A 115,343-nucleotide genomic window follows, 5' to 3' on the forward strand; every position below is an offset into this window, starting at 1 on the left:
GCGCCGCCTGGCGCAGCCGGCGGCGCAAAGCCGGCCGCGCGCAGCTGCGCCAGCGCGCGCTGCGCCTGCGGCGCAGCGGCGTCGTGGGCGCGGTTCTCCGCCCACGACGCCGCCGAAGCCGCTTCGCGGACGGAGCCGCCGGCAAGCACGGCGACCTCGTCCGCGAGCGGCAGCAGCGCATCGAGGTCGTGCGTGGCTACGACCGCTCCGCGCCCCGCCGCCCTATGCGCGTCTAGCATCGCGCACAAGCGGCGGATACCGTCGGCGTCTAACCCCGCCGTCGGCTCGTCGAGCAGCAGCCATTCCGGCTCGCATGCCATCAGGCAGGCCATGGCAAGCCTCCGCTGCTGCCCGCCGCTTAACGTCCAAGGATCGCGCTCCAGCAGCTCCCTTGGCAGTCCCGCCTGCTCCATTGCTTTTTGTATGCGGCTTTCCTTCTCTTCCCTCTGCAGTCCATAAGGCTTCAAGGAGTAGTCGAACTCTTCCCTTACCGTCGAAGCGAACCATTGCGATTCGGATTGTTGAAGGGCAATGCCGGTTCTCATCACAATCGTCTTATTCAACCGCTGCTTTTTCCCCATGTTGGTCCAAAGCGATTCGTTGCCCTGATCGATTTGCCCGGCGGTTAAACGCCGCAAACCCGCCATTGTCTCCAGCAGCGTTGATTTGCCCGAACCGTTGTGACCAACAAGCAAAGTAATCGCTCCTTTACGGAAGGTCAGGTTAATTCCGTTTAATAACAGCTTGTCCGTCTCATTGGCCGCGGCAACCGCTACCTGCTTTAGCTTCCAATCTCCCGTCATACCGGTGTCACCGCCTTAGCAAGCATCTCGGGCGTCATAGGCAGCGCCCGAAGCTTTACCCCAAGCTTTTCCAGCTCCCAGGCCGTTTGAATGACGTAAGGAGCGGAAAAGCCCAGCTCCTCGCATGGACTGCTTCCCCCGGAAGAGCGCCGCTGGAACAGCCGTTCCGCCGTTCCATCGAACCGGAGCTCTCCTTGCTCCAGCGCCAGAACACGATCGCCGGCAGCAAGCTCCTCCAGCTTTTGCGTAATCCAGATGACCGTTACCCCGCGGTTGTTCAGCTCTCTAACCTTTTCCATCACATAGATACAAGCTTCCGGGTCCAGCATCGCCGTTACTTCATCCAGAATCAGCATAGGGGTCTGCACGGCAAGGCAGCCCGCAATTGCCGTCAGCTGCTTCTGTCCGCCGGACAACGTTTCCACCGGTTGATGCATGCGGGCATGCAGACCGGTCTGACGTAGGGCATCCTCCGAGAGAGCCGCTATCCTATTTCCTTCTACGCCATGCTGCTCCAGCATCATCACGACATCTTCCCAGGGAGTAGAACCCACCATGGAAGCATCCGGCTGCTGCAGCACCATTGGAACCTGACCCGTTATGAACCGCGATTGATCCTTCTCAACCCTGCCTTCCATCTGAAAAGCGCCAAAACCGGCGATCAGCCTCGCCAGCGTGCTTTTCCCGCTTCCGTTTCTGCCAATTAGGTTAATCCATTCCCCTTCAGCAATCGTTAACGTCACATTGCGCAACAGAAAAGGCTGGGCCTTCATTTGCTCCCCGTATGTAAGCGGCTTGACCGACACATTGGTCAGCTCAACCAAATTTTTTTCCGAAAACATTCCTTCAACCTCTTCCCCAAATGAAAAAGCTGTGCTAAAATCCGATTTGTTAACCTTCATCAACTATAAACAGTTAACATTCAAAACGCAATCACTAAAGGAGTCGATCCGCTATGCGCACTAGCAGTAATATTCGAAGCACCGTATTTATCGCCTTATTCGCCGCTCTCTTTATCGTAATGAGCGCCATTCAGATCAAAGTGGGTTCCTATGTGCCTATTACCCTTCAGACGCTTGCAGTCACGCTTGCCGGCGCCATTCTGGGCCCTCGCAAAAGCTTTATTTCACTTTGGATCGTCATAGCCCTTACGGCAACCGGCCTTCCTCTATTAAGCGGCAGAGGTGGCCTTGAGACGCTAACAGGAGCAACTGGCGGATTTATCTTTGCTTTCCCTTTCTGCGCTCTGCTGATCGGTTTTGCAACGCAAGTTCTCTTCCGCAGCGAAGCTCTTATGCGTAACCGGATAGTCGGATTTATCGCGTTATTTGTCGTATTTGAACTGTTTGGCTCTTTCCTTACTTACGTACCCGGCGTACCTTGGCTGATGCATGTAACCGGTCTTGATTTTGGCAAAGCCATGACGGCCGGCTGTTATCCATATCTGCCAGGTGACGCGATCAAATCCTTCGTTGCCGCGGTTATCGTGTTGTCTCTCAAACCATACATTCTGAGAATTCAATCGTCAATCCATTCCGCACAGGACGGCAGCAGTCAGGTTCATACAACCATATAATAAGATACTTAAAACAAAAGCGGCTGCGCCAGGTCATATCCTGCACAGCCGCTTTTGCATTCTCATTAATTAACCCCGTTAAGGAATGAAAGTCTGCCTTACCGTTCCTTTTCCGATACCCGCTTCAATCTCGGCATAAGCTCCGTTAACAAAGGTAATCTGAGGAGGAGCATGGCCGCAATCGATGTCGTACAGGATGGGCAGCTTTAGCTCCTCATATAGCTCCGAATACAAATCTTCCTCGGTGTAATGATCAACGGGAAGATGAACCGCACTTCTGCCAAATAAAAGTCCAGCGCAGTTGTCGAACCAGCCTGCCAGCTTCATTTGGACTATCGATCTGCGCATATCCACCGTATTCAATTCGCAATTCTCCAAATACCAGACAATCGGTTCACCGTTAATATAGCGGTTTTGGAAATCCTTCACTTGCCCATAAGGGGTGCCGATCAAATGCCGGATCATATCGATGCATCCCCCTAACAATCGCCCCTTGATCTGTACGGTTTCATTGGTTATTGTTTTCCAGTTGGTCGGTTCCGTCAAATGAAAAATACACGGGCTAGGATGATCATGATCCCATTCCTTCTGATAATACGGCGAAGAATATTGCGTAATGGATTCTCCAGCTTTTAAGGACAGCACCGCTTCCCACATCCCTGTCGTCTGGTCGGCATATTCTCCTCGCTGGTCAATGAGATTGGCTCCATGAGCAGTAGCGAGCCCCGTTGTTAACGTTATGGCCAGCAGCAGCACGCTAATATCGGAATAACCCAAAATCCATTTGGCAGGGATCTGATCCCATTGCAAATGCTCCAATATCTCAATCAACAACTCTCCGCCCCATGGCGGAAAAATCATGCCGATCGTGTCATCCCGCATCATTCGATTAAATTCAGCAGCCCTAGCAATAGCCGGCGCCGACTTCGCTTTATGCTGCGTCCATACCGTATCGCCGTGTACCATCCGGTATCCTTTCGCCTCCATCCGACTGAAGGCAAGCTTCAGCATGGAGTGAAGCTCCGTTTCAATTCCCGATGAAGGCGCAGTCACCCCAACAACTGCTCCTTGTTTTAGCTGCGGATATCGAATCATGGCGCTTCCCCTTTCGATCTGCTCTATGGATACGGAATACGACAGCCATTTAGGAAATCCCTCCATTCCGCGGAAAATAAAAAAAAGCAGACCAGACTCTCGCCTGATCTGCCTACCCCGCCTATATCCTTAAAGTGACAAACGATAAATCGCGACGACATCTTCCTTCGTTAGCTTGCGGAAGTTGCCGCGGGTACCGCTTCCAGTTGTTTTCTCCGCCATCTCTTCCAACCTGCTGTCGTCGATTTGGTAATCCGCGAGGCGCGACGGAGCGCCAATCGAATTCCAGAACTCGCGCAGCTTCGCAATCCCTTCGCGGGCTACTTCAAGATCGTCACGGCCTTCGGCGTTAACGCCGAATACATTAACCGCGAACTGTTTGAAGCGTCCTACGTTATCTTCCACCACATAGTTCATCCAGTTCGGGAACAGAATGGCCAGGCCGCCGCCGTGAGGAATATCGTATACCGCGGACACCGCATGCTCCATGTCGTGGTTCGCCCAGTCGCCGATAACGCCCATCGACAACGTACCGTTCAGCGCCATTGTACCGCAATACAGAATCGTCTCGCGCAGCTTCACGTTCGTTAGATCGTTCACAAGACCCGGAGCTGTCGCAATGACGGTACGCAGTATCGTTTCGCAGAAGCCGTCCTGCACCGGTGTATTCGCATCATGATGGAAATATTGCTCCAATACGTGAGCCATCATATCCACCATGCCGTAGACGGTATGATCTTTTGGCGCGCTAGCGGTAAATACCGGATCAAGGATGGAGAACGTCGGATAAGCCAGCACGTTGCCCCAGCCATGCTTCTCAAGCGTTTCTTGATTGGTAATAACCGAACCGGAGTTCATCTCGGAGCCCGTTGCCGCAAGCGTAAGCACGGTGCCAAGCGGAAGAGCTGCCTCAGGCTTTGCTTTGCGCGTTACGACATCCCAGAAGCTGCCCTCGTATTTCGCCGAGATAATAATGGCTTTCGCGCAATCAATCGTGCTGCCGCCGCCAACAGCCAGCACCCAGTCGATCGACTCGGAGCGGCATAACTCGGCTCCGCGATGGACCGTCGACAGACGCGGGTTAGGTTCAACGCCGCTCAATTCGGTAACCGTACAACCCGCTTCATCCAGCTTAGCCAGTACCTGCTCGTAAAGACCGTTTCGCTTAATGCTTCCTCCGCCGTAAACAAGCAGAACGCGTTTGCCAAGCTTAGCCGCTTCGGCGGGTAGCTGCTTCAATTGTCCTTCGCCAAAGTGAAGGCGGGTCGGATTATAGTATGTAAATGGATTCATGTCGTAGTTCTCCTCTTCTAATTGGTTTATTGGCTTAAATGTTCCGACAGTTCATTTTGGCACAATCCCGTCTATCTTATGAGAGTCACCGCCAAAAACAATAGGGAAAAATAAAGAGAAGCGTTCTGATTCAGACCGCCTCTCTCTTTATTCTAGTCGCATTCAGCCGGCGCTTCTACCGTAGCGTCCTCGACATTGATTTTCTCGGATACCGTATCGCGCACGATCGAAATAACAAGCTGCAGCAAATAGTTGATGTCCGATTGGCTTTGCTGGAACTCCGATACGATCGGAATGCCGTCGAGCTCGTCTTGAAGAGTCTCCATTTCGCCTTCGATTTTCTTCACCATTTGCTCGTTTTTGAACGTTGTTTCAAATGCAACGACTTCTTTTTGCTTCTTCTTAATAAGGGCGATCAGCGATTGAACGCGGTCATTGCCTTGAATCTGCTTCTCGGCACGCCGGTACTGCTGGACTTCCTCGGATGTAAAGATGAGATCCGCCAGTTCCTTCGCCTTGTGCATAATATCTTCACGGACCAGGTAATCGCGGGTATTGAATTTCGGAACATTGCAACCATGTTCATGGTCATGGTCATGATGGTGGTGCGAATTAACTGCAGTCTGTTGTTCGGACATCTATCATCTCTCCCACTAATTTGAGTCGCTTCTAGGATACGTTGCTGGCGGAATTCGCCAACGGTTCAGCTTTAATATACCATGTTTTTGCTTCCGTTACACGAACATGTATAAATTGTCCGATCCATTCTATTGGACCTTCCAGGTGCACCAGCTTATTCGTGCGCGTCCGGCCGGCCAGAATATTCGGATTGTTCTTGCTCTCGCCTTCCACGAGCACTTCGACAATCTCGCCATCCATCCGCTCATTGCTTCTGCGGCCAAGCTCGGCCATCAGCTCATTCAGCCGCTTCAGGCGATTCTTCTTCACTTCCAACGGCACGTTATCTTCCATACCTGCAGCAGGCGTGCCTTCGCGCGGCGAATAGATGAAGGTATAGGCAAAATCAAAGCCAACCTGGCGGACCAAGGTCATCGTATCCTCGAACTGTTCGTCCGTCTCGCCTGGGAACCCTACGATAATGTCCGTTGAGAGGGACACATTCGGAATCGCCCGTTTAATTTTCGCTGCGAGCTCAAAAATTTGCTCCCTGGAATATTTCCGGCTCATCCGCTTCAGCACTTCCGTGCTGCCCGATTGAATCGGCAGATGAATATGCTCAACCAGATTGCCGCCTTGCGCCAGCACCTCGATCAGATGATCGTCGAAATCCCGAGGATGGCTTGTCGTGAAGCGGATACGCGGAATATCGATCTTTGAAATGTCATGCATCAAATCGCCAAAGCGATAGGTGACGTCTTCAAAATCCTTCCCGTAGGCGTTGACATTTTGACCTAGCAAAGTAATCTCTTTGAAGCCCTGGCGTGCCAGCTCGCGCACTTCCGCAATGACATCCTCCGGCCTTCGGCTTCTCTCTTTGCCGCGCGTGTAAGGTACGATGCAGTACGTACAGAACTTGTCGCAGCCGTACATAATGTTCACCCACGCACGCATGCCGTCCCGTTTCTTCGGCATATTCTCGATAATGTCGCCTTCCTTGGACCATACCTCAACAACCATTTCTTTGCTGAAATACGCGTTTTGCAGCAGATGCGGCAGACGGTGAATGTTATGCGTTCCGAAGATCATATCCACAAAAGCATGCTTCTGAAGAATTTTGCCCACCACCGACTCTTCCTGCGACATGCAGCCGCATACGCCCAGCAGAAGGTCCGGCTTTTGCAGCTTCAAGGTCTTGAGATGCCCAAGCTCACCGAACACCTTATCCTCGGCATTCTCGCGGATCGCGCAAGTATTCAGAAGAATGACGTCCGCCTGCATGCGGTCTTCGGTTCCGGTATAACCCATCTCTTCGAACATGCCCTTCATCACTTCCGTGTCATGTTCGTTCATTTGGCATCCGTACGTTTGTATCAAGTAGAATTTCCCTTTGCCGATGCTTTGCAGCTCCTCCGGAATCGAGAAATCGTAATGAACCTCTATATCTTCTTTACCGCGTTTCTTTTCGTCTTTATAGTTCGGAGTGGAGTTAATTTGTACGTTCCTGCCCTTAATGCGGTAGGTCGTTACCCCGTCTTCCTCGCTTAGCACTTTAGCATCCGAGAAGTCAAAGTATTTGGAATAGTCTTTAACCTTGTCGGATTGAGCTGCCGTGTTCCCCTTTGACATGGTTGTTCACACTTCCCTCTACATGAAATATTGCGGATTTCCGTTTTATTCAAACATACCTTTGCCCAATAAAAAATTATAGCACAACTATAGCAAGGATATCCATTTCATGCAGGCAACGCATGTTGAACGGCTGTCGCCGTCCTCAGGCGGGGGCGCGTTTCAGTCCTTAGAATTCAAAAAAGGCCGGCAACGGTACGGGACCGCTTGCCAGCCTTTTATATCCGCCTATGACAGGCTCCTATTCGATGATTTCAGCCGTATCGCCGTTTTTGATGCCAGCCGCATTCGCTTCATCCGTATCGATATGCATATCCAGCGCGAAATCCGGAGATACGCGGGCAATAACCTGCTCGAATACAACTCCGCGCTCGCCTTGGAAGCGGACCCTCAGGTGCTGCTTATCCGCAATTCCCCATTTTTCCGCATCGCTTGTATGGAAATGAATGTGGCGCGCCGCCACGATAACGCCTTCTTCGATAGTGACTTCGCCGGCTGGACCTTTGAGCGTGATGCCTGCGGATCCTTGGATATTGCCGGATTCTCTGACAGGCGGATTAATGCCCAGAGCAAAAGCATCCGTGCGCGATACTTCCAGCTGGGTAGCTTTGCGTACGGGACCCAAAATTCTTACTTTCGGGAAAGAGCCCTTTGGACCGATCACCGCAACCGTCTCGTTTGCCGCGTATTGCCCCGGCTGGGACAATGGTTTTGCTTCCGTAAGTCCGCTGCCTTCTCCGAATAATATAGCGACATGCTCCGCAGAGAGGTGAATATGCCTTGCCGATACGCCTACGGGCACCATTTTTTGTTCCATATGTTTCTACTCCTTTGTATCTATGTATGGTAAAAAAAAGACATACGGCAGTTGATAAAAATGCCGTATGCCCATCATACACTTATTTAAATTCGGCTACAAGTTTATTGAACTGTTCTTCCGAAAGGGAAAGTTCCTGCTTCGCAAGCGCGTCAGCGCCAAAACCGCTGATCATGTCCTCGTACGATTTGCGCTGCGTGTTCTGATAGATCAGACCCGTCAGCATGCCCTCGGTTTCCATGATCTTGTTCATCGCCATAATGCGGTTCGAAGGATCGTAATCCGGGAACTGCTCCAGATTCACGATGTTTTGTTTGAACCAGTCGTAGGTGTTGATTTTGTTAAACGTCACGCATGGGCTGAACACGTTGATCAGAGAGAAGCCCTCATGCTTGATGCCTGCTTCGATCAGAGCCGTCAGCTGCTTCAAATCGCTCGAGAACGATTGGGCAACAAACGTAGCGCCGGCCGACAATGCAATCTCAAGCGGCGACAGCGTTGACTCGATCGATCCTTCAGGCGTCGACTTCGTTTTGAAGCCTTCCGCGCTGCGGGGCGATGTCTGGCCTTTAGTCAGACCGTAGATCTGGTTATCCATTACGATATACGTAATATTCAGGTTGCGGCGAATGGCATGAACGGTATGGCCCATCCCGATCGCGAACCCGTCTCCGTCGCCGCCCGATGCGATAACGGTCAGCTCGCGGTTGGCAAGCTTAACGCCTTGCGCGATAGGCAAGGCGCGGCCGTGAATCCCGTGAAGGCCGTAAGCATTGATATAACCGGAAATACGGCCGGAACAGCCGATACCCGAAATCACCGCAAGCTCTTCCGGCTCGAGGCCCACGTTTGCCGCAGCGCGCTGAATAGCGGCTTGGATGGAGAAGTCTCCGCAGCCCGGGCACCAGTTCGGCTTCACATTATTTCGAAACTCTTTAAATGTTGCCATGATTAGTCCAACTCCTTGCACGCTTTATAAACTTCGGATGGCAGGAACGGATTACCGTCATATTTCAGCAGGCTGCGGATCTTCTCCGCGAAGCCTGCATGCATCTTAATTTGGCCGGCGAGCTGCGCGGTTGCGTTATTCTCGATTACAACCACCTTCTTCGCTTGCTGCAGGTGAGGAATCAACTGCTCCGTCGGGAACGGATGAATTTGACGGATCGTAATATGATTCGACGTAATTCCGTCTTTAGCGAGCCATTCGCGGGCTTGATCGATCGTTCCGCCCGTAGAACCCATGCCGATAATCAGAAGATCCGGCGTTTCGTTAGCCGCATCGACGCGAAGACCGTCGCGAATTTGCAAGCCGTTCAGCTTGTTGAGTCGTTTATCCATCATATTCTGGCGGTTAACCGCACTCTCGGAAGGACGGCCCGTTTCGTCATGCTCCACCCCGGTAACGTGGTGGATACCGTGCTTAGCGCCAGGCAATACGCGCGGCGATACGCCGTCTTCCGTCAATTCGTAACGCTTGAACAGCTGCTGGGCTTCCAGCTCCGGCGCTTCCTGAATAAGCTTGCCGCGATTGATTTGAATTGATTGGAAATCAAACGGCTCGCAGGATTGCTTGCCAAGCGAGAGCTGAAGGTCGGTCATCACGATAACCGGCACTTGATATTGCTCCGAAAGGTTGAAGGCTTCAATCATATCATAGAAGCAGTCTTCGATAGACGCGGGAGCGATAACGATCTTCGGGATCTCTCCGTGCGTACCGTATACCATTGCGTTAAGGTCGGATTGCTCCTGCTTGGTGGGTAGACCCGTCGATGGGCCGCCGCGCTGCGTATCCACGATAACAAGCGGAGTTTCCGTCATGCCGGCAAGACCGATAGCCTCCATCATCAAAGACAGACCGGGACCCGCGGAAGCCGTCATCGTGCGCACCCCCGCATAGTTGGCGCCAATGGCCATCGTTACCGCCGCGATTTCGTCCTCCGTCTGAACGACGGTACCGCCAAGCGCCGGCAGCTTCTTAATGAGGTATTCCATGATTTCGGATGCCGGCGTGATTGGATAAGCGGACATCAGACGGCAGCCTGCAGCCAGAGAGCCGAGGCCAATCGCTTCGTTGCCGATCATAAACAGCTTCTGACGGCCGTCCGCTTCATCCAGCTTGAACTCGTTAAGCGGTCCGCCCGCTTGCTCCAACACGAACTCGGCGCCGCGTTTTACCGCCTCGATATTTTTCTCGACGACAGCCGCGCCTTTGCGTCCGAACTCTTCTTCTACCGCTTTATTAAATACCTCAAGAGGCAAACCGAGCAAAGCCCAGGATGCGCCTGAAGCAACCATGTTCTTCATCAGGGAAGTACCAAGCTCTTCCGCCATTGCCGTAATCGGAACAGCGAACAGTCGCGCGTCGATACCTTCCGGTACAACGGGATTAAACTTCGCATCTGCCACGATAACGCCGCCGCTGCGAAGCTCTTTTGCATTCAAATCTATGCTTTCTTGGTCGAACGCCACGAGGATGTCCAGATCATCGGAGATCGCCCGGATCGGATATGTGCTGATTCGAATTTTATTATTTGTATGTCCGCCTTTGATCCGAGACGAGAAATGACGATATCCGTAAAGATAATACCCAAGCCGGTTAAGCGCCGTGGAAAAAATACGGTCCGTACTTTCGACGCCTTCCCCTTGTTGCCCTCCGATCTTCCAAGACAATTGACTAATCAAAACGCCCATCTCCTCTTTTTGATGGCTTAAGCCGCGTACATTACTAAGGGCAATATCCAACAATAATTTATATAATGAATGAACAGTCAAACCAAGTGTAAAGGTGCGGTTTGAAAAATGCAAGATGTAAACGTTTAATGAATGATAATCATTTTCGATTGTTTATATACCGTATTCAGATCTGTTGCGAGTCGCTTGCTATTCCGGCAGATTTTCGTTCAAAAATGAAAGCGCATTACCCGACAGAAACCGCTTGGTCTGCTCCTCCGTGTAGTTTTTGAGCAGCGCTTCGCGCAGCCTGTACACTTCTCCGGGATGGGTCAGTCCGTTCACATATTTGTCGATTCCGTCAAAGTCGGAGCCAAGCATGATATGATGCTCCCCGCCTAGTCCGCCGACATGATCGACGTGCCTTAACACATGGTCAACCGATACCTGCTCCCCTTCCGCCACAAACCATGGCACGTAGGTTATGCCGATGAGTCCCTGCAGCGCGATGATAGCCTTTATCTGGTCATCCGTCAGATTGCGGGGATGATTGAAAATCGCTTTCGCATTGGAATGGGAGGCAATAATCGTTCTCTCGGCCAAATCCGCGACATCCCAGAATGCTCGTTCCGACAGGTGGGATACATCCACCAGTATGCCCAGTTTGTCGCATTCGGCGACAAACTCCTTCCCCTTGGCTGTCAGACCGCCTCCACGCGGCTCCATAACGCCGTCTGCGGCCCAGTTCGCATGGTTCCAAGTCAATCCTGCCGCACGAACGCCAAGGCGGTGCAGGAGCCTTAGAATCGGTATGCTGCCCTGAAGACCGTCAACGCCTTCCAGCGAGAGCAAAGCGCCTATTTTGCCGGAAGCGAGGCTTGCTGTCAGATCGGATTGATTGCGGATCAGCATCATACCCGGACAAGTCAGGACCTTCTGGTAGAAATGGTCGATGCACTCTAATATAGGCTCGATAGAGCCGTTCAGCTTCTCCGGTATGTACACCGCAAAGGTTTGAAGGACGGCACCCGATTCCTTTAACCGTTCATACGTTACGTCCAGCATACCCGGTTCACTTTTTTGAAAAGTCAGATGGGGATGCACAAGCAGCTTGCTCAATACATCGCAATGAAAATCCGCAACGCCAAAGGACACCTTCGATCACCTCTCCGCTTACTCCGCCAGCTTCAACAAAGCAAAAAACCTGTCTACTTCGTAAACAGGTTTCAATACCCGGTAAAATCCAGCCTTGCTTGGTTAGATGTTACCTAGGTTCAACAATCAGTTTTATCGCTGTTCGGTCTTCTCCATCAATAACAATGTCAGTAAATGCCGGTACGCAAATCAAATCCACCCCGCTCGGAGCTACGAATCCGCGAGCAATCGCTACTGCCTTGATCGCTTGATTGAGTGCACCCGCCCCGATGGCTTGCAATTCAGCGGCGCCGCGTTCACGCAAAACTCCGGCCAGCGCACCTGCAACGGAATTTGGATTGGACTTTGCTGAAACTTTTAATACTTCCATGAAAAAGGACCTCCTCGGGAATGATGGATGGATTCCACTATTTAGATAGTATTCGAGAGAGGTTAAAAAATTCCTGCTATGCCCGCAATAACTTTCATATCAATTCTGAATTGGCTAAACTTTTAGAATATTCATATAACTACTGCATGAGCAGCCAGTCGTCTTCGGTAAGGCGAATTTTCTGGATTTTGGTCGCTTGCCCCGTTGCGTCGTCAATCTGAACCGACACCGCATGCAAATGCCAATCCCCTTCATCCACCACAAAGCGTGTTGGCAGCTGAGTCAAGAATTTGTGCAGAACTGCGTTGCGTTCCATGCCCAGAACGCCATCGCGAGGCCCTGTCATGCCTACATCCGTTAAATAAGCGGTGCCGCCCGGCAGAATACGGTCATCGTTCGTTTGCACATGCGTATGCGTTCCCACGACGATTGACGCCTGACCGGCCAAATGCCAGCCCATTGCAATTTTCTCGGAGGTCGCTTCCGCATGGAAATCCACCAGTATGTTTTTCGTTTTCTCTTTTGTCAGCGCAACCAGTTCTTCCGCTTTCCGGAACGGGCAGTCAATCGGAGGCAGGAATGTTCGGCCTTGCAAATTAATAATCGCCAGTTGCTTGCCATTGGCTTTAATAAGCGCGTGTCCTTGGCCTGGAGTGCCTTCCGGGAAGTTGGCCGGACGCACAATGCGCGGCTCATCGTCAATCCATTCGAAGATATCTTTATTGTCCCAAGTATGATTGCCCATCGTAATGCCGTGAACGCCCCATTCGAAAAACTCGCGCGCAATCGCAGCCGTAATGCCGCGGCCGGCTGCGGCGTTCTCGCCGTTCACGATAATAATATGCGGGTTGTATTTGCTTCTGAGTGCCGGAAGCACCTGCTTTAATGCTTTGCGTCCAACGCTTCCTACGATATCGCCAATAAATAATACGTTCACTCTGTCACTCCTTTAGTATGCAAAAAAAGTGGCTGACAAGCAGCCACTTTTCGTTCTTGCTATTTGCTTGTGATCTACTTCGCATATTCAACTGCACGGGTCTCACGAATAACCGTAACTTTAATATGTCCCGGATAATCGAGTTCACTCTCGATTTTCTTCGTAATATCGCGTGCAAGCCGGAATGCTTCCGTATCGTCAATCTTCTCAGGTTGAACCATAACACGGACTTCGCGTCCCGCTTGAATGGCGAAAGACTTCTCTACGCCGTCGAACGACTCCGAGATATCTTCCAGCTTCTCCAGGCGTTTGATGTACGTTTCAAGCGTCTCGCGCCGTGCGCCAGGACGTGCGGCAGACAAAGCGTCTGCAGCTCCCACCAGCATTGCGATAACGGAAGTCGCTTCAACATCGCCATGGTGGGAAGCGATACTGTTGATGACAACAGGATGCTCCTTGTACTTCTTCGCCAGCTCTACGCCGATCTCAACGTGCGAGCCCTCAACCTCGTGGTCAAGCGCCTTGCCGATATCGTGCAGAAGACCTGCGCGCTTAGCAAGCGTGATATCCTCGCCAAGCTCTGCAGCCATAAGGCCGGTCAAATAAGCAACTTCCATTGAGTGCTTCAACACGTTCTGACCGTAGCTTGTCCGATACTTGAGACGTCCCAGAATTTTAATCAAATCAGGGTGCAAACCATGAACCCCAACTTCGAAAGTAGCTTGCTCGCCGTATTCGCGAATCCGCTCGTCTACTTCCTTGCGGGACTTCTCGACCATCTCTTCAATGCGAGCCGGATGTATACGACCATCTGCAACAAGCTTCTCAAGTGAAGTCCGAGCAATTTCGCGTCTAATCGGGTCAAAGCCAGACAGAATGACCGCTTCCGGTGTATCGTCGATAATCAAATCGATACCAGTCAATGTTTCGAGTGCACGGATATTACGGCCCTCACGTCCAATAATACGGCCTTTCATTTCTTCGTTAGGCAGGGTAACGACCGATACAGTCGTCTCTGCTACGTGATCCGCCGCACATCGTTGAATAGCGAGTGAAATAATGTCCCGCGCCTTTCGATCGGCTTCTTCTTTCGCTTGCTGCTCGATCTCTTTGATCATCTGTGCTGTTTCGTGACGCACTTCCTGCTCCACATTCGACAAAATAATCGATTTCGCATCCTCCATAGTCAAGCTGGAGATGCGCTCCAATTCACTAAGCTGCTGCTTGTAAATGGATTCAATTTGTTCTTGTGTTTCATCGATCCGTTTCTCTTTGTTGGCAACTAATTCTTCTTTGCGTTCAAGCGCTTCTATCTTTTTATCCAGCGACTCCTCTTTCTGGAGCAAGCGTCTTTCTTGACGCAAGGACTCGTTACGCCGCTCACGGATGTCTTTTTCAGCCTCCGTACGGAGTTTGTGGATTTCATCTTTTGCTTCGAGCACCGTTTCTTTCTTCTGGGCTTCTGCTTCCTTCTTCGCATTCTCTACGATTTGAACAGCAGCTTGCTCAGCGCTGGAAATCTTGGCCTCGGCAATCGACTTACGAATAAAATAACCAATCCCAAAGAAAATAACGCCAACAACGAGACAGATCAACACCGTCCAAATAGGGTCCATCTTGTTCACCTCCTCGTTGCATTCACCAAGGCAAGCTTGGGATGATATTAGGTTTTTAGCCGGTTTCCATACCGATTGATTCTCTAACTTATTGACGAAAATAATCGTTTCAAATCAACTTTTGGAAGGAAAATTGATTTGATATAAAAGGAATACAATTTTATTTTATCTTTTGGCAAAATCAATTGTCAAGCAAAAGCCCTTCATCCTCATCCGCCTGCTCGATTTCCGCTTCATCTATAGCCGCTTTTGCCGCTTGTTTAACGACATCCGAAGGAAAGCCCCTACGCATTAAAAAGGCCATCAGCTTCTGCCGTTTCTCTCTGTTCTCTCCTTTGAGAGAGCGCCATTTCTTCTTCGCCGCATGCACGGCGGATGCGAGTTCGTCTTCCTTGTCGATGGAATCAAGCGCGTCGGAAGCCGCCTGCTTCGATACTCCGCGCTGGTGCAGCTCCTGCTTGATCCAGCGGCGACCCTTCTGACTGTAACGGATACGCTGCAGCGCGAAATGCCGCGCATACTCTCCATCATCAACAATATGTTCCGATTCTAAACGTTCAAGCGCGTAAGCAATTGGTTCGGGTTCAAATTCCTTGCGGAGCAAATATTGTTCGATCTGTTTGCGGGTTCTTGCTTTTACGCCAAGATAGGTGACGGCAAGCGAATAAGCCCGGTATCTTTCGTCCTCTTCGGAAATCTCGGCAATAGCTTCCCTTGTAAGCTCCTTCCCTTTAAACAGCGTATATTTTATAAGAATATCCTCGTGGACGGATAACAACGGCTCTTCCACGCCGTTTGCATAGACATGGTATCGTTTACGATCCTTGCGGTCCTGCTCCACCGCAGAAATCTCGATTAACATCCTGGTTACACCCCGTTCATTGCAAAGAAGCAGCGCCGCCCTCGAAAGGACGGCGCTGCTTCTTCCTTAATTATTCCTATTAATCGTCAAGTTCCGACTCATCAAAGTCATCGTCATCATCCTGCGAGAAGTTCGCAGGCTGCGCGGAAGCGGACAAATTGCTTTGCTCGCGGATTTGTCTCTCGATTACAGCAGCCACTTCCGGATGATCCTTCAGGAACTGCTTGGCATTCTCGCGACCTTGGCCAAGACGGTCGCCATTGTAGGAGAACCAAGCTCCGCTCTTCTGAACGATATCCATCTCTACGCCAATATCTACAAGGCTGCCTTCTCTCGAAATGCCTTCGCCGTACATGATATCAATCTCCGCTTGCTTGAACGGAGGAGCTACTTTGTTCTTCACGACTTTAATCCGCGTACGGTTACCAACCATATCGTTGCCTTGCTTGATTGTCTCAATCCGGCGTACTTCCAGACGCACGCTGGAATAGAACTTCAGTGCGCGGCCGCCAGGCGTAGTTTCCGGGTTACCGAACATAACGCCGACTTTCTCGCGCAACTGGTTAATAAAGATGGCGATTGTCTTCGACTTGCTGATCGCGCCACCCAATTTACGCAGAGCCTGCGACATCAGACGTGCCTGCAGACCGACATGGGAATCCCCCATATCGCCTTCAATCTCTGCTTTCGGTACAAGTGCTGCTACGGAGTCGATAACGATAATGTCGACCGCGCCGCTTCGTACAAGCGCTTCTGCGATCTCAAGCGCCTGTTCACCCGTATCCGGCTGCGACAACAGCAGTTCGTCGATATTTACGCCCAGCTTGCTCGCGTACAATGGATCAAGCGCATGCTCCGCATCGATAAATGCAGCTTGTCCGCCGATCCGTTGTACTTCCGCAATAGCGTGAAGCGCAACGGTTGTTTTACCGGAGGATTCCGGTCCGTAGCATTCAATAATACGGCCTCTTGGCATACCGCCGATTCCAAGAGCAATATCTAAAGCAATTGAACCGCTTGGTACGGTTTCAACTTGCATATGTGTGGATTCCCCTAATTTCATGATGGAGCCTTTACCAAATTGCTTCTCAATTTGACGTAAAGCCATCTCCAAAGCAGCACGACGATCCGACAAGCTACTCACATCCTTCGTTATTTATAATTGTATGATACCTTGTTTCCGCTCAAATGCCAAGCTTTTTTTCGAACATACATTCGTCTTTTTATTTCCACGTCCTTTCCAGACGCATGGCGAAACGGCTTTTGCCCTGTTGGGCAACCATGCGCGATTCGTCATGCTTCTAAAAATAGACATAAAAAAACCGCAGCAAAGTAATCTTCGCCACGGTTCTTCCGCATGAGACCAATTATAGCGGAAATGGTACAAACAGGCAAGTATTATTCGGGCTAATCCGACAATTTATTGTTCGCGCAGTCTCAGCCACAATTGATATAAGGCCGCCTTTACCGCACGGATGCGGATGATGGCGCGGGTACCGGAGAAATGGCCGGTGAATACGGCAGTCGGCTTGCCCCTCTCGGCAACCGCGTAATAGACCAGGCCAACGGGCTTGCCTTCCGCCTGAGCCGGGCCGGCTACCCCCGTGAGCGAAACGCCAAAATCGGAATCTCCGATCTGTCTGACGCGTTCGGCCATCATTGCTGCCGTGGATTCGCTGATCGCTCCCGGCGCCCCGTCTCCTTCAAGCTGCGCCATCGGGATGCCAAGCAGCTTATGCTTCATCTCGTTCGTATAAGTAACAACGCCGCCGGAATATTCCCCGCTGCTGCCGGGAATGCCGGTAATAAGCTCGGCAAGCAAGCCTCCGCTAATGCTTTCGGCTGTCGAAAGCTTTCTTCTCGATGTCCGAAGCAGCTGCACGACCTGCTCTTCCAGCGTAATCTCGTCCTGCGCGAATAAGTACTCGCCCACCCGCTGCTGGATCGCATCGACGGTTTGATCCAGCTTGACTGCAGCATCGGATTCGTTCGCCGCTTTCGTAGATACCCGAATGGCAACCTCGCCTTCCTTCGCATACGGCGCGATTGTAGGGTCCGATTGGGCTTCGATCAGATCAATCAGCTTTGCTTCCAGCGTCGATTCCCCGATCCCTGCAAACATAAGCAATCTGGAATAAAGCGGCTCTTCTGCGCCCAGAATAGACCGGAGCCATTCCGACGCCGGCCCTTCCATCATCGGCTTCATCTCGCGCGGAGGACCGGGCAGAAGCAAATAATGCGTCCCGTCCTCGGACTGTCCGTTGCCGACGGCAAGACCGGCTTCATTATCAATCGGGGCGCTGCCGTCAATCATCAGCGCCTGTCTTCGGTTGCTCTCTACCATGTGGATGCCGCGAGAACTGAACATTTGCTCGATTTTATCCATGGATGGCTGATGAAGGGAAAGGCCCCTGTTCAGATAAGCCGCGAGAACGTCCTTCGTCAGATCATCCTGCGTAGGACCAAGCCCTCCGGTAAACACAAGCAGGTCGGCACGCTGGCGGGCAATCTCGATCGCTTGGCGGATCCGGTTCGGATTATCGCCGACGACTGTCTGGAAGTAAACGTCTATGCCAAGCGATGCGAGCTTTCTGGACAAGAATTGCGCGTTCGTATTGACGATTTGACCGAGTAAAAGCTCGGTGCCCACTGCGATTATTTCAGCTTTCATGCGATTTCCCCCTTCGAATCCTGCAGCGCTAGGAAGCAAAAGCACCTCTCCACGAATGGAAAGATGCTTTATTGTTTCTTATATGATCCTGATTATTGCACAGGTATCAAATGTTTGTTCTTGAAGAAATAGTCGAATCCGGAATATACCGTAATAATAACGGCAATCCAGCTTACGATATCGTCAAACGGAAAATCGATAAACGTAAACGGGAAGTTGTTGAGCAGAAGCGAAATGATCATCGTAATTTGTACGGCTGTTTTCCATTTGCCCCATTTGCTCGCCGCCATTACGCTGCCTTCCAGCAAGGCAATCTGACGCAGACCCGTAACCGCGAATTCGCGGCTGATAATAATGATGGCCATCCATGCCGCCAGCTTATCCATTTGGACGAGCGAGATCAGCACAGCCGCCACAAGCAGCTTGTCCGCCAGCGGATCAAGAAGCTTGCCGAGGTTGGTTACGATCTTGTTCTTCCTGGCGATATAACCATCGAGACCGTCGGTGCTTGCCGCTATGATAAAGATTATAGCCGCTATAATCTGATTGTATGTAATGGAGTAATCATCGCCGAAAGCAAGAGGCTTGATATCGATATTGACGAGCAGAAATACCATAATGATCGGCACTAAAATAATTCTGGCCAGCGTAATCCTATTTGCCAGGTTCATTCGTTCACACCCCCGGACCGTCTAGCCTTGTTCCTGCATTGATGCATGATTGCTTGTACTGTCATATGTATGTCCCCCGGATCGTTTCCAAAACTATCTAACCAAGTATAATACATGCCATTTCCTATGTCAAAATATCGAACGTCATAGAGCGAAAGCCCTTCTTGCCCGAATTGACGAGGCAGCGAAGGGCCGGAAAAGGCTTATTAACGGTAATTCGTGAACTGCAGTTCGACGGTCAAATCCGCTGCGCGGAGAAGAGCCATAACCGCCTGCAAATCATCGCGGCTTTTACCGGTTACGCGGATTTGGTCGCCTTGAATCTGGCTTTTCACCTTAATCTTCGAATCCCGGATCAGAATATTAATTTTTTTGGAATTATCTTGGTCGATCCCCGATTTCAGCTTAATACGCTGACGGACGGTGCTCGCCGAAGCCGATTCCACCTTGCCGTATTCCAGGTTTTTAATCGGTACGCCGCGCTTGACCATCTTCGATTTCAAAATATCAAGAACGCTTTCCAGCTTGAAGTCGTCATCGGAAACGACAACGAGCTCTTCTTTCTCCAGCTTAATGCTGCTTTTGCTTCCTTTGAAGTCGAAGCGTGTTTCAATCTCCCGCTCCGCTTGCTGAATCGCATTGTTCAGCTCTTGCATATCCATCTTCGAAACGATATCAAATGAACTTTCAGAACTCATTGTTTGACAACTCTCCCTTTGTATCTAATTCAATCCTTACTGATTCTCCGTACCTGCCGTGTCCCCAGGCGTGGAAGAATTGTCCGGACTTTGAGTCGATGTCCCGTCAGTCTCTCCGGCACCCTGCACGGGGTTCAGCTGAATTTTTTTCGAGCCTGCACGGTCTCCGTCGTTAATCTGCACGCCGTCGACTGTAATGGTACTCAGATCGGCACGCCCGACATTAATGTAAAGCGGTTGATCCAGGTCGTACGTAAAGGCTGAGCCGTCGGGAGCAGTCTCCGAAATAATCGCTTTGCCGGAAGAGCTTCCCGAGCGCACTTCCGTCCAGCTTGGCCCGCCGGAGATTTTGATTTCCACTTTATGCACCACGCCAGCAGGCGAGACATCATAGTGATCAACCTTGCCTACCTTGGACGAGAACGTCACGGTAGTCGGCGATTGGCTTGGAGTTGGCGTAGGCGTTGCCGTAGGCGTCGTTGTTCCCCCGGCGTTCGACGAATCTGGCGATTGGCTTGGCGGAGCCGGCGAAGCCTGATCCGTAATATTCGTATTGTCGATTTCCTTTGGATTATCGGCTTTCTGATTAACGAAATAAACCCAGACAACAACAACGATGAGGATCAGGAACGACCACATCATGATGTTGAAGCCAAGCTTGCTGATCCGTTCCGAAGAACGGGTTCTAACACGCTTTGGCTGTCTCGCCGGGACTGCTTCTACAACCTGATCCGTAACGGAAGCAGGAATCTCATGCTGATACAGCCGAAGAACTTCATCCGAATCCAGTCCAACGGCATCACAGTAGTTTTTCACGAATGCGCGTAAATAGAACGTTCCCGGCAACACGCTATGGTCACCGCTCTCGATTGCTTCTAAGTAGCGCTTCCGTATTTTGGTTATTTCCTGAACATCATCAAGCGTTAATCCGCGCTCTTCCCTTGCTTTACGCAGCAACGCTCCTAAATCCGACATGGTGTCTACTCCTCTCTGCTAGAATTCATTATCCGAATAATTGGCCGTAAACGATTCGTATGTAATCTCTTCGTCCGGTGTGTTACGCAGCTCGATAATCATATCAAAATGGCTGTAATCGTATTGCGACTCCTTGATAAAGATATCCGGATGCTCAATAACCTTCGTCGAAGGCATGGCCATAATTTCCTGCAGCAGCGAATAGTGCTTTTCGTTGGAACGGATTGTGCTTACGATACCGTCAATGATAAAGATGTTGTTATCATTCATTTCATCCTCGGACAGCTGGCTGCGAACGGTTTGTCTCAGCAACGTCGACGAAACAAAGGTCCAACGCTTGTTCGAGCATACGCTTCCCGCAATAATGGACTCCGTCTTGCCGACACGCGGCATGCCACGCAAACCAATAACCTGATTGCCGTCCCGTTTAAACACTTCACCGAGAAAATCGACCAAAATGCCCAGCTCGTCTCTTGTAAAACGGAAGGTTTTGCGGTCATCCGAGTCACGTTCGATATAACGTCCGTGACGGACGGCCAATATGTCAACGATCGTAGGCGTACGAAGCTTGTTTACCGTAATGTTGTCAACCTTCTGCAGCATTTTGCCCAGCAGAACGATTTTTTCTTCGTCATCCGTCTGAAGCAGCATGCCGCGCGTACGGTCCTCTACGCCATTAATCGTCATAATGTTCACTTCAAGCATACCGAGCAGCGATGCAATATCGCCAAGTAGACCCGGTCGGTTCTTATGTATTTTGTATTCCATGTAGTATTGCTGCTTTGATCCCATTTCACACCGTCCCTTGTTGTCACCAATCCCATTTGATTGACTCGCTTATAAAAATTTATTCTACAATTTTCGTCACATTCCTGCAACCTATTCGCAGACATTGCAGAAAAGCCTCCAAATTGGGAGGCTTTTCTGCAGATGCGAGCAATTAAGTTTGTTCGACCAGCTTGACCATAAGACCGGCTACCGTTTTACGCTCATGCTCGTCGCCCGCATCCCATAGCTGCTTCAGTACACGCTGTTGCTCATTTTTAGGATCAACCTTCTCATCGAGGAAGGAACCAATTTCGTAAGCCAAATTATGAATGGTTTCCTCAGACATCCCGTTGCTTTTAGCTTGTGCTACGCGGTCCGACAAAAATTCTTTCCAATTGTCGAAACTTGAAAGAACGTTAGACATTTTATTTCGCCTCCTGGATAAGTACATTTTAAGAAGAGTGTAGCACTCAACAAATGTTATTCTGCGTAGAGACGAAACAAATTATACGAAAGCAAGGGTGTTAAGTATGCCAGCCGCCGTTCGGACTGATAATTTGCCCGGTTATATACGATGATTCCGGCAAAGACAAGAAATACACCAGCGAAGCGACTTCATCAGGTTGTCCAAAACGGCCCAGCGGAATTTCCTGTTCGAGAGCCGCCTTCTCTTCATCGTTAAAACCGCTCATCATCTTTGTATCGACAGCTCCGGGAGCAACCGCGTTAACGGTAACTCCGGAAGGAGCAAGTTCCTTGGCAAGCGCCTTCGTGAAGGCATTCATGCCTCCTTTGGTCGTGGAGTACAGCACTTCGCAGGAAGCGCCGGACATCCCCCAAATGGACGACACGTTAATAATCCGGCCGAACCGGTTCGAGATCATATGCGGCATAAAAAGCTGACTGGACAAAAACATGCCCTTCAGATTGACGGCCATTACATCATCCCATTCCTGCTCCGTCACATCGATCAGCATGCCGTAATGGGAGATTCCCCCGTTATTGACGAGGATATCGGGCAGCATGCCATGAGCCTCCAGCTTCTCTTTCATCCTCGTAAGCTGCTCCTTCGAACGAAGGTCGGCCGAGATGGTCATGACATTGGCGCCCAGGCGCATGCAAGCTCTGGCTGTTTCGTTAGCCGCTTCATGCGATTCCCTGTAATGAATGACGATGTTAAGTCCCTCCGCGGCAAAGCGCTGCGCGATAGCAGCGCCGATGCCGCGGCTTCCCCCGGTTATTAACACCGTCATTTGTTTAAAAGGCTTCATTAAACCGGCTGTCCGTCCGGCTTCTCGACAATGGAAATCGCTAACTGCTGGAAGTCGAAATGCTCGCGGATCCGTTCATTCACTTGCTCCAGCGTGCAATTCTCGTACAGGGACAAGAGATCAAACATGTCGCTGTCGCGGAACCGGTAACGAGTAAATTCGCCGGCAATCGCCTCAGGGGAGTTCAGCATCCGCAAATATCCGCCGATTTTCTTCCGCTTCGACCGTTCGAAGGCGGCAGGTTCAATACCCGTGCGCAGCGCTTCTTCAACGGCCGTGCGGATCCGGCTAAGCAGTTCATCCGGATTTGGCGAGTCGCCGCCAATAACCGAAAAAGCATAATCCGTGCTTACGTTAAATTCCGTTCCGAAGGAATCGGAGATTAAATTTTGCTCATACAAATCCTGATACAAAGCCGAGCTTGCGCCAAACAAAGCGTCAAGCATCAGCTTGGAAGTCACTTCGTGGCTTAGCAGCGCCTCGCCCGTAAGCCCTGTTTTCTTCTCCTTGAAGCCAAACATGACTTTCGGAAGAGATACCGGAAGCTTCGTTACTTTCCTCGGCACCTTAACGCTCTCCGGCTCATTCTCGAAGAAACGCTTGATTTCCCCCTGCGGTTTGAACGTCTTGCGGGCTTGATTGCTGCGGACAAGCTCGAACACTTCCTCCGCCTTCACCCCGCCCACCACAAACAGCAGCATATTGGACGGATGGTAAAACGTTTCGTAACAGCGGTACAGCGTTTCCTTATCGATCTGATAGATCGACTCCACGGTACCGGCAATATCGATGTGAATCGGATGCGTGTGATACATGGCGTCTATCAGGCCGAAATATACGCGCCAATCCGGATTGTCTTTATACATATTGATCTCTTGAGCGATGATGCCTTTTTCCTTATCCACGTTCTGATCGGTGAAATACGGATGCTGGACAAAATCGATCAAGGTTTCGAGATTGGCCGGGATCTGCTCCGTTGCCGAGAACAAATACACCGTACGGTCGAAGCTTGTGAACGCGTTCGCCGAAGCCCCTTGCGAAGCAAATGTCGCGAAGATGTCGCCGGTTGGCTCTTCGAACATTTTATGCTCCAGAAAATGGGCAATCCCGTCCGGCACGCGTACCGGCTCTTGATCGCCTACGGCAAACTTGTTATCGACGGAGCCGTACTTGGTCGCAAAGGTAGCGTAAGTCTTCTGGAAGCCTTCCTTCGGCAAGACGATCACTTCGAGGCCGTTATCCAGCACTTCGCGGTATAGCGTTTCCTGAACGCCTTTATAGTCGAGTGTCTCCATTGCCGTCATGCCTCCTTCTGGTCGCGCAAGAAGTAAATCGTATCAAGCTGCGCCAATGCCGCAACCCGCACGATGTCCTCTGCCGTTACCGCTTCAATCTGGTCAAGCAGCTGCTGTGCCGTTCGTTCTTTGCCCGATAGCACGGCATTAAAGTCATAAGCGATCATCTCGTAAGCGGAATCCTGCAGCTCCCGCAAATGATTCGCTATCATCGCTTTTGTCTGATTCATCTCGAGGTCGGAGAGATTGCCTTGACGCATGCTCTCCAGCTGCTCCTTGATAATGGTGACAGCCTTCTCATAGTTGGCAATCTCGATGCCCGATTGAATCGTGAGCAAGCCTTTATGTCCATCCAATCTGGATGCAGCGTAATAAGCAAGGCTTTCTTTTTCCCGAACGTTCAAAAACAGCTTGGAATGCGGATAACCGCCCAAAATGCCGTTATACATCAAGGAAGCTGCGTAATCCTCGTCGCCATAGCCGACATTCGTGCGCAGTCCCATATTCAGCTTGCCCTGGTTGACGTCCATGCGTTCCACAACGGTTTTGACGTTGCGGACTTCATGGGCAATAGAAGGAGTTGAATAGCTTGCAGGACTGCCATCCTCAATGCGGAAAGCTTCTTTTGCAAGCGCGGCGACCTCCTCCATTGTTGTATCGCCAACGACGTATAAATCAAATGCGGCTTCGCTTAGCCACGTTTTGTATTGACTATATAAAGATTCCGGCGTAATGGAGCCGATTTCCTCCAGCTTGCCGAGCGGATGAAGACGGTAAGGCTCACCGGCACACATCTCTTCCATGCAGCGCTCAGCCGCATATCGGATTTTATCGTTCACGATGGATTCCAGCCGTTTCGTCAACGTCTGCTTCTCCGCATCTACATACTTGCGGCGGAACACGCCGTCTTCCGTTACCGGCTCCGTAACAACTTCGCCAAGGAATCGCAAGGACGAACTTAATAACGGCACATCGGACGATACGAAATGATCGTTGATAACGTCCATGCGGAATTGAACGATTTGAGAATCGCCTCTTTTATATACATCAAAGCCGAATCCGGCGCCGTACAAATCATCCAGCCTTTCGCGGAAAGCCTTGGTCTCGGGCGTGGATACCGTGCCTCGACGCAATACAAACGGGGCTAGCGCGGTTTTGGTTACAGCGTTTTCAGATAATGGCAGTCCTGCGAACAGCGATATCGCAAACGTCTTGAAACGTTTTGTTGGCATTACATGCAGCCTGATCCGGCCTATTTGCCCTCTTTCGAATAATGTCACTTCCGTTTGCTCCTTCCGAGTAAAATGGAATATAGTAATGTATTCCATTTTCTTGCTTCCTATACCATTCTAACCGATACGAAATGGAAGAAGCAACCTGCCTGCCCAAGGCAGAAAGGCTGCTTCTGATAATCGTTACATACAGAATATATGCTTGCCGATGGTCTTGACTTGAGGTCTGGACCAGATCCATTTGGACGTTGCCGTCTCAGGATTGAAATAGTACGTGCAGCCGCCTGTCGGATCCCATCCGTTGATGGCGTCCTGCACGGCCTTGCGTGCCGTTTCGTTTGGCGTAAGCCAGATCTGACCGTCCGCAACGGCTGTAAACGCGAGAGGCTGGAAAATGACTCCCGAGATCGTGTTCGGGAAGCTTGGCGACTTCAAACGATTCAGGATAACCGCAGCTACCGCTACCTGACCTTCGTACGGTTCACCGCGTGATTCCCCGTATACCGCATTCGCCATAATCTTCAAGTCGCTTTCCGAAAGCCCGAGATTATTGGATTTCGATGGCGTGCTGCCACCCGACGATCCGGAATTCGAGCCGCTGTTATTGCTATTGTCGGAACCGCCGCCCGCATTGCCTGTATCCGATGCTGATGGTTGCCAATTCTTCGTAGCTTCCCATAGCTTGAGCTTCGTTTTTGCCCCGACTACGCCGTCGGATTTCATTCCGAACTTCCATTGGAACCAGGTCACCGCATTTTTGGTTTTGGTACCGAAGCTTCCGTCGATTGCGCCATTGTAATAGCCCAAATATTTAAGCCTACCCTGCAGTTCGTATACATCCGAACCGGAGGAACCTACCGTTAAAGTAGCATTGCTGAACGTTGCTTTCGCATCATCCTGCGTATATCGCTGGAAGGAATGCATTCCGAACAATACCGACACAATGATGATAGTCACGACAAGTAATCGATTTTTCATGTAGGATTCTGCCTTTCTCTTGCAAGTTAGTCCGCGATTAGCTGCGTTACCTAACTCTAGTATGAGAAGGGAATCCTGCTTCTATTCATCATTGCCAATCGCTTAAGGCTTACGCGGATTAGGATGGAATGCGGCTGGCCTGGTATTGCTCCATCGACATCAAGACCTCCCGCGGTTTGCTGCCCTCGTAAGGGCCCACGATCCCCCGCGCTTCCATCTGGTCCACAAGCCTTGCCGCGCGGGTATAACCAACCCGCATCCGCCGCTGCAGAAGCGACACGGATGCCTGCTTCGCTTCAAGAACGATCTGCACGGCTTGATCGTACAGCTCGTCCAGAATTTCCTCCGGATCCGCCGAATCTTCCTCTACTTCAGGCACAAGGTCCTCCTTATACTCCGCTTCAGCCTGGCCTCTTGCGTAGTCGACAAGGGCTTCGACCTCCTGATCGGACAAGAAGGCGCCCTGGACGCGAATCGGCTTCGACATGCCGACCGGCAGATACAGCATATCTCCTCTGCCAAGCAGCTTCTCTGCGCCAACCATATCCAGAATGGTACGGGAGTCGACCTGCGATGATACGCCAAAGGCAATCCTGGACGGAATATTCGCTTTAATAACCCCGGTAATAACGTCTACCGACGGCCGCTGCGTAGCGATAATGAGATGAATACCCGCAGCGCGGGCCATCTGTGCAAGCCTTGCAATGGAATCCTCGACGTCGTTAGAGGCGACCATCATCAAATCCGCAAGCTCGTCGACAATAACGACGATGTAAGGGAGTACGGCTTTGGGATTCTCCGCCATCAGGGCATTATAGCCTTCGATATTTCGCGTGCCTGATTTGGAGAACAGCTCGTAACGCTTCTCCATCTCCACGACAATCTTTTTCAGGGCAAGCGCCGCGCGTCTCGGATCCGTTACAACCGGTGCAAGCAAATGCGGAATGCCGTTATAGACATTTAATTCGACCATCTTGGGGTCAACCATTAGAAACTTTACTTCATCCGGAGCAGCCTTGTACAAAATGCTTGTGATGATGCCGTTAATGCATACCGATTTCCCCGAACCCGTAGCTCCCGCTACCAGCAGATGGGGCATTCTCGCCAGATTGCCGATTATCGGCTGACCGGAAATATCCCGGCCGAAAGCGATCGACAGCTTGGACGGAGCATTTTGGAAGGTGGCGGTTTCCATGACTTCCCTCATGGTCACCATCGATACTTCCATATTAGGAACCTCGATACCGATAGCCGACTTGCCCGGGATAGGCGCCTCCATGCGGATATCCTTTGCCGCTAAAGCCAAAGCGATATCGTCTGTAAGGCTTACAATTCGGCTTACCTTTACGCCGGAAGCCGGCTGCACCTCATAGCGGGTAACCGCAGGACCGCGTACGACATCAAGCACCTTGGCCTTAACGCCAAAGCTCTCCAATGTGGCTTCCAGCTTGCGCTTCGAATCCATGGCATCCGCTCCGTCTCCGCCTCTTGCCATCAAGCTAGGCTTGGCAAGCAGGGAAAAAGGAGGCAGTAAGTAAGGCTTCTTAATTGGCGCATCCGATGCCGGTTGATGGATACCCGTTGTTGCGGAATTATCCGTTTCCGCTATATCTTCCTGTACTTCTTGGCCGTCGTATGCTTCGTTCCGGGCAGAAGGTTCGATTTCGTCTTGATCCTCATCTTCCGTATATCGCTCCGAATCCGCATTCAACGCTGCAGCAGGTGCAGAGTACTCCTCTTGTTCATTATTTTCGTCGTATGTATCTGCACGCGGAACGATTCTCGTAATAATGGCCGGTTCCTCGTCATCCTCAAACTCGCTATATGCAGGAGAAGCAGAAGTCGGATTCGCACGGACTGGCTGCTCTTCCCAAGGAGGAAGCCCGTCCTCCTGCTGTTTATGACCGTGACCGGAATCATCCTCGCCGTTTCGAGCCCACTTCTCGTCATCATCCCAAGCCTGGGTATTGGCCCAATGCGGCTTCGCGCCGTTATCAAGTCCACCGTTGTAATGCTCTTCGTTCATCGACCAATCATCGGCGGCATTCTGCGCTTCCTGCGGATTGTTCTGCTCTTGATGTCTCCAAGAGAAGAACAGGGACTTCTTGCGCCGCGGCGGCAGTGCTGCCGCGTAATCATCATCGTCGTCATCGTCGTCAATCGCATCGGATTGCGCGAATACCGGCGGTTTAACGGCTTTGTTCGATTTGGCAGCGCTCCGGAGCGCCGCCCCTTTCGACCATTTGGCGGCAAGCAGCTTAAACAGCCGGATACACTTGTCCCGGCCTATTCGGGCAAGCTCAACATAAGATTTGCCCGTTAGCAGCATAATCGCTATGGCGTACATGACGCCTGCAATCAGCTTGGAGCCGAAATAGCCAAACAGCGTAAACAGCATCGAATATTCAATAGCCCCAATATAGCCGCCGCTTATCGCCCGCTGGCTGATTGGCCTGTCGTCGGTACCGTCGAATGCCAGCAGCTCGTCCTTCATATCCTGGCCCAGCTGGTGAAGAATAGCTCCACCCGTAAGGTCGGAAGTAGGAAGCAGCTTGCGGTCGATTTCGGCTATGCTGCTGGATAACGTAAGAGCCAGAACAAACACAAGAAGGCCTGTCCGACGATTGGTCCAACCGCGCGGCCAAGCCCTTTTGACCATGACGACCAGTCCGACGTAGATGCCGACCAGTGCCAATACAAAATAAAACTTGCCCAGGAACAAGCCAAACAGCTTGGACAAGGAGCGTCCGACCGTAGCCTCTCCTGATAAAGCAATAACCGATACCGTAATAAGCAAAATACCGTATACTTCATATTTTAATTGCGTTGTAATCGATTTTTTCTTTCGTCTTTTCTTAGCCAATGTTCCGTCACCTCTGCCTAGCATTATACCATATCCAGGCAAAGGTTCCTATTGGACATAAGAACCTTTGTGCGTATTTTTACGACACGGGAGGTTGTCCGAACATGACGAAACTACCCGGAGCCAGCTCCGGCTTCAAGTAATCATCGAGGCCGCAGTGAATGAGGCGCACGATCTTTCCCATTCCCGGCGCTACGGGCAAAACCTGCATAAACACGCCGTTAACCCATACTTCCTGGGAAGGTTCCTGTTCCCCGCTCAGGCCGTCGAGGACATTCTCAAGCGGCATAATCGTATAGAGCGTCATCAGTTATACACCCCAGTCTGCGCTGCTGCCGGCTTACGCTCCGCTATCCGGTTGTTAAGCTCCCTGAGCGCATCCCCTAACCCGCCTACGGCGTCAATCAGTCCATACTTTACCGCATCCGAACCGATAACGGTTGTCCCGATATCTCTGGTCAACTCGCCGGTCTTGAACATCAGCTCTTTGAATTTTTCTTCCGTCACATTGGAGTGCATGGTTACAAACTTCAAGATGCGCTCCTGCATTTTATCCAAATATTCGAACGTTTGAGGCACGCCGATAACAAGCCCGTTCAGACGGATCGGATGAATCGTCATGGTGGCCGTCGCGGCAATAAAAGACATGTTGCCCGCCACCGCAATCGGAACGCCGATGGAATGTCCTCCTCCAAGCACCAGCGTAACCGTCGGCTTGGACAAAGATGAAATCATTTCGGCAATGGCAAGTCCCGCTTCCACATCCCCGCCAACCGTATTGAGAACGATCAGAATACCTTCGATCTTCGGATTTTGCTCCGCTGCGACAAGCTGGGGAATGAGATGCTCATACTTGGTTGTTTTATTTTGCGGCGGCAGGACGATATGGCCTTCCACCTGCCCGATAATCGTCATACAGAAAATATTGGATTCCGATGCCGGGGTAGTCGTCTGCCCTAATTGCTGTATCGTTTCCACGATTGAATTCTGCTTCTTCTTCTCGCTCTCAACCGGATCCGGCTGCTGAGGCTGATCTTCATTCATGTAATTCATGTAATTCATGTTTGCTCCCCCTCATTAACGTAAACGCTCGTCATAGTATGAGGTGGAATGGCGAATTTATACGGTTTCGCCAGCAAAAAAGAACGTCCCTCGAGGAGCTCAACCCCTCCTTATCGGAACGTTCTTTCAAATGCGATATTATACTTCCATGATTATCGGCAGAATCATTGGCCGTCGTCTCGTCTGTTCATATAAGAAGCGCCCGAGGGCGTCTTTTACGTTCGTTTTGAGTGAAGCCCATTCGTTTACTTTATCATGCATCAATTTATTGAGCGTTGAAGTAACAATCTTGGTTGCCTCATCCAGAAGCCCTTCTGATTCACGCACATATACAAAGCCTCGGGAGATGATATCCGGACCGGAAACAATCGATCCTCCATCCTGCTTGCTCAAAGTAACAACCACAACAAGTATGCCGTCCTGGGACAGTAGCTTGCGGTCCCTCAGCACAATATTGCCGACATCCCCCACGCCAAGCCCGTCAATCAGTATATTGCCGGCTGGCACCTTGGATCCTTTACGGGCAAGACCGCCTTGGAACTCAACGGTTTCCCCGTTTTCAACGACAAAAATACGGCTCCGCTCAATCCCTACGGCTTCTCCAAGCTGAGCGTGCTGCCTTAGCATCCGGTACTCCCCATGGATCGGTATAAAATATTTCGGTTTGATTAGGTTGAGCATCAGCTTTAATTCTTCCTGGCTTCCATGACCCGACACATGAACTCCCGATATGGAACCGGGACCGTAAATGACGTGGGCGCCCAAGCGGAACAGCTCATCGACCGTTCTGCCGACATAACGCTCATTCCCCGGTATTGGCGTAGCGGCAATGATAACGGTATCCCCCGGCAAGATATCAACCTTGCGATGAGTCGACCGCGCCATTCTCGTTAAGGCTGACATTGGTTCGCCTTGACTGCCGGTGCACAGGATCACAACACGATCGGCAGCCAGCTTGTTCACTTCCTCGGGCTCAATGATCATACCGTCCGGGATGTGCAGATAACCAAGATCCGATGCAATCGTAACAACGTTAACCATACTGCGCCCAACAACAGCCACAAACCGCTTAGTTGCGATTGCGGCGTTGATTACCTGTTGAATCCGATGAACGTTTGAAGCAAAGGTCGCCACAACCACGCGTTGAGACGATTTATGAAAAATATCTTCAAGCTCTTCCCCGACGTTTTTCTCCGACGGCGTAAATCCGGGTCTTTCCGCATTCGTGCTGTCCGACAAGAGGGCCAGCACGCCTTTTTTGCCGATCTCCGCCATCCGCTTTAAATCCGCGTATTGTCCATTCACCGGCGTATAGTCAAATTTGAAGTCGCCGGTATGAACGATAGTCCCTTCCGGTGTATCAAGCGCAACGCCTATAGAGTCCGGAATACTATGATTCGTCTTGAAAAAGCTTGCCCGGATCGTCCCGAGCTGCACCTCGGAATCCGCATCGATGACGATCCGCTTCGTCTCGCCAAGAAGACCGGCTTCCTTCAGCTTCCCTTCAATCAGGCCTAATGTCAGCTTAGTTCCGTAAACGGGTACATTTAGCTGCTTTAATACATAGGACAGACCGCCGATATGGTCTTCGTGACCGTGAGTTATCAAAATGGCTTTGACCTTATCCCGATTTTCCGTTAAATAAGAAATATCCGGAATAACAATATCGATCCCCAGCATATCTTCTTCGGGGAACTTAAGTCCCGCATCCACGACAACAATATCGTTCGAATACTGAACGACATACATATTCTTGCCAATCTCGCCAACCCCGCCAAGGGCAAATACCAGCAGCTTCTCCTGCATTTTCTTCGACAAGTGCTTACCTCCTTCGAATGAAGCCATTCTCCGTTCCAGCCAATTGTATGAATTTTCCGTCCATTTCACTTGACCTCATTATACATGATGAAAAAGACGGAAAACAAGGTGAAACAACCGCCTGCTTGTCTACTCTTGAACGCAAATAAGCAGGCCGGAGAACACGCTCCGCCCTGCTTATCGGGGTCAAACTAGAATGATATTAGACCAGCTTGCTAATAAAAGCCGCCTCGGCTTCGCTGGCTGCCACAAGCGGAAGTCTAACACCGCCTACGGGCATGCCGCGCAGTTCAAGAGCGTATTTGACAGCAACCGGATTAGGAACCGGATGAGGACATTCAAACAAGCCTTTGAACACCGGATAGCATTCCGCGTGCAGCTTGGCTGCCTGCTTCACGTCGCCGCTCAGGTATGCTTCGATAAGCTGCTTCATTTTTGCGCCGATAATGTGGCTGGCCACACTTACGATACCGTAACCGCCGATCGCAAGAGTAGGCAGCGTAGCGCTGTCATCTCCGCTGTATACCCGGAAGTTATCCGGAGCTGCGGCAATAATCTGCGACAATTGATCGGAGGACGCACAATCTTTTGTTGCTACCACGTTATCCAGTTCCGCAAGGCGGAGAGTTGTTTCTACGGAGATATTAATACCTGTACGGCCAGGAACGTTATAGAGCATGACAGGTAATTTGGTAGATTCAGCGATTGCTTTGAAATGTTGATACAAACCTTCTTGATTCGGCTTGTTATAGTACGGAGCAACCAAAAGTACCCCGTCTACACCGGCATCTTCCGCAACCTTTGTCAGATGAATCGAATGAGCCGTATTGTTGCTGCCCGTACCGGCAATAATTTTGCATCGGCCGGCAGCATGCTTTACGGCATAACGGAACAATTCCGCTTTCTCTTCTTCCGTCAATGTTGGGGACTCACCCGTAGTGCCGGATACAACAAGCGTGTCGCTTTGCTGTTCTTCAATCAAATAATCGATCAAGCGACCGGTCGTGTCCCAGTCAATTTGACCGTTTTCATCAAAAGGCGTGACCATTGCAGTAATTAATCTACCAAAATCCATTGTTATGACCTCCTGAAAAGTACTTCACTTCGTAAGCGCATCAAATACTCTACTAGATATGAAGTTCAAACTTCGCATGAAGCGCCCTGACGGCCTTCACCATATCCTCAGCCTTCACCAATACCCAGATCGTTGTATTGGAATCGGCGGATTGCATGATTGTAATACCTTCCTCGGTTAAGGCTTCCACAATGCGGGCCATAACGCCAGGCACGCCGTTCATACCGCCGCCGATGACTGACACTTTCGCGCAGCCGCGAACAGCTATAGGATCATATCCGCATTCCTGAAGAACCGATACGGCCCTGTCCGCGTCTTGGTCGAATACGGTATACACCGCTCCGCTTGGCGTCACGTTGATAAAATCAACGCTGATATGATGCTTTGCCATCGTCTGGAATACTTGAAGCTGCACGTCGCTTCTTCCTTCGATTGCTTTAACCGTAATCTGCGTTACTCCCGATACATGAGCAATCCCCGTTGCCTGGCGGTCCGTTACCGGGGTAAATGCCGCATCGGAGACGAGAGTCCCTTCTTCCATCGAGAAGGTCGATCTTACCCGCACGGGAATTCTGGCCTGCTGCGCAATTTCCACGGCGCGAGGATGAATGACCTTGGCTCCTTGGCGGGCCATATTGCAGATCTCCGCATAGCTAACAACTTGAAGCGGCTTTGCGTTTTCCACGATGCGGGGATCCGCCGTCAATATTCCGTTAACGTCCGTATAAATATCGACCATTTCCGCGCGAAGCGCGGCACCAAGCGCCGTCGCCGAAGTGTCGCTTCCGCCTCGGCCCAGCGTCGTCATATCGCCGCTTTCGGTGCTTCCTTGAAAACCGGTTACAATCACGACCTTCGAATCCCGCAATTGCTGCAATATCCTTTCGGGACGCAGCTCTTTAATCCGGGCGTGGCCGTATTGATCATCCGTAATAATTCCTGCTTGACCGCCGTTTAAAACGACGGATGGTATACCTTCAGAGCAAAGCAAGCTGCATAACGCCGCGGCCGAAATAATCTCTCCGCAGCCCAGCAGCATATCCCGCTCCCGCGCCGGCAGCTTGTCGCCGTTGTTGCGGATGAGCTGAAGCAAAGTATCCGTGGCGTACGGATCCCCTGATCGTCCCATCGCCGAGACAACGACTACTACGCTATAGCCATTTGCGAGCTCTCTTGCAATATGTTGAAGACAATAGCTTCTAGCATGATCGGTCGAAAGTGAAGTGCCCCCGAATTTTTGTACCAGGATGCGCATTGCTGTCTTTCCTCCGTAACCGATACAAAGATGCCTGAACGGATAAGACTAACCGAAGGCAGACATCTTCCCGATCGTAGTTGTTTTTATGGCACTAGTCGAACCATTTCAATTTGGACGAATGTAGGCAAAACAAGCGGCGTAATCGAATCCAAGCTTGCCGGCTGAATCGCCAGCATCCCGAATACGTCGCCGCCTGCATGTAATAGATGATACACCTATAAGAGCATTTTAATAGTTAAACCGCTCAATCAGTAACGGCTGCAGTTGTTTCCCCTGCAAGGCTGCTTCGCATGCTTCCAATGCCAGATCCATTCTCGCGACAAGCGAGTTTGGCTTTTGTACCGGGTTATCCTGGCCAAACGGCACGAAATAAATATTTTTAGCTACTAACAGCTTTGCGATATTAGCAGCGTTTAACCCGAGACCATCATTTGTCGAGATTGCGAGCACCAGAGGCCTTAAATTGCGCATTTGAGCCTTCGCCGCCATGAGCACGGCACTATCGGTAATCGCGTTAGCGAGTCTGCTGGTTGTGCTGCCCGTGCATGGCGCGATCAGAAGCACATCGAAAAGCTTCGCCGGACCAAGCGGTTCAGCCTGCACAATCGTCGAAATAATTTCGTTGCCGGTTATCGCCTTCAGCTGCGTCTGCCATTCCTCAGACGATCCGAATCGCGTGTCTGTTGTCATAATGGTCTGCGATACGATCGGCACCACATTTGCGCCAGCATCCACAAACCGTTTAATTTGAGGCATTATTTCTGCCAAAGTACAGTGCGAGCCAGACAGCGCATACCCGACTGTTTTCCCTGTCCAATCCATTACCCATTCCCCCGCTTTATCGAATCGTCCGTAATCAACTGAGTCAAGCAATCCGCTATGATTCGTCCAGCTGTTTTAGGTGCGACGATACCGGGAAGTCCGGGCGCGAGAATCGCTTTAATGCCTCTCTTCTCGGCGAAGCGGAAATCAGTTCCGCCAGGCTTTGAAGCAAGGTCAATAATAACGGTTCTCGAAGGCAAATTTGCTATAATTTGCGCTGTGACTATCATAGTCGGAATTGTATTAAAAAGCAAGTCAATATTACCCGTATTTTGGAGTAGTTGACTTGTGTAAAACGGCGTAAAACCCATCTCGGCGGCCCTTGCGAAATGCTCGCTCCGCCTTACGCCAATCAGCACTTTCGCGCCTAAGCTCTGCAAGGTCCGAGCCATGGTAAACCCGGTTCTGCCAAATCCCAATACCATGCTTGTTGATCCATGTATCGTAATATCCGTATTCTGAATGGCCATCATGATGGCCCCTTCCGCCGTCGGAATGGAGTTGTAGATCGCAACATCATCCCGGTCAAACAGCTCAACTAGACCAATCTGATGCTTCTCGCAAAGCTCCCTTAGATAAGGCCTAGCCATGCCGGCATACACCTTGCAATGCTTAGGAAGCCTAGCGATATGTCGATCCTCCAACTGCATCTGGCGGTCACTGAATACGGCATGAATAAAGCCGTTATCGTCCGTGCCTACTGCAGGCAGCAGCAGTGCATCAACATCATCAAACAAGCTCTCGTCAAATTCGGCTTGCACTGCGCCGTCCAAGGAAGAATGCAGTCCGTCAAAGCCGGACACCGTTACCGTTGCATCCAGCTCGGTAAACTTGCGAATAACTTCAAGCTGTCTCGCATCGCCTCCTAGCAGCAGTATTTGAACGCCTGTTAGCATGTAGGCTTCACTCCTTTCTGCGCACTAGTTATAGACCATCTTATGCCCTGCGCCCAGAATGGTGAAAGCCAATATTTTGGAACGCAAAAAAGCACCAAAACCTAGGTTAACCTGGTTTTGGTGCTAGTATGGTTCTATTGGTGCAGACCGGATTTTACACGCCGGTATGTCCGAAGCCGCCTGTTCCGCGGACAGTGTCGGGAAGCTCATCCGCTTCGGCGATCGCAATTTCCGGCAGCTGCTGGATAACCATTTGGGCGATACGCTCGCCGCGGTTGATCGTGAATGGTTCTTGGCCGAGGTTAATGAGCAATACCTTAACTTCACCGCGGTAATCCGCATCAATGGTACCCGGCGAATTCAAGCAGGTAATGCCATGCTTGAATGCCAGTCCGCTTCTGGGACGGACTTGTGCTTCCACTTGCGGCGGCATCGCCATGGCAAGACCTGTCGGTACCAACTTGCGCTCCCCTGGTGCCAGCACGACTGGCTCGGTTACCGCAGCCTGCAGGTCAAAACCTGCAGCCCATTCCGACATTTTGCTAGGCAGCGCGATATCTTCATTGCCCGGCAGCCGTTTAAACAGAATTTGAAACAAAACGATCCCTCCCGATCTGAGCTGCAGCTTTATCGTTTGTTCCAACCATGGCAACGGCAAACGGCACGGACAGCATGCGCTCCGTTACTTCCCGTACATCCTTCATCGTAACGTTGTCGATGCGTTGCAGCATTTCGTCCAGCGTAAAGTGTCTTCCGATCATTAACTCGTTTTTGCCCAGACGGTTCATCCGGCTGCTTGTGCTCTCAAGGCTTAGGATCAAACTGCCTTTCAGCTGCTCTTTCCCGCGATGAAGCTCTTCGTCGCTAAGTCCTTTCACCGAAAGCTCTTCCATCTGCTCTAGGGTCAGATCAAGCACTTCCTTCGTCTGCTTCGGCGCTGTTCCCGCATAGACCGTGAACAATCCGCTGTCTGCATAAGACGTATGATACGAATAGACCGAATAAGCCAAGCCCCGCTTCTCGCGGATTTCCTGGAACAATCTCGAGCTCATTCCCCCGCCAAGCGCATTATTCAACAGAATCATGGCATAGAGCTGCGGGTCTGAATTAGAACAGCCGGGGAATGTAAGGCAGAGATGGTTCTGCTCAGTCTTTTTCTTGTAATAAACGTATTCGCCGTGGAAAGTTGGGGCCGTTACAATGCCACTCTTCCCTTTGTTCTGGAAGCGGCCGAAGTATTGCTCGAGGAGTGCCAGAAGCTTGGTTTCCTCCACGTTGCCGGCAACGCTGATCACCGTATTTTCAATCGTATATGTATCATTCATATAACCGCGCAGCGATTCGGAATTCATGGCTGCTAGGCGTTCTTCCAGACCAAGAATCGAGTATGCAAGCGGATGATCGCCATAGGCTGCACGGGAAGCCTCATCATGAACCTTGTCATCCGGCGTATCTTCGTACATGGAAATTTCTTCAAGGATTACGTTTTTCTCTTTCGCCAGTTCTTCCGCATCCAACTTGGATTCGAAGAACATATCCGAAAGCGCGTCTACCGCAAGCGGCAGATGCTCATCCAACACCTTCGCGAAATAGCAGGTGTATTCTTTGGACGTAAAAGCATTTACGTTGCCGCCAATCCCGTCAAACAGATCGGCAATGTCTTTTGCTGTACGGCCGTTTGTGCCTTTGAACAGCATGTGCTCGACAAAATGGGAAACCCCGTTGTTCTCGGGAGTTTCATTCCGGGAACCGGTCTTTACCCAAATGCCGAAGGAAACCGACCGAAATGTCGGCAAATATTCCACAACGACGCGGAGGCCATTGCTGAGCGTATATTTATTCACTTGGTATCCTCCTAAAATGAATTGCCATACAGAGGTTGGTTAACAACCGTATGTGGTGATTCATGCTTCGTAAGCATAAGCTTAATGAATTGCCATACAGAGGTTGGTTAACAACCGTATGCGGTGATTCATGCTTCGTAAGCATAAGCTTAATGAATTGCCGCATGATTCATGCTTCGTAAGCATGAGCCGAAGATGAATGATTTCACTATAACAAATTTAGGGAATCTACTCAACCGCAGAAGGCAGCCGGTTTGGCGACAGCGTTTCGCTCACCGTACCCAGCGCGTATCCTTGACGCTTCGCTTCCCGTATCATGCCTGTCAGCGCATCTCTAGAAGAGGCGGTCGGATGCATAAGAATCAATGCTCCGGGCTCCAGCTTGGAGGAAATTTTCTGAATGATCCAATCCGGGGACGGCTTGCGCCAATCCACCGTATCAATCGTCCACATAACCGTCATTAAACCTTGTTCGCTGGCAACCTGAACGGTTGTCTGGTTGTACGAACCGGAAGGCGGAGCGAACCATTTGTTCTGCGCGCCTAACGTTCCCTTTATCAAATCTTCGGTACGGGAAATTTGCGTATACTGGGATTGTCTATTTAAGGTTTTCATGTCGGGGTGCGAATACGCATGATTCGAAATTTCATGTCCCCGTTCCTGAATCTGCTTCGCAACATCCGGATATTTCTTAAGCCAGGAGCCGTCCAGGAAAAAGGTTGCCTTCACGTTTTCTTTATCGAAGGTGTTCAAAATAGCCGGGAGATATTCGTTCCCCCAAGCGACGTTAACCATGATCGCAATCATTTTCTTGTTCGGATTGCCCTTATAGATCGGCCATGCTCCTAAATCCTTCAAAGAAATTTTCGGAGGAATCTCTTTGTATACATACTGAATAGGCGTCGTTTTACCGCTTGCAAGCGTTTGTTGATACGTTTTTTCGACATCGACTTCCAGCCCGTTATAACCGGGAATCGCTTTCCACACCCGGTCAATCCGCGCATCAATGGGTGCAACATAGCGCTGCTGGGCCTCTGCTTCTATTGTTTCCCGCAGCTTCGCCTTTTCCTCATCGGAAATAGCGGATTCTGTCCCCGTAACAATAGCTTCCTGCCCTTTTACTGCTTGAACATAATCCATGACACCCCCGACATTCAGCCGGATAAAAACAAACAGTACGATAAAGGAAGCGCAAAGCCCGATGATTTTATTCCGCATACGCATCATTCCAGCTCCTACCTATCGATATAGGCCACCTATTATGGCGAATGCAGGCATAGCTTATCCATACGCCTGCGCTTGTCTAATAGTTATGTGGAGTTGGACGAGATTATGCGCATAAAAGGCATAACAAAAAGAAGACAGTCACGGATCTGTCTCTTTGTGCTGGCAAAACAAAAAGAGACAGATCAAATCTGGCTCTTTGCTGCCTTGCTTATAGAAGCGCAGTAGAATTACTGCGCCGGAACTTGTGGAGTCAGAACAGCTTTGCGGGACAGATTGATACGACCCTGCTGATCGATTTCCGTAACTTTAACCGTAATTTGGTCGCCAATCGCAACAACGTCTTCTACCTTCGCTACGCGCTCAGTGGACAGCTGCGAAATATGAACGAGACCGTCTTTGTTCGGCAGAATTTCAACAAACGCACCGAATTTTTCAATACGTTTAACTGTTCCGAGATAGACCTCGCCAATAACGACTTCTTTTACGATACCCTCGATGATGGCCTTCGCTTTTTGATTCATCTCTTCGTTCGAAGAAGCGATAAAGACCATACCATCCTGCTCGATATCGATTTTTACGCCGGTTTCTTCAATAATTTTATTGATGATTTTACCGCCGGAGCCGATAACGTCACGGATCTTATCAGGGTTGATACGAAGGGTAAGGATCTTCGGAGCGTATTGGGACAAGCTCGAACGCGACTCGGACATAACAGCCGTCATTTTACCGAGAATGTGCATACGGCCAATACGGGCTTGTTCCAGTGCCTGCGACAGGATCGCACGGTCGATTCCGTTAATTTTAATATCCATTTGAATAGCTGTAACACCTTGGGCAGTACCTGCAACTTTAAAGTCCATGTCGCCAAGATGATCTTCCATCCCTTGAATATCGGACAGGATCGAGAAATGGTCTCCGTCTTTGATCAGACCCATTGCAATACCTGCTACCGGGGCTTTAATTGGTACGCCTGCATCCATCATAGCGAGCGTGCTCGCGCAAATACTTGCCTGCGAGGTCGAACCGTTCGATTCGAGAACTTCGGAAACCAGACGGATGGTGTAAGGGAATTCCGTTTCGGATGGAATAACCTTCGAGAGAGCGCGTTCGCCAAGTGCACCGTGACCAATCTCGCGGCGGCCAGGAGGACGCAGAGGACGGGCTTCGCCCACGCTGAATGGCGGGAAGTTGTAATGATGCATGAAGCGTTTCGTCTCTTCCGGGCTAATGCCGTCCAAGATTTGAACATCGCCAAGCGCACCAAGCGTACAGATACTGAGCGCTTGTGTTTGTCCACGTGTGAACAAGCCGGAGCCGTGCGTACGCGGCAGCAGAGCAACATCACACTCAATGGGACGGATCTCATCGAGAGCGCGGCCGTCAGGACGTACTTTATCATGCGTAATCAATCGGCGTACTTCTTCTTTGACGATGTCATACAGTACTTCCTTCACATCGGCAAGAAGCTCTGGAGTTTCGGCATACGCTTCTTCAAAATGAGCAACGGTGTCACCGTTAACAGCGTCGATCGCATCTTGACGTGCATGCTTCTCCGGAATACGGATCGCTTCAACCAGCCTGTCCGAAGCAAAGGCACGAACGGCGGCATTCACTTCAGCGTTAACCGCGTGAAGTTTTACTTCCATTTTTGGTTTGCCCGCAGCGGCTTGCAATTCTTCGATCGTAGCGACGATTTTCTTGATCTCGTCATGCCCGAACATGATCGCTTCCAGCATCACGTCTTCCGCAACTTCATTACCCTCGGCTTCGACCATCATGATTGCGTCTTTTGTGCCGGCCACCGTTACGAAGATTTCGGTCTCCGCTTCTTGTTCCACCGTCGGGTTAATGATGAATTGACCATTGATTCGACCTACATTTACACCGCCGATTGGACCGTTAAATGGTACGTCGGAAATGCTCAATGCCGCGGAAGTACCAATCATTGCCGCGATTTCCGGCGTGCAGTTCTGGTCTACGCTCATTACGATATTAGCTACTTGTACATCGTTACGGAAGCCTTCCGGAAACAGCGGACGAATCGGACGGTCAGTCAAACGGCTGCTCAGGATCGCTTTCTCGCTAGGACGTCCTTCGCGCTTGATAAATCCGCCAGGGATTTTGCCAACCGCATATAAACGTTCTTCATAGTTAACAGTAAGCGGGAAGAAATCGAGGTCTTTCGGTTCAGCCGAGGCCGTTACCGTACAAAGAACGACGGTATCCCCGTAGCGTACCGTTACTGCTGCATTAGCTTGCTTCGCCAAACGGCCTGTTTCAAGAACAAGCGGTCTGCCGCCTAATAACATCTCTACTCGTTGCAAACGTATTCCCTCCTAAAAAAGTAATGAAGCCACACTTGCTTCATGCGCAAGCATGTACTTAAAGTCGTAGTTATGTAACCATTGGTTTTCATTACATTCGTGAACAGGGCTGATATATCCTGCTGAATGTTGTGATATTACAAAAAGCAACCCGATTCTGCCGGTTCCGGTAGCCCGGACGGCAAGACAACCAGGTTGCTTTTCATGAAACATGTTCTAGCGGCGAAGGCCGAGTTTTTCGATCAATGCGCTGTAACGTTTAACATCTTTGTTTTTCAGGTATGCCAACAGCTTACGGCGTTGACCTACCATCTTGAGCAGACCACGGCGGGAATGATGATCTTTCTTGTGCTCCCGCAAGTGTTGCGTCAAGTTCACGATGTTTTCCGTCAGGATAGCCACTTGAACTTCCGGGGAACCCGTGTCGCTCGCGTGTGTTTTGTGAGTCTCGATCAGTTGTGTTTTACGATCTTGTGTAATTGCCATCCTTGTTCACCTCCTATTTCAGTTAATCGCCATTAGCCTCGAAACCGCCGGTGAGAGCTGATTTCCAAGCTAAGGTTCAAATGCGGTACGATAACGGACAAGCCGCTCTCGCCCACAACGTTACCTAGTATAGCACAATGAAGAAGGCAAGTAAATGCCGCCGCCTAGGACAAACCAAAGAATTGCTTGGTTTGCTTCGCGTCTTCCCCAATCTGCTCGATTAATTCATGCACGGAACCAAACCGTTTCTCCGCACGGATAAAGGAATGGAACTCTAAAGTGATTGGTTCTCCATAAATCTCTTGATGGAAATCGAACAGATGCGCCTCTAATACGGGACGGATCTCTTCTTTGTTAAACGTCGGCTTCATTCCGTGATTAAGCACGCCGTAATAAGTTTTTCCTGCCAACTTGGCCTTGATGGCAAACACCCCTAGACAAGGCGTTACGTAAGGCTTGGACAAACCTACATTGGCTGTCGGGAAACCGATCGTTCTACCGCGGGCATCGCCGTGCACAACAATGCCTTCCACTTCATAAGGACGGCCAAGAAGAGTTGTTGCCAGCGCAATGTCACCCTTCTCCAGTGCGGCACGGATATACGTGCTGCTTACCTTCTCGCCATTCTCGTAAAGAGGCTCAACAATATCGACGGTAATATCGGGACTGCCCAGCGTCCTCATAAGTTCCGGATTGCCCATGCCTTTAGCGCCAAAAGTGAAATCAAATCCGACAATAACATGCGCGGCATGCAGAGGACGCAGCACTTCATCCACAAACTGCTGCGGACTGATTGCCGCAAAGGTCAGATCGAAATTCACGACAAGCATGATATCTACGCCAAGCTCGGCAAATAAAGCCCTCTTCTCTTCCGGCGGCGTCAAGCAGCTGAAATATTGATCGCCTTGTCCGAGAACCTCTTTCGGATGCGGCAGGAAGGTCATAACGGCAGACAAAGCCCCTGTATCCTTCGCTATTTGTACCGCCTGGGTAATTACGTTCCGATGGCCGCGGTGAACACCGTCAAAATGTCCGATTGCCACGGCAAGCTTCTTGTTCTGAAGCAAAGCCGGGTATTCGGATAAAGGATAAGTAAGGGATATAATTTCCATGCTGATACACCTGCAATTCCTCTATATAATCCCGGTTAGGAGAATACTTTCACCGGCTTAAGCGCCAATGCTTGATCATCGGCCTCAAAAATTCCGATAAAAGCATCATTCTCGCCATAAAGGCGTACGAGACTGCTGGAATCGAAGGAAGCGGCCATCCGATTGTACGGTATTTTCTGCCCTCGAAGCGCCATCTCGGTAACCGCTGCATTTGCTTGAACCCGCTGAAGATGATCAATCGCGATATCAGCCGGAAGCACTTTCTCCTCCAGCTTCCCTGCAGCCTGCAGCTCCTCCAGCTCCTCAATCGTGACGCATTGCTCTCTCGTAATGCCTCCGGACATCGTCCGGGTAAGCTCTGCCATCGCAGCCGGAACGCCCAGCGCACGGCCGATATCTACGCATAACGTACGAATATACGTACCTTTGGAGCAGATGACGGAAAAGGTGAATCGAGGCTTATCCGCGTCTAGAACCGCGTCAAGAAGATCAATCTGATGGATTGTCACTTTGCGTGATTTCCGTTCAATGGTTTTGCCTTCCCTTGCGAGCTCATAGAGCCGCTTCCCGTCTACCTTCACGGCGGAGAACATCGGCGGAACCTGATCGATCTCTCCAACAAAGCTTTGCAGCACCTGCAGCACCTGTTCTCTCGTAACCTTAATACCAGTCTGCTCTTCAAGGACTGTCCCCGTCAAGTCTTCCGTATCCGTAGCCGTACCTAGCTGAATAACGGCTTCGTAGGCTTTAGGCCTCTCCTGCAAATATTCAACCACCCTTGTAGATCTTCCGAGGCATAGCGGCAATACTCCGGTCACCATCGGATCAAGAGTTCCCGCATGCCCGATACGCTTCATGCGAACGATTCGCCGTACTTTCGCCACTACATCATGCGAAGTCCAACCGGCAGGCTTCCATACGGCAATAATTCCGTCCATCTATTCATTCAACGCCTTTCTAACCGCTTCGACAAGCTCCTGCATCGCTTCCGTAAGCGTCCCTTGCATCCGGCAACCGGCCGCGCGGACATGTCCGCCGCCGCCCAATGCTTGAGCTATGGCAGCTACGTTCGCTTTTCCCGCAGATCGAAGGCTTGCCTTAACTCCGCCATCTTCGGTTTCCTTGAAAAGAATCCCGACTTCCACTCCGTCTATATTAAGCGCGTAATTAACGATCCCTTCCAGATCATCGGGCACAGCGCCTACCTCTTTCATATCATTCTTGCCGACATACAACCAGCCGATTTGTTGATCATCCGTAAAGGTCAGTCTCGCCAAGCAGCGCTGAAGAAGCTTCAGCTTAGCCATCGTCATTTTCTCAAGCAAATGATCGGCAAGCTGATGCCCCGGCGCACCATGAGAAAGCATGCGGGAAGCAACATCCATTACTTTTGGACTCGTATTGGAATACCGGAAACCCCCGGTATCCGTAAGCAATCCGGTATAGATGGCCGTCGCGCACTCCACATCGATGTTTAAACCGGACAAATCAATCAGATCGAACAGGATCTCGACCGTGGCCGCAGCGTCGGGACGAATGACATTAACCGCGCCAAACCCGTCGTTGGTCGGGTGATGGTCGATATTAAGTATTTTCGCATCCTGCGCAAACAAGGCTGAAACCTCGCCAATACGCCGAAAATCGGCGCAATCGACCGCAATGACATGCGTGTACGTTTGCCCCGGCTTATCTTTGCGATAGTTGACGATTTGATCAAAGCCTCTTAAGTAGTTAAGCCGTGAAGGAGATTCTCCTTCATTGATCAGCGTTTTTGTTTTCCCCAATTGATCAAGCATCCAGCCTATTACCGATGTAGAGCTGATCGCATCTCCATCGGGCTGCACGTGGGAGACGACCAAGAAGTCGTCTCCTTCCCGCATAAATGCAAGTGCAGCTTCAAGCTGTTGCCCGTAGTCAACGCCGGCCGTCATTGGCCTTTGTTCCCACGGTTGATTTCTTCAAGCAGCCCTTCGATGCGGCTGCCATACTCGATGCTGCTGTCGAACTTGAACAGCAGCTCCGGCGTATGACGGAGACGCATCCGCTTGCCAAGCTCGGAACGGAGATATCCGTTTGCTTTTCCAAGCGCTTTAAGGGTTTCTTCCTTCTGTTCTTCGCTGCCGAGCACGCTGAGGTAGACGCGCGCCTGGGAAAGGTCGCTTGTCGCCTCAACACCTGTTACCGTAATAAATCCGATACGAGGATCCTTCAACTCGGTCTGGATAATTTGGCTCAGCTCTTTTTTAATCTGTTCGCCGACCCGTCCTACACGAATTTTAGCCATGCGTTAATCACCTCTCTACGGACTCCATTACGAAGGCTTCAATAATATCCCCTTCTTTGAAGTCGCTAAACCGCTCGATCGTAATACCGCACTCGTAGCCTTGAGCAACTTCTTTAACATCATCCTTGAAGCGTTTAACGGTATCCATTTTGCCTTCGAATACAACGATACCGCCGCGGATGACGCGAACTTCGGAGTTACGCGTAATTTTGCCGCTGATAACCATACATCCGGCAATAGCGCCAACCTTGCTGAGCTTAAAGATGTTGCGGACTTCCGCTTGACCTTGAACAACTTCTTTGAAGATTGGATCCAGCATGCCTTTCATGGCTTGCTCAATCTCTTCGATTACGTTGTAAATAACGCGGTGCAGACGAACATCCACTTTCTCTTGCTGTGCGGCAAGATCAGCTTGCGGCTCAGGACGAACGTTAAATCCGATTACGATAGCGTTGGATGCCGCAGCCAAGTTGATATCGGATTCCGTGATCGCGCCTACGCCGCTGTGAATGATCTTGATGCGAACGCCTTCGATTTCAATTTTCCCAAGGGAGCCTTTGAGGGCCTCTGTCGAGCCTTGAACGTCAGACTTGATAATGATGTTAAGATCTTTGATCTCGCCTTCTTGAATATGCTTGAACAGATCGTCAAGCGTAACGCGGGAATTCGCGCCAAGCTCCGACTGACGTTGTTTGATCGAACGACGGTCAGCAATCGCTCTTGCTTTGCGCTCGTCTTCAAATACCATAAACGGATCGCCTGCAAGCGGTACTTCTGTCAAACCGGTAATCTCAACCGGAGTAGAAGGACCGGCTTCTTTGATACGGCGGCCTTTATCGTTCACCATTGCGCGGACACGACCGAAGCAGTTACCGGCAACGAAAGCATCGCCAATCTTCAGCGAGCCGTGTTGTACGAGAACGCGTGCTACCGGACCTTTACCTTTATCCAGCTCGGCTTCAATAACCGTACCGCGTGCGCGTTTGTCGGAATTCGCTTTGTAATCATTAACTTCAGCCACGAGCAGAATCATCTCGAGCAGCTCTTCCAGACCAAGGCGTTGCTTAGCCGATACGTTAACGAAGATGGTATCGCCGCCCCATTCTTCCGGAACGAGTTCGTATTCCGTAAGCGCCTGTTTGATTTTGTCAGGATCCGCGTCCGGTTTATCGATTTTGTTAACCGCTACGATAATAGGCACGCCAGCCGCTTTCGCATGGTTGACTGCTTCAACCGTCTGAGGCATAACGCCGTCATCGGCTGCAACAACGATGATCGTAATATCCGTTACTTGAGCACCGCGTGCGCGCATGAGCGTAAACGCTTCGTGACCCGGTGTATCGAGGAACGTAATTTTCTTATGGTTGATCTCAACTTGGTAAGCACCGATATGCTGAGTGATGCCGCCTGCTTCGCCGCCCGTTACGTTTGTATGACGGATAGCGTCGAGAAGGGTTGTTTTACCATGGTCAACGTGACCCATAATCGTTACAACCGGTGGACGAGTCGTCAAATCCGCTTCGTCATCCACTTCTTCCACGGTTTCGAAGGTATCTTCTTCAACCGGAATTTTCACTTCAACCTCTACGCCAAATTCTTGAGCGATCAAAAGAATGGTATCCATGTCAAGTTCTTGGTTGATAGTAGCCATTACGCCAAGAGAAATAAGCTTCTTGATAACTTCGGAAGCATCCTTATGAAGCAGCTTAGCCAAATCGCCTACTGTCATCGTACCGCGCACAATGATTTTCTTAGGCGTATTGTCGATTTTCTCGCGTGGAGGCTGCTGCGAATGGTTACGGTTGTTTCTGCCGCCTTTGCCGCGACCGTTAGGATTCGTTCTAAAGTTCGGCTTCCCGTCGTCGAAACGCTTTTGGCTTCCGTTGTTGCCACCCGTTCTGTTTTTGTTTACCGCATTGTTGCCTTTACGGTTGTTGGTTTCGCCTGCCGCAGTACCACGCGAAGTTGGTGCCGGACGGGACGAATCGAACGTACGGTTTTGTCCGCCGCCTTGACCTTGCGGACGGTTACCGCCTGGTGCGCCGCCGCCTTGCGGACGGTTGCCGCCCGGTGCGCCGCCTTGACCTTGCGGACGGTTAAATCCGCCGCCGCCTTGACCTTGCGGACGATTGCCGCCTTGGCCGCCTTGACCTTGCGGACGGTTGTATCCGCCGCCGCCTTGCGGACGATTGCCGCCTTGACCGCCTTGACCTTGCGGACGGTTGTATCCGCCGCCGCCTTGCGGACGATTGCCACCTTGACCGCCTTGACCTTGCGGACGGTTGTATCCGCCGCCGCCTTGCGGACGATTGCCGCCTTGACCGCCTTGGCCTTGATAAGAACCTTGACGGTTGCCGCTGTTCTGCGGTCTGTTATTGCTGCTTGCGCTATTGTCGCTTGTGCCGGCGTTAGCCTGGCTAGCGTTCGTTTGACTTTCGTTTCCTTGCTGACTTTGCGGACGTTGTTCTTGTTGCGATTGGTTGGTTTCGGATGTCGTTTTAATAGAATTCATAGGCCCCTGTCTGTCCTGAGATAGATTTTTTTGTACCGTTTGATTTTGCTGCTTGCTTGCGGTCTGTGCCTGTGGCTGAGGTGCCGCCGATACGGTAGCACTGCCCGATTCCTGGGCACGCTTCGCAGCCGCATTTTGCTTGATATCGCGGAAGAAGCCTTCCACTTTTTGAACCATTTCGTTTTCCATGACACTCATATGATTATTAACGGGCAGATTAAGCCGTTTAAGAATCGTTATAATTTCTTTACTGCTCATGTTTAGCGATTTCGCGTATTCGTATACGCGTGTTTTATCTTTATTGTCCTTGCTGTTGTCCTGTTGTTTGCTCAATATTATCCACCTCCGAATTTTGACTCAGATGACCTGCAATCATTTTTCCGAACTTTGCGTCAGTTACCGCCAGTACGACTCGTTCCGGCTTTCCAATGGCCTTTCCAAGCTGATCGCGGTCAAATGCTTCGGCGAGCTGTACCCCGTAGGTGTTGCATTTGTCGCGAAACTTCTTCTTCGTGTTCGGAGAAGCGTCGCCCGCTATGATCACGAGCTGTGCTTCACCTTTACGAACCGCCTTGAGCACAATTTCATCTCCGGTAATAAGCTTTCCGGCTCTCATGGCCATTCCGAGCGAAGACAAGCCTTTATTCATCTTCATCGCTTTCCCGCTCCTTGCCTGCCAGAAACTCGTCCTCAACCGCTATGAAATCCTGTTCAAGCTGGTCGTAAATCGATGCGTCGACTGCCTGCTTCAATGCCCGGTCAAGCGCCTTGGACTTCTTAGCCAGCTTGAAGCAGCTGACCTGTCCACATAAATAGGCGCCGCGACCGGCTTTTTTCCCCGTCAGGTCTATAAGCACTTCTTCGTTTGGTGTCCGAACAACCCGGATGAGTTCTCTTTTTGGCTTCATTTCTTGGCATGCCACGCACTTGCGAAGCGGCACTTTTCTCGGTCTCACCGCACACCCCTCCTTTGCCCGTTAATGGACCCAAGATGTAAGCCTGCTGTTAATCGATAGAAACGGAATCCTGGTGCATGGTGCCTGCCGTTGTTTTCGGACGGCCGTACTCCTGCTCCGCTTGCGTTTCGCTCTTAATATCGATTTTCCAGCCAGTCAGCTTCGCGGCAAGGCGCGCATTCTGACCTTTAATGCCAATCGCGAGAGACAGCTGATAATCGGGTACGATTACGCGGGCCATTTTCTCTTGCTCGAATACGATAACCTCCAGCACTTTCGAAGGGCTAAGCGCATTCGCTACATATTCCTCTACGCTCTCCGACCAGCGGACGATATCGATCTTCTCGCCGGTAAGCTCGTTGACGATGGTTTGCACGCGCATTCCTTTAGGGCCTACGCAGGATCCAACCGGATCAACCTCTTCGTTACGCGAATAAACGGCAATCTTCGAACGGAAGCCTGCCTCGCGGGCAACGGAACGGATCTCGACTACGCCGTCGTAAATTTCCGGAACTTCAAGCTCGAAGAGACGCTTCAAAAGGCCGGGATGAGTACGGGACAAAATAATTTGAGGCCCTTTGGTCGTATTTTCTACCTTTGTGATATACGACTTCACGCGGTCGCCATGCTTGAATTTGTCCGTAGGCATCAGCTCGGTAAGAGGAAGAACGGCTTCAACCTTGCCAAGGTCAACAAACAAATTGCGAGTATCCTGGCGCTGAACGATACCGTTAACGATATCCTCTTCCTTATCGATAAACGCGTTGTAGATTAAACCGCGTTCCGCTTCGCGAATACGCTGCGTAACAACCTGCTTGGCTGTTTGGGCGGCAATACGGCCGAAGTCGCGAGGCGTAACTTCGATATCCGCGATGTCGTCCAGCGTATAGTGAGGGTTAATCTCACGCGCTGCGTCAACTGTAATTTCTAGACGAGGGTCGAGCACTTCGTCTACAACCGTCTTGCGAGCGTATACTTTAATAACGCCGCTATGGCGGTTAATGTCCACGCGTACATTTTGCGCTGTGTTGAAGTTGCGCTTGTAGCTCGATATCAAAGCCGCTTCAATCGCTTCTAACAGCACTTCCTTCGCAATCCCTTTATCCCTCTCGATTTCCGACAATGCTTCAATAAAATCCATGCTCATTGGAATGGAGTTCCCCCTTTCAAAAATAAACCGCTATTTAGAACACAATCGCAAGACGGGCGCCCGCGACCTTGGCGTAAGGAATGACATGCTCTTTTTTGCCGATTTTCACGGTAGCCTGTTCGCCGTCAAACGCGGTAAGCTGCCCTTCAAATTCCTTGGAACCGTCAATCGGCTCGTAAGTCGTTATGTAGACATGCTTGCCGACTGCCTTGCGAACATCTTCCGGCTTCTTAAGCGGCCGTTCCGCACCCGGGGATGACACTTCCAGGAAGTAAGCATCGGAGACCGGATCGTTCTTATCCAGTTCTTCGCTCAAAAATTCGCTGATTCTGCCGCATTCGTCAATATCGATGCCGCCTTCCTTGTCCACGAACACCCGAAGGAAGAAGTTGCTGCCTTCCTTGACGTACTCAATATCAACAAGTTCAAATCCATTGCTGTTGAGGAAAGGAGTAACCATAGCCTCAACGACGGTTTTGATTTTGGATGTGCTCAATCGGTGTAACCTCCTGTTTCTTCGTACGCCTGCAAACGGCCGATTCGTATGCGAAAAAAGCCGTTTACAAAACGTAAAGAGTGGGTTTCCCCACTCTCTGCTTCAAGTCTCTATCCACATCATTGCCACAAAAATTATATCATAACCGCATAGGGGTGACAAGAAATGTTTTCTAACACGCAGCGCCTAGAACAAGGACAGCTGGTTGGATTCCGGCAATCCGCGGAAGCATCCCATGCCCGTCAATACCTCGATAATCGTCTTACTTGCCTTGGATCTCTGCTGGAAATCTTCGATGGACAGGAACTCTCCGTCATCCTTGGCAGCCGCGATGTTGCGCGCCGCATTGTCCCCGATACCGCCAATGGCCGAGAACGGAGGAATGAGCGATTCGCCGTCAACGATAAACTTCGTTGCATCCGAACGATATAAATCGATCGGTTTGAAGGAAAAGCCGCGGGCCGTCATCTCAAGGGCCATTTCCAACAAGGAAATACTGTTCTTCTCTTTGGTCGTGGCGTTAAAGCCCTTGTCCTCGATTTCGATGATCTTCTTCTGAATGGCATCATAGCCTTGACAGAGCAGCTCGAGGTCGAAATCTTCCGCGCGAACCGAGAAATACGTTGCATAGTATTGAATCGGGTAATACAGCTTAAAGTAGGCGGTTCGAACCGCGGAAATAACGTAAGCGGCGGCATGCGCCTTAGGGAACATGTATTCAATCCGCAGACAAGAGTCAATGTACCACGCCGGCACCTTGCAGCGCTTCATCTCTTCGATCCATTCCGGCGTAAGACCCCTGCCTTTACGCACGCTTTCCGTGATCTTGAAGGCAAGTCCGGCATCCATACCCGCTTTATAGATGAGATACAGCATGATATCGTCACGGCAGCCGATAACGGTCTTGATGTTGCAAGTGCCTTTCTTGATCAGCTCCTGCGCATTGCCGAGCCATACCCCGGTACCATGCGATAGTCCCGAAATCTGAAGCAAGTCGGCAAACGACGACGGCTGCGTCTCCTGAAGCATCTGGCGTACGAACTTCGTCCCCATCTCCGGCACGCCGTACGTTGCAACCGGTGTTCGGATTTGCTCCGGTGTTACGCCTAATGCTTTGGTCGAGTTAAACATGCTCATGACTTTAGGGTCATTCATCGGAATCGTTGTTGGATCAACGCCCGTCAAATCCTGCAGCATCCGCATCATGGTCGGATCATCGTGACCGAGGATATCAAGCTTCAGCAAGTTGGCTTCGAAGGCGTGATAATCGAAATGAGTCGTCTTCCATTCGGCGTTCACGTCGTCCGCCGGATATTGCACGGGAGTAATATCTTCGACTTCCATATAATTCGGAACAACAACGATACCGCCCGGATGCTGGCCCGTACTCCTCTTTACGCCGGTTACGCCTGATGCAAGGCGGGACAATTCCGCGCTGCGCCAAGTTTTACCATGATCCTCGGCATACTTTCGGGCAAATCCATAACCGGTTTTTTCGGCTACCGTACCGATTGTGCCGGCACGGAATACGCATTTGTCGCCGAACATGATCTTCGTAAAGTTATGCGCCGTCGGTTGGTATTCACCGGAGAAGTTAAGGTCGATATCGGGAACTTTATCGCCCTTGAAGCCAAGGAAGGTTTCGAACGGGATATCCTGTCCTTCTCCCTTCATTGGCAAATTGCAATTCGGACAGTTCTTGTCCGGCAAATCAAATCCGCTTGGGACGCTGCCGTCCAGGAACCATTCGCTATGCCGGCATTCCGGATTCTTGCACAAATAATGCGCCGGCAGCGGATTAACCTCGGAAATGCCAAGGAACGTCGCAACGACGGAAGAACCTACCGAGCCCCTCGAACCTACGAGATAACCATCGGCATTGGACTTCTTAACGAGCTTCTCCGAAATCAAGTAGTTGGCGGAGAAACCGAATTTGATAATCGGTACAAGCTCCTTCTCGAGCCGGTCGATAACAACCTGCGGGAGATCTTCGCCATACATCGATTTCGCTGTGTTATAGCATGTACTCCGGATTTCTTCTTCCGCGCCTTCAATAATCGGGGTAAACAGCTGGTCCGGGAACATCTCGAACGGCTCAAACCGGTCAGCGAGTTCAATCGTGTTCTTAACAACGACTTCGTAGGCTCGCGCTTCTCCGAGGAAAGCAAACTCGCGAAGCATCTCATCGGTCGTCCGCAAATGGGCATCCGGCTTTCGGATGTCCTTCAGCGGGCTGAATCCGGTAATGCCATGAATGGCGATATCGCGATACAGCTTGTCCCTTGGATTCAAATAATGGACATTGCCCGTTGCGATAACAGGCTTGCCAAGCTCATCTCCGATCTCGCAAATGCGGCGCATGGCCTGCTCAATCTCGGCGCGGCTGCCTACAAGTCCCTTATCAACAAGATGCATGTAGAAGTCAATCGGCTGGATCTCGAGCACATCGTAGAACCGGGCAACCTCAAGAGCTTCTTCATAAGATTTATTGAGCACCGTCTCGAAGAATTCACCCTTCTCGCAGCCGGAAATAACAAGAATGCCTTCACGCATGTCGACAAGCTTGCTCTTCGGAATGCAAGCAACCCGTTTAAAATGCTCGGTATGAGAAATCGAAACCATCTTGAACAGATTTTTTTTGCCAACCGCGTTTAACGCGTAAATATTGCAATGGAACGGCCGGGAATTGGAAATGTCCAGACCGACATAATCGTTTAATTGATGAAGTCCCGTAATATTGCGTTCTGCCGCGTCATTGATGAGGCCATACATTACACCGCCGAGAGCAACGGAGTCGTCTACGGCACGATGATGATTCTCAAGAGAAACTTTGTATTTCGTTGATAATGTATTAAGTCGATGGTTCTTAAGCGTCGGATGAAGGAATCTTGCGAGCTCCAGCGTATCAAGCACCGGATTCGTTAATTCCGGCAAGCCGATAGACTTAAGATTGGCTTGAATAAATCCGATATCAAACCTTGCGTTATGGGCGACCAGAATGCAATCCCCTATAAAATCGATAAATTCGCGAAGCTTCGGTTCAAGCTCCGGCGCATCCTTGACCATATCATCATTGATATTCGTCAACTGCTGAATATGGTAAGGGATTTTCTCATGCGGGTTTATAAAGGTGGAGAACCGGTCAATCTCTTTGCCGTTTTGCATTTTTACGCCAGCAAGCTCAATGATTTTATTATTAATAATGGATAAGCCCGTGGTTTCAATATCAAATACGACATACACGGCGGAAGCAAGCTGGTCTTCTCTTGGGTTCAGAACCATCGGTACCGCGTCATTTACAACATTTGCTTCAAGGCCGAATAAAACCTGAATATTATTTTTCTTTGCAGCCTTGAATGCTTCCGGGTAACAATGAATATTGCTGTGGTCCGTAATCGCAATCGCCTTATGTCCCCACTTGGCGGCCATCTTCACGTACTCGCCAATCGGAGTAACCGCGTCCATCGCGCTCATGGTGGAATGAAGATGGAATTCAACGCGTTTTTCCTCCGCATTGTCTTTGCGGTCCGGCGGCGAAGAGATTTCCTGAAGATCATTAGGGATCATCACAAGCTCAGGCTCCTGCATGAAGCGATCGTAATCGACCTTGCCTCGCGCCTTCACCCATTTGCCATTCGATAGCAGACTCAGGATTTTTACGTCTTCCTTGTTCTTGGCAAACATCTTCATTGCCATGGAATCCGTAAAGTCCGTTACGTTAAAGGTGAACAAGGTCATTCCGTTGCGGAGCTCCTTCACCTCTAGGCCAAATACAGCCCCCTGAACCGTAACCTTCTTCTCTTCTTCACGGATGTTCATAAGCGGGGTAGGTTCATCGCGAATGTCATAACCCATTGCCAGTTTGACAGGCTCTTCATCGCCTTCTGCCTCATTCGACTCGGCAACGCTCTCCATAATCTGAATAACGGCTTCCCTCTCCGCTTGATCCCGCTTCTGCTGGAACTCCTCGTAAGCATCCTGTCTGACCTGCTCGCCAACCTCCAGCTTAACCCGGTAATTCCGACTGAAGGTACGTTCGTAAAAGCTGCTGATCGCTTCGTCGATCTTCTTCTTCTTGGCCAGCTCCAGCCCCATGCCATCCAGCATCGATACGGCAATCATCTCGTCTGTCGGCTCCATGCCGGCTTTGCTTAACCAGCCGTTAACCGAAGCGTTTTCCTGCTGTACCCATTCCAAGAACAAAGGCCAATATTCCCGGGCGATGTCTGCCGAGGGAACGGCATCATCATAAAGAAGCTTAAAAGAAGTTTCGGCTATATGAGAGAACTTCATATTTACGGCTTGGGTTAAAGCCATAAACGCTTTATAAGGAACTAAAGACGTTTTGCGAATGCAAAACGTCCATTTTCTGTTGCTTTTCCCTACAATGACTTGCTCGATGTAACCGTCTTTGTAATAGGAATTTATAATTTCGAGCGGCAGCCCCGCTTGCTGCATAAGCAGCTCAAAGCGCTGCCGGTTGTCTCCGGTTTGGCTCATGGCAATCAATCACTCCTGTACGATCCAATCCGATCGATGCTTTTAGTAGGCACGTGCAAATACGACCGTGTGCTCCGCATGATCACCGCATACGAGACATTTGCTTTTCTTCTTCTCCGGTTCAAACGGAATGTTGCGGCTTGTTGCTCCAGTCTCTTCCTTTACTTGCTTCTCGCAAGCAGCGGAACCGCACCAACCAGCCAGTACAAATCCACGTTTTTCTTCCATCGAAGCTTTCATCTCGTCAAGCGTCTCTACGTCGTAGAAATTATCTTCACGGAATTTTTTCGCTTTTTCAAACATATCGCGTTGAATATCGGCAAGCATCGTTTCCACTTCCGCGATCAGGTTATCCTGGCGGACGATCCGTTTCTCGCCGCTAACGCGCGATACAAGAACAACTTGCCCATTTTCCATATCGCGAGGACCAAGCTCAAGACGAAGCGGAACACCGCGCATCTCGTATTCATTGAACTTCCAGCCCGGACTTACGTCGGAACGGTCGTCAACTTTTACGCGTACGCCGGCTTTTTTCAGCTCCGCATAAAGCTCGTCTACCCGGCCAACCACTTGATCGCGGGTTTTAGCCGGACCAATTGGGATCATAATCACTTGAGTTGGCGCAACCTTCGGAGGCAATGCCAGACCGCGGTCGTCGCCATGAACCATAATCATAGCACCAATCAGACGCGTACTCACGCCCCAAGATGTGGTATGCGCGAATTGAAGAGTATTCTCGCGGTCGAGATATTTGATGTCAAACGCAACGGCAAATTTTGTGCCCAGATAATGGGACGTACCGGCTTGCACCGCTTTGCCGTCTTTCATCATCGCTTCGATGGAATACGTGTTAACCGCACCGGCAAAACGCTCGGACGGCGTCTTCTCCCCTTCAATAACCGGGATTGCCAGGAACTCTTCCACGAATTCGCGGTAGACCGTCAGCATTCTCATCGTTTCTTCGCGGGCTTCATCTTCGGTCTCGTGAGCCGTATGGCCTTCCTGCCATAGGAATTCGCTTGTGCGTAGGAACGGCAGAGTACGCTTCTCCCAGCGCACAACGTTTGCCCATTGGTTAATAAGGAGCGGCAGGTCGCGGTACGATTGAATCCATTTCGCATACATATGGCCGAACATCGTTTCCGAGGTTGGACGAATAGCCAGACGCTCTTCCAGCTTCTCGCCCGCTGCTTCCGTTACCCATGGCAGCTCCGGATTAAAGCCTTCGACATGCTCCTTCTCCTTTTGGAAGAAGCTCTCCGGAATAAAGAGCGGGAAGTAAGCGTTGCGGTGGCCCGTTTCCTTGAACCGGCGGTCCAGGTCGCGCTGAATATTTTCCCAGAGCTCATAGCCTTCCGGACGGAAAACGATACAGCCGCGTACCGGCGAATAATCCATGAGCTCCGCTTTCTTAATTACATCGATATACCATCTAGAAAAATCCTCGCCTTGTGGCGTAATTTCGGTAACAAACTGTTTATCCTTGGACATAACCGACTTATGGCTCCCCTCGTACCAATCGCAAAATATCATTGTAAGTCACCACAAGCATCAGCAGCATAATTAAGGCAAAACCGATGAAGTGGACCATGCTTTCCCGGCTTGGATTAACCGGACGCCCGCGAACTGCCTCGAGACCGAGGAAGATGAGCCTGCTACCATCAAGCGCGGGAATCGGCAGCAAGTTGAATATACCCAGATACAGGCTTAACAAAGCCGTCCATGACGTCAGATCCGTAATGCCTTTGCGGGCAATTTCACTGGTCATTTCCGCTGTACGCACCGGTCCGCCCAGGTCATCCAGCTTAAAGTCTCCAATGATAATCTTCTTGAAGCCTTCGAAAATACTGATTGTCATCGTCTTCATCAGCTTCGCTGCACCCGTGATCGTCTCGCCTACTGTAGCGCTGCGGAACTGATAAGCCGCTCTAAGGCCAACCTTGCCAACGCCTTGATCATCCGCAACCGGAGTCAGCTTAATCGGCTCGAGCGCTCCATTGCGGATAACGTTCAATTGAATCGGCTTGCCTGCGGAAGCGCCGATAATATCAATCATTTTGTCATAATCGGTGCCGATCTTGACGCCGTTTACGGTATCGATCAAATCACCTTTTTGCAGTTGTGCCTGCTCGGCCGGCATTCCTTTGGTTACTTCATCGACAAGCAAGCCTTGCGGCGTACCGGCGAGTTGTATGTATGCCATAAACAAAACAAACGCAAGCACAAAGTTCATAAGAGGGCCTGCAAAGATGGACATGGCGCGAGCGCCAACCGACTTGCTTCCGAATTGACGGTCAATTGGAGCAATCTGCGTCTCTTTCCCTCTCGAAATGAGAAGCGCCGTAGGATGAACGGAGAAACGGTCGTTCTCCCCTTCAACGTCGAGGGTAACGAACAAATCCTTCTCCAAGTCGATACCGGTCACTTCCCCGCGAATAACACCGCTACGCTCATCCAGGCGATCGAGATAAATCCGGGTAACCTGGTTATTCTTCACCCGAACGGCTACCGTTTGGCCGACAGTAACCTCTACAATCTCCGGATCTTCGCCTGCCATGCGGACAAAACCGCCTGCGGGCACAAGCCTCAGCGTAAAGCGAGTTTCACCGCGTTTGATCGAGAATAACTTCGGCCCGAAGCCGATAGCGAATTCCCGAACCAAAATCCCGGCGCGTTTCGCGAAAAAATAGTGTCCCCATTCATGGATGGTGACAATGACAAAAAATACGAGCACGGTCATAAATATGACCCGAATCATCTCCATAGCGAGCCTCCTGTTCGTAACGGCCTGTACATAGATTATCATTATTCTCCCGTACGATACAAGAGAACCGCAGGTTACGGCAAAAGCTAGATGACCGCAGCCTCTCCGCGAGCCCAAGCATCAATCTCCGCAATAGCCTGCAAATCATTTACTGCTGTTACCGAGTGGCGCTCGAGAACGCTCTCCAGCACTCGCTCAATCCCCAAGAAATCAATCTCCCCGTTCAAGAAACGGGCTACCGCAACTTCATTGGCTGCATTAAACACCGTTGGCGCCGAATCTCCGGCACGGCCGCAGTCAAAGGCAAGCTTGAGACAGGGGTATCTGGCAAAATCCATCTCGCGGAAATGCAGCTTCCCGATAGCCGCCAAATCAAGCCGGCCTGTCGGAGTTGGGCGGCGGTCCGGATAAGTGAGCGCATACTGGATGGGAACCCGCATATCCGGCAAGCCCAGCTGAGCGATTACGCTGTTGTCGCTGAATTCCACAAAAGAATGGATGATGCTCTCCGGATGGATCAATACCTTGATCTGATCATAGGTCACGTCAAACAGCCATCTTGCTTCGATGACCTCCAGCCCTTTGTTCACCATCGTGGCGGAATCGATCGTAATCTTCGCTCCCATGGACCAGTTCGGATGGTTCAATGCTTCGGCTACCGATACGCCTTGCAGCTGTTCACGAGTGCGATCGCGGAACGAACCGCCCGATGCCGTCAAGGTGAGTTGCTGCAAAGCCTTAAGATCTTCGCCGTTCAAACATTGGAAAATGGCCGAGTGCTCGCTGTCCACCGGAATGATCGAGACGCCTTTTTGTCTGGCGCGCTCCATTACGATATGACCGGCGGTCACAAGGGTTTCTTTGTTCGCCAGCGCAATCGTCTTGCCCGCGTCAATAGCGGCAAGAGTTGCAGGAAGTCCACGGCTGCCAACAATCGCCGTAACGACAACATCGGCATCATTATTCGCCGCGATTTCTACAAGCCCCTCCTCGCCATAGAGGACTTGCGTGCCCTCAGGCAATTCAGGCCTTGCCTGCTCCGCTAGCTCCTTGTTAGCCAAGCAAACGACCGAAGGCCGGAACTGATTGGCCTGCTCAATCAGCAGCTGGAGGTTATTGCCCGCCGATAAGCCGACAACCTGATAGCGGTCCGGATCATTGGCAATGACGTCTAACGTCTGGGTGCCGATGGAGCCGGTGGAGCCTAAAATGGTGATTTTTTTCATGGATTCCTCCTGAAACTCGTTTGATGCTTTTTTGCTCATGAGGGTAAGTACATTCGCTGCGCGAAAGTGTCATGCTTCCGATCGCTGTTGTCCCTGAGTTTCTTGAATTCAATTCGCATATAGCGGTTGAAACTCAGAGACAAAGGCGAACACTCCGTTTCTCCACCACGACACTTTCGCTCCGCTCACTCTAGAGCAACACTTACTGGCACTCCTTCCAAGTCGGAATGCCAAAGAAAAAAGATGGAGAACGGGGAAAAACGTTATTAACATGACAGAATTTCCATGTTATGAGTTATCCATAAGTGGATAACTCCGCTCTCACTTTGTTATGTAGGGATCAAATCTGTCAGCATCAACAAAGGGAACACGATAATCCAACTGTCGAAACGGTCGAGAACACCACCGTGGCCCGGCAAAATAGAGCCGGAATCCTTGATGTTGCGAACGCGTTTGTAAGCCGATTGAATGAGATCGCCTAGTTGACCGGCTACCGCAACGATAAGGCCGATCAGCAAGGATGTCCCGATGTCGATAACATGAGGAGCGCAGATCGCGAATATAAGCGCTGCGATCACCGCAAGGACAACTCCGCCGACAGAACCTTCAATTGTCTTGTTAGGGCTTATAGACGGCCACAGCTTATGCTTACCCATCGCCCGCCCGACGAAATAAGCGCCTGCATCGGACGCAACGTTGCATGTAATAATAAGAAACGACCAGAAAATGCCGTGGTGATCAAGATCGCGAACGGCATTCATCGAGCTAAAGCCGTAACCTACATATAAAGCGCCTAACAACATAAGCGAGGCGCCGTCGATGGTTATTTTGTTTTTGGTGAATACCGTCACCGCCAGCAGCAAGAAAGCCAGCACCCATAGTACGGTAATCGACGAAGGTGAATCCACGCCCATAAGCTTCCATGGCAAAACGAACATAAGCACGCCTGCATAACCAAGCAGGGACGCCGGTTCATTCCACGAGTGCCCGTTCATCTTCGTATATTCGTTAAATCCAAGCAAAGCAAGCAAGACTAGCGCAGCTGCATAAAACCATCCGCCGGCTAATAGCAGAGCAACAAATGCTGCGCCGGCAAGCAGTCCCCAAATGATTCTCTGTTTCAAGTGATGGTCACTCTCCGTTATCGATGCTATAATCCGCCGTATCGCCGTGCACGCCGCTGATATTCTTGAATGGCTTCCTGCAGATGAGCTTCAGTAAACTCCGGCCAATAAACGTTCGTAAACCACATCTCGCTATAAGCTAACTGCCACAGCATGAAGTTGCTCAGCCGGAGTTCACCGCTCGTACGGATCAACAGATCGGGATCAGGAATGTCTCCGCTTAACAATCGGCTGGAGAGCAGCTGTTCGTCAATCTGCTCGGTCGATAAACGTCCGTCCTGTACATCGGCAGCAATTTCTTTGATCGCTTCAAGCATTTCCCTGCGACCGCCGTAATTAAGAGCAAAATTGAGTACGAGTCCAGTATTATGAGCCGTTTTCGTAATAGCTTCCTCAACGGCGCTAAGCGTAAACGACGGCAGGTTTTCCTTATGCCCCATCATCCGAACTTGAACGTTTTTTTCAATGAGCTCTGCCAGCTCAATTTCCAAAAATTGCTGGGGAAGCTTCATCAGGAACTCAACTTCGTCTTTGGGCCGCTTCCAGTTTTCCGTGGAAAAAGCGTACAATGTCAAATATTTGACACCAAGACGATCTGCCTCCATTACGATCCGCTTCACCGTTTTCATACCGGTATGATGGCCGGCGATTCGTGGAAGTCCACGTTTCTTCGCCCAACGTCCGTTGCCATCCATAATAATGGCGATATGCTTCGGGACATTGTCAGCTGCCAACGGTTCAGCCGCATTCGAGGACGATTTGCCAAGTTTAGCCCAAAGTCGACTGATCATGTTTGTTCCTCCCACCCGGAATTCAAAAAACCAAACCCCACCTGTCGGAGGGGCTGTAGGCGCAATTATACTTCCATAATCTCTTTCTCTTTAGCTACCAAAACTTTATCGACTTCCGCGATGAAACGGTCCGTTGCTTTTTGGATGTCTTCTTGATGGCGACGGGACTCGTCTTCGGAAATCGTTGTTTTCTCAAGCTTCTTAATGTCGTCGTTAGCGTCACGGCGGATGTTGCGGATTGCAACTTTCGCTTCTTCGCCAAACTTCTTCGTTGTTTTAACAAGCTCCGTACGACGCTCTTCCGTAAGCGGCGGCAAAGTGATGCGGATCGCCGAACCATCGTTGGATGGAGTAAGGCCAAGATCGGATTTCATAATCGCTTTCTCGATCGCTGCGATCGACGATTTGTCCCAAGGCTGAATGAACAGCGTGCGGGAATCCGGAACATTAATATTCGCTAATTGCGCAACGGGCGTAGGCGCCCCGTAATATTCAACTTGAACACGGTCGAGCAAAGCAGGCGTCGCCCGTCCTGCACGAAGTGTAGCCAGATCACGTTTCAAAGCACCGATTGCTTTCTCCATACGCTCTTCTGCATTTTTCTTAATTGCTTGCGGCATTATTTCGCACTTCCTCTCACAATAGTACCAATCTTCTCACCAAGCACGACTTTCTTAATATTCCCTTTTTCGGTAATCGCGAACACGACGAGCGGAATATTGTTATCCATGCAAAGCGACGATGCCGTCGAATCCATAACACCAAGGTTCTTGTTCAGTACTTCCATGTATGTCAATTCTTCGTATTTCTCTGCTGTAGCGTCTTTGAACGGATCGGCGGAATATACGCCGTCTACTTTGTTCTTAGCCATCAGAATGACTTCCGCTTCAATCTCGGCTGCGCGAAGAGCTGCAGTCGTATCCGTCGAGAAGAACGGATTGCCCGTACCGGCTGCGAAAATCACAACGCGGCCTTTCTCCAGATGACGGATTGCGCGGCGTCTAATGTAAGGCTCCGCGATTTGTTGCATGGCGATCGAAGTTTGAACGCGAGTAGGCACTTCAATTTGCTCCAACGCATCTTGCAAGGCCAGAGAGTTCATTACGGTTGCCAGCATGCCCATATAATCTGCTGTCGCACGGTCGATACCCTTGGCCGTACCCGCGATACCGCGCCAGATGTTGCCGCCGCCTACAACGATAGCGACTTCAACACCAAGTGCTACTACTTCTTTAACTTGATCAGCGATTTCCGAAATGACCGAAGCTTCAATGCCGTAGCCTTGGTCTCCCGACAAAGATTCACCGCTAACTTTCAGAACAATTCTTTTGAAAACAGGCTGTCCCATCGTCCCTACCTCCATCTTGTACCTCGCGGGCGAGGTAACATCCTATTATTTAGAAAAAAAGAGCGGGGCGAACGCCCCGCCCCGCCTGTGCGTTCGGTTTACAGTTTTGCTTGAGCCATAACTTCTTCAACGAAGTTATCCACTTTTTTCTCCAAGCCTTCGCCCAGTTCGTAACGAACGAAACGACGGATCGAGATGTTTTCACCGATAGCGCTGATTTTCTCGTTCAGAAGAGCCGAGATTGTTTTGTCCGGATCTTTAACGAAGGATTGCTCCATCAAGCAGTACTCTTCGTAGTATTTCGAGATACGGCCGTCAACCATTTTCTCAACGATTTTTTCCGGTTTGCCTTCGTTCAAAGCTTGAGCTTTCAAAATCTCGCGCTCTTTTTCGATCTCTTCAGCCGGAACTTCTTCGCGTTTTACGAACTTAGGGTTCGCTGCGGCAATGTGCATTGCGATGTCGCGAGCGAAAGTACGGAATTGATCCGTTTTAGCTACGAAGTCAGTTTCGCAGTTGATTTCAACCAGAACGCCGATACGGCCGCCTGCATGGATATACGATTCAACTACGCCTTCAGTTGCAACACGGCCAGCTTTGTTAGCTGCCGCGGACAGACCTTTTTCACGAAGCAATTCAATTGCTTTTGTGATGTCGCCGTTTGTTTCGTCCAATGCTTTCTTGCAATCGAGCATACCTGCTCCAGTTCTTTCACGAAGTTCTTTTACTGCGCTTGCGGATACCGCCATGATTAGCCCTCCTGGAAATTCCATTTTTAGTTTTTACGTTCAAAAAAAGGGCGGTGAGAGGCTTTCACCTTCTGACCACCCTTTGTTGTAGCGATTATATCGGATTAAGCAGTTGTTTGCTCGCCTTGGTTAGCTTCCACGATAGCGTCAGCCATTTTGGACGTCAGCAATTTAACTGCGCGAATCGCGTCGTCATTGCCTGGAATTACATAGTCGATTTCGTCCGGATCGCAGTTTGTATCAACGATACCTACGATTGGGATACCGAGCTTGCGTGCTTCAGCAACAGCGATACGCTCTTTGCGAGGATCGATGATGAACAGCGCGCTAGGCAGGCCTTTCATGCCTTTGATGCCGCCGAGGAATTTTTCCAGACGGTCTTTTTCTTTGTTAAGAATGATAACTTCTTTTTTAGGCAGCACTTCGAAAGTACCGTCTTCCGACCATTTTTCGAGTTGACGCAGACGGTCAATACGTTTTTGGATCGTTTGGAAGTTAGTAAGCGTACCACCCAACCAACGTTGGTTGATGTAGAAGTTGCCGCAACGTTCAGCTTCTTCTTTCACCGAGTCTTGAGCTTGTTTTTTCGTACCTACGAACAGCATAGTGCCGCCCTCAGCAGCTACAGAACGTACGAAGTTGTAAGCCTCTTCGACTTTCTTAACTGTTTTTTGCAGGTCGATAATGTAAATTCCGTTTCTTTCTGTGAAGATATAACGATCCATCTTAGGGTTCCAACGACGAGTTTGGTGACCGAAGTGTACCCCAGCTTCGAGAAGCTGTTTCATGGAAATAACCGCCATATTCAACACACCTCCTGTTATGGTTTTTAGTGATTACCTCCGCCCATCGCATCTTCCGCTAAAACTTCCGGCGACCGGAAGCACCATTATCGGAATTAATAGGCGTGTGTTTTTAACACCGTCAATTAATATAACATATCTGCCTACACGGTGCAACAGATGATTGTCGAAATTTTGCAGTTTGTCTCTAACCCTTCATTTGCTGCTCGAATTCCGATTTGGTAAGCGGCTGGCTTGTCAGAATGCGAATGATGTCTGCAACCGTCGGATTCCCTTCAAAAATGAAATAGCCGGCGCGGACAGGTTTATTTTTCATCGCTTTGATAAAAGCGTCCTTGTCCGAGATCAGCTTCTGCTCGGACAGCAGCTCCGCAGTGTCCGTTAGGTTCATCCCGCCTGTAATGCGAACCTGCCGTTTAACCGCTGCTTCGGTTGGCTTGTCGGCAGACCCTTCCTTCTTATCGTCGCTCTTACTGCTATCAACCGGTGGTTCCGATGCCTTTACGGCAGGTGATTCCTCCGGCTTCTCCGTAGCCGGCTTGGCCGTTTCAGCCGCATTCCGGCTAGCTTTATCCCGCTCCTCCGCAAGCTTCTCATCCAGTTCCGCCTGCGTGTACAGCTTGGGCTCTCCATCGTTAAATCCGTTCGAAAGCCTCTGCTGGCTTTCGTCCCCGATCTGCATCAGCTGCAGCAAAATAGCGCCGGCAATAATGCCGACACCTAATCCTGCGACAAAGGAGCGGTTCTTAAACATAAGCCTTCTCCTCCTGCTTGGCCAGCTGCAAGATAAGCTGAACTTCGCCTTTGTTCATGCTCAGCTTTTTTGCGATGGCTTCGATAGACTTGCCTTGATTATATAAATCAAATAGATCAGGATAACGTAGCTGAATGCCCGATGCGGGCTGCTCGGGCTCTTGCTCAACGGCCGGCAGCTCCTCTGCCAGTGGCGCTGTCTTAGCGGTTCCGGTGATTGCCTTCGTTTGCGCTGCCATCAATAGATCGTTTTGACGCTGCTGTTGAAGGAAAGCAAGCTGCTGCTCAAGCAGCAGACATTTGTTTTCAAGCTCCGCCAACCGCTGTTTGCCTGCTTCCGTCTGCTGTTTCCCCTCTTCCCGCAATGTGGAAACAAGCTTTACCAATTCTTGATGGTCCAGCTCCGTGTTCTCCATAAATTGTTCAAGCGCGATTTCCATATTGCGCGTGTCCTTAGCTTCTCGTCCCTGCTGCTTTCTTGGCAGAAATAACGAAGCTACGGCGACAACCGCTCCCAGCAGTACAATATAAGTCCAGTTTGACATCATTCACACCCTCTACAAACAATGCTGTTCCTATAGCGAAATATCCACGTGATGCCCTTTATAGGGATGTTCGGCCTTATCCTCCGCATTCCCGGTCTCCTCCTGTTCCCGCTCCTGCTTTCGCTTTGCGAGATAAGGATTGCCGTTCTGACGGTCCCGATTATTGCGAACGTTCGTTCCGCCCGTCTGTTCAACGCCGGTATTCTTGCTGCGCAATTGTTCGGTTTGCTTGGATGCCAGTTCTGCCAAGCGGGAAAGCTCTGCATTCGCCTTATGATTCGACTGGCTTTGCATTCCGCCCGCTTCCGGAGTACGCGGGATTGACCATTGCAAATCAATTGGCTTAAACGGCATTTACGAGCTCCTCCCTACGAGAAAGGTAATTGTACGATATCCCCGTCCGTATACCGGAAAGAAACACGCTGCACCGGATCTTTGATAAATCGCGTGTAACGTCCGATTACAATTTTTATACCGCCGTAAACCGTATGGCTGATATCCACCTTTGCCTTATCGGTGTCCTCAAGCGTTCTCTCAATCTCCAGAATACGTTCTCTGATCTGGTCGATCTCCGCGGTTGTCTGGCGCCGTGTTGCTCCCAGCTTGATCCGCATGGCCATCTTCTGGTCGTTTAACTGATCCATCGCAGCTTGCTGGTCAAGAATCGCTAATGCTTTTACCGTCTTGTCCATCGCATCCATATGCTTGCGAAGAGTGAGGCGCAGCTCCTGCAGCTCGGAACGGGACTCTGGCTGTACCCCCACTTCAATAGAGGTCGCTGTTGACATCGTATTGCCTATCACGCGTGCCGACACTTGCTCTACCGCCTGTATGGAACCGCCTACAATTAACCCTTTTGATCCTTGGCAAATAACATTCCGGCCGGCGCGAACATGAGAATGCATAATGCTCTGAGACACCAAAACATCCTCGCCGGCAATAACATTGCTGTCTTGGATGAAGGAGCTTTTTACGTTTTTTTGAGCTTTGACATAGCCTTTGTTGCCTGCCATGATTCCGCCTGTGATTTCTATCGACCCCTCGGACTCCAGCTCGGCGCCCTCCACGCCGCCTATAACGCGGATATCGCCGGAAGCCTTTACCCGAAACCCGCTGAGGACATTCCCGCGAATGACCACCGTTCCGACAAAATCGATGTTGCCGACTCTATAATCAACGTCTCCGTTAACTTCATACACCGGAAAAACGTTTACTTTCTCTTTGTCAGTAATCGTAATAAGACCGTCAATCAAGGCATACATGGCCGTTTGGGTCTCGTTGACCACAACGTTTTTCCCTATTTTAAACCTAGCCTGTTTGCCTTGCTTGGCAGGAATCTCCTCGCCGGTTACCATCATGCCGGGCGAACCAAAAAGAGCATCGACCCGTTCTGCGATTAATTGACCGCGCTTTACGTTTTTTAGCCGGGATACTTCTTTGAAATCCACTTTGCCGTCTTCCAGCTCTGCAGGACGCTGGTTCTGATCCTGCATGTCATAAGCAAAACGGATAGATCCGTCCTTACCTGGCGAAGCCGGATTACCAACAGCGATTAAGGTTTGCTCTTTGCAATACGCAAGCGTATTGGTGCAAATTTCATTTAACAGACTTGTTCGTATCCCATATACAACGCCCTTGCTGCGTACAAATCGTTCCAATTGACCGGGAGTACAGTCGAAATCCTCGGTGATCCGGTTAAAGGTCAGTAAAGCAGACAGCTTGTCAGCTGATATCTGGATACGCAAGTAAGATTCCAATAAATGGTCTTCCACCTTGCCTACTCCCTTCTAATGCTGCAGTAATTGATCTTTATGCTTCGCTAATGCTCCGCGCAGCCGTAATATAGCTTTCGAATGTAGCTGGGAAATCCTCGATGGGGATAAAGACATGACTTCCGCGATCTCGCTTAACGATAATTCTTCATAATAAAAGAGCGAGATAACGGTGCGTTCCTTCTCCGTTAATTTCTCAATGCCGTTAACAAGAGAGTCCTTGAGGAAAAACTCATGCGCTTTGTGATCGGGATTTTTGGCCCGTTCGTCAATAAGCAGAGAAAGTCTTGTCTCCGACTCTTCTTCACGGATCGGATCTTCCAGCGAGCATACCGTGGTAATCGCAATCTCGTGAAGCATTGTGGTAAATTCCTTCTCGCTGACATTTAAATATTCGCTGATCTCCGCGTCGGATACGGAACGCAAGTATTTCTGCTCCAGGCTTTGATAAGCTTCTTCAATGCGCTTCGCCTTCTCGCGTACCGAACGCGGCACCCAATCACCCTGGCGAAGCCCGTCGATAATCGAACCGCGGATTCTCCAGGATGCATAGGTTTCAAATTGTAAGCCGCGACAGTAGTCGAATTTCTCGATTGCATCGATAAGCCCCATGACACCGTTGCTGGCGAGATCATCCTTAAGAACATTTTTGGGCAATCCAATCGCCATACGGTTCGTTACATAATCGACCAAAGGCAAGAATTGCTCGATGAGACGCTTCTTGGCTTCAAGATCGCCTTCCTCTTTCCACGCTCGCCACAAATCCAAATTCGCAGTCGCGATCATGTCACTCACCCTCCAGTCAGATGACGAATGGCCTTAGCCAATTCCTCAGGCTCTTTATTCTGTGTTGATACCAGCTTTGGCGGCGTTAACGGCTTAAACTGACTTTGTTGTTCCTGATGCTGTACGTCCTGAGTCTTATGGCCGTCCATCTGTGATTTGAGCAGTTGATTCAAGTCTTCGCTCTCATCAGGGGTTTGGAGATCCAGCTGTGTTCCTTTTCCTTCTTCTCCGACAGTCTCAGGTTGATGCATCACTGGCGGACGAAGGATAAAGGCAAGTAGAAACCGCATTACAAATGCAATCGCAACAAAGGCGATGAAAGCATACATGCTGCGCATCAGCATGACAGACAGCGGGTTTTTACCAATCGAAAATAATAAGGTTAATACCGCGCCAACAATCCCGAGGCCCACATTCCATCGCCAATTTCCAACCATTTCAAATCTCCTTTATTCCAAACTGCACGCTTCTAATAGTCAATACACCGCTGCTGCTGTCGATTTCAATCGTGCGGCCGTAATTCCCGCCTGTATCTTGTCCCATCAAGGGAATGGAATAGTTCGCGAGAATCTCCAAACAGGATTCAACATTCCGGGGTCCGATTCGCATCGAATCCGATTGGCCCGAGAAGGCGAACATTTGCGCTCCACCGGCCATTTTTGCTGCTAGACGTCCGATAACGGCGCCTTCTGCTTTCATCTGCCCAATAAGCTCGGGAATTGCCGTATCCGCATATTTGGCAATATTCATGGTCGACTCTCTGGCAATTTCCGAGGATGGCAGCATAACATGCGCCATACCCGCAATTCGTGCAACAGGATCGTATAACGTCAGTCCGACACAAGAGCCTAGTCCTGTTGTCCTCAGATGTGCTCCGTCCGCAGCCCATTTTAAATCTGCCATGCCGACCTTGATCACATCTTGTTGGATCATTCGGTCAGTACTCCCAAGGATTGAAATATTTTAGTGAAGGAATCCGGGTCCGGAATAAGGAAGAAATGCCCCTCCAACTCTTCCCTGTCTTCTAGGAACGTAGTTTCGATAAGCAGGGCGGAATCCCCCATCTCGCCGTATTGCATGAGTCCGTAGGTTAAGATTGGACCTGCCATATCCCTGGCAACGGAAGGCACGGAAGGCGCCATGGATAAATGCGTGAAGTCGGCAAGGGACGACAAATACGATCCCGCCAAAATGTTGCCGATCTCGCAAAGGGCGGACATTTCCATCTCCGAGTAGCTGCCTGTTGAATCGCAATCCAGGGACAGGAGCTGTCCCAACAAACGCTTCGCGGCATCCTCCTGGATGATGAAAAACATATTGCCGGGCGCTTCCCCTTCTACCCGAAGATATACGGCAATGACAACCTGCTCCGAACCGCCGACTCGATCCGCTACTTCTTCAAAGGGCAGCAGGCTGACCTTCGGAACCGCCATGTCTACAGGCTTGTCCAGAAGGCGGGATAATGCGGTTGCCGCATTACCCGCCCCGATATTGCCTACTTCCTTCAGAACATCCATTTCAAACGCTTTGAACCGGTTAAAGGCATCCACACCTACACCTCTAACTGCTCAAGCTGAATGATCTCGCTTTTGTTCAGCACTTCGGATAGATTCAGCATAATAAGCAGCCGGTTATCTCCGAACTTCGCAATGCCTCTCAAATATTTCGCTTTAATGCCGCCGACAATTTCAGGCGGCGAATCGATCGTGTCCGCGTCGATATCCACGACGTCATTGGCGGAATCAACGATAAAGCCCACTTCCATTTCGTTTACCGCAACGACAATGATCCGGCTGTTCTCCGTTGTTGCCGACTCCTCCAAGCCAAAACGGCCGCGAAGGTCGATTACGGGAACAACGATACCGCGCAGATTAATAACTCCTTTAATGAAGGAAGGCGTTTTCGGCACGCGCGTAATTGGGGATAAACGTTCGATTGTACGGACTTTTTCCACCTCAATGCCATATTCCTCATGCGCCAGCGAAAATACGATAACTTTTAATTCTTCTCCCATCGTTAAGCCCTCCCTATTTGATAAGTGCGTTAGGATCAATGATGAGCGCCACCTGGCCATCGCCAAGAATGGTCGCACCGGATATAGCTTCAATATTGGTTAAATATTTGCCTAGCGATTTCAACACAATCTCGCTTTGTCCAATAAACTCGTCAACGGTAATCGCCGCCCATTTATCGCCTTTACGGATAACGACAATTTCGGTCTCCGACTCGCTTTGCTCGTTAAAGTCGGGCGAATCGAGTACTTTGCTTAAAGAAACCAAAGGAATAACGGCGTTTCTGAAATGAATCATCCGGTTACCGTGTACGTTCAGGATCTGATCCTTCTGGATAATGCCGGTTTCCACGATAGACGTAAGCGGAATCGCGTATTTCTCGGAACCTAGCTTGATAAGCATCGCGGAAATAATAGATAGAGTCAGAGGCAATTGAACGGCAAATTTCGTTCCGCGCCCAAGCGCGGAATCAACCGTTACATTGCCGCCAAGGGAAGTGATCTTGGATCTAACGACATCAAGACCAACTCCGCGGCCGGAAATGTCGGAGATTTTATCGGCCGTACTGAACCCTGGAGCAAATATCAACATGTTGATATCTTCGTCAGACAGCTGCTTCGCCTGATCCTCGGTGACAACGCCGTTCTTGATCGCCGTTTTTAGAACTTTCTCGCGGTTTATGCCTCTTCCGTCTTCTTCAACCTCGATAAAGACATGATTGCCGCTATGATAAGCGCGCAGGTTAATCGTTCCTGTCTCCGGCTTGCCCGCTGCGATACGTTCCTGGGTGGTTTCAATGCCATGGTCCACCGAGTTGCGGAGCAAGTGAACCAGCGGGTCGCCTATCTCGTCAATGACTGTACGGTCAAGCTCTGTATCCGCGCCGGTAATTACCAGATCAATTTTCTTGTCAAGCGATTTAGCCAAGTCGCGGATCATGCGCGGGAACCGGTTAAATACCGAATCTACCGGAACCATCCTCAGCTTCAGGACGATATTTTGCAGATCGGAGCTGACTCGGGTCATATGCTCGACGGTTTCCGTCAGATCGTTGCGGCGGATCTCGCTGGACAGCTGCTCCAGCCTTACACGGTCGATCAGCAGCTCGCTGAACAGGTTCATCAGAGCATCCAGACGATCGATATCGACGCGGATCGTTCTGGATACGGCGGCAGGCGCAGAGGATGCTGCCGCCTGCGTGCGTGCTGCGCTAACCTGCTTGCCCGCTTCTTCCTTCGCGGCTTCCGATTGAGGCGCGGCTTGCGCAGGTGCCGCTGCCGGAGCCTGCTCCTTGGCCGCCGCATTATTCAGCATGGCGAGCGACTCAAGATCCAGCAACGCTACAGTGACCTTCTCGATCTCGGAGATTGCCGCGATTTGAGCTTCCAGCTCTTGCTGGGACAGGGTTGAGATGGTAAACACGGAGAAGGAACGGTCGAATTTCTCCTGCTCCAAATCGGTTACGGAAGGCTCGGATTTTACGATGTCGCCATTCTTGCCCAGCAGATCGAATACCATATAGGCACGCACGCCTTTTAAGACGCAATCTTCCCGGATTTCTACCTCGATGTAGTAGACGTTATGCCCGCTATCGATAGATTGCTGGATGACCGAGGTCTGGAACTCATCCAGAATTCCGCCGGTTTGCTGCACGGATGCGGACGGAGCAGACGATGCAGCCGTGGAAGCTACCGCCGTTTTGTAGTCTCCTTTGACGATGGACTGCAGCGAAGCCACAATCGCGGTTACATCCGCTTTGCCCGTTCCGCCTCCTACGATATCCTGAACCATGGACTCGAGAGCATCCAGCCCCTTGAACAAGGTATCGAAAATAAATTCATCCATCTTCAGCTTGCTGTTTCGTACAAGATCAAGCACGTTTTCCATCTCATGCGTCAGCGAGGCAAGATCTTCATACCCCATCGTTGCGGACATCCCTTTTAGGGTGTGGGCAGAGCGGAAAATTGACTGGACGATCGATAGATCCTCCGGCTCGCTCTCCAGGCGAAGCAAATTTTCGTTCAAAGCTTGCAGGTGATCATTGGATTCGTCGATAAACATCGATAAGTAGGCGTTCATATCCATTTTGTCGCACCTCCTGATAGGACTTTATATCATCTATTATCCTTTCAAAACCGCATGCTGCAGCTCGGCGGCAATCTGCTGCAGCGGCAGTACCGTCTTCACGCAGCCGGTCTCTATCGCGCTGCGCGGCATACCGTAAACGACGCAAGTCTGTTCTGACTCGGCAATCGCCGATTCCGCGCCGCTGTCGACGAGAGCCTTCATTCCTTTTGCTCCGTCGCTTCCCATTCCCGTCATGATGACGGCGTGACGTTTCAGCTCGTCGAATGGGGTCAATGACTCGAATAGAACGTCAACCGAAGGACGATGTCCGTTGCGCGGCGGCTTCTGCGTAAGCTGAACGTAATAGCCGCTCTGGTCCTTCGCCAGTTCCATGTGATGACCGCCAGGGGCGATATAGACAACCCCGGCCTTCAATCGGTCACCTTGAGAAGCCTCCACAACTTCAAGCTCGCTAAAGCTGTCCAGACGCTGGGCAAGCGACTTTGTAAACTTGGGGGGCATATGCTGTACGATCAATACGGGCGCTGCCAGCTGGGCCGGAAGCGAAGTGATCACTTCATGCAGAGCGCGTGGACCGCCGGTTGAAGTTCCGATCGCAATCAATTGGTCAAAGCCGTCCGTGTGCCTGAACCGTTTCCGTTCTTTGTTCTCCTCCAGTGCCGCCGCGACCGGAGCGATTGGTATACCCGGGGCTGACCCGTACGGTCTGCCGCCGCCATCGGTTAATGGCTTGACCGGATTCCTCAGACCGCCTGTTGGTTTGGTTTTCTTCTCTAATGCCGGAGCAGATGCGTCTCTTGCTTCTGCCTGCTGCTCCGGCTGCAGCAGCCCACGCTTACGGTTGTTCCCTTCTTCCGCCGATTTCGCTGGCTGGGCAAGCCGTGATTGCTCGGGCATGTCCCGATTATTGGAAGCCTTCTTCTTATCCGTGTCCATAACAGCGGTAGAATACCTTTTTGTCAGGACCGCGATTCTCAGCTTCTCAAGCAACAACTCCCCGACCCGGACAATATCATTGGAGAAAGCGCCCATCGGCTTGCGGATGAAGTCGAATGCCCCGAGCTGCAGTGCCTTAATGGTCTCTCTCGTGTTCTCTTCACTGATGCCGGATAACATGATCACGGGTGTCGGCTGTTCGATCATGATCCGCTGCAGGGCATCGAGCCCGTTAAGCTCGGGCATCTCAAGATCCAACGTGACAGCATCGGGCTTCCACTTCTTAACGGCTTCAATGGCTTCAATGCCGTTACAAGCGGTTGCCACAATCGTAAATTGGGGGTCCTGAACGATCAGATCGCTGAATATTTTTCTCATGAAAGGCGAATCGTCCACGACCAGCACGCGATAAGGAGCCATCCTGTTCCCCCTCTTATGTATGTATGACTACCGGTTAAACCTAAACATCTTATGTATGAATCCTCTTACTCCAGCTGCAGCGGTTTGCTCCGGAATGGACATCTCCAAATATCGGCGTGCAATTTCGTCAATTCCTCTTGAGGCATCGCTTCCCGGGAAAGCAACGGTAAACGGCGTTTGTCGCTTTACGGCTTTCGTGACATTCGGATCATCCAGGATTACGCCCAATGTCGGAAGTTCGGCATGAAGGAATCTTCTGGCAACAAGATTAATTTTGTCCGCGGTCTGGATGCCTTCCTTGCGGTCTGTCGCGCGGTTAATAACGAGCTTAAACGCGGCGTTGATTCCCATCGACTTGACCATCTTTACCAGAGCGTAGGCATCGGTAATCGCTGTTGGCTCCGGCGTTGTCACCACAAAGGTTTCTTCCGCCGCAGAGATAAACTTTACGGTTTCCTTCGACAAGCCCGCTCCCGTGTCAAAAAGAATAAAATCGTATTCCCCCTGCAGCTTGCCAATCTGTTCCGAGAACCAGTCCAGCTGCTCCGCGGTTAAGTCAAGAAGATCCTGAAACCCTGAACCGCCCGCTATAAAATGCACCCCTGACGGGCCAATCTGGATAATGTCCCAGATGGTCTTATCCTGCTTGAACAGATGATAGAGGTGATAGGAAGAGCTTACTCCCATAAGGACATCGATATTGGCCATGCCGATATCCGCGTCAAATACGAGAACTTTTTTCCCCAGGCGTTGCAGCGAAATAGCAAAGTTCAGGCTGAAGTTGGATTTGCCTACTCCTCCCTTCCCGCTCGTGATCGTTACGATGCGGGTAGGACGGGCAGTCTCCTGGCCCATCCTCATCTTCACCATGTTGCGAAGCGCCTCCGCTTGATCATTCATCGGCAGGAGCCCCCAGCAGCGCATCCACATATCGCTCCGCGTTAAATGGGGCAATATCGTCCGGCACGGTCTGGCCGCTAGCAACAAACACCGGCTGCAATTCATTTTGCAGGGCCAGGTTTAGGATCGATCCGTACACCGACGTTTCATCCAGCTTAGTGAACAGCACCTTGCGGACTCCATATTTCACAAAATTGTCCGCCACCGCCATCATGTCTTTGGTTTTGCCGGTCAAGCTCAGCACCAACACGGTCTCGCTCTTCTCGCTGGACTGCAGGAGACTGTTTACTTCGGAAACGTGCAGCTCATTGCGGAAATTCCGGCCTGCCGTATCCATGTAAATCAGTTCACGGTCTTCCAACTGCTTGAAGGCTTTAGGCAAATCCATCGGCGAGAACACCACTTCCATCGGCACGTTCAGAATATTCGCGTAGGTTCGCAGCTGATCGACTGCCGCAATCCGGTAAGTATCCGAAGTGATTAATCCAATCTGCCGTCCGAACTTGATCGATTGTCCCGCTGCCAGCTTTGCGATTGTAGTGGTCTTGCCCACCCCTGTCGGTCCAACAAAATGAACGACTCTTGCCGATTCGCTTATGGATTCATGACTGTACGGAATCAGCCATTCCAACAGGAGCTCCCGGGCAATTCGCCAAGTCTCCGCTCCATCCGGCATTTCCTTTTGGTCTGCAAGCTTCTCGTTAACCGCGTCTATAACCCGGTCTATCAGTTCCGGCTCCACTTCCTGTTGGACCAACCGCCCATACAAGGATTGAATGGCGAGCGGCCGTTCCATGTCCGGCTTATGCATCGACAGCTGCTTCAAAGATTGCTTGATAAACCGGATCTCCTCTAGCAGATCATCGTTAATCCGATTTATCGACTGCGACGGAGGCGAAGCCGGCACAACCGGCGGAGGCGGCTGAACGACCGTCACAGGCGCGGGAGCCGGAGGTTCAAGAACCGCCGTAGCCGTAGCCGCTTGCCTTTTCGACTCTTGAATCGCACGAACAACCTGCTGGACCTCTGCTGCCGCTTTTTTCGGCTGGGCTGCTGCAGTTGGCGCGGCTGCTCCCGACTCGATTGCGGCTATAACCTCCATCTTCTTCTTCCGGAACATCCCCATGAATCCGCCGATCCGGACTTCCTTCGTATTCAGGATGACCGCATCTTTGCCAAGCTCGCTCCGGATCATCGGCAGGGCTTCCGGCAAGGCGTTCACCACATAACGTTTTACTCTCATAAATTCACCACCCCTACGCTTTGAACTTCAATGTTAGGCTCAAGCTCGCTATACGACAGTACCGGTACATCCTGCATGGTCCGTTCCACAATCTGTCTCAGATACATGCGAATGGTAGGCGAAGTCAGTACAACGGGATGCTGGCCGGATTGAATTTGGCGCGACACTTGCTCGTTGAGCTTCTGATAGATTTGCTGCGTTGCGACAGGATCAAGCGCAATATAGCTTCCCTGGTCGGTCTGCTGAACCGACTCCGCAATTTTCTTCTCAAGCGCTGGACCTACGGTGATAACCCTTAGCATATTCCCCGTGGAAGTGAACTGCTGCGTAATCTGCCTCGACAACGCTTGCCGGGCATATTCCGTAAGAATGTCCGGGTCCTTTGTATAATGGGCTTGATCCGCCAACGATTCGAAGATCGTGACCAGATCCCGGATCGACACTTTCTCACGCAAAAGCTTGGCTAGTACCTTTTGCAAATCGCCAATCGATAAAATGGAAGGAATAAGTTCTTCGATAAGCGCAGGGTACGACTCTTTCACATTCTCTACCAGAGCCTTGGTCTCTTGGCGGCCAATCAGCTCATGCGCATGGCGCTTAATAATTTCCGTCAAATGCGTCGCCACGACGGAAGGCGGATCCACAACGGTATACCCGGAGATTTCCGCTCTCTCCTTCATGGCTTCATCGATCCATAGCGCCGGAAGTCCAAACGCCGGTTCCGTTGTTTCGATTCCGATAACAGATTCGTCTTCGAAGCCCGGGCTCATCGCAAGATAATGGTTAAGCAGCAATTCGCCGCGCGCAACGATGTTCCCCTTAATCTTGATGACATATTCATTCGGCTTGAGCTGAATGTTATCGCGAATCCGGATGACCGGCACCACAAGTCCAAGCTCCAAAGCGCATTGCCTGCGGATCATAATAATCCGGTCAAGCAAGTCTCCACCCTGCTGCGTATCCGCCAGAGGAATAAGGCCATAGCCAAATTCGAACTCGATCGGATCAACCTGCAGCAAGCTGATGACACTTTCGGGACTTCGCACCTCTTCGATCTGCTGCTCCTCCTCCAAAAGCTCTTCCTGCTGCATTTGCTTGGCAATGGATTGCTGCATCCTCCAGGCTCCGAACAGGAGCAAGGCGGCAAAAGGAATTGTCCGCAGAATGCCGATTGGCGTGAATACGCCGAGCAAAGTGATTGTTCCAGCCACAATATAAAGCAGCTTCGGGTATTTAAGGAGCTGCGTTGTAACGTCCTGCGCGAAGTTTCCGTCCGAAGCGGCACGAGTTACAATCAGGCCAGCTGCCGTGGAGATAAGCAGGGCCGGAATCTGGCTGACCAGACCGTCACCGATCGTAAGAATCGAGTAGGTTTGCAGAGCATCGCTAAAGCTGTCTCCGTGAATGGCCATCCCGATAATGAAACCGCCAATAAGGTTGATAAGCAAGATAATGATGGAAGCAATGGCATCGCCTTTGACGAATTTGCTTGCACCGTCCATGGAGCCGTAAAAGTCCGCTTCTCTTTCGATTTTCGAGCGGCGCTCACGCGCCTGCTGTTCATTGATCAGTCCCGCGTTCAGGTCGGCATCAATGCTCATTTGCTTGCCGGGCATCGCGTCGAGCGTAAATCTGGCCGCAACCTCCGCTACCCGCTCCGAACCTTTCGTAATAACGATGAACTGTACAACGACCAGGATGAGAAATACGACGAAGCCAATCGCGATTTGCCCTCCGCCTACCCAGGATCCAAACGTCTGTACAACCTCGCCGGCATGGCCGTGCGACAAAATATTGCGTGTTGTCGATACGTTAAGAGCAAGCCGGAATAAGGTCGTCACTAGCAGGATTGCAGGGAAGATAGAGAAATCGAGAGCTTCCTTCGTATTCATCGCAATCAGCAGAATCATGAGCGCGATCGAAATGTTCAGGATGAGCAAAATATCCAGCAGCAGTGTTGGTATAGGGATGACCATCATGAGTACGATGCCGATAATCCCAGCTAAGATAGCAATATCTTTCACTTTCATGATGTTGTCTCCTCCCTCTCAATTATGATGATCGAACCCGGCCTTTCATTTTATAAACAGCCGCCAATACTTCCGCCACGGCTTGGAACAAATCGGCAGGAATCGAATCGCCGATATCGGCCCGTTCGTATAGCGCTCTGGCAAGCGGCTTATTTTCCATCATGACAACGCCATGTTCCTTGGCAACTTCGCGAATGCGGAGCGCCAAGTGATCCATCCCTTTTGCGATTATGACCGGAGCCTCCATCTTGGAAGCATCATACTGCAACGCAATGGCAAAGTGGGTTGGGTTCGTAATAACCACGTCGGCCTTAGGCACCTCCTGCATCATCCGCTGCATCGCCATCCGGCGCTGCCTTTCGCGGATTTTGCCTTTAATGAGAGGATCGCCCTCCGACTTCTTGTATTCGTCCTTGATGTCCTGCTTGGACATTCTCAGACTCTTGGCATGCTCGTAACGCTGATACATATAATCGGCGAAAGCCAGTATAACAAGCACCGCTCCGGTCTCAAGTCCAAGCTTGACTGTCAATCCGGCAGTAAAGGCGAAGATTTGCTGGACCGATAGGCTCGATAGCATTAGAATCTTGTCCCAATCGCCCCAAATCGCCCGATAAACCAGGATGCCGATGATTAAGAGCTTTAATATGCTTTTTAGAAACTCAACAACCGTTCGCATAGAGAATATCTGCTTAAACCCGTTAATCGGATTCAGCTTGGTAAACTTCGGCTTAAGCGATTCGCCCGTAAGCAGAAATCCGAACTGCATGACGTTTCCCAAAATCGCCACGATCACTACGATAGCGAAAATCGGCGCCAGGAACATTAGCATGTCGACCGCAAGCTTGTTAAACAGCGGCATAATGTTCGCCGTCGTGACATCCATCGTCAGCCAATTATCAAACAGCTCCTGGAACACGCTCATAATCCTCGTCTTATAGTAGCTGCCCAAAGCCGCAAAGGTAGCAAAGGTAAAGAGCAAAATCATGGAGCTTGGCAAATCGTTGGATTTGGCGATCTGCCCTTTCTTGCGGGCTTCCTGCGTTTTCTTCGGCGTTGCTTTTTCCGTCTTTTCCTGACTAAACAGCTGCAAGTCTAGCTCTAGATAGTAAGATCTCAACGTTGCAGCCTCCTTATTTGCTTTCGGTTTGTTGCACAATGCCAAACAATTGCTCCAGGTTGTCAAACATGATGGCAAACAGTCGCTCGAATATCGCGGATATACCGGGGAGCACCAGGATCAATAATCCTAGTCCCAGGAGCAGCTTAAGCGGAATCCCGATAACAAACACGTTGTATTGAGGAGCCGTCTTTGCCAGGAAGCCAAGGCCTACGTCCGTCAGGAACATCGCTATGACAAGCGGAGCCGCAACCTGCATGGCCAGCAGGAACGCGTTCCCTACCGCCCGCGACAGGAAATCGGTTATGCTTCCATCGTAAATCCTGCTGAACAATTCGTTGGACAAAGGCATCCATTTGTAGCTGTCCATCAATCCGGTTAGCAGATAATGATGCCCGTTAACGGCCAGAAACACCGTGATAAGCAGCATGTACTTGAAGTTGCCGAGCAGCGGAGCCGAGACACCCGTCATCGGATCAATAACGTTTGACATGGCGAAACCGATTTGCATATCCATCAGTGCGCCGGCGGTTTGCACAACCGTCATAAAGAGATAAACGATGTACCCCATCAGAAGTCCGATGAGGACTTCCTGGAATATGTACAGAATGTACTCTGCATCAATCGGTACCGTCTTCTCTTTCAGCCCATAGGTCATAAACACAATAAGAGAGAGAAAAAAGCCAAGTCCGATCTTGAAGGTGCTTGGTACGCCACGCATGTTAAACAGCGGAGCTACGACGAAAAACGATGTCATTCGACAAAAAATAAGCAAAAAAATAGGGAAATACTCCACGATCTGATCCATGATTTCCGTTCACAACCTATCCGATGTATTTATACAAGTTGTTCAGCAGATTGTAAGTGAAATCGACGATTACATTCAGAATCCAAGGCCCGAATATAATCAGGGATACAAAGACCGCTACGATTTTAGGCACAAAAGCTAACGTCTGCTCTTGAATTTGGGTAGTCGCTTGAAAAATACTGACGATCAATCCGACGACTAGAGCGAGAACGAGCATCGGCGCGCTGGCTTTCAATACGGTACTGATGGCTTGTCCGGCCAATCCGATGATGAAATCAGCACTCATTGAACGTTCCTCCCTGTCATAATTACGTGTTGAAGCTTAACAGCAATGATTTGACGATCAGGTACCACCCGTCCACCAGCACGAACAACAGAAGCTTAAACGGCAGGGATATCATGACCGGCGGCAGCATCATCATCCCCATCGCCATTAACGTGCTTGAGACGATCATATCGATGACCAGGAAAGGAATGAATATCATAAAGCCCATCTGGAATGCGGTTTTCAGTTCGCTTATCGCGTAGGCAGGCACCAGAACGGTAATCGGGATATCCTGATATTTCTCCGGCTTCTCCGTTTTCGTATAGTTGAGGAACAGAAGCAGATCCTTCTCCCTCGTATGCGAGATCATAAACTTTTTCATCGGATCCGCCGCTTTCTCCAGCGCCACGGTCTGCGTGATTTCACCCTTGAGATAAGGCTGCAAAGCCACTTCGTTAACCTGGGAGAAGGTCGGAGCCATAATGAAAAAGGTCAGGAACATCGCCAGCCCGATTAGAACCTGGTTCGGCGGCATTTGCTGCGTGCCAAGCGATGTCCGTACGAATCCAAGTACGATGACGATCCGGGTAAAGCTTGTCATAAGTACCAGGATTGCCGGCGCAATGCTTAATACCGTTATTAGAAGCAGGAGCGACAAAGCGCTGGTTCCCGGCTCTTCGTTTCCATCACCGATGCTGATATCGACATTTGGCAGCGGATCGGCCGCAAACGCATGCGATTGCAGCAGCATAACCCCCAGCAGTACGGTGACGATCGAAATCCACCATTTATTTTTCATTGTCATCCCCATCATGTTTGGATTCCTTCAGAAGCGACTCCAGCTGCTCTCTGCGGTCAGCCTGCTTACTGAGGTTTTGATTCAGCAAGCTTTGGAAGGAGGATTCCTGCATGTTCCACTGCTCTTCCGTCAGGTCCTCTCCCTTGCGCGACTCTTCTTTACGGAACCTCTTAAGAAAATCGGAGATTGTGTTTGCCGACCATCCGGCTGCATGGGATTGTCTGTTTAGCGAAGCAAGAATGGCCTGCACTTGCTTCTCATCGTCAATCTTGTCGAGGAGCGTCACGTTCTCTCCCACACCCACCACATACAACCGGCCTGACAGCTCTACAACCTGAAGAGAATTGTTCTGCCCCAGCGCAACCCCTCCGAGAGAGCGAACCGCACGGTTGGTTCCCCACATGCGATTACGCTGAGACAAAAATTTAATAAGTAATACAATTAAGCCGATAACTATAAATAGAGAGACAATGACCCAGATCACGCTGCCCGCGTAGCTGCCGGTACTGCCAGCCATTGGACTCTCGTCATTCCCGCTGCCCGCTGCCGCGGCGAAGGCGGGCTGTACAGCAACGCCAACCGCAGTCAAGGAAGTTAATCTCGTAGCATATGTAAGCATAGCTTAGCCAAGCGTTTTCTTAATCGCTTCGATTACGCGATCAGCTTGGAATGGTTTAACGATAAAGTCTTTTGCGCCGGCTTGGATCGCGTCGATAACCATCGCTTGCTGGCCCATCGCGGAGCACATAATCACTTTCGCATTGCCGTCCAGCTTTTTGATTTCTTTCAGCGCGGAAATGCCATCCATCTCCGGCATCGTGATGTCCATCGTAATCAGGTCAGGCTTAAGCTCCTTGTACTTCTCTACCGCCTGTGCGCCGTCTTGCGCTTCCCCGACGACCTCGTAGCCGTTCTTTGTCAGAATGTCTCGGATCATCATGCGCATGAATGCTGCGTCGTCTACGATTAGAATGCGGTTTGCCATCTTTTTTTCCTCCTAGAGTATTATTGCAATTTTTGAATGCGGTCCCATTGGCTTACGATATCCGTTACCCGTACACCAAAGTTCTCATCAATGACGACAACCTCACCCTTGGCAATCAGCTTGTTGTTCACCAGGATGTCGACAGGTTCGCCGGCCAGCTTGTCCAGCTCGATAATGGAGCCTTGGGACAATTCCAGAATATCCTTAATTTGCTTTTGGGTCCTACCTAATTCTACGGTAACTTTAAGCGGTATGTCGAGAAGTAAATTGAGGTTTGTCTCATCTGCTTGCACATATGGCGCTTGGTTGAAGTTGGCGAACTGTACAGGCTGAACATTTACGTTTCGGTTTGCCGCGTGACCATAGGTCTGAGGACCCATTGGCTGCATCGGAATATCGAACGCCGCGCTTTGCTGATAAGGATTATACGGTTGATTGTATTGCGATGCCGCTGCCGCCGGAGCTTGCTGGTACGGATCCTGGTAAGCCTGCTGCGGAGCTGGTGCAGGAGCTGGCGTTACCGCTGCCGCCGGTGCCGGTGTTGGCGCAGGCGCAGGAGCCGGAGTAGCCGCAATCTCTTCCTCAACGTCCCCCATCAGAATCGCAACCATCTGCTTCGCAAACGGTACGGGCAGAAGCTGCATGATGGTGGAATCTATTAAATCTCCAATCGTCAATCGGAAAGAGATTTTGATAAACACGTCTTCAGGCGGGAGCTGTCCCATTCCGCCGCCGCTGTCTACATCGAGAATGTCGATTCCCGGAGGCGAAATATTAACGAAGCGGTTAAAAATCGTAGACATCGATGTCGCGGAGGAACCCATCATCTGGTTCATCGCTTCCTGAACGGCGCTGATATGAATCTCGTTCAGCTCCTGAAGCGTTACATCCCCTTCTCCGCCGAGCATAAGGTCGGCAATGACCTGCGCGTCCTTTGTTTTGATCACTAGCGAATTAATCCCCTGGAAGCCGTCTACGTACTGTACGCTGACCGCCACATGAGGCTTGGGAAACTCGTTCGCAAGATCCTCGCGTTTAATGAAGGTAACCTGAGGCGTCGTAATATCGACTTTCTTGCCTAGCAACGTAGATAAAGCCGTTGCCGCGCTGCCAAACGTGATATTGCCGATTTCCCCCAGAGCATCCTGCTCGATGGAAGACAAGAAGTCCGACAGCTGATATTCGGAAGCCTGCGATTGCGATGAGGCGAGCTCGCTGGCTGTCTGATTAAGCAACGCGTCTATTTCCTCTTGCGATAAATAATCTTTACTCGTCATTTTCTTCTTCCGCTCCTTCGCTGACAACTTGATCCACTTGCACGGCTATCCGATCCTTGACGGAGCCCGGACTTCCGATAAACTTCAGCTTCTCGCCAACCTTGATGCGAAGGCCGTCATCTATCGGTTTATTTAACGAAATGACGTCCCCAACCGCGAGACCCAAAAATTCCTTGATCGTAATGACCGATTCGCCAAGCTCGGCAACGATTGGGAGCTTCGCTTTGCTTACGCGCTGCTCCAGCATTTCGACTTCCTCTGGAATCCTCTCTTTTTTCTGGGAGACAAACCAGTGGTGAGCAGACAACCGCGGCATAATCGGTTCGATAACGACATGAGGGATACATAAATTGATCATCCCCGTCGTATCTCCGATCTTCGTGCTAAGCGAGATCAATGCGATCGTTTCGTTTGGCGAGACAATCTGCATGAATTGCGGATTCGTCTCCAGCGCCTCCAGACGAGGCGATATATCTATGATCGTCTTCCATGCTTCCTGCAAGCTTTCAAACGCCCTGGCGAAAATCCGTTCCATAATAATGGTCTCGATCTCCGTCAGATTGTTGATCTTGGAAGGCGCCATCCCCTGCCCGCCGAGCATTCTGTCCAGCATCGCATAAGCAACGTTAGGATGAACCTCGAGCACCATGCGCCCTTCCAGCGGCTCCGCTTCAAATATGTTCAGAATCGTCATCTTCGGTATCGAGCGGATAAATTCATCGTACGGCAGCTGCTCGACCTGCACGACATTGATCTGAACGAACGTACGAAGCTGCGCTGAGAAATAGGTTGTCAAATATCGCGCGAAGTTTTCGTGTATGCGTGTTAAGCTTCGTATGTGATCCTTCGAGAATCGAGTAGCGCGCTTGAAATCATAGACTCTAACTTTTCGCGTAACCTCTTCTTTTTTCAGCTCATCCGCATCCATCTCACCCGATGACAAAGCAGCCAGCAGCGCGTCTATCTCATTCTGCGATAGTACATCAACCAATTCTCTCACCCCCTTCAAGGAATGTCGGCAACAAGCTTATAACTGCTGCATGATAAAATTCGTAATTTCCACTTTAACCAGCTTTTTGCCTTCCGGCAGAATCGGATTAATCAAGTTCAGAAGCTTCGATTCCAGCATATCCTCGCCTTGCGAGCCGTTAAGCTCAGCTGCCGTCAAATCGGCAACGGTACGGTTAATGATTGGCCTTACTTCGATTTCAAGGATCTTGTCGAACTCTTCCTTTGTCTTCTTGCTGTCCAGCTGGAACGCAAAGCTCATTACTACGACATAGTCCGAATCTTTCAGGTTGCGTTTGAAATCCTTCAGCTCGGATGTAACGGATACCAGCTCGTCCGCGGAAAGATGCTTCACCGTAACGGGTGCCTTTTCCGGATCGGGCTTATCCGTGTCGTTAAAAAATGATTTGTACATGATGATGGATACAATTGCGATCAGCGTAATTGCTAGCAAGGTTGTGACTAGCCATGGCAACATTTTTTTCATCTCTATGGACCCTCCGTATGTTCGATCTTCTGGGTCGCTGCAAGAACGCCGATTGAACGAATATAACTCTGAATTAGCTGTACCAGCTCGGCTGCGCTCTCCGTTACGATAAACTTCTTGCCCGTAGTGAGCGTTATGATCGTATCCGGAGTTTCTTCTATCAATTCGATAAGAAGAGCGTTAATCATCAGCTTTGAGCCATTCAATCGAGTTACGGTAATCATAAGCTCCCCCCTCGCTGATTCGGGGGCTGATAACAGCCCCCTTCAGTCATGACCGATGGCTATTGCGCGAAGCTATTAACGTTTCAGGTTAACGACCTCTTGCAAAATCTCATCGGATGTGGTGATGATGCGTGAATTCGCCTGGAAGCCGCGCTGCGCAACGATCATCTCGGTGAATTCGTTCGTCAGGTCGACGTTCGACATTTCCAGCTGGCCCGCGATAATGGCACCCGTGCCAAGTTCAGGATCATCCGCCGTTACAATCTCGAACTGGCCGTCCGGATTGGCATTGGCCGTTACCCGGTACAGATTGCCGCCTACTTTTTCCAGACCGCTCGGGTTAACCACTTTTACGACCCCAAGCTGCGCGACGGCTTCCGTACCGTCCGCCGTTACCGCCAGAATCGAGCCGTCTTGACCGATCGAGAAGGAGGTTACATCCTCTCCGAGCACGATTGGCTCGCCGTCGGAGGAAAGAACAAACATGCCGTCGGCATTAACGAGCTGTCTGTTGCCATCCAAGGTGAAGTTGCCCGCGCGCGTCAGATAAGTAGGAGAATCCCCTCCGGCCGATACCGCGAAGAAGCCGTCTCCGTCAATGCGAAGGTCGGTTGGCACGTTTGTCGTCATCGCGCTGCCCGGCGTATGGATCGTATCGATCGAAGAGATCGTTACGCCAAGACCAATCTGCTTCGCGTTGACGCCGCCCTGCTCCCCTTCGAGAGACGCCGTAACGCCTGAAGTGGTCTGGCTCAGAATATCGCTGAACATAACGCGGCCGCCCTTGAATCCTACCGTATTAACGTTAGCGATATTGTTGCCGATTACGTCGAGCTTTGTCTGGAAACCGCGCATACCCGATACGCCGGAATACATGGATCTAAGCATTTATATAACTCCTCCTAAAAAGAAATGGACTTCCGGATCTCTTGCATAATGGCTGCTTCAGTCGGTCGGCAGCCAAAGGGCCCCCTTAGCGGTCCAGCCCTAGCTTAAGATCACCGCGCTGTCGATATTCGTAAACACATTGCTTTGCATTTGCTTGCCGTCCATCGCCGTAACTACCGTCCGGCTGGGGACATTTACGATCATCGCAATGTCTTTCATTACAATTAAAGAATCTTTTGCGCCTTTAGACTCGGCTTCGTCCACCGCGTTCATAATCTTGGTCAACGATTCCGGCTGCAGCTGAATTCCTCGCTGCTTCATCCGCACTTCCGCGTGCTGGCTGAATTTAAGCACCTTGGCATCAAGCATATCCTTGAAGCCGCCGGCTTGCTGCGGACGCGTTGCCGCATTCTTGGCACCGGTCAGTGGCGGCGCCCCGACAGGAAACAGATGGCTGATTTTCACTCCGTCACTCATGCGGAACCATCTTCCTGTTCGGTTGAACTTGAATTTGTATCCGCCGTTCCCTCCGTGCTCCCGGTGGTCTCTTCACTTTCGTCGCCTGATTGATTAGCTTCCGGTGCTTTATCGGATACCGTCACGACATCGCTAAGCTTAATCATCGTTTCATCCGCAAATTTGGCATACAAAGTACCGTCCTGAGAAACGATGGAATTGACCGTGTCGTACATCAGCTTGGTCTGGCCTGCGTCATCTAGCTCGTACCAGGAAACGGTTTTTCCGATAATCGAAGATGCCGTACCCAGATTTTGATTAAGTAGGGAAAGCTGATCCGACATATTCATCAGCTGCTCAACGGAAGTAAACTGAGCCATCTGCGTAATGAACGCGGCGTTATCCTGCGGCTGCAGCGGATCCTGGTTTTTCAGCTGGGTCACGAGCAATTCCAGAAACGCATCTTTGCCTAACGCATTTTTGTCGGTATCCTTGCCTGCGGCCTTCACGTTCGAAGTGCTGTAATTCGGCCACATGACTTTCGAAGATACTGTCGCCATAAACTCACCTCCATCCTACACGCGTACCGTCTAAGGAGCTTTTGATTATGCCGTCACATTGACGGCTCGTCCGTAGCCTAAATCCTGTATCGCCTGCTGCTCGGCAACATCAGACTCAAAATCCTCCTGCAACCCGTCGCCTTTGGATTTATTTTGATTGGAAAAAGCCTGCTGACCGGTTCCTTGACCATGCTGGCCGTTGGATAAATGCGCGGCCGATTGGCCGTACGTTACTTCAAGCTTGTCGACCGACAAGCCTTGCTGCTGCAAAGCAACTCTTAACTGCGCCATTTGATTGTCAAGCGCATCCTTAGCGTTTGCGTTATCGGCATGGAACAATGCCGTAAGTTGTCCGTTATGCATCGTTATGCGCACATCAACCTGTCCAAGCTCTTTGGGAAATAGCTGAATAGTCGCTTCCGACATGCCGTTGCCATGCTTGATGTCCAGCTTTTGAATGAAATCCTTCATGTTATCCGCGAAATCGGTAACCGGAACGGACGCTTGGACAACGGGGGTTAGCTTTGCTGCATGGGGCGCCGTTTGACGAATGACATCAGCAAACGATTGGCCGGCTGTTACGGTAGGTACCTGCTCGTCCGTTTCGCCGGACGCTTCCGTCTCTTCCTTCGTAACCTGCTGATCGGTTGTCGCCGCTAGCGCAACCGGATGTACCGCGCGTTCTGTTAACCGCTGCAAATGAACGGACACTGCAGGGGCAGCAGCTGTAACCGTGATTTCCGGCGCTTGCTCTGCGGACACGACCGGCGTCTCGGTACGAACGCTCAAGTCCTTCTGCTTTTGGACGAATTGCTGCAAAGCCTCAAGCTGTTGTCCAATCAGTTGAACCGGCTCCTGAAGTCCGATTTGCTTCATGGTCCCTTCCTGCATTGCCGTTTGAAGCTGCAGCAAGGAATCCTGAACCTTGCTTACGATTGCGGCCAGCTGCTGATTCGAATTCTGATCCCCTGTGGGCGGCTGATTGGAAGCGTCGCCCCTTGGAGTCTGAAGCTGTACCGGCATCGGAATCCCTAGCAGTGCAAGCAAAGCCTGCAATTGATCCAGCATGGAAGCTGGCTCCGACGTATCCTGATCTTGACTATCAGCCGATGGGTCGGACAAATCCGACTTGATCTTTTCCAGATCCGCGAGCAATTGATCGATGATTTCCATCAGGTCAGCCGTTGCATCGGTCAGAACATCCGAGTCCGTTACGGCAGCAGTGCCAGCCGCAGCTGTCGCTCCGCCTGTTGCAGCCTGATTGTTTGCCGATACATCCTTTGTTGCTTGCGCTTCCTTGCCGGAAGCGGCTTGCTGCGCGTTGTCAGCCTTATCCGCCGCAGACGAAGCTGAGCCGGTTTTGTCCGAGGCGCCTTTGTCGCCTTTCATCTGAGTCGCAAGCGTCTTTTGAAATTTGTCATTTCCGCCGGATTTCGCTTGAGTCGATGCGTTGTTTGCAGTGGCGGCCGGTGCCGGCGTTGCGGCTTGAGGAATGATCATCTCCATTAATTGATTCACCTCCTCTCTCTTAGCTGCCTGCCATGAGCTTAGACATCAGCTGAGCGGTAATCGTTTGATTAATGCCGGACATCTCCGCCAAAATTCCGGAACGAGTCTTGTCATCCACGGTATTCAGAATGCGGATAACTTTACTTGGGCTGATATCCGCCATTTTAATTAACAGTTCCCCTGCGCTTTTGGCATCCATTGCTGCGAATGTAGCGCTCAATTGATTGCTGCTCAGCTGCGAGGAAGGCTGCTTGGTTTCCGTCGGCTTCGCTTTTTTCAGCTCAGCCTGCAACGCGGCAATCTGTCTGTCCTTCGCCGTTACGGTATCCTTCAGCGCCATCGTTGCGTCGGCCGCCGTTTGAGGGTTCATTTTTTCCAGAATCCGCACTCTGTCGTCCGGTCTCATGGAATCCAAGACAAGCACCATTTCATCCATGGTCATGCTTTGCAGAATCGGAGCAGCTTTACTTGGGGTAATTTTGCTGTACATGCTCGCAAGCTCTTGGATTTTCGCCTGATAAGCGGCGTCGTCCGCTGCTTTTTCTTCATTAGAAGACTTAAGCGAATCAATCTGATCCTGCATGCTTTTTAATTCCTGCTCTTGGGCTGCCTTCGTCTGGTTGGTTTGGGCAAGCTCGGCTTCCTTCTCCTGCAGCTGTGCCTGGAGCTCGTCGATCTTACGGCTCATGTTGGCTGATTTCAGCTGGTCGTCGTTAGCTTTTCCGTCAGCTGTCTTGGGATCGGGAAGTACATCCTTCAGATAGGGAATCGAGTTGCCGATCTCCAGCATTTGATTACGGGTTTCCGTATTAAACAAAATATATAACGCGCCCAAAAGGACTATCGTAAACAAGATCGGCGTCATAAAAAACATCAACCGTTCGAAGCCGCTGTACCCCTGCTTCTCCATTTCCATATCCGACACTGTCATTCACTCCCTTTACCTTGCGCCGCAGATCATGATGGAAGGGATACCTTGAAGCGGTTGGTAGCCATTTCATCCAGCTCGTTCTGTTCCTTGATCTGCATTACATGCCGGAACCGGTCTTTGGCATGCTCTTTCGCTTTAAGCCAAACCTTCTCATCCTTCATTCGGTCCGCGAGGTTTGTCCGGTTGTATTCAACCTTTCGTTCAGCCTGCCTGACATCCGTAAGCTTGCTTGATATGCAGGAATCCAAATAATCCAGATAATGCTGCATCAGCTGCAGCTCAGCGAGAGAAACAGCTTCATTCGAGCTCTCGTGCTGCTTGGTTTCCCATTCTGCCCGTTTCGTCCGCAGCTCCGAAAGACTTAGTTCTTCCGCCTGCAGAATACCAATTGCGGAAGATAGCTGCCACTCTGCCTGCGTCTTCTCGCTTGACTTCAAGTCTACGATTTTTTGATAAGCGTATCGAAAGGCTGCCATTTACCCGTCGTCATCTCCCGTGGAATTCCTGAATTAATCTTTCCTTTGAATCGGCCAAAGTGACCTTTTCGTTTGTCTTTTGCCTTGTAAATTGATAGATTGCGTCAATATTTTCGATGGCCGTATCAATTTTTTCGTTTGTACCCCTCTGGTACGCCCCTATATTGATGAGGTCTTCCGAATCTCTATAAACAGAGAGTAACATCTTTAACTGATTTGCTGCTTCCTGATGCTCTTCCGTCACGATTTCCTTCATGACGCGGCTGACAGACGCCAGAACATCGATAGCAGGAAAATGACCTTTATTCGCTAGCTGCCTGTTAAGCACGATGTGACCGTCCAATATGCCGCGCACCGCGTCGGCGATCGGTTCGTTCATGTCGTCGCCGTCAACCAGAACGGTATAGAACGCGGTAATCGAGCCGTTAGGCCCTGTTCCCGCCCGTTCCAGAAGCTTGGGGAGTGTTGCGAATACGGAAGGCGTGTATCCTCTAGTGGCAGGCGGCTCGCCGATGGCAAGGCCAACTTCGCGCTGCGCCATGGCGTAACGGGTAACCGAGTCCATCATCAGCATGACGTTTAATCCGCGGTCGCGGAAATATTCCGCAATGGAAGTTGCGATAAGAGCTCCCTTAATCCGGATTAGAGCAGGCTGATCGGAGGTTGCTACAATTACTACCGAGCGGGCAAGTCCTTCAGGACCAAGATCCTTCTCGATAAATTCGAGCACCTCGCGGCCGCGTTCGCCAATTAATGCAATGACGTTGACGTCAGCGGAAGTATTGCGGGCGATCATACCAAGCAGCGTGCTTTTACCGACGCCCGAGCCTGCAAAAATACCTACGCGCTGGCCTCTGCCAACGGTAAGCAAACCGTCAATCGCGCGGACGCCAATGCTCAAAGTCTCCTGTACCCGGGGACGCGCAAGCGGATTGCTAGGCTCATTGTGGGTCGAGTAATGCTGCATGCGGCTGGGCAAAAAAGATCCGTCAAGCGGCTGCCCCAAACCGTCAAGCACCTTGCCAAGCAATTCGGAACCAACCTGCACCGATAACGGCTTTCCGGTCCCGACAACGTCGCAGCCCGGGCTTATCGCATGCAATTCGCCCAAAGGCATTAGAATGACTTTATTATCACGGAAGCCTACGACCTCGGCTTTAATCGGTTTGGCACCTTTTGCCGGGTAGATCAGGCAAACATCGCCGATGCTTGCATCCGGTCCTTCCGATTCCACGGTAAGACCGATAACCTGCGTGACCTTGCCGTTCACGCGTATAGGGTCAAGATGACGAAGCTGGTCCATATATTTGGAGCTGTCCAGTTTAATACCGTTCATCCGGCATGCTCCGTTCTTCATGGCTTTGGTTGGCAAGCTGTACAAGTTCGCGCTTGATTTCGGACAATTGCGTGTCAATCCGCGCATCTATGCTTCCGTAAGCGGAACGGATGACGCAGCCGAAATCTTTGACCGTTGCGTCGGGAATAATCTGAAGCTCAGCCTGCGAGTCGATAACAAGATTAAGCTCTTCCCTTGCCGCCTGGACAAAAGCTAGCTGCCCCGGAGCAACGCAAAGGGCGATAACGCCTTGTTCCCTTCGCCTCGACAATGCTTTGCGGATTAGTTCAAGTGCCATTTCAGGCGCTTCCGACATCTGTCTGCCGATTACTTTTTCCGAGATAGAGACGCTGAGCTCTACCAGAAAAGGCTCAGCCTCTTGAATAATCTGCTCTCGCATCTCGTAAGCGGATTTCAGAACGGCATTGGCTTCTTCCAGACGGCTCTCCCATTCCTGCCGCATAGCCTGCTCGGCATGCGCTTGGCCTTCAGCATAACCTTGCTCAAAGCCTGCTTGACGGGAAGCTTCGGAATGCCTTTCATCTTCCAGCCGTTTCTCAAGCCACCAGGCATCGATATCGGCTTCGGCTTTTGCCAGCATTTGCTCGCTTTGTTCGCCTGCTTCGCGAATACGTTCTTCTGCAAAAATTTGTGCATCCGAGATGATCTGGTCGCGAATGGAGATGGTCTCTTCATCCGGGCCTGCCTCTTCAATAATCTCTTCGGTCACCGCTACTTGCTCAGCAGCATGTTTGTTAAGCCAATAGAGCTGTTTCAGCTGATCAAGCGCGATTACGCTTGAAGACTTTATCAAATTAGACAATGATATCATCTCCTCCGCCGCGGGCGATGATGATCTCACCGGCTTCTTCTAGCCTGCGAATCGTAGCGACGATACGGGTCTGAGCCTCTTCAACGTCACGCAGCCGGACAGGACCCATAAATTCCATTTCTTCCTTGAACGTATCGGACATCCGCTTCGACATGTTGCGGAAGATCGCTTCCCGCACTTCCTCGCTTGCCACCTTGAGGGCGAGCTGAAGATCGGCATTCTCCACGTCGCGGATAATGCGCTGAATCGAACGGTTGTCGATATTGACGATATCTTCGAAGACGAACATGCGTTTTTTGATTTCTTCCGCCAATTCCGGATCTTCGATTTCGAGAGCGTCCAGAATGGTTCGTTCCGTACCGCGGTCTACGCCGTTCAAAATTTGAACGATCGAATCGATGCCGCCAGCATTCGTATAGTCCTGTGTTACCGTAGCAGAAAGTTTTTGCTCGAGAACGCGTTCAACCTGACTGATAACCTCAGGCGAAGTACTGTCCATCAAGGCAATTCTGCGGGCAACGTCCGCCTGCTTCTCTTGCGGCAAGGACGATAAAATATGCGAGGATTGCTCGGACTGCAGATACGATAGGACGAGCGCGATTGTCTGCGAGTTCTCGTTTTGGATAAAGTTAAGGATTTGCGTCGGTTCCGCCTTGCGGGCAAAGTCGAACGGTCTGACTTGAAGCGTAGCCGTCAAACGGTTAATGACTTCAACAGCCTTCTGTTCGCCAAGCGCCTTCTCCAAAATCTCTTTCGCGTACGAGATACCGCCTTGCGAAATATATTCCTGCGCCAGACAGATTTGATGAAAATCGCTCAATATCTGTTCTCTCTCCGCACTGTCTACTTTGCGGACATTGGCAATTTCGAGAGTAAGCTGTTCGATCTCTTCTTCTCTCAAATGTTTAAAAATTTGGGCGGATACTTCTGGCCCGAGCGTAATAAGCAGAATCGCCGCCTTTTGCCGACCGGTTAATCCATTAAGCGGTTTTGCCACGGGAGCCACCTCTATTCATCCACAAGCCAGGTGCGGAGCAAGTTGACGAACTCTTCCGGCTTGCGTTTGGCGAGTGTTTCGAGATTTTTTCTTGCCTGACTGTCATTGTTAACTGTTTCAAAATCAATCGTAGGGAATTCCGGTTTAGCCGGCGTTTCCATCAACGCGGCTGCTTCGGCTGCTGCCGCTTCTTCAGCTTGTTTTCTGCGTCTGCGGACAAGCATAATGGCAAGACCGCCGATTAAAGCAAGCGCCGCTGCGCCAAGTCCAATCGCCCATTGCATCGACAGACCGCTGGAAGAAGTTCCCGCATCCGTTGCCGCGAAATTCTGACCGAGAATTGTAACCTTTTTCGCAATCATTGCGTCATCATTAACATCTTGACCGGAATCAGCCAGCTGCGCGCGGACAAGCGAGCTAAGGAAATTCGTTAACTCTTGCCGGGATTGATCCGTAAGCTTGCTCTGTTCGACACCGATGCTGATCGACAAATCCTTCAGCTGGTACGGAGCGGATTCAATCTGATTGTTAATGCGGTCGTAATCATAGTTGGTTACCCGCGAGTTTTGCTCGGAAGAACCGTTCGTATTATCCGTTGCCGTATAACCCGGTACATCCGTTTCTCCCGTACCGGCGACACCGCCTGCATTAGCCGAACCATTGGTTGTTGTGCTGTTGTCTTGTTGTTCGCTTACGATAATGCCGTTATTGTTGTTGTTCTCAAGCGGTCTGACCAGGTTCTCCTGAGTCACCTTCTTGTCGAAGTTAAAGCTGCTGGCAACGCTGATAACGAGATTGTCTCCAAGCATCGGAGCCAGGAACTGCTGGATATTTTTCTTCACTTCGGCTTCGTACTTCCGCTGAATCATGAAGTGGCTTTCCGCAGCATCAGTTGCAGCACCAATCTTGTTGCCGTCGATTTCGGAGGAAACCAGCTCGCCTTGCGGGCTAGAGATCGTGATATCCTGAATCGCAAGCTTCGGAACCGCCGTCTTCACCAGATTGTAATAACCATCAACCTCTTGCTGGCTTGGACGGTAACCCGGCGTAAAGTTCATCATGATGGAAGCGGATGCCTGTTCCTTCTCTTCCGGAGTCAGGAATACCGATTCCTTCGGAAGGTTGATGAGCACTTTTGAGCTCTGCACGCCTTGCATCCGGTTCAGTAATTGCTGCACCTCTCCGTTTAAAGCGTTAATGTACTTCACGTTAAATTCATTCTCGGTTTGTCCGAAGGCACTTCCGCCTTCAAAAGCTTCGAATCCGATCGATCCGTTCTGCACAAGACCCTGTGAACCAACGTCAACCCGGGTTCTCGTCGCTACCGCGCTAGGTACCGAGATGCTCTGACCGTCCGCGCTTAATTTATAAGGAATACCGTTTCCGTCCAAATAAGTCATTATTGCTGCCGCATCTGTGGTGTCAAGGTTTTGAAATGCTACTTCGTAATCCGTTCTTGTGAATATGTAAGTCAAAATCACGATTGTTAACAACAATGCACCAATGGATGCCCCCAGCCCTATTTTTTGTTTTTTGCCCATCTGCCCCCAAAACTGCGTAAGTCTTTGGCGGTATTGGGCGATTCTTTCGTTCACGTTGTCACCTCACCCAGCTTCTGTCTAGTTCGAAAGCCCCATTACACTGACATTCGCATAATTTCTTGATACGCATCAATGACTTTATTGCGAATTTGTGTTGTCAGCTGTAAGCTAAGCTCTGCTTTCTGAGTTGCGATGAGGACCTGTGAAACATCAACCTCGCCAATTAAGTATTTATCGTTTAACTTATGTACCTCTTTTTCCTGTGCATCCACGCTATTAAGTGCGCTCTCCAAGTATTGCCCGAAAGAATTCATCGACTCAGCAGGTGTTGCCTGCTGCTGCGGCTTCGCAGTTTCAAGCAGCTTGTTAACGGCTTGTGCGGGATTAAGTTGCAACGGTTGAATCATGCCCGTCCCTCCGTCATCGTTATTTTACTTTACTTCCCAATCTCCAGCGCCTTCGTAAACATGGCTTTAGACGCATTCAAAGCTGTTACATTGGCTTCGTATGAACGTGAAGCCGAAATCATGTCAACCATTTCTTTCGCCACATCAACGTTAGGCATATGGACATATCCGTCCGCATCCGCGTCCGGGTGAGTTGGATTATAGACAAGCTTGGTAGGCGACTGATCCTCGATAATTCTAGTTGCCTTTACACCTTGTGCTCCGGAAGTCCCTTCAAGCTGCTTGTTCAGCAGATCGGAGAAAGAGGAGTTTTGCGTCATTGGTTCAAGTACGACCATTTTCCGTTTATACGGAACGAATTGGCCATTCACGTAACCGGCGCGGGTTGTTTCAGCATTCGCGATGTTTGAGGAAATAACGTCCATTCGCAAACGCTGTGCGGTTAGTGCGGAAGCACTGGCGTCGAAGCTGCTAGAAATTCTCACTTCCTGTTATCTCCCTTCAATGGCTGTCTTCATCATCTTCACGTCATGATTGATTTGCTGAATATAAAAATTGTAGCTGAGTTGATTTTTAGCGAGCAAAGACATCTCGCGGTCAATGTCGACGTTGTTCTCATTGTTATTCATTTCGGACAAGTTATCGGTCTGTGTCTGTGCGGTTGGTACTATTCCGCTGGTCCTGCCTATCGGAATATGACGCTCGTTCGTCCGCTTGCCCTGAAGGACGGTTTGTCCTCCCATCTCTTGACTGAGAAGCTCTTCAAACAAAACTTCCGAACGTTTGAAGTTTGGAGTGTCGACATTTGCGATGTTATTGGCTACGACCCCTTGTCGCAATTCTGCAGCCTTGAGCGCGCCTTCCAATCGCCCAAATGATGTGCCATTCAATAGATTCACGTTCCTGTGTCACCACTTTCAATTAGAAGATCTTAGTAAAGTATTCAACAGATTGCGAACCATTCCTTCTTTGTTCGACATTAAATTATGAAAAAAATGAGACGAAACTGTCGAGTTTTGCCGACATGATAATATTCAACAATTGTCCAAAATATTACAATAAGAAAAAAGCCCTATCTTTAATTTCAAGATAGGGCTTTTCGATGAATTTCCGATAGGATGGTAGTCCCAGGAAATTATTGCTTAATTTTTTCCAATTCCTGAAGCAGCTGGGTATTTAAAATTTTGATGTAGGTCCCTTTCATCCCCAGCGACCTAGTTTCAATAACGCCGGCGCTTTCCAGCTTGCGCAGGGCATTAACGATAACGGACCTTGTAATACCTACCCGATCCGCAATTTTGGAAGCAACAAGCAGGCCTTCTTTCCCTTCCAGCTGCTCGAAAATATGCTCTACCGCCTCGAGCTCGCTGAAGGATAGCGAGCCGATCGCAACCGAAACAACCGCACGGCTGCGCGCTTCCTGTTCAACCTCTTCTGCGCGTTCACGCAAAATTTCCATGCCGACAATTGTCGAACCGTATTCGGCCAGCACAAGATCGTCATCATCGAAGGAGCCGTTCGTGCGTGTCAGAACAAGCGTACCGAGACGGTCTCCTCCACCTGTAATTGGTACTACAGTCATGATTTCTTGTTCGCCAAGCGCCGGGAAAGTCTCATAGACCCCCGTATCCGGAGCAACGTTTGTTACGGGTTCCTGCATGTCCAGAAATAGGCTGTTACTCACTTGCGGAAAGCGCAGCTCTTCTACTGACATCGAACGAAGCGTGTCATGATCATAAGGATTCACGGCCGCGCAGCCTAGAACCTTTCCTTTACGGCTGACCACAAACACGTTGGTCTGTATGGTACTGCACAATACCTCAGCCATCTCTCTGAAATTGAGCGCTTTGCCGGCTGCTCGCTGCAGCAGCCGGTTCAACGTTCTTGTTTTTGTAAGTAAAGTCATTCCAAAGCCTCCCAAAGCTCATCCCAACTACATTTCACTACAATATATATTGACTCAAATCGCGATTTTTCGCAATGCCTCCCACTTTTTCACGCACGTATTCGGGAGTTATGACCATATGGTCAAGGGTAATATCCGGTGCTTCGAAGGAGAGATCCTCAAGCAGCTTCTCCAATATGGTATGAAGTCTGCGGGCACCTATATTTTCGGTATTGCGATTTAAATCGGCTGCGATCGAAGCGATCTCTTTAATGGCATCGTCAGAAAATTCAATCGTAATACCTTCCGTTTGCAGAAGGGCTGCGTATTGTTTCGTTAAAGCGTTTTTCGGTTCGGTCAGAATGCTGACGAAATCCTCCAGGCTAAGCGACGTTAATTCCACCCGGATCGGGAAACGTCCCTGAAGCTCGGGAATCAGATCGGACGGCTTCGCTACATGGAAAGCACCGGCTGCAATAAACAGAACATAGTCCGTTTTTACCGGCCCGTATTTCGTCACGACCGTGGATCCTTCCACGATTGGAAGAATATCACGTTGAACGCCTTCGCGGGACACGTCGGGACCATTGCCTCTCGACGGACTTGCAATTTTATCAATCTCGTCGATGAAAATGATACCGGTCTGCTCCGCGCGGGAGACAGACTCGGCAATGACGTCATCCATATTAATAAGCTTGTTGGCTTCTTCCTGAATGAGTACTTTGCGGGCTTCTTTAACAGGCAGTTTGCGCTTCTTGGTCTTCTTCGGCATGAATTGTCCCAGCATTTCCTGCATGTTCATTCCGCCTAGGCCATCCGGTCCTTGACCGCCAAGCATATCAAGCATCGTCGGGGTATTATCCTCAATCTCAACCTCTACGATTTCGTTCTCGAGTTTGCCTGCAGCCAAGTCATCACGCGCCTGCGAGCGTTTGGTGATAATAACGTTATCGTGCTCAGGCTCTTCGACCGTTTCCTTATTGTTTTGCTGATTGCCAAACAGCATTTCGAACGGGTTTTTGGATTGCTTCTCTTTTACTTTAGATGGGACAAGCAGCGTAACGAGCCGCTCATTTGCGAGCTTCTCCGCTTTATCCTGAACAGCCTCCGTCTTTTCCGCCTTCACCATCCGGATTGCCGTCTCTACCAGGTCCCGCACCATCGACTCTACATCACGGCCGACATAACCTACCTCGGTGAATTTGGTCGCCTCTACTTTAATAAAAGGAGCCTTGACCAATTTCGCCAGACGTCGCGCAATTTCCGTTTTGCCTACGCCGGTAGGACCAATCATCAGAATGTTTTTCGGAACAATCTCATCGCGAAGCGTCTCGTCGAGCATGCTTCTGCGATAGCGGTTACGGAGTGCAATGGCGACAGATCGTTTTGCGGGCTTTTGTCCCACAATATATTTATCGAGCTCTGCTACGATTTGACGAGGGGTAAAAGCTTGATTTACCATATGATATCTCCTCCGCTTCAACCAATTTCTTCTACAATAATATTATGATTCGTATAAACGCATATGTCGGCAGCCGTTTCCAGCGCTGCTCTTGCGATATCTTTTGCTTCCATATGGGGAGCATGCTTCTGCAGCGCTCTTGCGGCGGAGAGAGCATAGTTGCCGCCCGAGCCGATAGCCAAGATGCCGTCATCCGGTTCGATAATTTCCCCGTTACCGGAAATTAGAAGCAATCCCGTCTGATCCATAACCAGCATAAGCGCCTCGAGCTTGCGGAGAATGCGGTCGGTACGCCAGTCCTTTGCCAGCTCAACGGCCGCACGCTGAAGGTTTCCGTGATGCTCCTCCAGCTTTGCCTCAAACTTCTCGAATAACGTAATCGCATCGGCAACCGAACCGGCAAAGCCCGCAATGACTTGCCCGCGGTACAAACGACGAACTTTTTTCGCTTTATTTTTCATCACGACGCTGTTTCCAAAGGTTACCTGTCCATCTCCGGCAATTGCTCCTTTACCTTCGTGACGCACCGCGCAAATCGTGGTGGCGTGAAATTCCATCTCCATCTCTTCGCCCTCCTATAGCCCGCAGATTATTAAGTTCAAGTGTATACGGTTGTGCTGCCCCTCAAGCGGTGCAGCGTTCGACTGTTTATACGTTCAGATGATCGAAATGTTCCTTCTTGAAGCGCTCCAGGCTATCCAGCGCACGGTTCGCAATCGCTTCGTTCTTTTCCTTCTTGTTGCGGATCCGGTTCTCAAGCGGCGGGAACAAGCCAAAATTCGCGTTCATCGGTTGGAAATGCTTGAAATCCGCCGTTGTAATGTAATGCGCCATGCTGCCCAGCGTTGTATCCTCCGGCAGTACGAGAGGTTCAAGACCGCGTGCCAGTCTCGCTGCGTTAAAGCCGGCAATCAGGCCGGAAGCAGCGGACTCCACATAACCTTCTACGCCCGTCATCTGACCGGCAAAGAATAGGGTGCTGCGGTTTTTGAGCTGATAAGTCGGCTCCATGACCCGCGGCGAGTTAATAAAGGTATTGCGGTGCATAACCCCAAATCGCACGAATTCCGCATTCTCAAGGCCAGGGATCAGGGAGAATACCCGCTTCTGCTCGCCCCATTTCAAATGCGTTTGGAAGCCTACCATGTTGTAGAGGGTTCCGGCCGCATTATCCTGGCGAAGCTGGATCACGGCATGCGGAAGTTTACCGGTATGCGGATTAACAAGACCAACCGGCTTCATCGGTCCGAAGAGCACGGTTTGCTTGCCGCGGCTCGCCATTACTTCGATCGGCATACAGCCTTCGAAATAAACTTCCTTTTCGAAATCTTTTAACGCAGCGGTCTCCGCTGTCGTCAGCGCCTCGTGGAAAATCTCGAATTCTTCTTCAGTCATCGGGCAATTCAGATATGCCGCTTCGCCTTTGTCGTAACGGGATGCCAGATAGACCTTGCTCATATCAATGGAGTCTTTCTCGATGATCGGAGCTGCCGCATCATAGAAGTAGAAATATTCTTCGCCAAGCAAGGTACGGATCTTCTCGGACAGAGCAGGCGCAGTAAGCGGGCCAGTTGCGATGACAACAATGCTGTCTTCCGGAATATCCGTTACTTCTTCCGTGCGCACCTCTACAAGCGGATGTTCATGAAGAAGACGCGTTACTTCCCCGGAAAAACCGTCGCGGTCAACGGCAAGCGCTCCGCCTGCAGGTACGGCGTGACGATCCGCGCTGCCGAGAATAAGAGAGTTCAGGCGGCGCATTTCTTCTTTCAGCACGCCTACGGCGTTAGCAAGGCCATTGGCGCGCAAGCTGTTGCTGCACACGAGCTCGGCAAAGTTTTTAGTATGATGGGCAGGCGTTTTGGTCTCTGGACGCATCTCGTACAAAATGACGGGTACGCCTTGGGATGCGATCTGCCAAGCTGCCTCGCTTCCTGCTAGACCTGCTCCGATTACGATGACTGGTTGTTGAACTGACAATGTAAAGACCTCCAATATATGCTAACACGGCAGTGAAAACACAGCTGTCCTCCCTGCGTAAGGGAGGACTGTCGTGTGGCCGCATCTGTTTCTTTAGTTTAGGCTTGTTCTTGCTCGTCTTCGGTGATTTCTTCCGAATAATCGCAATTCGGACATTGCAGCTTCGCGCCGCTGCGGTTGCGTTTCTCGACAAGCATCGAATCGCAATTCGGACAAGGCTTGTTTGTCGGCTTATCCCAGGACACGTAGTCGCAGGTGGGATAAGTATCGCAGCCGTAGAAGATCCGTCCTTTCTTGCTGCGTCGCTCGATGATTTTGCCCTCGCCGCATTTCGGGCAAGTTACGCCGATATCCTTGACGATTGGCTTCGTGTTACGGCAGTCCGGGAAGCCGGAGCAGGCAAGGAACTTGCCGAAGCGCCCCATCTTGAACACCATATGGCGGCCGCATTTCTCGCAGATTTCATCCGAAACCTCATCTTGAATCTCGACTTCCTTCATTTCTTCCTCGGCGACTTCAAGCCGCTTCTCGAAAGATTCGTAGAAGTTAGAAAGGACTTTAACCCAGTCCTCCACCCCATCCTCTACATGGTCAAGATCCGTCTCCATCTTCGCCGTAAACTCGGAATCCAGAATTTCCGGGAAAAATTCCTCCATCATCTGATTGACCAGGTCGCCCAGCTCGGTTGGAATGAATTTCTTCTCTTCGATCGCTACGTATCCGCGTTTCTGGATCGTTTCCAGCGTCGGCGCGTACGTACTTGGACGTCCTATGCCAAGCTCCTCCAGCGTCTTAACCAATCTTGCTTCGGAATAACGCGGCGGCGGTTGGGTGAAATGCTGCTTCGGTTCGATGGAATCCGAGTTCACGACATCACCGATTGCAAAAGGCGGCAGGAATTTATGTTCCTCCTCCGTGCCGTCGTCATTGCCCTCCACGTAAACCTTCATGAAGCCGGCAAACTTGATCTTCGAACCGCTCGCACGGAAAGTGACGTCGCCGGAAGCAAGGTCTACCGTCATCGTATCAAGCACGGCGGAAGCCATCTGGCTGGATACGAAACGTTCCCATACCAGCTTATACAAGCGAAGCTGATCCCGCGAAAGGAACGGCTTCATGGATTCCGGGTCGCGGAGCGTCGATGTCGGCCGGATCGCCTCATGGGCGTCCTGCGCATTGCTGTTTTTCTTCGTGTAGACGCGCGGCTGTTCCGGATAGAACGACGGGCCGTATTTTCCTTCAATATACTCCTTCGCTTCTTCCTGGGCAACCGGTGAGATCCTTGTCGAGTCCGTTCTCATATAGGTAATGAGACCGACTGTCCCTTCCTTGCCTAACTCAACGCCTTCATACAGCTGCTGGGCCACGGACATCGTCTTGGAAGCACGGAATCCAAGCTTGCGTGCTGCCTCCTGCTGCAAGGAGCTCGTAATGAACGGCGGAGCCGGGTTGCGAAGACGTTCTTTCTCTTTTACTTCGGCTACCTTGAACTGATTGCCAGACAAGGCTGCTAGAATCGCCTGCATCTCCTCTTCGTTGTGGAGTTCCCGCTTCTCGCCCTTAATGGAATGGTATTTTGCTTCAAACGGAACGCCTTGCTGGGTAAGCTTTGCCGTGATGGACCAGTACTCCTCCGGAACAAATGCGTCAATCTCGTTCTCCCTGTCGATAATCAGCTTCACGCATACGGATTGTACGCGTCCCGCGGACAGTCCCTTCTTAACCTTCTTCCACAAGAGCGGACTAATCTTGTAACCGACAAGGCGGTCAAGAATACGTCTGGCCTGCTGGGCATTCACAAGATCCATATTGATCTTGCGAGGCGTTTTGAAAGCATCCTTGACGGCTTGCTTCGTTATTTCATTAAATACGACACGGCAGGTATCCGACTCGTTCAGCTCCAGATAATGAGCCAGATGCCATGCGATCGCTTCTCCTTCGCGATCGGGGTCGGCTGCGAGAAAGACGTGTTTAACCTTTTTGCTGGCGTCCTTCAACTCTTTTAATACGCTGCCCTTGCCTCGGATCGTAATATATTTCGGCTGGAAGCCGTTTTCCACTTCGACGCCAGTCTGACTTTTTGGCAAATCGCGAATATGGCCCATCGATGCTTTAACGATATATTTGCTGCCCAAATATTTGCCGATCGTTTTTGCTTTGGCCGGTGATTCTACGATTACTAATGAATCTGCCACATTAGGCGCCCCCTCTCTCCCTACATGTTACAACGCTATATAAACTGCCCCTGGCTGTTGTTCGATTTTCCGTTTTATACATAAATTTATCAGAAGTGCGCTTAAATGTCCAAAAGGGATCATCGTAAGCTGGTGCAATTCGTTAATTGTAAGCGGACGATCGCGCAGTAAATCGATTATTTTCTGCTCCTCGGCATTCATGCTTGCCGCGGCGACGGCCGCTTGTTTAGGCTTTGTCAGTGCCGCAAGCTTCTCTTCAAGCCAGCTGTATTCCTCGAGAATATGATCGGCGCTGCTGACCAGCTTCGCTCCTTCGCGGATCAGACTGTTAGGCCCCTCGCTCTTGGGCGATGAGATCGGTCCGGGTACGGCAAATACATCACGCCCCATTTCGAGCGCCTGGTCTGCCGTAATAAGCGAGCCGCTTCCCTTCGCTGCTTCCACAACGATCGTCCCCAGCGATAACCCCGCTATGATCCGGTTGCGTAGCGGAAACATTCCCGGATGAAGCGGCGAGCCAACCGGAGACTCCGACAGAATTAGCCCTTCCCGTATAATTTCCTGGTAGAGCGATCGGTTCTCGGGCGGATAACAAAGATTAACCGGACTAGCCAGTACGGCAATCGTGCTTCCATGGCCCCGCAAAGCCGCTTCATGCGCTTTGCTGTCAATCCCCCTGGCAAGACCGCTCACTACGGTCAAACCTCGCCTAGAAAGCTCCTCAGACAGCGCTAAAGCGGTGTGCCTGCCATAGGCGCTGGGATTTCTGGTCCCTACCATTGCAATCGAAGGTCTCTTCAAGAGCTCAACGTTCCCAAGAGCATACAGCACCCAAGGCGGCTGCGGTATCCGTCGAAGCTCTTCCGGATATGCCTCGTCATACGGAGTGATCACTGCTGCACCAAGCTCCTGAGCCCGGAGATAAGGCGACTCTGGCCAATCAAAAGGATCTTGCCATCGTCTGGCCGCAGCCTCTGCTTGCGCGCGTCCAAAACCGATTGCCGTCCAATCGAAAGCGCTCTTGCCATCCAGGCTCTCCCAAGCCTTATGGGCAACCGCTTTCTGAACGGTATGCCATCCTATGCCCGAACATTCGTGGAGCATGATAACCATCTGCTTACATTTATCAACGTTTAGCGTCATTCTTGCCGCCCTCTCCTCTGGGGAGGTCAGCCTGCATTCTTTCCTATTGTGCGTTACATGGCAAAAGAATGCAAGTCAACCCGAAATTTTATGAAAAAAAAAGCAACCTTTCAAGCCCAAAACGGGCATTGAAAGGTTGCTTACCTTTACTGCTTCATTAATATGCTATTAAACGATTAGGCTTGAGCAACGCCAGTGGTGCATTTCTCAAGCAGGCCTTTTTCTTCAAGCACCGATACGAGCGTCGAGCCCATGTCGGAAGGCGTTGGAGCAACTTTGATTCCGCACGCTTCCAAAGTAGCGATTTTCTCGGCAGCCGTACCTTTGCCGCCGGAAATAATAGCGCCCGCATGACCCATGCGTTTGCCCGGAGGCGCTGTAGCGCCGCCGATGAAGCCGACAACCGGCTTCTTCATGTTCGCTTTGATCCACTCAGCAGCTTCTTCCTCTGCTGTACCGCCGATCTCGCCGATCATGATTACCGCGTAAGTGTCCGGATCTTCATTGAAACGGCTCAAGATATCGATAAACTCGGAGCCTTTAACCGGGTCGCCGCCGATACCTACTGCGGACGATTGACCGATACCGCGAGTGGAAAGCTGGTGAACCGCTTCGTAAGTCAGAGTTCCCGAGCGGGAAACAACGCCTACATGGCCTTTCGTGTGGATGTAACCCGGCATAATGCCGATTTTGCACTCGTCAGGAGTAATAACGCCTGGGCAGTTAGGACCGATCAGAGTCGTTTTGCTGCCTTCCATGTAGCGTTTTACTTTAACCATATCAAGTACTGGAATACCTTCCGTAATACAGATAACCAGATCAAGGCCAGCATCTACCGCTTCCATGATCGAGTCTGCTGCGAATGCAGGCGGCACATAGATAACCGATGCTGTTGCGCCAGTAGCTGCTACCGCTTGTTCAACTGTATTGAATACTGGAAGAGATACAACGTTGCCGTTTTCCAGTGTGATATCGACGTTAGTGCCGCCTTTACCAGGAGTTACGCCGCCTACCATTTGCGTACCGTAGTCCAATGCGCCTTTCGCATGGAACAAGCCAGTTGCGCCTGTAATCCCTTGAGTGATTACTTTTGTATCTTTGTTAACCAAAATACTCATCGAATTTCACATCCCCGTTAATAAATTCGTACTATTTGACGAGATTAACGATTTTTTGTGCGCCGTCTGCCATCGAGTCAGCCGCAACAATGTTTAATCCCGATTCGTTCAACATTTTTTTACCAAGCTCAACGTTAGTACCTTCCAGTCTTACAACGAGCGGACGGTCCAGGCCAAGCTCTTTCGCAGCTGCGATAACGCCATCAGCGATAACGTCGCAACGCATAATGCCGCCGAAGATATTAACGAAGATACCTTTTACGTTCTCGTCGGACAGAATGATTTTGAACGCTTCAGTTACTTTCTCTTTTGTAGCGCCGCCCCCTACGTCAAGGAAGTTGGCAGGGTCGCCGCCGTAGTATTTGATGATGTCCATTGTAGCCATCGCAAGACCAGCGCCGTTAACCATACAGCCGATGTTGCCATCAAGCGCGATGTAGCTCAGGTCATATTTCGATGCTTCGATTTCTTTCGCATCTTCTTCTTCCAGGTCGCGCAGCGCCACGATATCTTTGTGACGGTACAGAGCGTTGGAGTCGAAATTCAGCTTCGCGTCAAGCGCCATAACGTTGCCGTCGCCGGTAACAACAAGCGGGTTGATCTCAGCGATGGAGCAATCTTTATCAACGAATGCATTGTACAGAGCGATCATGAATTTAACCGCTTTGTTAACAAGCTCGCCAGGAATGTTGATTGCGTAAGCAAGCTTGCGCGCTTGGAATACTTGCAGACCGATTGCCGGGTCAATGACTTCTTTGATGATTTTCTCAGGCGAATGAGCTGCTACTTCTTCAATCTCCGTGCCGCCTTCTTCGGAAGCCATCATGGTTACGCGGCCAGTGCCACGGTCGATAACGACGCCTACATAGTATTCTTTCTTGATGTCGCAGCCTTGCTCGATAAGAAGACGTTTAACTTCTTTACCTTCCGGGCCTGTTTGATGAGTAACGAGCACCTTGCCAAGAATTTCGCTGGCATACGCACGAACTTCATCGATGTTTTTCGCTACTTTAACGCCGCCCGCTTTACCGCGGCCGCCAGCGTGAATTTGCGCTTTTACTACTACCACTGGGGTACCCAGTGCTTGCGCAGCTTCTACCGCTTCGTCAACGGAGAAAGCTACCTTTCCTTCTGGAACAGCAACGCCGTACTGTTTCAGTACCTCTTTGCCTTGATACTCATGGATATTCATTGTTAGAAATCCTCCATTTCACAGACTCAACTTCAGTCATATGTACACAAACCTTAATCATTGTAGCATTATTTATGCCATATTTCGACCCTTCGGGTTTCGGTTTTTTGATATGGATTTGATCTCAAAATGAGATTAAATCACCGACGGACTCCTGTAGTATGCCCTAATTTCTTGAAGAATTCATACTTGTTTTTCCAATATTGACAGACTTGTCTTTTTTACACTATGATGGCTTTAACGATAACTTTATATAACGAGATTCGGACGTAAGGAAGCACCTTCATCCTATTTTTGGAGGTGCTTTTTTCTATGTTCAGTTTAATGCATAGCAGCAGCGTTCTTGGAGTTGAAGGCAAAGAAATTTCCGTGGAAGTCGATATAGCCAACGGTTTGCCGCAGGTCAGCGTCGTTGGACTGCCCGACCCCGCCGTCAGGGAATCTGTAGAAAGGGTCCGCGCAGCGATTAAGAACAGCGGATTCGCTTTCCCGCTGGAACGCATTACCGTCAATCTGGCTCCGGCGGATTTGCGCAAGGAAGGCACCGCCTTCGATCTTGCGATTGCGGCGGGTATTCTGACCGCGAGCGGTCAACTTGAAGCGAAGCCTTTCGAGCAATCGATGCTGATCGGAGAATTGTCCTTGAACGGCGATATCCGTCCCGTGCCCGGCGTTTTGGCCATGATCGAGCAAGCCAAGCGATCCGGCATCCGCAAGGTACTGCTGCCTCTGGCAAATGCCAAGGAAGCCGCTTGGATAACGGAGATGGAGCTGTATGCGGTAACCCATCTCAAAGAGCTTCTCACCCAGCATAAGGGCACTGAAGCTTGGTCCGACATCCGGTTCGACGCCGCTGCCAGCAGGGAGCTTGCTTCTGCCGCCGCGGCTGAAGAGCATGCGGTTGATATAGGGGATTACAGCGATGTATACGGGCAGCAGCAGGCCAAGCGCGCATTGTTAATTGCCGCAGCCGGGAAACACAACATCCTGGAATTGTGTAACATTGTCATGCAAAATACGACCTTCAAAATCCAACACCGTAAACACATATCACATATATATAGAAGAAAAAAAGGTGATGCGAGTTTGCACCACCTTTAAATATGACTTAAATCTTCAAAAACCGTGAATTCATATGTCACAACTGCTTCACGTCTGGATGATTGTTTCTTTTCCTTTTTAGTGATGTACTCGACGATCTTATCGCTAACGATGAACTTTGAGATCAGATTCAGAATCTCTTCATGGCTGTACTCGTCTTTAACGGTCAACTCATTCAACTTCGAAATTCTTTCCTCGATTATTTTAATTTGAGTAATTATGTCTTCGTTTGTCTTTGACAACTCATTGATTTCGCTTTTAAGTGTTTCACGCCTTTCGTCAATGTCCCGCTTCATATTATCAAGTTGAGTTTCCTTAAATATGCCTTTGACAAATAACTGAACTAACCGTTCTTCTTCTTCATCCAATTCCGCCATTTGCGAAACTTTTGTGTTTAGTTCTTCTTCAGTTGGATTATCAATGCGGTCTTTCAAACTTTTGATTTGGGCTCGAAACGCTGCCTCTTGCATTTCCTTTTGCGATAAGAAAACTGAAATAAGTCCATTTGTACGTATATCTTCTAATTGCGCTAGAATATCGATTTCCTGCACATTTACACTATCACAAGCCATTACACCTTTTGTTTTCTTCGTTGAGCAGTTATAGAATACTCGTCCACGATCCATATTGCGTGTATATGTATTACCGCATATGCCGCAATATATCTTGCCCGCAAAATCCGATCTGCCGCGATGTATACCTCTCTGATTGACATGACTTATCTTACCAGAACGAATCGCCTTACATTTTTCGAACAATTCTTTTGTAATAATAGCTGGTATACGTTCGTGGTTTTCATGAACTAACCGTTTATCTGTTTCGGTTAGCTTGGGGGTTATCTTATTGAATACAACACCTGTATCGTACTTATAACGAACCAAGGTTCCAAAGTATTTTTCTTGATCTAACATCTTTTTAATGAAGGAAGGCATAAACGACTTCCCTTTTCGGGTCTTTATTTTATTTTCCTCAAGCCAATTAAGAATTCTTCGGATGCCATATCCTTGGGAATATAATTCGAAGACCTTTCGCACAACCTTAGCTTCCTCTTCGATTATCTCCAGTTTATTGGCATCACGTAAATACCTGTATCCATAGATGTTTCCATTTGTCATAATAATACCTTTCCTGGCTGATTCCGCATGACCAAAACGAACTTTTACAGACTTGTCGATACTTTCTTGCTGGTCAAAATTCAAAAACAAGTTTAACGTAAATTCTTTTTTATTTGAATCAAAAAGAAGGTTTATATCAAGAAAATACACATAAACGTTCTTAATTAAGAGTTCACGTAAAATATCGATAGCTGACACATTTCGGGCAAATCGACTTGAATTTTTGACGTAGATAATATGAAACAATGGCTCTCGTTTGGAAGCCGTGAAGACTGTCTTATTTTCATTAATCTTTGTTGCATCAAGCCCAGCATCAAAAAGCATTCGATTAAACTCATCACGTTTATTCAACGAAGTTCCGCTAACTCCACGGTCTGCATAGATATGATAAAGTTCATTCCCCTTAATTTTAGAGATTTCACGTTCAAAATAACTATGTTGATTCTTAAGGCTGTTATTCTGCTCATCAGATCCCGTACTAACCCGACAATATGCTACTACTTTTATTTTTTTTGTTTGGTTTTGCATTTCAGCTTCCATTTCATTAAGTACAATACTATTTGACATTTTGGCACTCTCCCTCATCATGACAATGTTTCACACACAAATATTTTAACATTCTAATGGTAATTTTTGTAAAAAAAATTGATGCAAAACAAACTCTCTATTCGACTTTCAATAACTTGTCAGTCATTTCACGAGTGCCATTTTCAAACACAAAAATCGTGTAGAGGTAACTTCCAATTTTGATTTGATAGTTAATTTCAACATTGTCTACTTTAGTTTCTTTAGCCATATAGAACACCCCATTTTTGAGTAATACATCATTCTATATGAGTGATTTCAAAGTGTAACCTTAGAGAATAATTTTTTTTCAATTTATGAAGGAGAATAGTTGCTGTGAGGAGAATTGGAGATAATTACCATTATTTGTTAGTTTTGAGGAGAGGTGTAGTTAACATGCTCTATGCACGTGAGGAGATTATGAAAGAACTTTCTGAAAAGTATTTCATGTTTTTAAAAACCTTACACTTCAATGATCCACTTTATATGCAAGCCATTAGTGAAGGAAAAAGAAAATTTCTACCCGCATTACATATGCACTTAGCATCAAGAGGTCTACCTAATACACACCGCATTTTTACAACAGATTTTATTACATCAAAAGCATTTGAGAATATTCGAAAAAAATCATTTAAAGGTTTGCAATATGAACACATTGTACCGAAGGCCGAATATATACACGATATCTGTGAGCAAGCCGCTAAAAATAATTCTCTAACTGTAGAATCAATAAGAGAACTTATAAACCGTTATTTATGGACAGCAACAGTGACAAAAGAAGAACATCATAAACTCAAAAAATCAATGCCACGATCGTGGGATGGTGTTAATATTATGGCTCGTTATGAAGCAGCTGGGATTCAATTGCTTCCACATGATAAAAGCTATCTGTATAAATCATAAAAACGAAATTTTATCCAACCAACATGTAGACATCTAAATTTAGATATGTTATTTTGGATGTGTAAAATCACATGTCTAAGGAGTGATAAGATGTCAAACAGAGATGAATACCTTGATTTCTTTGCACAGAATCCTAAGTACAACGGTTATCTTAATTCCAGATCTTTTGAAGAGTTGTATTACTGGCTTGGAGAGGCATGGCAAATTTACGATATGATTACCATTTGCAAAAGTAAAAGACCCGCCATTGAGGCTGTAGCAAAACAAATAGAGTTAAAGTTCGGAAATCGGACTGATATTAACGTTAAAGAGGATTTTGTTAAACAAATGATCGGAACGGCTGTCAAACATGTTCTTAGTTATTATGGGTACATTACAACGATCCAAAAGACCTTCCTTAAAGGAAGTGCAGAGTGGTTTAAAAGTGGGATGCATTACGAGTTTGATGAAGCTGCTCCAGTTAAAAAAAAATTGCATTGGGAGCCTAAAATTATAAATCTCGATTAAAGCAAAAAAATATGCTCAATGGGAACAGAATCCCACTGAGCATATTGGAGAGAGATGGAATGAGAAGAGGAACTTTAATTTCCTCATCTCTCCATTCTTCTTTATATAAAGATTCTCTATTTTAAGATATTAAGCCTTGATTTCAAGCAAACGGATTGCATCAGTATTTACTACTTTAGCATCCATGTAGATATCAGCAACAAACAAAGAAGAACCACGTAGAGCTTGAGTCGTATCTGCATTAATATGTTGGAGATTTAAACCCTTTTTAATCATCGTTGCTACAGCCACACCAAGGTTTACTAGAATAATCGGATTGGAACCGGTTTCAAGATCAGGCATAGCATCACTGATGATAATCGGCAGACCCAACATAGTATATCCTACTCCTGTTTTGAATTCATCAAGGTAGTATTGGTTGTTACCATCTTTAAGTTTACTGATTGTCGAGAATGTTTTACGATTCATAATAAATACAGCATCTCCGACCAATTGCGGATGCATAGAGTTAAACAAGTCCTTCAAATCATCAGTACCAATAGAACCAGAAATCGATGTAGTAATGATGGAATCAGTAGGAATGTCAGCATTAAGAATACCTTCAAAGGATCCATTAGCAGGATCACCATTAATCAGTCCTCGATCGATAGTAGTTGCAATCCTACGAATGAGAGTATCCGTAGCATACGAACTAATATCAATAGCAGCATCATTAATCAAGTGCTGCGATAATTCTATAGCTGTACCAACTCGTTTTTGGTCAAGTTTCACTTTATCCATTTGGAAGTCAGACGGGTTTATGTTATTCATTTCCCCAATAAAACCGGCATCCCCAATAGCTTTTTCACGAAGGATTTCCAAGTGGCCCGATTGACTAGGATAAATTTTTGTTCTACCGAGCAATTGCCCAGTTTCAACAAGCTTCTTTACAACTTGATCAGAAATCGTAGTAGGAACTGTCAAAGATCCAGCAGGTTGACCTGTTGTAATAGCCCGATACTCTTCGGAGTTGCTTAGACCTTTAAAGAATTGCTCAAGTCCCCGTTGTTCAATATCATTTTCAGATGTTACACTCACTGTTTCAATCATATTATATCTAACCTCTTTTTCATTAAGTTGTTTGTTAATTTCATCAATCTTTGCTACCAAATCATTTCTCACTTCTCTGAGAGCTTTTTTATTCATATCTGTACCTCCATCTTCAATCGTTGTTGGAATTACAACGTCCTCGACCAAATCAATACCGCGCGCCGATATTGTAGATTGAGAATAAGCTGCATCACGGACAACAGAGACCTCGAAGAGTTCGAGTTCTGAAACTGTCCTTTCATTGATACCATTTACCTTCCTCCAGGAATCTTTAATTGCACGAAACCCAAATGACATGTTCCGCAAGATTCCGGATTTGATGAGCTCGTAGTAGTCCTTGCCCCAAGATGTAGGTGCAATCTCAGCAGTCATATAAAGTCCTCTGTCATCTTCCTTTAATTGAAGTGAACGGTTACGAGTCGATGCTAAAACTTTTGAATTGTCATGTTCAGCAAGGAAGTGAATATCGCTTGCCTTTTCGAGCGCACGTAAAAAGGCACCCTTTGCGATTTTTTCTTTAAATCGCTCAGAGCGCCCTAATAGTTGGCTTAACTGTTCTGTTTTATTTACATATCCACTTACGGTCATTGTACCGTCAGAGCTTACGTTAAGCTCGTTCGGATTAAACCTGAGTTCCATCTTCATTTTCTTTACCGCCTTCTACTCCCATATTAAGAATGGTCAGCTTCCCTGTTTTAACATCCATAAGCACATGTCCTAGACTTAACAATCTGAAATCCGTAGTTTCAAGTTTGTTTCTGTCTAATTCACTACGAGCTTCATTCATTGTAATAAGACCTTTTTCAAGCTCCAAAGCAACCTTTTCTACTTGTTCTTTAGGGGTTCCACGAAGAATTTCCTTAGTATCGAACCGAAAGAAATAGCCATTATCCTTTTCACTCTCTAATAACAGAGCCTTGTCCAATGCAGATTCAATAGCAGTTATAATCGGTGTCAAAGTGTATTGAAGGAAATGCAGATTTTCGGCCGCATTACTGTTGTACTTGGTCAAATTTGAGTTAATCATGGATTCAGGAAGATTAAATAACTTTGCAACCTCACTAGCGGTTACTTTCTTTGAATCCGTTAACTGAAGTTGGTCAGGATTAAATGAAACTGGTTTGTATTGAAGACCTTCTTCAAGAATTACTGTCTTACCAGCGTTTCTTCCACCTTTGTAAAGTGATTCCCAACCTGCCCGTAAACGTTTTATAGCTACTTCAGACAATTTAGTAGTAGTTTCAATTACACCTGTCGGAAGAGCACCATTACTAAGAATATTGGAAGAAAATTCAATCTCATCTAATGCTAGTTGTAATAACGCTTCACCATTCTTTAAAACCCCACTTGAACCACTATCAATTAAAAGGATGTCCTCATATGGAATCTTAATAGCTTCACCCATCCCGCTATACACGACCTGTATATCACTCAAGGTAACGCGATCTTCAGTAAAAGACTTGAACTGTACATTTTTAGCATTCATAGCATGAAGCTCTGTCACAATGTTCCCGTTCCTTTTAACAAGCGATAAAGCTTTACCATATAGCAGATAATCTTCAACCAATTTCCGCTTATACTGTACTGAGTCACAAAATTCGTTAGCTTCAGAGTTCAGCAGTTTGATGCGATTATCACTAGGAACTTTAGCTATGTCTCCATCTTCATTTTCTTTATATAGATAAATGGGAAGTTGGGATATTGAGCCTGTGATTAGTTCCAGTGACGTTTTAGCTGTTGGAATTTTCTTCAGCTTGTCCTCGGTAATTGTTGACCCACCTAGCATCGAAGTAATTGCTAGTAAAGACCCATCAAAATCAAAAAAGGAACGTTCTTCAACGTCCTTTCTTTTCGAAAATATATTTGCTAGACCCATTTAATGGATCACCTCAGTTCATTTATTCTTCACAGCCTGTTCTTCAATTGGTGCTCTAAGAGAGGGTGACCCCCACAAGGTTATCATTGAACGTTCTCTCTTTTTTTCTCAAGCCACATGGGAGTAGTGCTTAAGATTTCTTAAAGTGTTTAAGAAAAATTCTACGTTCTTCCGTTGTCAGCTTGTACTTTATAAGCACCTTAGTAAGAAGATGCACCATAATCCTATTACTAATCAGATGTGACAATTGAGCATCAATCTGATCAAGTATTCTTTTATCATCTGTTTGATCTTTCAACTCTTGAAGCAAACGTTTCTGCATATCAATCAATTTCAATGTTTGGATCGCATTATCAATAACCAGTTGATCTAATTCAGTAAGCCTTTTGTTTGTTTTATCAATTTCATCAAACAATCTTTACACCACCTGTTTCTTTAACATATAAAAGGAGATGCCTCAACCAATGGAGGACTGGTTGAGGCTTATGAAAAATATAAAGCTCTAATCGAAAAACGGTGATGATGCTGCGTCCACCATCACAATATATATTGGAGAAAACTCTATCTCTAGAGGACAGATTTCAATAAATTCTTTCCAACTTTTTTATCAATCTTTCAAAGCGTCGTTTATTTGTTTTAAAATTACCGACCGCTTTCAACGTTTCAATCAAGTCACCTTTGTAGTGGTACCGCAGTAAGTCAATCATTGCAATATCTCCTTGGTTCAGAGTTCCATCTTCAATACCTTTTTCGATTAGTGCTTCAAGATCAACAAAAGGAATGATCTGGATTGGCCTAGTAATAGATTCCTTATCTGCAACGATCATCCTAAACAGTAGATGGTGGCCACTTCCTAATACTTCTACTTCAAGACCGTTTCCTTGTTTCTTATTAACCTTAACACCAGTTCGTCTTTGTACTAGTTCAAGCTTGGTATAAGATCTAACTATTGCCCCTATGTCTTCAAACAGCAGAACCTTTATTTTGCCTTTTACGATCTTGGAGGAACCCTGTTTGACATAATATTGTATCAGGTCATAGCAGCCCTCTATGAGGTTTCTAGCGTCCTCATTTTGCACAATTTGATAACACCATAGATCATCAATTGTTGCCCCTTGATTCAAGAGCTTGTAATCACTTTTTAACATCAGATAGACTGAATCCTCATACTTGATTATTCGCTCGTTGTTAATCAGTGCATTGGTAAGCAGAGCTTCAGCAGCCTTATCCTCATCATCATTTGAGTATGAAGGCAGTCCTTCCTCAAACAGTTCAACCTCTTGCATCCGTTTAGCATCTAAGATGTTGTACTCATTCTTTTTGGTGGTTAGGTTCTCTGTCTCAAGAATGTAATCAGCCAGGTATTCAAGTGTTTCCTGGACTCCTGTTGTAGTCCGATCACTCTTGGTCGTCTTCTTTCCATTCGATCTATAAAATCCCTCAATGAGGTCTTTGTTTTCAATAATTGTTAGTGCTTCATCCATCCGAACATCAGTGTTCCATGTATTGCTTATTTTTTGATCCTTCAACGATTCTCTCACAGCCGGCTTCATTTTCATTTTTCATCATCCTCCATAATAAAAAAGAACCCACCGAATTATCTGGTGAGTTCCTCTTTTGCTTCAACTATATTTTTTAGATTTTCTTTATGACCGTCAGGCCAATTTGTCGTTGAGTGGTACATATACTCCATAACAATGAAGCATTTGAGTCTTTATGGTTCTTTACCAGTGAGTCGAGTTCTTCATCCAGAACCTTTAACCGCTCGGAGTCAACATACTCAAACCTAGAGCCATATATATGATGTCTTAGAGCATATAGGTTAAGACTGACCACTGATAACAACATCTCAGTTCTATTCATTGTCATACTTCCTTTTTTCTGCTGCCAAATCTCGAATAATTTCGCGAAGATTTGATGAGTAAGGGTAAGCATATACCTTTTCACCAAAATAATGATCGTAATAAGAATGAGTCGCTTCAATTCCCAATGCCATTAGATCAGCCATAAAATACTTAGTAACGATAATCATATCCTTCTTCAATTTCACCATTCTCTAACACCTCATATGCAGTATAAGTAAAGCGCCAAAAACATAAGTAAATCCCTTAATGCTCCAAGCCATAAATAATTCCTCATCGCCGCTCTCTCCTTCGTTAATGAGTTTCTGTCAGCTGTTGAGTAAAATAAAAAGCACTACCATTTAGATAGTGCCGCTTACTGTACACCTTTAACTTTGTTCCAATATTTGTAAATGTAGACTAATGAAACTTTGTTGAACCCATGTTCAGCTAGTTCCTTGTTTAGTTGGTTCCAAACATCTTCATGTTTTAGTCCCTGCTGACGGAGTTCAAAAATTCTTTGCCGCTTGAATACAATTTCTTTTTCTCTTATTGTCATATACCTTTTATAATCCATTTCCATGACTGTCACTCCAGTTAAATTATATACGAGACGCTAGCATCGCTTCTAACGCCGTCGATTTCGAGCCGACCTTTCGGATTGGTGGAACATCTGGAACTTTGTAGAACGTCACTTCAAGCTTCTCACCATTGACCCATTCATGCTCCCAGTAACGCTCCCACTCCTGAGTCTTCTCATTGAATACTATCGGCCGACCAGTGAAAATGTCATTCTCAATTTTCAGTTCCTTTATGCTCGTCTCAGTAACTACTTGTTCGGGATACTTTGGTTGCTTCAAAAACTCGTAGGATTCAATAATCTCTTTGAATGATTTTTTGCCGATCTTTTCCGGCTCTGGTTTGGTCTCTTGAACATTCTCAAAGTCAGACCGTTCCGACCTATCTATAACCAACTCGAATTCATCTGTGACAATATCGGATGGAGTTGTATATATAACAGGTACGTCCGATTTTGTCACAGCCCAATAACGGATTTGTAGCCCATCTATTCGAGTCCGTTTTTGAATTATGCTAAAATTGATCTTCATTTGTTCAAAAATTCTATTAAGCTCATTAGGCTTTCTTACTTCCCGACCCTGGCTTCGTCTAATCTTATAATCATTTTTAAGAGCCAGAATAAATTGCTCCTGTTTTTGATCAAATAATTGCACATCTACCAATGACTCAAGGTATTTGGTCAGTTTTTGTCTGTCCAATTCCTTATCCACTTCAACGATAGGTATATTTGGATAATATTCATGTAATAGAGCCGCAAACCCATGCTCAAGAATATATTCAAACTGCCATTTTTTATTGTGGAGTGAAACAACGTACATCTCGTTAAGCATATGAGTGAATACTGGAGTGCCATCATCAGTCCAACTCGTACTTATCGTAATGAACCCCGGCAACTCTATTTTATTCCTC

The 115,343-nt window shown here is 49.5% G+C and carries 115 protein-coding genes (1 of these 115 running past the window's edge); 4 read left to right on the forward strand and 111 right to left on the reverse strand.

The window, feature by feature from the left end; all coding sequences use genetic code 11:
* Together CFI03_RS05775 and CFI03_RS05780 are read right to left on the reverse strand one after the other, a co-directional pair.
* The coding region (locus tag CFI03_RS05775) for an energy-coupling factor ABC transporter ATP-binding protein (protein WP_248756761.1) at positions 1–803 on the reverse strand (803 nt) is incomplete at its 3' end.
* A complete protein-coding gene (locus CFI03_RS05780; protein ID WP_248756762.1) occupies positions 800–1,645 on the reverse strand; it encodes an ATP-binding cassette domain-containing protein in 846 nt (281 codons plus the stop codon). The genes CFI03_RS05775 and CFI03_RS05780, both read right to left, overlap by 4 nt.
* Positions 1,646–1,758: 113 nt before the next feature.
* On the opposite strand from CFI03_RS05780, the gene CFI03_RS05785 reads away from it, so the two are divergent.
* Positions 1,759–2,379, forward strand: coding sequence for a biotin transporter BioY (locus CFI03_RS05785; protein ID WP_248756763.1), 621 nt, complete (start codon positions 1,759–1,761; stop codon positions 2,377–2,379).
* 78 nt (positions 2,380–2,457) lie between these two features.
* Here the strand turns inward: CFI03_RS05785 and CFI03_RS05790 are convergent, their stop codons facing one another.
* The 101 genes from CFI03_RS05790 to sucC all read right to left on the reverse strand — a co-directional run bounded on the left by CFI03_RS05790 (position 2,458) and on the right by sucC (position 104,859).
* Entirely contained in the window at positions 2,458–3,474 is a 1,017-nt protein-coding gene (locus CFI03_RS05790; protein ID WP_248756764.1) for a S66 family peptidase, read from the reverse strand.
* Positions 3,475–3,603: 129 nt separating this feature from the next.
* Positions 3,604–4,767 carry an iron-containing alcohol dehydrogenase gene (locus CFI03_RS05795; RefSeq protein ID WP_248756765.1) on the reverse strand — a complete coding sequence of 388 codons (1,164 nt, stop codon included), beginning with the start codon at positions 4,765–4,767 and terminating at the stop codon, positions 3,604–3,606.
* A 152-nt stretch (positions 4,768–4,919) separates the two neighbouring features.
* On the reverse strand, positions 4,920–5,405 hold the full coding sequence (locus tag CFI03_RS05800; protein WP_201000424.1) for a YlbF/YmcA family competence regulator: 486 nt from the start codon (positions 5,403–5,405) through the stop codon (positions 4,920–4,922).
* A gap of 31 nt (positions 5,406–5,436) precedes the next feature.
* Positions 5,437–7,014 (reverse strand): tRNA (N6-isopentenyl adenosine(37)-C2)-methylthiotransferase MiaB, encoded by a 1,578-nt coding sequence (miaB, locus tag CFI03_RS05805; protein WP_248756766.1) that lies wholly within the window; start codon positions 7,012–7,014, stop codon positions 5,437–5,439.
* A 241-nt stretch (positions 7,015–7,255) separates the two neighbouring features.
* Positions 7,256–7,831: a phosphate propanoyltransferase gene (gene pduL, locus CFI03_RS05810; protein ID WP_248756767.1), complete on the reverse strand. Its 576-nt coding sequence runs from the start codon at positions 7,829–7,831 to the stop codon at positions 7,256–7,258.
* A gap of 82 nt (positions 7,832–7,913) precedes the next feature.
* On the reverse strand, positions 7,914–8,780 hold the full coding sequence (locus CFI03_RS05815) for a 2-oxoacid:ferredoxin oxidoreductase subunit beta (RefSeq protein ID WP_201000428.1): 867 nt from the start codon (positions 8,778–8,780) through the stop codon (positions 7,914–7,916).
* A gap of 2 nt (positions 8,781–8,782) precedes the next feature.
* Positions 8,783–10,516: a 2-oxoacid:acceptor oxidoreductase subunit alpha gene (locus CFI03_RS05820; protein WP_248756768.1), complete on the reverse strand. Its 1,734-nt coding sequence runs from the start codon at positions 10,514–10,516 to the stop codon at positions 8,783–8,785.
* 198 nt (positions 10,517–10,714) lie between these two features.
* On the reverse strand, positions 10,715–11,659 hold the full coding sequence (locus CFI03_RS05825; RefSeq protein ID WP_248756769.1) for a dipeptidase: 945 nt from the start codon (positions 11,657–11,659) through the stop codon (positions 10,715–10,717).
* Between the two features lie 109 nt (positions 11,660–11,768).
* Positions 11,769–12,029, reverse strand: a complete 261-nt coding sequence (locus CFI03_RS05830) for a stage V sporulation protein S (protein WP_005550495.1) — start codon at positions 12,027–12,029, stop codon at positions 11,769–11,771.
* 139 nt (positions 12,030–12,168) lie between these two features.
* Positions 12,169–12,966: a TIGR00282 family metallophosphoesterase gene (locus tag CFI03_RS05835; RefSeq protein WP_248756770.1), complete on the reverse strand. Its 798-nt coding sequence runs from the start codon at positions 12,964–12,966 to the stop codon at positions 12,169–12,171.
* Between the two features lie 74 nt (positions 12,967–13,040).
* Positions 13,041–14,582 (reverse strand): ribonuclease Y, encoded by a 1,542-nt coding sequence (gene rny / locus CFI03_RS05840; RefSeq protein ID WP_015844954.1) that lies wholly within the window; start codon positions 14,580–14,582, stop codon positions 13,041–13,043.
* A gap of 181 nt (positions 14,583–14,763) precedes the next feature.
* Positions 14,764–15,444 carry a RecX family transcriptional regulator gene (locus tag CFI03_RS05845; RefSeq protein ID WP_248756771.1) on the reverse strand — a complete coding sequence of 227 codons (681 nt, stop codon included), beginning with the start codon at positions 15,442–15,444 and terminating at the stop codon, positions 14,764–14,766.
* A 79-nt stretch (positions 15,445–15,523) separates the two neighbouring features.
* Positions 15,524–16,579 carry a recombinase RecA gene (recA, locus tag CFI03_RS05850; protein ID WP_127495766.1) on the reverse strand — a complete coding sequence of 352 codons (1,056 nt, stop codon included), beginning with the start codon at positions 16,577–16,579 and terminating at the stop codon, positions 15,524–15,526.
* A 285-nt stretch (positions 16,580–16,864) separates the two neighbouring features.
* The gene (locus CFI03_RS05855; RefSeq protein WP_248756772.1) at positions 16,865–18,115 is read right to left on the reverse strand and encodes a competence/damage-inducible protein A; all 1,251 of its coding nucleotides are present in this window, start codon (positions 18,113–18,115) and stop codon (positions 16,865–16,867) included.
* Between the two features lie 92 nt (positions 18,116–18,207).
* Entirely contained in the window at positions 18,208–18,786 is a 579-nt protein-coding gene (pgsA, locus tag CFI03_RS05860; RefSeq protein WP_127495768.1) for a CDP-diacylglycerol--glycerol-3-phosphate 3-phosphatidyltransferase, read from the reverse strand.
* Between the two features lie 206 nt (positions 18,787–18,992).
* Positions 18,993–19,484: a YajQ family cyclic di-GMP-binding protein gene (locus tag CFI03_RS05865; protein ID WP_127495769.1), complete on the reverse strand. Its 492-nt coding sequence runs from the start codon at positions 19,482–19,484 to the stop codon at positions 18,993–18,995.
* 36 nt (positions 19,485–19,520) lie between these two features.
* Positions 19,521–20,459, reverse strand: a complete 939-nt coding sequence (locus CFI03_RS05870; RefSeq protein ID WP_248756773.1) for a helix-turn-helix domain-containing protein — start codon at positions 20,457–20,459, stop codon at positions 19,521–19,523.
* An 18-nt stretch (positions 20,460–20,477) separates the two neighbouring features.
* A complete protein-coding gene (locus tag CFI03_RS05875) occupies positions 20,478–21,251 on the reverse strand; it encodes a DUF3388 domain-containing protein (RefSeq protein ID WP_127495771.1) in 774 nt (257 codons plus the stop codon).
* A 148-nt stretch (positions 21,252–21,399) separates the two neighbouring features.
* Positions 21,400–21,651, reverse strand: coding sequence for a DUF3243 domain-containing protein (locus tag CFI03_RS05880; RefSeq protein ID WP_127495772.1), 252 nt, complete (start codon positions 21,649–21,651; stop codon positions 21,400–21,402).
* A gap of 100 nt (positions 21,652–21,751) precedes the next feature.
* Positions 21,752–22,498: an elongation factor P 5-aminopentanone reductase gene (ymfI, locus tag CFI03_RS05885; protein ID WP_248756774.1), complete on the reverse strand. Its 747-nt coding sequence runs from the start codon at positions 22,496–22,498 to the stop codon at positions 21,752–21,754.
* A complete protein-coding gene (yfmH, locus tag CFI03_RS05890; protein ID WP_248756775.1) occupies positions 22,498–23,793 on the reverse strand; it encodes an EF-P 5-aminopentanol modification-associated protein YfmH in 1,296 nt (431 codons plus the stop codon). The genes ymfI and yfmH overlap by 1 nt, the downstream gene beginning before the upstream one ends.
* Before the next feature lie 5 nt (positions 23,794–23,798).
* Positions 23,799–25,121, reverse strand: a complete 1,323-nt coding sequence (gene yfmF / locus CFI03_RS05895) for an EF-P 5-aminopentanol modification-associated protein YfmF (protein WP_127495775.1) — start codon at positions 25,119–25,121, stop codon at positions 23,799–23,801.
* Positions 25,122–25,208: 87 nt separating this feature from the next.
* Positions 25,209–26,003 (reverse strand): spore cortex-lytic enzyme, encoded by a 795-nt coding sequence (gene sleB / locus CFI03_RS05900; protein WP_248756776.1) that lies wholly within the window; start codon positions 26,001–26,003, stop codon positions 25,209–25,211.
* A gap of 118 nt (positions 26,004–26,121) precedes the next feature.
* Positions 26,122–28,866 carry an FtsK/SpoIIIE family DNA translocase gene (locus tag CFI03_RS05905; RefSeq protein WP_248756777.1) on the reverse strand — a complete coding sequence of 915 codons (2,745 nt, stop codon included), beginning with the start codon at positions 28,864–28,866 and terminating at the stop codon, positions 26,122–26,124.
* Positions 28,867–28,945: 79 nt separating this feature from the next.
* Entirely contained in the window at positions 28,946–29,173 is a 228-nt protein-coding gene (locus CFI03_RS05910; protein WP_248756778.1) for a YlzJ-like family protein, read from the reverse strand.
* Complete coding sequence (locus CFI03_RS05915; RefSeq protein ID WP_248756834.1) at positions 29,173–29,919, reverse strand: ClpP family protease; 747 nt, start codon at positions 29,917–29,919, stop codon at positions 29,173–29,175. The genes CFI03_RS05910 and CFI03_RS05915 overlap by 1 nt, the downstream gene beginning before the upstream one ends.
* 147 nt (positions 29,920–30,066) lie before the next feature.
* Entirely contained in the window at positions 30,067–31,746 is a 1,680-nt protein-coding gene (locus CFI03_RS05920) for a ribonuclease J (RefSeq protein ID WP_248756779.1), read from the reverse strand.
* A gap of 202 nt (positions 31,747–31,948) precedes the next feature.
* Positions 31,949–32,821 carry a 4-hydroxy-tetrahydrodipicolinate synthase gene (dapA, locus tag CFI03_RS05925; protein ID WP_127495781.1) on the reverse strand — a complete coding sequence of 291 codons (873 nt, stop codon included), beginning with the start codon at positions 32,819–32,821 and terminating at the stop codon, positions 31,949–31,951.
* Positions 32,822–32,873: 52 nt separating this feature from the next.
* Positions 32,874–34,076, reverse strand: a complete 1,203-nt coding sequence (gene dapG / locus CFI03_RS05930; protein WP_127495782.1) for an aspartate kinase — start codon at positions 34,074–34,076, stop codon at positions 32,874–32,876.
* An 86-nt stretch (positions 34,077–34,162) separates the two neighbouring features.
* Complete coding sequence (locus CFI03_RS30975) at positions 34,163–34,294, reverse strand: hypothetical protein (RefSeq protein WP_283094436.1); 132 nt, start codon at positions 34,292–34,294, stop codon at positions 34,163–34,165.
* A 13-nt stretch (positions 34,295–34,307) separates the two neighbouring features.
* Positions 34,308–34,901: a dipicolinate synthase subunit B gene (locus CFI03_RS05935; RefSeq protein ID WP_127495783.1), complete on the reverse strand. Its 594-nt coding sequence runs from the start codon at positions 34,899–34,901 to the stop codon at positions 34,308–34,310.
* The gene (gene dpsA, locus CFI03_RS05940; RefSeq protein ID WP_248756780.1) at positions 34,901–35,797 is read right to left on the reverse strand and encodes a dipicolinate synthase subunit DpsA; all 897 of its coding nucleotides are present in this window, start codon (positions 35,795–35,797) and stop codon (positions 34,901–34,903) included. The genes CFI03_RS05935 and dpsA overlap by 1 nt, the downstream gene beginning before the upstream one ends.
* 154 nt (positions 35,798–35,951) lie before the next feature.
* Positions 35,952–36,395: a dUTP diphosphatase gene (gene dut, locus CFI03_RS05945; RefSeq protein WP_127495785.1), complete on the reverse strand. Its 444-nt coding sequence runs from the start codon at positions 36,393–36,395 to the stop codon at positions 35,952–35,954.
* Positions 36,376–37,641 carry a M16 family metallopeptidase gene (locus CFI03_RS05950; protein WP_127495786.1) on the reverse strand — a complete coding sequence of 422 codons (1,266 nt, stop codon included), beginning with the start codon at positions 37,639–37,641 and terminating at the stop codon, positions 36,376–36,378. Before CFI03_RS05950 ends, dut begins: the two co-directional genes overlap by 20 nt.
* Positions 37,642–37,869: 228 nt before the next feature.
* Entirely contained in the window at positions 37,870–38,868 is a 999-nt protein-coding gene (locus CFI03_RS05955; protein ID WP_248756781.1) for a polysaccharide deacetylase family protein, read from the reverse strand.
* 227 nt (positions 38,869–39,095) lie between these two features.
* The gene (pnp, locus tag CFI03_RS05960; RefSeq protein WP_248756835.1) at positions 39,096–41,177 is read right to left on the reverse strand and encodes a polyribonucleotide nucleotidyltransferase; all 2,082 of its coding nucleotides are present in this window, start codon (positions 41,175–41,177) and stop codon (positions 39,096–39,098) included.
* 231 nt (positions 41,178–41,408) lie between these two features.
* Positions 41,409–41,678 carry a 30S ribosomal protein S15 gene (gene rpsO, locus CFI03_RS05965; protein ID WP_127495788.1) on the reverse strand — a complete coding sequence of 90 codons (270 nt, stop codon included), beginning with the start codon at positions 41,676–41,678 and terminating at the stop codon, positions 41,409–41,411.
* 164 nt (positions 41,679–41,842) lie between these two features.
* Positions 41,843–42,790, reverse strand: a complete 948-nt coding sequence (locus tag CFI03_RS05970) for a bifunctional riboflavin kinase/FAD synthetase (RefSeq protein WP_248756782.1) — start codon at positions 42,788–42,790, stop codon at positions 41,843–41,845.
* Between the two features lie 35 nt (positions 42,791–42,825).
* Positions 42,826–43,728: a tRNA pseudouridine(55) synthase TruB gene (gene truB, locus CFI03_RS05975; RefSeq protein WP_248756783.1), complete on the reverse strand. Its 903-nt coding sequence runs from the start codon at positions 43,726–43,728 to the stop codon at positions 42,826–42,828.
* Positions 43,729–44,721 (reverse strand): DHH family phosphoesterase, encoded by a 993-nt coding sequence (locus CFI03_RS05980; protein WP_248756784.1) that lies wholly within the window; start codon positions 44,719–44,721, stop codon positions 43,729–43,731.
* A complete protein-coding gene (rbfA, locus tag CFI03_RS05985) occupies positions 44,718–45,074 on the reverse strand; it encodes a 30S ribosome-binding factor RbfA (protein ID WP_015844983.1) in 357 nt (118 codons plus the stop codon). The genes CFI03_RS05980 and rbfA overlap by 4 nt, the downstream gene beginning before the upstream one ends.
* A gap of 7 nt (positions 45,075–45,081) precedes the next feature.
* Complete coding sequence (gene infB / locus CFI03_RS05990; RefSeq protein WP_248756785.1) at positions 45,082–47,919, reverse strand: translation initiation factor IF-2; 2,838 nt, start codon at positions 47,917–47,919, stop codon at positions 45,082–45,084.
* The gene (locus tag CFI03_RS05995; protein WP_091183487.1) at positions 47,885–48,235 is read right to left on the reverse strand and encodes a L7Ae/L30e/S12e/Gadd45 family ribosomal protein; all 351 of its coding nucleotides are present in this window, start codon (positions 48,233–48,235) and stop codon (positions 47,885–47,887) included. Before CFI03_RS05995 ends, infB begins: the two co-directional genes overlap by 35 nt.
* The gene (rnpM, locus tag CFI03_RS06000; protein ID WP_091181683.1) at positions 48,228–48,542 is read right to left on the reverse strand and encodes an RNase P modulator RnpM; all 315 of its coding nucleotides are present in this window, start codon (positions 48,540–48,542) and stop codon (positions 48,228–48,230) included. Before rnpM ends, CFI03_RS05995 begins: the two co-directional genes overlap by 8 nt.
* 49 nt (positions 48,543–48,591) lie before the next feature.
* Positions 48,592–49,689 carry a transcription termination factor NusA gene (nusA, locus tag CFI03_RS06005; RefSeq protein WP_127495793.1) on the reverse strand — a complete coding sequence of 366 codons (1,098 nt, stop codon included), beginning with the start codon at positions 49,687–49,689 and terminating at the stop codon, positions 48,592–48,594.
* Between the two features lie 37 nt (positions 49,690–49,726).
* Positions 49,727–50,188, reverse strand: coding sequence for a ribosome maturation factor RimP (gene rimP / locus CFI03_RS06010; protein WP_248756786.1), 462 nt, complete (start codon positions 50,186–50,188; stop codon positions 49,727–49,729).
* 186 nt (positions 50,189–50,374) lie between these two features.
* Positions 50,375–54,688, reverse strand: coding sequence for a PolC-type DNA polymerase III (locus CFI03_RS06015; RefSeq protein ID WP_248756787.1), 4,314 nt, complete (start codon positions 54,686–54,688; stop codon positions 50,375–50,377).
* A 42-nt stretch (positions 54,689–54,730) separates the two neighbouring features.
* Entirely contained in the window at positions 54,731–56,179 is a 1,449-nt protein-coding gene (proS, locus tag CFI03_RS06020; protein WP_248756788.1) for a proline--tRNA ligase, read from the reverse strand.
* A 7-nt stretch (positions 56,180–56,186) separates the two neighbouring features.
* Positions 56,187–57,452 carry an RIP metalloprotease RseP gene (gene rseP / locus CFI03_RS06025; protein WP_127495797.1) on the reverse strand — a complete coding sequence of 422 codons (1,266 nt, stop codon included), beginning with the start codon at positions 57,450–57,452 and terminating at the stop codon, positions 56,187–56,189.
* Between the two features lie 86 nt (positions 57,453–57,538).
* Entirely contained in the window at positions 57,539–58,678 is a 1,140-nt protein-coding gene (locus CFI03_RS06030) for a 1-deoxy-D-xylulose-5-phosphate reductoisomerase (protein WP_248756789.1), read from the reverse strand.
* A 329-nt stretch (positions 58,679–59,007) separates the two neighbouring features.
* Complete coding sequence (locus CFI03_RS06035; RefSeq protein WP_248756790.1) at positions 59,008–59,802, reverse strand: phosphatidate cytidylyltransferase; 795 nt, start codon at positions 59,800–59,802, stop codon at positions 59,008–59,010.
* Between the two features lie 26 nt (positions 59,803–59,828).
* Positions 59,829–60,593 carry an isoprenyl transferase gene (locus CFI03_RS06040; protein WP_201000470.1) on the reverse strand — a complete coding sequence of 255 codons (765 nt, stop codon included), beginning with the start codon at positions 60,591–60,593 and terminating at the stop codon, positions 59,829–59,831.
* 65 nt (positions 60,594–60,658) lie between these two features.
* Positions 60,659–61,213, reverse strand: coding sequence for a ribosome recycling factor (frr, locus tag CFI03_RS06045; protein WP_127495801.1), 555 nt, complete (start codon positions 61,211–61,213; stop codon positions 60,659–60,661).
* Complete coding sequence (gene pyrH / locus CFI03_RS06050) at positions 61,213–61,941, reverse strand: UMP kinase (RefSeq protein ID WP_015844996.1); 729 nt, start codon at positions 61,939–61,941, stop codon at positions 61,213–61,215. The genes frr and pyrH overlap by 1 nt, the downstream gene beginning before the upstream one ends.
* Before the next feature lie 98 nt (positions 61,942–62,039).
* The gene (gene tsf / locus CFI03_RS06055; protein ID WP_015844997.1) at positions 62,040–62,690 is read right to left on the reverse strand and encodes a translation elongation factor Ts; all 651 of its coding nucleotides are present in this window, start codon (positions 62,688–62,690) and stop codon (positions 62,040–62,042) included.
* A 104-nt stretch (positions 62,691–62,794) separates the two neighbouring features.
* Positions 62,795–63,493, reverse strand: a complete 699-nt coding sequence (rpsB, locus tag CFI03_RS06060; RefSeq protein WP_015844998.1) for a 30S ribosomal protein S2 — start codon at positions 63,491–63,493, stop codon at positions 62,795–62,797.
* A gap of 187 nt (positions 63,494–63,680) precedes the next feature.
* Entirely contained in the window at positions 63,681–64,247 is a 567-nt protein-coding gene (locus tag CFI03_RS06065) for a hypothetical protein (RefSeq protein ID WP_248756791.1), read from the reverse strand.
* Positions 64,240–64,794 (reverse strand): DUF6115 domain-containing protein, encoded by a 555-nt coding sequence (locus CFI03_RS06070; RefSeq protein WP_248756792.1) that lies wholly within the window; start codon positions 64,792–64,794, stop codon positions 64,240–64,242. The genes CFI03_RS06065 and CFI03_RS06070 overlap by 8 nt, the downstream gene beginning before the upstream one ends.
* A gap of 27 nt (positions 64,795–64,821) precedes the next feature.
* On the reverse strand, positions 64,822–65,145 hold the full coding sequence (locus CFI03_RS06075; protein WP_248756793.1) for a hypothetical protein: 324 nt from the start codon (positions 65,143–65,145) through the stop codon (positions 64,822–64,824).
* Between the two features lie 14 nt (positions 65,146–65,159).
* On the reverse strand, positions 65,160–66,563 hold the full coding sequence (locus CFI03_RS06080) for a DUF342 domain-containing protein (RefSeq protein WP_248756794.1): 1,404 nt from the start codon (positions 66,561–66,563) through the stop codon (positions 65,160–65,162).
* Positions 66,564–66,578: 15 nt separating this feature from the next.
* Positions 66,579–67,349, reverse strand: coding sequence for a FliA/WhiG family RNA polymerase sigma factor (locus CFI03_RS06085; RefSeq protein WP_127495808.1), 771 nt, complete (start codon positions 67,347–67,349; stop codon positions 66,579–66,581).
* Between the two features lie 5 nt (positions 67,350–67,354).
* Positions 67,355–67,786: a hypothetical protein gene (locus tag CFI03_RS06090; protein WP_248756795.1), complete on the reverse strand. Its 432-nt coding sequence runs from the start codon at positions 67,784–67,786 to the stop codon at positions 67,355–67,357.
* 1 nt (position 67,787) lies between these two features.
* A complete protein-coding gene (locus CFI03_RS06095; protein ID WP_127495810.1) occupies positions 67,788–68,282 on the reverse strand; it encodes a chemotaxis protein CheD in 495 nt (164 codons plus the stop codon).
* Entirely contained in the window at positions 68,279–68,866 is a 588-nt protein-coding gene (locus CFI03_RS06100; RefSeq protein ID WP_127495848.1) for a chemotaxis protein CheC, read from the reverse strand. The genes CFI03_RS06095 and CFI03_RS06100 overlap by 4 nt, the downstream gene beginning before the upstream one ends.
* A 35-nt stretch (positions 68,867–68,901) precedes the next feature.
* Positions 68,902–69,363, reverse strand: coding sequence for a chemotaxis protein CheW (locus CFI03_RS06105; protein ID WP_248756796.1), 462 nt, complete (start codon positions 69,361–69,363; stop codon positions 68,902–68,904).
* 13 nt (positions 69,364–69,376) lie between these two features.
* Positions 69,377–71,446, reverse strand: coding sequence for a chemotaxis protein CheA (locus tag CFI03_RS06110; RefSeq protein ID WP_248756797.1), 2,070 nt, complete (start codon positions 71,444–71,446; stop codon positions 69,377–69,379).
* A 36-nt stretch (positions 71,447–71,482) separates the two neighbouring features.
* Positions 71,483–72,805 (reverse strand): protein-glutamate methylesterase/protein-glutamine glutaminase, encoded by a 1,323-nt coding sequence (locus CFI03_RS06115; protein WP_248756798.1) that lies wholly within the window; start codon positions 72,803–72,805, stop codon positions 71,483–71,485.
* Between the two features lie 27 nt (positions 72,806–72,832).
* Positions 72,833–73,705 carry a MinD/ParA family protein gene (locus tag CFI03_RS06120; RefSeq protein WP_248756799.1) on the reverse strand — a complete coding sequence of 291 codons (873 nt, stop codon included), beginning with the start codon at positions 73,703–73,705 and terminating at the stop codon, positions 72,833–72,835.
* On the reverse strand, positions 73,698–74,948 hold the full coding sequence (gene flhF, locus CFI03_RS06125) for a flagellar biosynthesis GTPase FlhF (protein ID WP_248756800.1): 1,251 nt from the start codon (positions 74,946–74,948) through the stop codon (positions 73,698–73,700). The genes CFI03_RS06120 and flhF overlap by 8 nt, the downstream gene beginning before the upstream one ends.
* Positions 74,945–76,978 (reverse strand): flagellar biosynthesis protein FlhA, encoded by a 2,034-nt coding sequence (gene flhA / locus CFI03_RS06130; RefSeq protein WP_127495816.1) that lies wholly within the window; start codon positions 76,976–76,978, stop codon positions 74,945–74,947. The genes flhF and flhA overlap by 4 nt, the downstream gene beginning before the upstream one ends.
* Before the next feature lie 22 nt (positions 76,979–77,000).
* The gene (gene flhB, locus CFI03_RS06135; protein WP_127495817.1) at positions 77,001–78,098 is read right to left on the reverse strand and encodes a flagellar biosynthesis protein FlhB; all 1,098 of its coding nucleotides are present in this window, start codon (positions 78,096–78,098) and stop codon (positions 77,001–77,003) included.
* A gap of 13 nt (positions 78,099–78,111) precedes the next feature.
* On the reverse strand, positions 78,112–78,906 hold the full coding sequence (gene fliR / locus CFI03_RS06140; protein ID WP_248756801.1) for a flagellar biosynthetic protein FliR: 795 nt from the start codon (positions 78,904–78,906) through the stop codon (positions 78,112–78,114).
* Between the two features lie 16 nt (positions 78,907–78,922).
* Positions 78,923–79,192: a flagellar biosynthesis protein FliQ gene (gene fliQ, locus CFI03_RS06145; RefSeq protein ID WP_127495819.1), complete on the reverse strand. Its 270-nt coding sequence runs from the start codon at positions 79,190–79,192 to the stop codon at positions 78,923–78,925.
* Positions 79,193–79,214: 22 nt separating this feature from the next.
* On the reverse strand, positions 79,215–79,922 hold the full coding sequence (fliP, locus tag CFI03_RS06150) for a flagellar type III secretion system pore protein FliP (RefSeq protein ID WP_481857653.1): 708 nt from the start codon (positions 79,920–79,922) through the stop codon (positions 79,215–79,217).
* 37 nt (positions 79,923–79,959) lie between these two features.
* Positions 79,960–80,559, reverse strand: a complete 600-nt coding sequence (locus CFI03_RS06155) for a flagellar biosynthetic protein FliO (protein ID WP_248756803.1) — start codon at positions 80,557–80,559, stop codon at positions 79,960–79,962.
* Positions 80,560–80,592: 33 nt separating this feature from the next.
* Positions 80,593–80,955, reverse strand: coding sequence for a response regulator (locus CFI03_RS06160; RefSeq protein ID WP_015845017.1), 363 nt, complete (start codon positions 80,953–80,955; stop codon positions 80,593–80,595).
* A 20-nt stretch (positions 80,956–80,975) separates the two neighbouring features.
* The gene (gene fliY, locus CFI03_RS06165; RefSeq protein WP_248756804.1) at positions 80,976–82,232 is read right to left on the reverse strand and encodes a flagellar motor switch phosphatase FliY; all 1,257 of its coding nucleotides are present in this window, start codon (positions 82,230–82,232) and stop codon (positions 80,976–80,978) included.
* Positions 82,222–83,223, reverse strand: coding sequence for a flagellar motor switch protein FliM (gene fliM, locus CFI03_RS06170; RefSeq protein ID WP_127495822.1), 1,002 nt, complete (start codon positions 83,221–83,223; stop codon positions 82,222–82,224). The genes fliY and fliM overlap by 11 nt, the downstream gene beginning before the upstream one ends.
* A gap of 36 nt (positions 83,224–83,259) precedes the next feature.
* Positions 83,260–83,727 (reverse strand): flagellar basal body-associated FliL family protein, encoded by a 468-nt coding sequence (locus tag CFI03_RS06175; RefSeq protein WP_127495823.1) that lies wholly within the window; start codon positions 83,725–83,727, stop codon positions 83,260–83,262.
* A gap of 2 nt (positions 83,728–83,729) precedes the next feature.
* Entirely contained in the window at positions 83,730–83,951 is a 222-nt protein-coding gene (locus CFI03_RS06180; RefSeq protein ID WP_127495824.1) for a flagellar FlbD family protein, read from the reverse strand.
* 75 nt (positions 83,952–84,026) lie between these two features.
* The gene (flgG, locus tag CFI03_RS06185; protein WP_248756805.1) at positions 84,027–84,839 is read right to left on the reverse strand and encodes a flagellar basal body rod protein FlgG; all 813 of its coding nucleotides are present in this window, start codon (positions 84,837–84,839) and stop codon (positions 84,027–84,029) included.
* A gap of 99 nt (positions 84,840–84,938) precedes the next feature.
* Entirely contained in the window at positions 84,939–85,316 is a 378-nt protein-coding gene (locus tag CFI03_RS06190; protein WP_248756806.1) for a TIGR02530 family flagellar biosynthesis protein, read from the reverse strand.
* A complete protein-coding gene (locus CFI03_RS06195; protein WP_248756807.1) occupies positions 85,313–85,855 on the reverse strand; it encodes a flagellar hook capping FlgD N-terminal domain-containing protein in 543 nt (180 codons plus the stop codon). The genes CFI03_RS06190 and CFI03_RS06195 overlap by 4 nt, the downstream gene beginning before the upstream one ends.
* 45 nt (positions 85,856–85,900) lie before the next feature.
* A complete protein-coding gene (locus CFI03_RS06200; RefSeq protein WP_248756808.1) occupies positions 85,901–87,361 on the reverse strand; it encodes a flagellar hook-length control protein FliK in 1,461 nt (486 codons plus the stop codon).
* A 22-nt stretch (positions 87,362–87,383) separates the two neighbouring features.
* Positions 87,384–88,280, reverse strand: coding sequence for a MotE family protein (locus CFI03_RS06205; protein WP_248756836.1), 897 nt, complete (start codon positions 88,278–88,280; stop codon positions 87,384–87,386).
* Between the two features lie 41 nt (positions 88,281–88,321).
* On the reverse strand, positions 88,322–88,771 hold the full coding sequence (gene fliJ / locus CFI03_RS06210; protein WP_248756809.1) for a flagellar export protein FliJ: 450 nt from the start codon (positions 88,769–88,771) through the stop codon (positions 88,322–88,324).
* Positions 88,772–88,781: 10 nt separating this feature from the next.
* A complete protein-coding gene (gene fliI, locus CFI03_RS06215; RefSeq protein WP_127495831.1) occupies positions 88,782–90,107 on the reverse strand; it encodes a flagellar protein export ATPase FliI in 1,326 nt (441 codons plus the stop codon).
* On the reverse strand, positions 90,094–90,930 hold the full coding sequence (locus CFI03_RS06220; protein WP_248756810.1) for a FliH/SctL family protein: 837 nt from the start codon (positions 90,928–90,930) through the stop codon (positions 90,094–90,096). Before CFI03_RS06220 ends, fliI begins: the two co-directional genes overlap by 14 nt.
* Positions 90,923–91,936: a flagellar motor switch protein FliG gene (gene fliG, locus CFI03_RS06225; protein ID WP_015845031.1), complete on the reverse strand. Its 1,014-nt coding sequence runs from the start codon at positions 91,934–91,936 to the stop codon at positions 90,923–90,925. Before fliG ends, CFI03_RS06220 begins: the two co-directional genes overlap by 8 nt.
* Before the next feature lie 11 nt (positions 91,937–91,947).
* Positions 91,948–93,531 (reverse strand): flagellar basal-body MS-ring/collar protein FliF, encoded by a 1,584-nt coding sequence (fliF, locus tag CFI03_RS06230; protein ID WP_127495833.1) that lies wholly within the window; start codon positions 93,529–93,531, stop codon positions 91,948–91,950.
* A 41-nt stretch (positions 93,532–93,572) separates the two neighbouring features.
* Complete coding sequence (gene fliE, locus CFI03_RS06235) at positions 93,573–93,884, reverse strand: flagellar hook-basal body complex protein FliE (protein WP_127495834.1); 312 nt, start codon at positions 93,882–93,884, stop codon at positions 93,573–93,575.
* A 29-nt stretch (positions 93,885–93,913) separates the two neighbouring features.
* Positions 93,914–94,369, reverse strand: a complete 456-nt coding sequence (gene flgC, locus CFI03_RS06240; RefSeq protein WP_015845034.1) for a flagellar basal body rod protein FlgC — start codon at positions 94,367–94,369, stop codon at positions 93,914–93,916.
* A gap of 6 nt (positions 94,370–94,375) precedes the next feature.
* Positions 94,376–94,783 (reverse strand): flagellar basal body rod protein FlgB, encoded by a 408-nt coding sequence (gene flgB, locus CFI03_RS06245; protein ID WP_201000557.1) that lies wholly within the window; start codon positions 94,781–94,783, stop codon positions 94,376–94,378.
* Between the two features lie 236 nt (positions 94,784–95,019).
* On the reverse strand, positions 95,020–95,790 hold the full coding sequence (codY, locus tag CFI03_RS06250) for a GTP-sensing pleiotropic transcriptional regulator CodY (RefSeq protein ID WP_127495836.1): 771 nt from the start codon (positions 95,788–95,790) through the stop codon (positions 95,020–95,022).
* A 37-nt stretch (positions 95,791–95,827) separates the two neighbouring features.
* Positions 95,828–97,231, reverse strand: a complete 1,404-nt coding sequence (hslU, locus tag CFI03_RS06255) for an ATP-dependent protease ATPase subunit HslU (RefSeq protein ID WP_248756811.1) — start codon at positions 97,229–97,231, stop codon at positions 95,828–95,830.
* A gap of 17 nt (positions 97,232–97,248) precedes the next feature.
* The gene (gene hslV, locus CFI03_RS06260) at positions 97,249–97,794 is read right to left on the reverse strand and encodes an ATP-dependent protease subunit HslV (RefSeq protein ID WP_248756812.1); all 546 of its coding nucleotides are present in this window, start codon (positions 97,792–97,794) and stop codon (positions 97,249–97,251) included.
* 85 nt (positions 97,795–97,879) lie between these two features.
* Complete coding sequence (gene trmFO / locus CFI03_RS06265) at positions 97,880–99,211, reverse strand: FADH(2)-oxidizing methylenetetrahydrofolate--tRNA-(uracil(54)-C(5))-methyltransferase TrmFO (RefSeq protein ID WP_127495839.1); 1,332 nt, start codon at positions 99,209–99,211, stop codon at positions 97,880–97,882.
* A gap of 98 nt (positions 99,212–99,309) precedes the next feature.
* Entirely contained in the window at positions 99,310–101,406 is a 2,097-nt protein-coding gene (gene topA, locus CFI03_RS06270) for a type I DNA topoisomerase (RefSeq protein ID WP_127495840.1), read from the reverse strand.
* Between the two features lie 27 nt (positions 101,407–101,433).
* Complete coding sequence (gene dprA / locus CFI03_RS06275) at positions 101,434–102,549, reverse strand: DNA-processing protein DprA (RefSeq protein ID WP_248756813.1); 1,116 nt, start codon at positions 102,547–102,549, stop codon at positions 101,434–101,436.
* A gap of 176 nt (positions 102,550–102,725) precedes the next feature.
* Complete coding sequence (gene sucD / locus CFI03_RS06280; protein WP_248756814.1) at positions 102,726–103,667, reverse strand: succinate--CoA ligase subunit alpha; 942 nt, start codon at positions 103,665–103,667, stop codon at positions 102,726–102,728.
* 31 nt (positions 103,668–103,698) lie between these two features.
* Positions 103,699–104,859, reverse strand: a complete 1,161-nt coding sequence (gene sucC / locus CFI03_RS06285) for an ADP-forming succinate--CoA ligase subunit beta (protein WP_127495843.1) — start codon at positions 104,857–104,859, stop codon at positions 103,699–103,701.
* A gap of 312 nt (positions 104,860–105,171) precedes the next feature.
* Between sucC and CFI03_RS06290 the strand changes: the two genes are divergently transcribed.
* Positions 105,172–105,960: a magnesium chelatase domain-containing protein gene (locus tag CFI03_RS06290; RefSeq protein WP_248756815.1), complete on the forward strand. Its 789-nt coding sequence runs from the start codon at positions 105,172–105,174 to the stop codon at positions 105,958–105,960.
* On the opposite strand, the gene CFI03_RS06295 is transcribed toward CFI03_RS06290, so the two are convergent.
* Entirely contained in the window at positions 105,957–107,642 is a 1,686-nt protein-coding gene (locus tag CFI03_RS06295; protein ID WP_248756816.1) for a recombinase family protein, read from the reverse strand. The two genes, CFI03_RS06290 and CFI03_RS06295, sit on opposite strands and share 4 nt — an antisense overlap.
* A gap of 97 nt (positions 107,643–107,739) precedes the next feature.
* Entirely contained in the window at positions 107,740–107,871 is a 132-nt protein-coding gene (locus CFI03_RS30980; RefSeq protein WP_283094437.1) for a hypothetical protein, read from the reverse strand.
* A 104-nt stretch (positions 107,872–107,975) separates the two neighbouring features.
* Here CFI03_RS30980 and CFI03_RS06300 point away from each other — a divergent pair, with 104 nt between their 5' ends.
* Both CFI03_RS06300 and CFI03_RS06305 read left to right on the forward strand, forming a co-directional pair.
* Positions 107,976–108,542: a hypothetical protein gene (locus CFI03_RS06300; RefSeq protein ID WP_248756817.1), complete on the forward strand. Its 567-nt coding sequence runs from the start codon at positions 107,976–107,978 to the stop codon at positions 108,540–108,542.
* Positions 108,543–108,632: 90 nt separating this feature from the next.
* Complete coding sequence (locus CFI03_RS06305; protein WP_248756818.1) at positions 108,633–109,049, forward strand: hypothetical protein; 417 nt, start codon at positions 108,633–108,635, stop codon at positions 109,047–109,049.
* A gap of 129 nt (positions 109,050–109,178) precedes the next feature.
* On the opposite strand, the gene CFI03_RS06310 is transcribed toward CFI03_RS06305, so the two are convergent.
* The 6 genes from CFI03_RS06310 to CFI03_RS06335 form a co-directional block, all read right to left on the reverse strand.
* Complete coding sequence (locus CFI03_RS06310) at positions 109,179–110,783, reverse strand: phage major capsid protein (protein WP_248756819.1); 1,605 nt, start codon at positions 110,781–110,783, stop codon at positions 109,179–109,181.
* The gene (locus tag CFI03_RS06315; protein WP_248756820.1) at positions 110,761–112,014 is read right to left on the reverse strand and encodes a phage portal protein; all 1,254 of its coding nucleotides are present in this window, start codon (positions 112,012–112,014) and stop codon (positions 110,761–110,763) included. The genes CFI03_RS06310 and CFI03_RS06315 overlap by 23 nt, the downstream gene beginning before the upstream one ends.
* 130 nt (positions 112,015–112,144) lie before the next feature.
* A complete protein-coding gene (locus tag CFI03_RS06320) occupies positions 112,145–112,429 on the reverse strand; it encodes a peptidase M23 (protein ID WP_248756821.1) in 285 nt (94 codons plus the stop codon).
* Positions 112,430–112,595: 166 nt separating this feature from the next.
* Positions 112,596–113,573 carry a short-chain dehydrogenase gene (locus tag CFI03_RS06325; RefSeq protein WP_248756822.1) on the reverse strand — a complete coding sequence of 326 codons (978 nt, stop codon included), beginning with the start codon at positions 113,571–113,573 and terminating at the stop codon, positions 112,596–112,598.
* Between the two features lie 296 nt (positions 113,574–113,869).
* Entirely contained in the window at positions 113,870–114,067 is a 198-nt protein-coding gene (locus tag CFI03_RS06330; protein ID WP_248756823.1) for a hypothetical protein, read from the reverse strand.
* Between the two features lie 390 nt (positions 114,068–114,457).
* Positions 114,458–115,343, reverse strand: the final stretch of a protein-coding gene (locus CFI03_RS06335) for a DEAD/DEAH box helicase family protein (RefSeq protein WP_248756824.1). It continues 1,073 nt past the right edge of the window; 886 of the gene's 1,959 nt are visible here — the last part of the coding sequence; the start codon falls outside the window, past its right edge; its stop codon occupies positions 114,458–114,460.

Source organism: Paenibacillus sp. ATY16 (assembly GCF_003399985.2).
Classification (GTDB): domain Bacteria; phylum Bacillota; class Bacilli; order Paenibacillales; family Paenibacillaceae; genus Pristimantibacillus; species Pristimantibacillus glycanilyticus.

Excerpts from the sequence above, each read along its gene's own strand:
- CFI03_RS05780 (WP_248756762.1), bottom strand. The coding sequence starts at position 1,645 with ATGTTTTCGGAAAAAAATTTGGTTGAGCTGACCAATGTGTCGGTCAAG.
- CFI03_RS05785 (WP_248756763.1), top strand. The coding sequence starts at position 1,759 with ATGCGCACTAGCAGTAATATTCGAAGCACCGTATTTATCGCCTTATTC.
- CFI03_RS05790 (WP_248756764.1), bottom strand. The coding sequence starts at position 3,474 with ATGATTCGATATCCGCAGCTAAAACAAGGAGCAGTTGTTGGGGTGACT.
- CFI03_RS05795 (WP_248756765.1), bottom strand. The coding sequence starts at position 4,767 with ATGAATCCATTTACATACTATAATCCGACCCGCCTTCACTTTGGCGAA.
- CFI03_RS05800 (WP_201000424.1), bottom strand. The coding sequence starts at position 5,405 with ATGTCCGAACAACAGACTGCAGTTAATTCGCACCACCATCATGACCAT.
- miaB (WP_248756766.1), bottom strand. The coding sequence starts at position 7,014 with ATGTCAAAGGGGAACACGGCAGCTCAATCCGACAAGGTTAAAGACTAT.
- pduL (WP_248756767.1), bottom strand. The coding sequence starts at position 7,831 with ATGGAACAAAAAATGGTGCCCGTAGGCGTATCGGCAAGGCATATTCAC.
- CFI03_RS05815 (WP_201000428.1), bottom strand. The coding sequence starts at position 8,780 with ATGGCAACATTTAAAGAGTTTCGAAATAATGTGAAGCCGAACTGGTGC.
- CFI03_RS05830 (WP_005550495.1), bottom strand. The coding sequence starts at position 12,029 with ATGGAAGTATTAAAAGTTTCAGCAAAGTCCAATCCAAATTCCGTTGCA.
- rny (WP_015844954.1), bottom strand. The coding sequence starts at position 14,582 with ATGGACCCTATTTGGACGGTGTTGATCTGTCTCGTTGTTGGCGTTATT.
- CFI03_RS05845 (WP_248756771.1), bottom strand. The coding sequence starts at position 15,444 with ATGTTAATCGAGATTTCTGCGGTGGAGCAGGACCGCAAGGATCGTAAA.
- CFI03_RS05855 (WP_248756772.1), bottom strand. The coding sequence starts at position 18,115 with ATGAAAGCTGAAATAATCGCAGTGGGCACCGAGCTTTTACTCGGTCAA.
- pgsA (WP_127495768.1), bottom strand. The coding sequence starts at position 18,786 with ATGAACCTGGCAAATAGGATTACGCTGGCCAGAATTATTTTAGTGCCG.
- CFI03_RS05865 (WP_127495769.1), bottom strand. The coding sequence starts at position 19,484 with ATGAGTTCTGAAAGTTCATTTGATATCGTTTCGAAGATGGATATGCAA.
- CFI03_RS05870 (WP_248756773.1), bottom strand. The coding sequence starts at position 20,459 with ATGTCGGATTTAGGAGCGTTGCTGCGTAAAGCAAGGGAAGAGCGCGGA.
- CFI03_RS05875 (WP_127495771.1), bottom strand. The coding sequence starts at position 21,251 with ATGGGATCAAAGCAGCAATACTACATGGAATACAAAATACATAAGAAC.
- CFI03_RS05880 (WP_127495772.1), bottom strand. The coding sequence starts at position 21,651 with ATGTCTAACGTTCTTTCAAGTTTCGACAATTGGAAAGAATTTTTGTCG.
- ymfI (WP_248756774.1), bottom strand. The coding sequence starts at position 22,498 with ATGAAGCCTTTTAAACAAATGACGGTGTTAATAACCGGGGGAAGCCGC.
- yfmH (WP_248756775.1), bottom strand. The coding sequence starts at position 23,793 with ATGGAGACACTCGACTATAAAGGCGTTCAGGAAACGCTATACCGCGAA.
- yfmF (WP_127495775.1), bottom strand. The coding sequence starts at position 25,121 with ATGGAATACATTACTATATTCCATTTTACTCGGAAGGAGCAAACGGAA.
- sleB (WP_248756776.1), bottom strand. The coding sequence starts at position 26,003 with ATGAAAAATCGATTACTTGTCGTGACTATCATCATTGTGTCGGTATTG.
- CFI03_RS05910 (WP_248756778.1), bottom strand. The coding sequence starts at position 29,173 with ATGACGCTCTATACGATTATGCCGCTTGAGAATGTCCTCGACGGCCTG.
- CFI03_RS05915 (WP_248756834.1), bottom strand. The coding sequence starts at position 29,919 with ATGAATTACATGAATGAAGATCAGCCTCAGCAGCCGGATCCGGTTGAG.
- dapA (WP_127495781.1), bottom strand. The coding sequence starts at position 32,821 with ATGGATTTTGGTAGATTAATTACTGCAATGGTCACGCCTTTTGATGAA.
- dapG (WP_127495782.1), bottom strand. The coding sequence starts at position 34,076 with ATGCGCATCCTGGTACAAAAATTCGGGGGCACTTCACTTTCGACCGAT.
- CFI03_RS05935 (WP_127495783.1), bottom strand. The coding sequence starts at position 34,901 with ATGGATTGGACAGGGAAAACAGTCGGGTATGCGCTGTCTGGCTCGCAC.
- dpsA (WP_248756780.1), bottom strand. The coding sequence starts at position 35,797 with ATGCTAACAGGCGTTCAAATACTGCTGCTAGGAGGCGATGCGAGACAG.
- CFI03_RS05955 (WP_248756781.1), bottom strand. The coding sequence starts at position 38,868 with ATGATGCGTATGCGGAATAAAATCATCGGGCTTTGCGCTTCCTTTATC.
- pnp (WP_248756835.1), bottom strand. The coding sequence starts at position 41,177 with ATGTTATTAGGCGGCAGACCGCTTGTTCTTGAAACAGGCCGTTTGGCG.
- rpsO (WP_127495788.1), bottom strand. The coding sequence starts at position 41,678 with ATGGCAATTACACAAGATCGTAAAACACAACTGATCGAGACTCACAAA.
- CFI03_RS05970 (WP_248756782.1), bottom strand. The coding sequence starts at position 42,790 with ATGGAAATTATATCCCTTACTTATCCTTTATCCGAATACCCGGCTTTG.
- truB (WP_248756783.1), bottom strand. The coding sequence starts at position 43,728 with ATGGACGGAATTATTGCCGTATGGAAGCCTGCCGGTTGGACTTCGCAT.
- CFI03_RS05980 (WP_248756784.1), bottom strand. The coding sequence starts at position 44,721 with ATGACGGCCGGCGTTGACTACGGGCAACAGCTTGAAGCTGCACTTGCA.
- rbfA (WP_015844983.1), bottom strand. The coding sequence starts at position 45,074 with ATGGCTAAAATTCGTGTAGGACGGGTCGGCGAACAGATTAAAAAAGAG.
- CFI03_RS05995 (WP_091183487.1), bottom strand. The coding sequence starts at position 48,235 with ATGAATAAAGGCTTGTCTTCGCTCGGAATGGCCATGAGAGCCGGAAAG.
- nusA (WP_127495793.1), bottom strand. The coding sequence starts at position 49,689 with ATGAGCATGGATTTTATTGAAGCATTGTCGGAAATCGAGAGGGATAAA.
- CFI03_RS06015 (WP_248756787.1), bottom strand. The coding sequence starts at position 54,688 with ATGAGCCAAACCGGAGACAACCGGCAGCGCTTTGAGCTGCTTATGCAG.
- proS (WP_248756788.1), bottom strand. The coding sequence starts at position 56,179 with ATGTCCAAGGATAAACAGTTTGTTACCGAAATTACGCCACAAGGCGAG.
- rseP (WP_127495797.1), bottom strand. The coding sequence starts at position 57,452 with ATGGAGATGATTCGGGTCATATTTATGACCGTGCTCGTATTTTTTGTC.
- CFI03_RS06030 (WP_248756789.1), bottom strand. The coding sequence starts at position 58,678 with ATGAAAAAAATCACCATTTTAGGCTCCACCGGCTCCATCGGCACCCAG.
- CFI03_RS06040 (WP_201000470.1), bottom strand. The coding sequence starts at position 60,593 with ATGATCAGTCGACTTTGGGCTAAACTTGGCAAATCGTCCTCGAATGCG.
- frr (WP_127495801.1), bottom strand. The coding sequence starts at position 61,213 with ATGCCGCAAGCAATTAAGAAAAATGCAGAAGAGCGTATGGAGAAAGCA.
- pyrH (WP_015844996.1), bottom strand. The coding sequence starts at position 61,941 with ATGGGACAGCCTGTTTTCAAAAGAATTGTTCTGAAAGTTAGCGGTGAA.
- tsf (WP_015844997.1), bottom strand. The coding sequence starts at position 62,690 with ATGGCGGTATCCGCAAGCGCAGTAAAAGAACTTCGTGAAAGAACTGGA.
- rpsB (WP_015844998.1), bottom strand. The coding sequence starts at position 63,493 with ATGGCGGTTATTTCCATGAAACAGCTTCTCGAAGCTGGGGTACACTTC.
- CFI03_RS06065 (WP_248756791.1), bottom strand. The coding sequence starts at position 64,247 with ATGTTTAAGAACCGCTCCTTTGTCGCAGGATTAGGTGTCGGCATTATT.
- CFI03_RS06070 (WP_248756792.1), bottom strand. The coding sequence starts at position 64,794 with ATGATGTCAAACTGGACTTATATTGTACTGCTGGGAGCGGTTGTCGCC.
- CFI03_RS06075 (WP_248756793.1), bottom strand. The coding sequence starts at position 65,145 with ATGCCGTTTAAGCCAATTGATTTGCAATGGTCAATCCCGCGTACTCCG.
- CFI03_RS06085 (WP_127495808.1), bottom strand. The coding sequence starts at position 67,349 with ATGATCGCGACTGCGAATTTGGATTTGTGGCGAGCGTGGAAAGAGGAA.
- CFI03_RS06090 (WP_248756795.1), bottom strand. The coding sequence starts at position 67,786 with ATGGTTGGAAATTGGCGATGGAATGTGGGCCTCGGGATTGTTGGCGCG.
- CFI03_RS06095 (WP_127495810.1), bottom strand. The coding sequence starts at position 68,282 with ATGATCCAACAAGATGTGATCAAGGTCGGCATGGCAGATTTAAAATGG.
- CFI03_RS06100 (WP_127495848.1), bottom strand. The coding sequence starts at position 68,866 with ATGGATGTTCTGAAGGAAGTAGGCAATATCGGGGCGGGTAATGCGGCA.
- CFI03_RS06105 (WP_248756796.1), bottom strand. The coding sequence starts at position 69,363 with ATGGGAGAAGAATTAAAAGTTATCGTATTTTCGCTGGCGCATGAGGAA.
- CFI03_RS06110 (WP_248756797.1), bottom strand. The coding sequence starts at position 71,446 with ATGGATATGAACGCCTACTTATCGATGTTTATCGACGAATCCAATGAT.
- CFI03_RS06115 (WP_248756798.1), bottom strand. The coding sequence starts at position 72,805 with ATGGCTCCTTATCGCGTGCTGGTCGTGGACGATTCGCCTTTCATGAGA.
- CFI03_RS06120 (WP_248756799.1), bottom strand. The coding sequence starts at position 73,705 with ATGAATGATCAAGCGGAGGCGCTTCGCAACATGGTGAAGATGAGGATG.
- flhF (WP_248756800.1), bottom strand. The coding sequence starts at position 74,948 with ATGAGAGTAAAACGTTATGTGGTGAACGCCTTGCCGGAAGCCCTGCCG.
- flhA (WP_127495816.1), bottom strand. The coding sequence starts at position 76,978 with ATGAAAGTGAAAGATATTGCTATCTTAGCTGGGATTATCGGCATCGTA.
- fliR (WP_248756801.1), bottom strand. The coding sequence starts at position 78,906 with ATGGATCAGATCGTGGAGTATTTCCCTATTTTTTTGCTTATTTTTTGT.
- fliQ (WP_127495819.1), bottom strand. The coding sequence starts at position 79,192 with ATGAGTGCTGATTTCATCATCGGATTGGCCGGACAAGCCATCAGTACC.
- fliP (WP_481857653.1), bottom strand. The coding sequence starts at position 79,922 with ATGCTGCTGCAATCGCATGCGTTTGCGGCCGATCCGCTGCCAAATGTC.
- CFI03_RS06160 (WP_015845017.1), bottom strand. The coding sequence starts at position 80,955 with ATGGCAAACCGCATTCTAATCGTAGACGACGCAGCATTCATGCGCATG.
- fliY (WP_248756804.1), bottom strand. The coding sequence starts at position 82,232 with ATGACGAGTAAAGATTATTTATCGCAAGAGGAAATAGACGCGTTGCTT.
- CFI03_RS06175 (WP_127495823.1), bottom strand. The coding sequence starts at position 83,727 with ATGAAAAAAATGTTGCCATGGCTAGTCACAACCTTGCTAGCAATTACG.
- CFI03_RS06180 (WP_127495824.1), bottom strand. The coding sequence starts at position 83,951 with ATGATTACCGTAACTCGATTGAATGGCTCAAAGCTGATGATTAACGCT.
- flgG (WP_248756805.1), bottom strand. The coding sequence starts at position 84,839 with ATGCTTAGATCCATGTATTCCGGCGTATCGGGTATGCGCGGTTTCCAG.
- CFI03_RS06190 (WP_248756806.1), bottom strand. The coding sequence starts at position 85,316 with ATGAGTGACGGAGTGAAAATCAGCCATCTGTTTCCTGTCGGGGCGCCG.
- CFI03_RS06195 (WP_248756807.1), bottom strand. The coding sequence starts at position 85,855 with ATGGCGACAGTATCTTCGAAAGTCATGTGGCCGAATTACAGCACTTCG.
- CFI03_RS06200 (WP_248756808.1), bottom strand. The coding sequence starts at position 87,361 with ATGGAGATGATCATTCCTCAAGCCGCAACGCCGGCACCGGCCGCCACT.
- CFI03_RS06205 (WP_248756836.1), bottom strand. The coding sequence starts at position 88,280 with ATGGAAATGGAGAAGCAGGGGTACAGCGGCTTCGAACGGTTGATGTTT.
- fliJ (WP_248756809.1), bottom strand. The coding sequence starts at position 88,771 with ATGGCAGCCTTTCGATACGCTTATCAAAAAATCGTAGACTTGAAGTCA.
- fliI (WP_127495831.1), bottom strand. The coding sequence starts at position 90,107 with ATGAACGGTATTAAACTGGACAGCTCCAAATATATGGACCAGCTTCGT.
- fliE (WP_127495834.1), bottom strand. The coding sequence starts at position 93,884 with ATGATTCAACCGTTGCAACTTAATCCCGCACAAGCCGTTAACAAGCTG.
- codY (WP_127495836.1), bottom strand. The coding sequence starts at position 95,790 with ATGACTTTACTTACAAAAACAAGAACGTTGAACCGGCTGCTGCAGCGA.
- hslU (WP_248756811.1), bottom strand. The coding sequence starts at position 97,231 with ATGGTAAATCAAGCTTTTACCCCTCGTCAAATCGTAGCAGAGCTCGAT.
- hslV (WP_248756812.1), bottom strand. The coding sequence starts at position 97,794 with ATGGAGATGGAATTTCACGCCACCACGATTTGCGCGGTGCGTCACGAA.
- dprA (WP_248756813.1), bottom strand. The coding sequence starts at position 102,549 with ATGACGCTAAACGTTGATAAATGTAAGCAGATGGTTATCATGCTCCAC.
- sucD (WP_248756814.1), bottom strand. The coding sequence starts at position 103,667 with ATGAGTATTTTGGTTAACAAAGATACAAAAGTAATCACTCAAGGGATT.
- sucC (WP_127495843.1), bottom strand. The coding sequence starts at position 104,859 with ATGAATATCCATGAGTATCAAGGCAAAGAGGTACTGAAACAGTACGGC.
- CFI03_RS06290 (WP_248756815.1), top strand. The coding sequence starts at position 105,172 with ATGTTCAGTTTAATGCATAGCAGCAGCGTTCTTGGAGTTGAAGGCAAA.
- CFI03_RS06295 (WP_248756816.1), bottom strand. The coding sequence starts at position 107,642 with ATGTCAAATAGTATTGTACTTAATGAAATGGAAGCTGAAATGCAAAAC.
- CFI03_RS30980 (WP_283094437.1), bottom strand. The coding sequence starts at position 107,871 with ATGGCTAAAGAAACTAAAGTAGACAATGTTGAAATTAACTATCAAATC.
- CFI03_RS06305 (WP_248756818.1), top strand. The coding sequence starts at position 108,633 with ATGTCAAACAGAGATGAATACCTTGATTTCTTTGCACAGAATCCTAAG.
- CFI03_RS06310 (WP_248756819.1), bottom strand. The coding sequence starts at position 110,783 with ATGAAGATGGAACTCAGGTTTAATCCGAACGAGCTTAACGTAAGCTCT.
- CFI03_RS06315 (WP_248756820.1), bottom strand. The coding sequence starts at position 112,014 with ATGGGTCTAGCAAATATATTTTCGAAAAGAAAGGACGTTGAAGAACGT.
- CFI03_RS06325 (WP_248756822.1), bottom strand. The coding sequence starts at position 113,573 with ATGAAAATGAAGCCGGCTGTGAGAGAATCGTTGAAGGATCAAAAAATA.
- CFI03_RS06330 (WP_248756823.1), bottom strand. The coding sequence starts at position 114,067 with ATGGTGAAATTGAAGAAGGATATGATTATCGTTACTAAGTATTTTATG.